The sequence below is a fragment of the Aeromonas sp. 97A genome (assembly GCF_051919185.1).
Lineage (GTDB): Bacteria > Pseudomonadota > Gammaproteobacteria > Enterobacterales > Aeromonadaceae > Aeromonas > Aeromonas veronii.
This window is the reverse complement of sequence record NZ_JBQBFF010000001.1, coordinates 865074-980416: the sequence shown is the minus strand read 5'-3', so window position 1 is coordinate 980416 and position 115343 is coordinate 865074. Positions and strand designations below refer to the sequence as shown.

Genomic DNA, 115343 nt, shown 5'->3' with positions numbered 1-115343 from the left:
TTCAAGGTTGGCATGGCCCACGGAGTTCTTTAGCAATAAAAACCAAAAATAAAAAAACCGGCGCCTTGGCGCCGGTTTTTGCTCACTACGTCTCGATTACAGAGAAGCGGTGAAGGTACGGGTGATGACGTCTTGCTGTTGCTCTTTGGTCAAAGAGTTGAAGCGAACGGCATAACCGGATACGCGGATGGTCAACTGCGGATATTTCTCCGGGTTTTCCATGGCGTCCAGCAGCATTTCACGGTTCATCACGTTAACGTTCAGGTGCTGACCACCCTCTACGTTGGATTCGTGGTGGAAGTAACCGTCCATCAGGCCAGCCAGGTTGGCTTTCTGGGCTTCCATATCTTTACCCAGTGCGTTCGGAACGATGGAGAAGGTATAGGAGATACCATCTTTAGCGTAAGCGAACGGCAGCTTGGCTACGGAAGTCAGGGAAGCAACAGCACCTTTCTGGTCACGACCGTGCATCGGGTTTGCACCCGGGCCGAACGGAGCACCGGCACGACGGCCATCCGGGGTGTTACCGGTCTTCTTGCCATATACCACGTTGGAGGTGATGGTCAGAACAGACTGGGTAGCAACAGCACCACGGTAGGTGTTCAGCTTCTGAATCTTCTTCATGAAGCGCTCAACCAGGTCACAGGCGATATCATCGACGCGAGCATCGTTGTTACCGAACTGCGGGTATTCGCCTTCGATTTCGAAGTCGATGGCAACGCCATCTTCGTCACGAATCGGCTTGACCTTGGCGTACTTGATGGCAGACAGGGAGTCAGCGGCTACGGACAGACCAGCGATACCACACGCCATGGTGCGATATACGTCACGGTCGTGCAGCGCCATCAGAGAAGCTTCGTAGCTGTACTTGTCGTGCATGTAGTGGATGATGTTCAGCGCAGCAACGTATTGCTTGGCCAGCCAATCCATGAAGTGGTCCAGACGATCCATTACGTCGTTGTAGTCGAGGTACTCGGACTTGACCATCTCGGTCTTCGGACCGACCTGGATCTTGAGCTTCTCGTCCATACCACCGTTGATTGCATACAGCATGGTCTTGGCCAGGTTGGCACGAGCACCGAAGAACTGCATCTGCTTACCAACGATCATCGGGGATACACAGCAAGCGATGGCGTAGTCATCGTTGTTGAAATCCGGACGCATCAGATCGTCGTTCTCGTACTGAACGGAAGAGGTCTCGATGGATACCTTGGCACAGTACTTTTTGAAACCGACCGGCAGCTTCTCGGACCACAGGATGGTCAGGTTCGGCTCAGGGGACGGGCCCATGGTGTACAGGGTGTTCAGCATACGGAAGCTGTTCTTGGTGACCAGAGTACGGCCATCAACGCCCATACCAGCCAGGGTCTCGGTCGCCCACATCGGGTCGCCGGAGAACAGTGAATCGTATTCCGGAGTACGCAGGAAGCGAACCATACGCAGCTTCATGACCATGTGGTCCATCAGCTCCTGGGCTTCTTGCTCGGTGATCAGGCCTTTTTGCAGGTCACGCTCGATGTAGATATCCAGGAAGCTGGAGGTACGACCGAAGGACATGGCTGCACCGTTCTGGGATTTGACTGCCGCCAGGTAGGCGAAGTAGGTCCACTGTACGGCTTCTTTGGCGTTCTTGGCCGGTACGGAGATATCGCAACCGTACTTGGCAGCCATCACCTTCATCTGTGCCAGGGCACGGTGCTGCTCGGAGATCTCTTCGCGCAGACGGATGGTGGCTTCCAGGTTGACGCCGTTTTCCAGGTCAGCTTGCAGGGACTTGAACTGGGCCAGTTTGTCGGCCATCAGGAAGTCAACACCGTACAGGGCAACACGACGGTAGTCACCGATGATACGGCCACGGCCGTAGGCATCCGGCAGACCGGTGATAACACCAGACTTACGGCAGTTCAGGATGTCTTTGGTGTAAACGTCAAACACGCCCTGGTTGTGAGTCTTGCGGTATTCGGTGAAGATCTTCTCGACCATCGGGTCCAGTTGACGACCGTACACTTCGCAAGAAGTTTTAACCATCTTGATACCGCCGTTGGCGATGATGGCGCGCTTCAGCGGCTTGTCAGTCTGCAGACCAACGATCTGCTCCAGGCTCTGATCGATATAACCGGCATCGTGTGCGGTAATGGTGGAGGGCAGGTCAGTATCAAAATCAACCGGCGCATGAGTGCGGTTCTCGATTTTGATCCCTTCCATGACCTTGTCCCACAGCTTGGTGGTCGCTTCGGTCGCGCCAGCCAGGAAGGACTCGTCACCTTCATACGGGGTGTAGTTCTTCTGGATGAAGTCACGGGTGTTGACAGAGGTCTGCCATTCACCGGCCGCGAAGCCTTCCCATGCTTTTTGGAACTGTTCGTTAAGTTCTGCCATTTTTCATTACCTCACACGGTATTGATGTAGTATCCCGCAATCATCCTTAATGATGACGACGGAAGATAAACCAGTAAGTCAGACCAACCATCACGCCACCACCGATGATATTGCCGATGGTCACGGGGATGAGGTTGTGTAGGACGAAGTTGGATACGGTCAGGTCAGCAAAAGTTGCCGGATCCTGGCCGATGGCCTGCCAAAATTCCGGACTAGCCACGCTGTGGATAGCGATACCAACCGGAATCATAAACATGTTTGCGATGCTGTGCTCGAAACCTGATGCAACGAACATGGCAACCGGCAGCAGCATAACCACTACCTTGTCAGTCGCGCTCCGGGCACCAAAGGCCATCCAGGCAGCAAGACATACCATCAGGTTACAGAGGATACCCAGCGCCACCGCTTCGAAGAAGGTGTGGTGAATTTTGTGTTGGGCCACTTTGAGGGCGTTAAGGCCCCACTGACCGTCTGCTGCCGTGTACTCGGCAGAAACGATGATCAGCGCCACCATCAGCAGACCGCCAATCAGGTTACCGAAGTAGACCAGACCCCAATTCTTGAGCAGCTGAGCCCAGCTGATGCGATTGGCAGCCTTGGCCACCAGTGTCAGGGTGGTGGAGGTGAACAGCTCGGCACCGAGCAGCACACAGAGAATAAGTCCGAGAGAAAAGCAGAGACCGCCCACCAACTTGGCCATACCCCAAGGCATGGAGCCGGTTCCGGTCGTCACTGTGATGTAGAAGATAAATGCGATGGCGATGAAAGCGCCTGCGGTGATGGCCAGTGGAATGACCTTGTATGCCGGCTTGGTAGCCTTGGCATAGGTGATGTCTTCAGCCAGTGCAGCGATGGCTTCGGGCTTGAGACAATCGAATGGAGATTCAGCTTTCAATTATTTTCTACCTGAATGTTTTGCCTGTTGAAATCATAACAAAGGGCCAAATAGCCAAAATTGACATTGATCAAGTTTATCAGAGTGCGAATGTAATTTTACTACAAATATTTTAGTGCGATGGCTACGCCACTTTACACCAGGTATCAGCTGAAACAGAAATGTCACATTTTTAATGCAATGATTTTAAAGAATTTATTCTAGAGCATGGAAATGTGGCATTGGCAAGATATCTTTGCAGATCGACAGCACATCCCCTGCCCTGCCATCAACCCCCTTAGGGGTATTTTTTGTTTTTTATTTCATCTTTGAATAACAATCCCGTGCTTTGCCGCACCATAAACAGAAGGGGCCACACGGCCCCTTCCTTTACAACAACGATCACGCCCAGTGATGGGCTCGCTTGGCCTTCTGCAGCTTCTCGTAAGCCGCCAGCAGCTTCTGGTGCAGCGGGAACTGGGAGAGCGACAGGTCGGCCGCTTCCAGACCGTGGAAGCGTGCTTCGCCAGTGGCGTTGGCCCATGCCTGTGCCAGCGTCTCTTCGCCATACATGCGAGTGAAGACGGCGCGATACTGCTCCGGATCCCGCTCCTCGTCGAGGAACAACTCGACGCAGGCACGCAAAGCGCGGTAGTAGCTGGCACGCTCGGCAGTGAACACCGACTGGTTGAACTCCATGGTCCAGTCAATGAGATCAAGTGCGGTCTCCAGCTCACCGGCGGCCAGCGCCAGCATGGCTTTCAGCTCGCCAACGCGCAGGGTGTGCAGCGCGGTACCCTTGGCAGCGGCGATGCCCAGCAGCTCGCGTACACGGGTGCGCTCGTCGTGCCCCTCTTCATCCAGTTGATCAAACAACGCCATGTACTGCTCGGCATCCCAATCCAGTGATGGCAGCGCCAGGATCACTTCGCGCAGGTTGGCGCCCATGTTGTTGTTGGCCAGCAGCAGATCTTCGGCCGGATAGATGTCGGACATGCCCGGCACCAGAATGCGGCAGGCGTAGACACCCAGATGCTCGTAGTCTGCGATATAGACCGGCTGCTCCAGCTCATGGAAGATGCCGATCAGGTGGTCGAACTCCTCCTGCGAGGTGCCACGGAAGTCCCAATCGGCAAACTCAAAGTCCGCATCCTGCTTGAACAGATCCCAGCTGATAAGGCCCGAGGAGTCGATGAAGTGGGTCTCGAGGTTATGGTGATCCGCCACCTGCTCGTTGTCGAATGACGGCGGCACAAACACGTCGAGATCCTTGAGACCGCGGCCCTGCAGCAGCTCGGTGACGGTACGCTCGAAGGCCACTTCGAAGCGCGGGTGGGCACCGAAGGAGGCAAAGCAGGTGCCATTGCTCGGGTTGAGCAGCACCACGCAGATGACCGGATAACGGCCACCGAGGGAAGCATCGAAGCTGTAAATGGGGAAGCCTTCCGCTTCGAGCGCCGCGATGGAGGCGGCAATTCCCGGATAACGGGCAATCACCTCGTCCGGGATCAGCGGCAGGCTGATGGCCTCGGCGATGATCTTGTTCTTCACGTGGCGCTCAAACACCTCGGAGAGCGCCTGGGTGCGCGCTTCGGTCTTGGTGTTGCCGGCGCTCATGCCGTTGGAGACATAAAGGTTGCCGATGATGTTCATCGGGATGTAGACGGTCTCGTGATCGGACTGACGCTCGAACGGCAGGGCGACGATACCGCGCTCCTCGTTGTTTGACTGCAGATCCACCAGCATGTCGGCGGTCACTTCACCGTCCGGGTTGTAGAACTTGCGGGTGAAGCTATCGAGCAGACCGGCCGGGAACTGGTCACCCTCGATGGGGAACCACTTCTCGTTCGGGTAGTGAACGAAATCGCCGTTGGCGACCTGCTCGCCCAGATAGAAGTCGGCGAAGAAGTAGTTGGTGGAGAGACGCTCGAAATATTCGCCAAGGGCAGAAGCGAGGGCCGCCTTCTTGCTGGCACCCTTGCCGTTGGTGAAGCAGAGGGCGCACTCTTTGTCGCGAATATGCACCGACCAGACGTTCGGCACGGGGTTGAGCCAGGAGGCCTCTTCAATATCAAAGCCCAAGGCTTGCAGCTTGGTCTGGAAGCGTTCGATGGAGTCTTCCAGCGCCGCGTCCTTGCCGGGAATAAAAGTGTGGTCAGTCATCACGATATCCTGATTTTTATTGGCTCATGTTCGGCCGCAGATAATAGCAGGGGTCGGCGGCTTTGGCAGGACAAAAATCAGCAAAGAGGGATGAGTCGCACGGTGAGGAACCGGCTTGCCCCCTCTCCCCCGCCACAAACAGCACGGGCCCGGGGATTGCCCGGGCCCGCTTGTTACGCAAAGCGATACATCGTCAGAGCTGCTTGCCCTGGCTCACAATCACCTGGCTGTACCAGTGGAAGCTCGCTTTCTTGATCCGGCGAAGGGAGCCCCCCTGCTCGTCACGCTCCACATAGACGAAGCCGTAACGCTTCTGGTAGCCGTTGAGCCAGCTCAGGATGTCGGTGAACGACCAGGCGCAGTAGCCGAGCAATTCCACCCCATCCTGCATCGCCTCCTGGCACGCCTTGACGTGGCTGCGCAGGTAATCGATGCGGTACGCATCGGTCGCCCGCGCATCATTCACCTTGTCGCCCGCCTCCAGCTTGTCGAACTCGCCAAGACCGTTCTCGGTGATCATCAGCGGCAGACCATAACGGGAAGAGAGGCGACGCAGTGCGATGCGCATCCCGGTCGGGTCGATGGCCCAGTCCCAGTTGCTGGTTTCAAGGTGCGGATTGGGCGCCGTCTTGTAGAGGCCGGGGATGCCGCTGGACGGCGTAGTGCCTTTCTTGCCGGTGGTGTTGATCCGCTGCAGGGTCTGACCGCCCAAGGGGTTATCAGTGTAGGTCAGGGTGTAGTAATAGTTGACGCCGATGTAGTCGGGCGTCCCCTCTCGCAGCAGCTCCATATCGCCCGGCAGGATCTCCGGCGCCTCACCGTTTTCCCGCAAGTAAGCGAGCGCCGCCTGCGGATAGCGGCCAAAGCAGTAGGCATCCAGCCACCAGAGGTTGTTGAACTCCTCGGCGTTCTCGTAGGCCAGCATATCTTTCGGATCGCACGACGCAGGATAGGCAGGGGAGTAGGCAAAGCTCGGGCCGATGAGGCCATTTGGCACATGCTGGCGAAACGCCTTGATCACCCGGGCGTTGGCCAGAAACGCGATATGGTTGGCGGCAAAGAAGCGCTTGCGATCCTGCACAGCGGGCGGATGGGTGCCGAGCTGATAGGCGTTAGTCAGGTTGTAGTTCTGCTCGTTAAGCGACACCCAGTACTTCACCTTGCCGGCAAAGCGCTGATAGAGGGTCACGCAGTAGCGCTCGAAATCCTCGATAATGCGTCGGTCTTCCCAACCGCCGTACTCATCTTGCAGCGCCTGCGGCAGATCCCAGTGATAAAGGGTCAGTACCGGCTCGATCTGGTGGGCCAAGAGGGTGTCGATCAGCTTCTCGTAGAAGGCCAGACCCGCCTCGTTCACCTCCCCCCGACCGGTGGGATAGATGCGTGGCCAGCTCACCGAGAAGCGGTAGGCCTTGAGCCCCATCTCGGCCATCAGCGCCACGTCCTCTTCCATGCGGTGGTAGTGATCCACCGCCACATCGCCGTTGCTCCCCTCAAAGGTCTTGCCCGGCAGCTTGGTGAAGAGATCCCACACCGAGGGCCCCTTGCCATCGGCATTCCAGCCCCCCTCCACCTGATAGGCGGCGGAGGCGGCGCCCCACAGAAAATCGCTCGGGAAGTCGTTGAACTTGTGGTGATGCATCTGGTGTTGCTCCTTCTGCGCTGATGGTGTCAGCCATCTCTGATAACTCGGCGCCCCCGTGCTGGGGCACCCGAAATGAATTGGCATAAGCATCCATCACTTCTAAAATTCCGTCCAATGACAAATATGACCACTCAACATTCCCAACAGGAATGAAAGGAGCCCTGATGGAGCTACGGGATCTGAAAGCCTTCGTCACTCTGGGGGAGGTGCTGCACTTCGGCCAGGCGGCGGTACGTCAGCACGTTACCCAGTCGGCCCTGAGCAAACAGATCAGGCGGCTGGAGGAGGAGCTGGGCGGCGAGCTGTTCGAGCGCAACGCCAGTACCACTCGCCTCACCGGACTGGGCAGGGCGCTGTATGAGGATGCCCGCGCTGTGGTCATCCAGAGCGAGCAGCTCTCGCGCACCGCCCGCGACGTGCTGGCGGGCAATGTCGGCACCCTGCGCATCGGCTTTGGCGTGGCCACCAAGATCCTGGTGCCCGCCGCCATCGCCCGTTTTCGCGCCGAGCGGCCGCAGGTGACCATCGAGCTCAACGATCTCTCCACCCACCACCAGCTACTGGCCCTCAGTGAAGGCAAGCTGGATCTCGGTTTTTGCCGCCTGCCCGCCCCCAAGGGGTGGCACGCCCTGCCGGTGGTCGAAGCCCACTTTGTCGCCGTGCTGCCCGCCAGCTACCGCGATGTGAGGGAGTTGGCGGATCTGGTGGACAAGCCGCTGGCGATCCTGCGTCGTGACAAGGCCCCGTCCTTTTACGATCACCTGATGAACTATCTGGCCCAGAGCGGGCTGCGTTTTCGCGATATCCAGTACGTCAACGACTTCGCCGCCGGTGTTGCCACCGCGGCGGCAGAGATCGCCTGGACCCTGGTCCCCTCCTCCACCACCATAGAGCACCCGGATGTACTCACCCTGCCCCTTAGAGATGGGGAAGCCTGCTGGACCATTGGCCTTATCCGTCCGCCCCACAGCAAGGGGCCCTTGATCGATGCCTTCTGGGCAACCATCGCCGATATGGCGCCAAGATAGACACGCCGTTGGCAAACCGCAGATGGCGGCCGCGCATCAACGATAGCGTTCGACGATACGCGCCAACTCGCCGCTTTGTCGCAGCTGTTGCAGGGCACTGTTGAACTCGGTTATCCGGGTATTAAAGCGAGAGTGCTTGCCGATGCAGAGATTGAACGGGGTAGAGTCAAGCTGCAGCGGCACCTCGACCACCAACCCGGAGAGACCCAGCTGGTTGAGTTTGAAGCGTGCCACCAGTGGGTCGGTCACCATCAGATCCCCCCGACCCGCCGCCAGCATTTTGAAGACATTATCGACATTGATGGTGTGATGAACGGTGAAGCCCGCCAGGTTCTCCTTGCCCCAGCCGTTACCGAAATAGTCGAGAAAGGTAAGTGATTTGAAGTCGCTCAAGCGGCTGGCTCGCTGAAACTCCGCCATGCGGGGATGGGCACGCTGGGTAAAAATAGTTAGCACAGTGGTAGTGACCGGCTCTTCCACAACCAGGGTATAACTGCGCCGCTCCTGAGTGGCGATGGTGACAAAACCATCGGCCTGCGCCATCCGCACCAGTTTTTGCGCCCGTTGCCACGGATAACCTTCATGGCGCACCCGCAGCCCCATCTGCGCCGCCACCCGATCCATCACGTCGATCATCAGCCCGCGCATCTTGCCCTGTTCGTCACGCCACGAATATGGGGCAAAGTCGTCAAAGTAGACCATCTTCAACTCGGCCGCTGGCGCCGCCCATGCACTCTGCCACATCAGCAATCCCCACAGGATTGCACTCCCCAAACTGACTCTCATGGCCGCGACTCCATCCACTTCTGCCAACTCTGAGCCTAGTGCAAAGCGTGCTGCGGCAAGGATCAGAAGCCAGTGAAACAAGTGGCCAGCAAAAAGAGAGGGGAAGCAGTGGCTTCCCCTCTCTCGTTCGTTTTTCATCACGCCACCTTACCGATGGCTGTCACGGCTTGCCGGTTACGCCAGCTCGGCCCGCAGCGCCTTGGTAGCATCGACCATCACCTTGAGGGCGGCCTCTGTCTCTTCCCAGCCGCGGGTCTTGAGGCCGCAATCCGGGTTGACCCAGAGCCGCTCGGCCGGGATCTGCTTGGCCGCCTTGCGCAGCAACCCCTCAATCCAGCTCTGGCTCGGCACGTTCGGCGAGTGGATGTCGTAGACACCCGGGCCAATCTCGTTGGGGTAGTTGAAGCGTTCGAACGCTTCGAGCAGCTGCATCTGGCTGCGGCTGGTCTCGATGGTGATCACATCCGCATCCAGCGCCGCCACCGCCTCGATGATGAGGTTGAAATCGCTGTAGCACATGTGGGTGTGGATCTGGGTGCTGTCCGCCACCGGGCTTGCACTCAGACGGAAGGCCCGCACCGCCCAGTCGAGATAGGCCTGATGATCTTGCTTGCGCAGGGGCAAGCCTTCGCGGATCGCCGGTTCGTCGATCTGGATGATCTTGATGCCAGCGGCTTCCAGATCTGCCACCTCGTCGCGAATGGCCAGCCCGATTTGCAGGGCAGATTGCTCGCGGCTCACGTCTTCGCGCGGGAAGGACCAGCAGAGGATGGTCACAGGGCCAGTCAGCATCCCCTTCACCGGCTTGTCGGTCAGGCTCTGGGCAAATCGGGTCCATTCGAGCGTCATGGGGGTAGGGCGGTCAATATCGCGGGTGATCACCGGCGGCTTGACGCAGCGTGAGCCATAGCTCTGTACCCAGCCGAAGCGGGTGATGGCAAAGCCATCCAGCAGCTCACCGAAATACTCCACCATGTCATTGCGCTCGGCCTCGCCATGTACCAGCACGTCCAGCCCGATGGCCTCCTGACGCGCGATGGCATCGCGGATCTCGGCCTTTATGCCCGCCTCGTAGGCGCTGTCATCGATGCGACCAGCGCGCCAATCCTGCCGCAACACCCGGATCTGCGAGGTCTGCGGGAAGGAGCCAATGGTGGTGGTGGGCAGCAGCGGCAGCTTGAGATCCGAGCGCTGCAGCTCGGCCCTGACCGGATAGGGGCTGTGGCGATCAAAATCGCTGTTGGTGAGGCTGGCGAGCCGTGACTGCACCGCTTTTTTGTGCACCCGGCTGTCGGACTCCCGATCCACGATGGGCTGGCTGTAGGCGGTGATTTTGTCGAGCTCGCCCCCATCCAGATACTCTCTGAGCAGTCCCAGCTCGAAACATTTTTGCAAGGCGAAGGCGAACCAGCTGCGGGTCTGGGGATCCAGCTCCTGCTCCAGGGTCAAATCCACCGGGCTGTGCAGCAATGAGCAGGATGAGGCCACCCAGAGCCGCTCGCCGAGTTTGGCTTTCAGTACCTTCAGGGTCGGCGCCAACTTGGCCAGATTGGCACGCCAGACGTTGCGGCCATTGATCACCCCGGCGGAGATGACCCACTGGGCGGGCAGATGCGGCACCAGAGTCTCCAGCTGCTCGGGGGCGGCCACCAGATCCAGATGCAGGCCATCAACTTTCAGGCTGGTGATGATGTCGCGCTGATGGGCCACCGAACCGAAATAGGTGGTGAGCAACAGCTTGCAGGGGCCCGCGAGGCGCTCGTAGGCGTTGAGGTAGGCCAGCCGCCACTCGTCCGGCAGGTCCAGCGTCAACGCAGGTTCATCGATCTGTACCCACTCCACTCCCTGGGCGGCCAACTTGGCCAGGATCTCCTGATAGGCGATGAGCAGGCGATCGAGCAGTTCAAGGCGCGAGAAGCCGCTCTCTTTCTCCTTGCCGAGCCAGAGGTAGGAGACCGGTCCCAGCAGTACCGCCTTGACCGGCAGCCCCAGTGCTTTGGCCTCTTCTACCTCGTCAAACAGCTGGCTCCAGCCCAGTTTGAAGCGTTGATCACGGCTAAATTCCGGCACCAGATAGTGATAGTTGGTGTTGAACCATTTGGTCATCTCGGCGGCGGCCGCCGCCGGGCCGGTCGGCGCACGGCCGCGGGCGACCCGGAACAGGGTGTCGAGATCGGTCTCGCCATGACGGTGGCGGGCAGGCACCGCATCCACCAGCAGGCTGGTGCCGAGCACCTGATCGTACCAGGCGAAGTCGCCCACCGGCAGCAGATTGACCCCGGCGCCGTGCTGGGCCTGCCAATGGCGCTCACGCAGCGTCTTGCCCACGGCAACGAGTTCGGCCTGAGTGGTCTCGCCACGCCAGTAGGATTCGAGGGCAAATTTCAGCTCGCGCTTGGCGCCGATACGGGGGAAGCCCAGGGTGTGTGCTCGTGTCATAGGTTCATTTCCTTATGCTCATTCATCTGATGGGAAACTGGATGATTTAGCCATCCAGATGTTTACACATCCAAAATGACAAGATAAGGTGACGCTGGCTATTGAATCCTCTTCAAGTGGCTCTCAAATAATCCTCAACTGACCGCCGGTAAGGTTCACCGCGAGGATACAGAGGCCGATTTTTACAGGTGCAAGAGGTGCCGGTGTCAAGAAGCGCAGCAGGCTACCGCCGGCCGCAACCTCAGCGCCATATGCAATCTCACAAGGAGCCATCTTATGGCAGTGCCAAGCAATGCAGGGATAGAGATCAAACACTTGAAAACATTGACCGCGCTGGCCGAGCAGGGCTCGCTGGCCGGTGCGGCGCTGACCCTCAACCTTACCCAGTCCGCCCTCTCCCACCAGCTCAAAGAGCTGGAGACCCGCCTCAATCTGGAGCTCTACCTGCGCAAAAGCCGCCCGCTGGTGCTGACCGCAGCCGGCAGCCAGCTGCTCGCCCTCGCCCGTCAGGTGTTACCTGCGCTATCCCAGACCGAGAAACAGCTGCAAGCCCTGCAGAGTGGCGATGCGGGCAGGCTGCATCTGGCGCTCGATTGCCACAGCTGCATCCAGTGGCTGCTGCCGCTGTTGCCGGAATTTCGCCGCCAGTGGCCCGGGGTGGATCTGGAAGTGGAGTCAGTGCCGGGCTTTGATGCCATCAATGCCCTGCTCGGCGGCCAGCTCGACCTGCTGCTCACCTCGGACGTGCAGGCTCGGGGCGATCTCCACTTCGAGCCGCTGTTTGCCTTCGATCTGACTCTGGTGATGGCGCCGGATCACCCCCTCTGCCACCAGAGCCGCATCGAGCCGGGCGATCTGGGGCCAGAGGTGCTGCTGGTCTATCCGGTGGAGCGCAGCCGCATGGATATCTTCAGCCGCTTTTTGCAGCCCGCCGGGGTGGAGCCCGCCCGCTGCAAGCCGGTGGACAACACCTCGGTAATGCTGCAGATGGCCGCCGCTGGCCTCGGGGTAGCCGCTCTGCCGCGCTGGGCCAGTGACGAATTTGTCAGACAGGGGATGCTCTGCGCCCGCCCCCTCGGCAGCGGTATCCGTCGCCATATGTACGGCGCGGTGGGCCGCCGATCGGGATCAAGCCTGCCTGCAGAACCTGTTCGAGCGCATTCGCCGCAAGATGGAGGGATAGCCCTCCTCAGCGTGGCTGGCCGACCTCTGCCAGCAGTGCAGGCAACTGCGCCTTGATAAAGTCGATGAGGGCCCTGACCGCCGGTGACAGACCGCGCCGCGCGGGATAGAGCATCACCAGCTTGCCATCTTTGGGACGCCACTCGGGCAGCAGTTGTTGCAGCCGCCCATCCGCCAGCTCACTCACGCAGGCGTAAAGTGGCAAGCCCACCATCCCAAGCCCCGCCAGCGCAGCCTGTTTGAGGGTCTGCACATTGTCGCTGCGCAGCAGCACATTGACCGCCACCTCCTCACTTTCCCCACTGTCGTGCCGCAGCCGCAACAGATCGGCCTGACGCTCCAGCGAGCTGAAAAGCAGGGCATCCTCTCCCTCCAGCTGGCTAGGGTGCGCCAGCGCATTGTGGCGGGAGAGCCACGCCGGGGTCGCCAGCACGCCCCACTGCACCGTACAGAGCGGCACCTGCACCAGGCTGGAGGGGGGCTGCTCAAAGGCCACCCCGCGGATCACCACATCCAGCCCCTCCTCCAGCAGATCCACCTGCCGATTGCTGGCTTGCACGGCGAGTCTTACCTTGGGGTATTGCGCCATAAAAGCGGGCAGTAAACGGGCAAGCAGCGCATCGGCAATGGTAATGGGCACGCTGATCCGCACCAGACCGCTCGGCTCCTGCTGCCGTTGCCGCACAGCCGCCTCTCCGGCCTGCGCCTCGGCCAGCATCGCCTGACAGTGGCGATAGAGCACCTCACCGGCATCGGTCAGGCTGAGTTGGCGCGAGGTACGTTGCAGCAGCCGGGTATCCAGCCGCTCCTCCAGCAGCCGGATCCGGCGCGAGATCCGCGACTTGGGCACGCCAAGCGCCCGCGCGGCGGCAGTGAATCCCTGTCGCTGCACCACATGGGTGAAGAGATAGAGATCATTCAAATCAAGTTCCAGTGGTGTCATCGGGCAGCCTTGGTCAGGGTGAGGTGAATTCACATCGTTCCATTGATGGAACGATAAGAACCTATTTCACCAGATTGTCGCCATTTTTGCAGCCATCATAATGGCCCTGTCCCCATCAGACGGTTGCTGCACGGGCAATCCGCCCCACCAGCAAGGTCCGTTTGACTGTTCCGATATCACAAGGAGTTCACCATGAAACTGCGACAAATCTGCTCTGCCACCCTGCTCGGTCTGGCGACCCTGACCGCCACGCTGGCCACCACAGCGACACCGGCCATGGCCGCCGAGGCTGCCAGCCATCCGACCGTATCACCCAACCGCTATCTGGAGATGCTCTCCCGAGACAATGCAGTACTGCTGCTGGTCGACCATCAGGTCGGCTTGCTGAGCGGCGTACGCGACACCACGGTGGGCGAGCTCAAGCACAACGTGGTGGCGCTGGCCAACGCCGCCCGCGCCCTCGGCGTGCCGGTGATCGTGACCGCTACCATGCCCGATGGCATGTGGGGCCCCACCATGCCTGAACTGACCAGTGCCCTGCCGGATGTGAAGGTGATCAACCGCACCGTCATCAACGCCTGGGACGATCCTGCCGTGCGCGCCGCCATTGAGAAGACCGGCCGCAAACAGCTGATCATCGCCGGGGTATCCCTCGAGATCTGCGCCAGCTTCCCGGCCCTCTCTGCCAAGGCTGCCGGCTATGATGCCCGGGTGGTGCTCGATGCCTCCGGCACCTTCAACGAAGCCAAGCGCACCACTGGGCTGCAACGCTTGCTGGGGGCCGGTATCCCGGTCACCGACTACGCCTCCGCCGCGGTCGAGATGCTGCGCAGCAACGTCGACCCCAAGGCGCACGATGTCTACAGCGCCCTCGACATGCCTTTCGCCACCCTGGTGTGGCAGATGCAAGAAGGTGCCAAGAAGTCGTAACTCGCCCCGCCTTCGGTCAGATGACCGAAGGCATCTTTTGTCTTCAAGAGGTTATATCGATGACCAGACGCCTGACTCTCTCCGCCCCCGTCAAGGGCCAACCGCTGCGCATTGGCAGCGGCTTTGAAGCCAGCCATTTTGGCGAACACTTTTTCAACGGTCTGATAGACCCCGTGGTGATGGTGGATCACTTCCAGATGACCGCCCCCACCTTCGAGCCCCATCCCCATGCCGGGATCTCTGCCGTCACTTATCTGTTCGAGGATTCGACGAGCCCTCACGTCAACTACGACTCCCTCGGCAATCAGGGCCCCATCGAACCGGGGGCGCTCCACTGGCTGGCGGCCGGGCGCGGTGCCGTACATACCGAGCAGCCGGAAGGGGCATCCCCCTATGTCCACGCCCTGCAGATCTTCGTCAACCTGCCTGCCCGTCAAAAGATGATGTCGCCTTTTGCCGTCCACGCAGCCGCTGCCACCATCCCCGAATTTCATGGCAAAGGGGTGCGAGTACGGGTGGTCGCAGGCCACAGCAACGGGATAACGGCACCACACTCGGCAGAGCTGCCCCAACCCTTTACCCTGCTCGATGGCCATTGCGCGCCCGGCAGCCGCTTCACCCATCTGCTGGCGGCAGGCTGGAATGCCATGATCTATCCCCTGACCGGATCGCTGACCCTGCAGGCGGAGGGAGAGCGGCACCTCATCCCGGCAGGTCACGGGATGGGGATAAGCCTCCCTGCCGACGGCGGCGAGGCGGTGGCTCTGCAGCTTGAGGCCACCGAGCCATGCCACTTCGTGGTGCTCTCAGGCCAGGCGCTCAATGAACCCCTGGTCAAACATGGTCCCTTCGTCATGAACAGCCACGACGCTATTGCAGATCGGCTGCATGCCTATCAACGCGGCGAATTTGGCCAGCTCAGCGATGAGTGGCTGCACAACGGCCAATCTCAGCCATGAACACGCTCGCTGGCCACCAGCCACAAAGAACCTGTTGGCCTCTGGTCTTCCTCGCCATTTTCGCCGGTGCCAGCGGCGCCCTCTGCCTTGGCAAAGTGCCCGCCGTGCTCGGCATACTGCGCAGCGAGCTGGGGCTGACACTGGTTGAAGCCAGCTATCTCGCCTCGGCTTTCAATACGCTGGCGATCCTCTGCAGCCTCTTTCTCGGCCTGTTGCTGACCCGCTGGAGTGGGCGGCAAACCGGGGTTGTCGGGCTTTTGGTTATCGTCACAGGCGGAGCGTTGGCACTGCCCGCCACCGGGCTGGCCATGATGCTGCTGTCGCGCATTGTCGAGGGGATTGGCTTTTTGCTGATCTCGGTGGCCATGCCCGCCTTTATCGTGGCGGTGACCCGGGAGGAGGATAAACGGCTGGCCCTGAGTCTGTGGGCGGTCAATCTGCCCCTTGGTGCGGCGGCCGGCATGCTGCTCACCCCCTGGCTCACGGCGCAAGGTGGCTGGCGCCTGGCCTGGCTGATCCTGATGGCTCTGCAACTCTCGGCCCTGCTGCTTCTGCTGGCTAGTCGTTCGGCAGATAAACTGCGGGTCTGGGCACCCCAAAACTCGATCAACTCGGGCCACCCGCTGCGCCAACTCACGGTGCTCCGGCAGAAGGCACTCTGGCGCTACGGGTTGGCGTTCACGCTCTACAGCCTGATGCTATGGGCGCTCTTTGTCTGGCTGCCAACCATGTTGCAAGGCACTCCCGGGACTGGCCAAAGCCAGATCGCCCTGCTCTCGGCACTGGCGGTGGTCGCCAACATTCCCGGCAACCTGATGGGGGCATGGCTGCTGCGCCGGAGCGTGGCGCGAGATCGGCTCATCAGCTGGGCACTGAGCCTGATGGCGCTGTGCGGCATGCTCGCCTTCTGGCCCGGCCTGTCGCCGTGGTGGGCCTATGGATTGTGCCTCGCCCTCTCCCTGGCGGGCGGTATGGCGCCACCGGCGATCCTCTCGTCTGCGCAGGGAGTGAGTCAGGGGCCGGTGCAACTGGCCATCGTGCAGGGCTTTTTTGTCCAGCTCGCCAACTTCGGTCAGCTGCTGGGCCCCCTGTTGCTGGCGGCCCTGATGACGGACAGCGGCCATTGGGGAAGCGCTCGCTGGCTCTTTCTGGGCGGCTTGCTGCTGGTCGCGCTACTCTATGCCGCGGGCCACCTGCCGGGCTTAAGCATGGCTGTAAAACAGGCTCGATCGCATTCTCGGCAAGATGGAAGATGACGAATAGAGAGGGAAACATCACAGTTATCGCAGGGAATGCTGGCCAGACAAGAGGCTGTTCAGTATGTTAACTGTTTAATCATGCTTAACGGTAGCCACCATGTCTCAAGTCGATCTCAATCTCTTTCGCGTCCTCGATGCGGTGATCCGCTATGGTGGTGTCACCACAGCCGCCGAGATGATGGAGATGACCCCCTCGGCCATCAGCCAGGCCATCAGCCGCCTGACCAGCCTGGTGGGCGAGCCGCTGTTTGTCCGCCAGGGACGCGGCATCACCCCCACGGCGCGAGCGCTCAGTCTGCACCACGAGATCATGGTGCCGCTGCACGACATGGAGCGCAGCCTGCAGCGCTCCGATCTCTTTGATCCCCAGACCAGTCGGCGCACTTTTCGCATCGCGGGGGTGCCCGATATCGATATCTTCTTCCTGCCGGAGCTCAACAACCTGCTGCAGACCCAAGCCCCCAACTGTCAGCTGGAGTGGAACACCCAGGTGCAGGACGAAGCCCTGCGCCAGAACAGCCTCTATCTGCACAGCGTGGATCTGGTGCTGGCCACCAAGCCGATGGCGGAGCAGGGGATCGAAAACGAGCAGATAATGTCCCAGGCCCTGCGCATCGCCTGCCGCAAGGATCACCCCAGGATCCGCCAGGCCCCCGACATGGCCACCTTCTTCAACGAAAAGCACGTGGTATTGCAAACCAGGCGGCTCGACAGCTTGCTGCTCAACACCCTGACCAAGGCGCCGCTGCCGCCGCGCCAGATTGCCTACGAGAGCGACTCCCTGCTCACCGCCCTTCATCTGGTGAGTCGTACCGACTGGCTCTGCGTCGCCAGCCAGTGGCACATGGAGAAGCTGGGGCAGGCGCTGGATCTGGCCAGCTATCCCCTCCCCTGGCTCTCGGAGGATTGCCCCGTCTATATGAGTTGGCACAAGAGCTCCGGTCAGGATACCGGGCTTAATTGGCTCAAAGATCAGGTGCGGGCCGTCAGTTCGTTTTAAGTATGCTTAACAGTCAAGCATGCCCATCTCCTCATCCGGGCTATCGCTCTTCTCGACAAACCGCCTTATGGATAATTCCCCTTCAGGATAATCGGGGGCCTTTTCTCAACCATTAAGGCGCAGCTCATGACGACATCGTCGTGCCGAAGTAGCTGCGCAGCGCCTCCACCACCCGTCGCACCTTCTCCGGGATCTCCCGCTGCGGCGTGATGGCGTGGATCTCCATCGGCGCCACCCGAAAACCGGGCAACAGTTCGAGCAGACGCCCCTGCGCCAGATCCTCGCCAATTTCTCCCTCCGGTTGCAGCGAGATCCCCTGCCCCGCCAGCGCAAACTGGCGCAGGGGCAACACGTTATTGCAGAGCACCTTGGCCTTGAACCTCACCCTGTGCTCGCCCCCCTTCTCGTCAAGCAGCAGCAAACCGTTGCCCAGCATGTCGCCGCAGAGCCAGTCGTGGGTGGCCAGATCGGCGGGCGTGCGCGGCGTCCCCTTGCGCGCCAGATAGGCGGGCGCAGCGCAGAGCAGCATCCAGGTCTGCCCCAGTTTGCGGGCCACCAGAGTCGAGTCGGGCAAGGTGCCGACCCGCAATGCCACGTCAATCCGTTCGGCAATCAGATCCCGCTTTTCGTCATCGGCAATTATCTGGATGGTGAGGCCGGGGTGAGCCTGCAACAGCGGGGACAATGCCAGCGCCAGCGGCTGGCCCGCCATCCCCACCGGGGCGGTTATCCGCACTTCCCCGAGCAGGGCGTCGCGCACCTCGGAGAGGCGCAGCTCGGTCTCGTTCAGGGTCTGCTGCAACGCCCGGCAACCTTGCCACACCACCTCCCCCGCCTCGGTCAGACTGAGGCGACGGGTGGAGCGATGGAGCAGGGGCAGCCCGAGCAGGCTCTCCAGCTGGCTGATATGCTGACTGACGGCAGAGGGGGTCATGCCGAGGGATTTGGCCGCCCCTGTCATGCTGCCCGCTTCCACCACGGCAGCGAAGATGGCGTAACGTCTGAGCTGTTCCATTATTAAATCCAGCTTACAAGTGAATGCATTTTTGAGGTGATTATTAAATCATAACTGGCGGCGTAGGATAGCCCCATTCCAACAGTGAAGGAGAGTTCCCCATGAAGATTGCCCTGATCGGTGCCAGCGGTTTTGTCGGTTCAGCCATCCTGAACGAGGCCATCAGCCGCGGCCATCACGTCACCGCCATCGTCCGCGATGTCAGCAAGGTGGCCGCCCATCCGCAGGTCACCGCCGTGGCGGTGGATGCCCAAAACCCGCAGGCATTGGCCGAGGTGCTCCGGGGGCACGCTCGAGTGATCAGCGCCTACAACCCGGGCTGGACCACCGGATATCTACGACCAGTACCTCAAGGGCGCCAACGCGATCGTCGCAGCAGTCAAAGCGGCCAACAGCTGGCTGCTGGTAGTAGGTGGCGCCGGCAGTCTGGAGGTCGCCCCCGGCGTGCAACTGGTGGATACCCCGGAGTTCCAGGCCGAGTGGAAACAGGGGGCACTGGCGGCCCGCGACGGTCTCACCGCCCTGCGCCGTGAAACTGCCCTCGACTGGCGTTTCGTCTCCCCGCCCGTGTTCCTGGAACCCGGCGAGAAGCTCGGCGGCTACCGGCTCGGTGCCGATCAGGTGCTGTTCAGCGGTGAACAACCGGCCGGGATCACGGTCGGCGATCTGGCCGACGGCGTGCTCAACGAAGCGGAAAAACCGGCCCACCTGCGCCAGCGCTTTACCCTGGGTTACTGAGAGCCTGCAACCGGTGAAGGCCAGAATGCGCGGTCACTCGCCTGCGCACCCGGTCAGGTGAACACCCGCTCAACCAGAAGGGAGGCATCCGCCTCCCTTCTGTTTTGGCCATTTTCTGTTTTGGTCATTATTGCCGCTGGTAGCTTGCCTCTGGTTATCACTCTCCTTCCCATCATTTCCCATTCCGCCCTTAATGGCTGCGCAAAAAGCAGCCACCCCATTACACACCGAATTCCATTTCGAATTTTGTATATAACTAAGAATAATTTGTTGCTTCCGTCTTATAACACCGAACAGTAGCATCCCCTTCATCCCAGATGGCGCCACACCGCAGCGCATACCGCCACACTGTCGCGCCATCCCGTTTGCCGCTCATCAGACCTGCCCACACCAGAGGCAGCAGAAGAGATGGCACCAGAGATAACGAAAGAGTGAGGAGGTGCACATGGAACATTCACCACTGCCGATCATCGATCTGGCTGCCCTCAACGGGGCACCCGACCTGCGTCGCCCTATGTTGGCCAGGCTGGCCGCGGCCGCCCGCGACGTCGGCTTTTTCTATCTGACAGGACATGGCCTGAGTGACGCCGAGCAGCGAGAGACCCTGGCGCTGGCAGAGCGCTTCTTTGCCCTGCCGGAGCAGGAGAAGCTGGCGGTGCAGATGGTCAACAGCCCCCACTTTCGCGGCTACAACCGGGTCGGTGCCGAGCTGACCCGCCAGCGGCCGGACCTGCGGGAGCAGTTCGATATCATGAACGAGGCGCAAGCCCTGCCTGCGGCCCAGCTCCGTGAACCCTGGCAGCGGCTGATCGGCCCCAACCAGTGGCCAACCGCCCTGCCAGAGATGAAAGCCCATCTGCTGGCGTGGCAGGAGCGGCTGAGCGACATCACCCTCACCCTGCTGGCCGCTTTTGCCGAGGTGCTGGAGCAACCGGCCAACGTGTTTGACGCCAGCATCCGCGGCGCCCCCTATCAGCACATGAAGCTCATTCACTACCCGGGGCAAGAGGCGGGCGGCAGCAGTCAGGGGGTTGGCGCCCACAAGGATCCCGGCTACCTGACGCTGGTGATGCAGGACAATCATTCGGGGCTTGAGGTCGAGACGGCCGACGGCTGGATCTCCGCGCCCCCCCTGCCAGGAGCGCTGGTGGTCAATATCGGCGAGCTGCTGGAGCTGGCCTCCAACGGCTATCTCAAGGCGACCCTGCATCGGGTGGTGAGCCCGCCGCCCGGCGTCTCGCGCCTCTCCTGCGCCTTCTTTATGGCGGCGCGGCTCGATGCCACCGTGCCGCTGCTCAGCCTCTCCCCCGCGCTGGCCGCGCAGGCACAAGGGCCGGAGAGTGACCCGACCAACCCGCTCTTCTATCAGGTAGGGGAGAACGTACTCAAGGGGCGGCTGCGCTCCCACCCGGACGTGGCGGCGCGTCACTATGGGCCGGTGGAACCAGCTCGCCTCCCGCGCACAGAGAGCGAAGCGATACCGGCCTAAGCAGCGCAAAGATCCCTAGGCGGGTATATGCATAAGCCACAAGCAGCATGGATATACCCGCCCAGACAAAACACAACATGTAACGAACAACAAAACACAACCAGTCATGGCCAGAGCTTGGCCATCACGGAGCAACACGATGAAATTCAAGACCATGAGCGTACACAGCGGCCAGCGGATCGACCCCCAGACCGGCGCCCTCACCACCCCGCTCTACCAGAGCAGCACCTTCAGCTACTTCAACGCCCAGGCGGGCAAGGAGCGCTTTGCAGGTCAGGCCCCCGGCTTTATCTACAGCCGCTTTGGCAACCCCACCACCGCCGAGCTGGAGCAGAAGCTGGCTGCCCTCGAAGGTGCAGATGAGGCACTGGTGGTGGCGAGCGGCATGGCGGCGGTGAGCGCCATCATGTATGCGCTGGCTGACAGCGGCGATGAGGTGGCCTATATCGGCCCGCTCTACGGCGGCACCGATGCCTTCTTGAAGCAAACCTTCAGCCGAGCCGGCATCAAGGTCACCGCCTACGAGAGCGACCGGGATCTGCTGGCCAACATCCGTCCTGCCACCAAGGTGGTACTGTTCGAAACCCTGACCAACCCCACCCTCAAGGTGGTGGATCCGCGACTGGTGGTGGAAGCGGCCCGCAAGGTGGGCGCCATCACGGTGTGTGACAACACCTTCCTTACCCCCTACCTGCTGCGCCCGCTGGAGCTCGGGGTCGATGTAGTGATGCACAGCGGCACCAAATATCTGGGCGGCCACGGCGACATCATCGCCGGGGTGGTGGCGGGCTCTCACGCCCTGATGAAATCGATCCGCACCGTGGCCCTCAAGCATATCGGCTCCCCCATCGGCCCGCAGGAGGCCTACCTGCTGCAGCGCGGGGTCAAAACCCTGCCGCTGCGGATGGATGCCCACCTGCACAATGCCCAGAAAGTGGCCGAGTTTCTGGCCGCCCATCCGGCGGTGAAGAAGGTGATCTACCCGGGCCTTGCCAACCATCCGGGCCACGATGCCCTAGGCGCCTTCGCCAGCGGCTTTGGCGGCATGGTGAGCATTGAGCTGGAGGGCGGGTTTGAGCGCTGCGCTACCCTGCTCGATAACCTGCAACTGTTCGTGCAGGCGGTGAGTCTGGGGGATCTCGAGAGTCTCGCTTGCCATCCGGCCAGCACCACCCACGCCGCCATGGACGAGCCAAGCCGCCTCGCCGCCGGGGTCAACGACGACCTCATCCGCTTCAGCATCGGGGTGGAAGATGCGGACGATCTGATCGCCGATCTGGCCGCCGCGCTGGCGCAGATCTAACCGGGCGCGCTTTTACTCGCCGATAAAACAGTGGAGAGTGATATGCCTCAAACACAACAACGGCCCATCAAGGGCCGTTGTTGTTTGTTGCACTATGGAAAGACGGGATTTACTCCTCCCACACCACCACCTGGGATGAGGGCCAGCGATCCCCGACCTGGGCGTACTTTTGCTCCAGCAGGTGACGCTTGATCTTCATGGTGGGGGTCAGCACGCCGTTCTCGATATTCCAGGGGGTTTTCACCACCAGAATGCCGCGAATTTTGGCATGAGATTCCAGCTGATCGTTGACCCGAACCCGCGCCGCTTCCAGTCTGGCGTTGACCTCCTCCCGATTGCCCTTCATGGCACTCTCGGCCAGCTGCACCAGTGCAATGGGCTGCGGCATGCCGTAACCAATCACGCAGAGCTGTTCGATAATGGGCTCCTGCCCCAGCAGTCCCTCGATGGGCACCGGCGCCACATACTTGCCCTTGGCGGTCTTGAACACATCCTTCATCCGGCCGGTGATGGTGAGATAACCCTCCTTGTCCAGCTTGCCCATGTCGCCGGTGTGGAGCCAACCCTCGGCATCGATGGCCTCGGCGCTGTGCTCGGGATCCTTGTAGTAACCCAGCATCATCCCTTCGCAGCGGCAGAGGATCTCCCCCTCGTCGGAGATCTTGATGGTCACCCCGATCCCCGCCTTGCCGACGGTGCCGATCTTGTCGGCGCGGAACGGGTAGTTGATGGTGGAGTAGGCGTGGTTCTCGGTCATACCCCAGGCTTCAGTCACCTTGAGGCCGATGCTCAGATACCACTCAAGCAGCGCAGGGGAGACTGGCGCAGAACCGCAGCCCAACACCCGGGCCTGATCCAGCCCAAGCCCCTTTTGCAGCTTGCGTTTGATAAGGCCGGAGATAAGCGGGATCTTGAGCAGCAACGCCAGTTTGTTCTGGGGCAGCTTCTCGTGGATCTTGATGCGGAACATGGCCCACAGCCGTGGCACCGAGATAAAGACGGTGGGACGGCAGCGTTTGACATCTTCGATAAAGGTGTCGAGAGATTCAGGGAACGCGATGGTAGCGCCGCCATAGAGACTGCCGCCGTAGATGTAGACCCGCTCGGTAATGTGGGCCAGCGGCAGGTAGGAGAAGCCCCGATCGGCCTGGCTCAGGCTCACCGTCTCCACCAGCTTCTCGCATGACCAGGCGTAACGCTCAACGCTCAGCATGGCCCCTTTCGGCTTGCCGGTACTGCCAGAGGTGTAGACCAGACTCAGCAGGGAGTCAGGGGCCTGCACCGGGCTGTCAGGGATCGGCTCGTGCGCCTCCAGCAGATCGTCCCACTGGTGGCTGGCCGGCATGGTGTCATAGGGGAAGGCGATGCGCAGCAGATCGGCGGGTACGCCCGCCTCCTGACTCTTCCAGTCATCCAGCTTGCCGACGAAAATCGCCTTGGCCTCGCTGTGGCGCAGCACATATTCGATGGTGTCGACGTTGGCAGTCGGGTAGATGGGCACGCTCACGTATTGCCCCATCTGCATCGCCAGATCGGCGATAAACCACTGGGCGCAATTCTTGGAGAGCAGCGCCACCTTGTCACCCGCCACCAGACCGAGGTGACGCAAGGCCGTCACCATCCGCCGCGCTTCATCGGCCACTTCACCCCAGGTGAAATCGACATATTCGCGGTTGATGGTTTGACGCAGGTAGGTTCGATCAGGACACTGCCGCTCCCAGTGATAGAGCATCTCGAGCGGCAGTTTATTGGCAATGCGTGAAGAGGAGGCCATAGTTTAATCCCTGAAACAAAAGGCGAAACTTATTATTAACCTTTCACTAACTTCAGGGGAAGGATAAACTCAAACTTCAGTTTGAATTGTGTATCCGATCAAGCTTCTGCGTCTTGTTGCAAACGAATCCACATCGCCTGCACCAGTTTTTCATCCTCTTCAGAAAGCTCACCTTGCAAGATCGCCTCGTTGAGGCTGCGCAGCACATAGCTCTTGACGTCCCGCACCAGGGTCTTGCCTTCCAGCTCGGCCCGGGCAACGGCCAATGAGATATGACCTCGCAGGTAACCCCCCGCAAACAGCTCATCGTCGGTCGCGGTGGCAACCATGCTGTCGATCAGTCCCAACAACTTGTGCTCAAAATCGTGAATCGTCATGTAACGCAGCCTCATTTGCGGCAAAAAATTCGGGGGTATGGAACCGCAATCCGGTTGATTGCAGCTCTCTGGCGCCAGGCCAGCAGCGTCCTTGGCGTCCTATTCCGGGTTGGCCACCGGGTAGATGACCTGATCCTTGTATCCCGTGGTTATTCGCAGATAACCACGCAACGCCCGGTTTAATTGCGGATCATCGGTGTCCACCAGCAGCGGCCTGCCCGCAAGGGCGGCAAGCTTGGCTTTGGTTGCCAACACCTGGATATTGTCCAGCCCGACACACCGAATCACCTCAGGACTCAATTGCTGATTTCCGCGCCCGAACAGATGTCCCTGTCCGCCGATCAGGGTAATGATCAGTCGGCAGCGACGGCCGCGGATCCGGGTCAGGATCTCGGCGGCGCTGAGATCCTGCCCGATAAGTCGGCTATTTTCCACCAGATCCACACCGAGCAAAGTATTTTCCAGACCGAGCTCTGTCATACAGGCTGCCACCGTGCTGCCGGAGCCCATCAGATAGAGGGTATCGGGCTCCATCTGCTCCACCACACCGGCGGCGAGATCCGCCAACACCAGCTCTTCGGACTCCTTGCCCCCCTGCTTGACCGCCTGTACGTAACGCAGATCGCCGGGCACCTTCAGCAGGCCGTAGTGGCGGGCCCGCACCTTGCCCGCGCGAAACGCCTCCTCGTCGATGTCGCGCACCTCGGCATCGATCAGGCTGAGCAGTTCCCCTGCGATCATCCGCGCCACCACCCGCCCGCTGGCGGCGGGCGTCACCCCGTAGACGCCGGAGTGGATCTTGCACCCCGCGGGGATGCCGAGCACATGGCAAGACTCCCCCACCGCGGCGCAGATATCCCGCGCCGTGCCATCGCCACCGGCAAACAGCAGCAGATCGACCCCGGCTTCGCGCATCAACCCGGCGGCGTGGCGGGTATCATCGGCCGAGGTGCTCTCCCCGGCCGGTTGATAGATGACCCGACAGGGCAACCCCAGCTCGCGGGCCACCGTCTCCCCCATCTCTCCTGCTACCGTCAGCAGTTCAAACGGGACGCTCAGCTCGCACAGTGGCAACAAGGCTTGCCGCGCCCGTTCCTGCGCCTTGGGCACAGCGCCACGGGCCAGCGCCTCGGCAACCACACCGTCACTGCCCTTGAGCCCCACTGCGCCGCCAATCCCGGCGACCGGATTAATGATGAACCCTAATCGAAACATGCTTGCCTCCCTTGCGATGGCCACCATTTTTATCTTTTCCCCCCTCTGGGACAAGCAGTGGCGCCCCTGCTAGAATGCGCTGCTTCAATTTTCCAACCAATTTTCAACCAAGGTTCAATCATGCTGGAATGGGTTCTTGATCCCTCTGCCTGGGTCGCACTCGCCACCCTTACCCTGCTCGAAATCGTGCTGGGCATCGACAACATCATCTTTATCTCCATCCTGGTAGGTCGCCTGCCGGAGGCGCAGCGTCAAAAAGCGCGCATTCTGGGTCTGGGGCTCGCCATGGGTACCCGGATCCTGCTGCTGCTCTCGCTGGCCTGGGTGATGCGCCTCACCGATCCGCTCTTCACCGTGCTGGGTGAAGCCATCTCCGGCCGCGATCTGATCCTGCTGCTGGGGGGCCTGTTCCTCATCGGCAAGAGTGCCCACGAGATCCACGTCACCCTGGAAGGGGCGGCCGAGCCGGAGAGCGTCAGCAAAGCGGCCTCGGGCTTTATCAGCACCCTGATCCAGATCGCCATCCTCGATATCGTGTTCAGCCTCGACTCGGTGATCACCGCGGTCGGCATGGCCGATCACGTGCCGGTGATGGTGCTGGCCATCATGATCGCCGTCTTCATCATGATGTTTGCCGCCAAATCCATCGGTGATTTCGTCGATAACCACCCCACCATCAAGATGCTGGCCCTCTCCTTCCTCACCCTGGTGGGCTTCGCCCTGATGGCCGAGGGGATGGACCTGCATATTCCGAAGGGCTACATCTACTTCGCCATGGCCTTCTCGCTGGTGGTAGAGATGATCAACATCCGCCTGCGCAGCCATCACGACAATAACGGGCAAAATAGCGCGCAGTAACCCTGCCCCACATACCCTCGCGACCCCAGCTGTCGCGATCAAAAAGAGCGCCGGTCGGGCGCTCTTTTTTTATGGGTAACGAAACGATGAAAGGGTTATTGATCGCTGATGACGATGGCAACCCGGCGGTTGGCGGCCCGGCCCTCTCTGGTCTTGTTATCCGCCAGCGGCATGGTCTCGCCACGGCCATGGATCTCCAGATTGGCTGGCTTCATGCCGACCGAGACCAGCACATCGGCCACCGACTGGGCCCGCTTCAGGGAGAGCTGCTGGTTGTAGCTGCTCTCGCCAGTATTATCGGTGTGGCCATCCACCCGCGCCTTGTCCAACCCTACGCCAAGCAGTGTTCTACCCAGTTTTTCAACGGATTGGCGAGTCTGGGGATTGAGCGCCCCCACGTTGTTGGCAAACAGCACCCGGTTGGCCAGATCCAGCGTCCACCCCTCATCGGTCAGATAAAAGCCCTGCTCCTTGAGCACGGCGATCTGCTCCGGGGTCAACCCCTTGGGCGCGCTCTGGCAACCGGCCAGCAGCGACAACATCAACCCCAGCAGGGTCACTTTCAACAGGTGGGTGATCTTCATGGTTTGCTCCTTGTTTATGTTGTTATTCTTGCCAGTCAGGCGATGGTTTGCTGTTCGCTGCGGCGCGCCCGTTTCGCCAGATACATGGCTGCATCGGCCTGATCACACAGCACGCTGGCACTCATGCCCGCCTGATAGACGGCGAAGCCGACACTCACCTCGGCCACCAGCTGACGACCGTCACGCAGCGCCACCGGTTCGCTCATCGCCTGCTGGATGCGGCCAATCACCTCTTCTACCTCATGCTGTCGCTGGAGTGGGCCAACCAGCACCGCAAACTCGTCACCACCGAGGCGAAACACCAGATCATCCGGACGCAACTGATGTTGCACCCGTCTTGAGAGCGCGATCAGCACATCGTCACCGGCGTTGTGCCCCAGCGTGTCATTAATTTGCTTGAAGCGATCGCAGTCGAGATAGAGCAGCGCAAACCCCTCTTGCTCGCCGAGGGAGATGGCCTGCGCGAGCCGCGCTTCAAACAGGGCGCGATTGGGCAGTCCGGTGAGGGCATCGTGAGTCGCCTGATGGAGCAGGCTGGCATTTTCGCGGGCCTGCTGGGCCTGCCAGGCTTGCAGCTCGTCCAGCAGGGAGTTGAAGTCATCCCCCAGCTCGTTAATCTCGACGATATCGGCCGGTGGTGCCCGCATCCCCAGGGTGCGCTGTCGGCGTACCGAGTGGGCGACAAGTGCCAGTTTGCGCAGCGGTGCGGTGATGGAGACCTGCATCCGGTCAGCCACATAGAGTGCCACCATGGCGCTCAGCATCAGGCAAACCACCATCACCAGCAGCGCCGAGAGCAAAAACAGCAACAGGTATTCACCGTGGCCGCGCAGCTCGATGGTGGCGATCTGCTCACCCCCCCGCAGCATGGGGAGTTTGACAGGCCCCGGCATCAGCAGTTGGGCCAGATAGTCTTCGAGCGTCACCAGCGGGTTGCTTCTGGGGCGCTCCCAACTGGCGAGCAGCTGGCCATTGGTCAGCACGATAGTGGCTTCGGCCACCTCTTCCTTGGCAACGATGCCGCTAAGTGCCTCGCTCGCCGCCTCCTCATCGTGGAACACCACCGCCGCCTCGGCGCTGTAGCTGATGGCGCGAGCTACCAGCTCCAGATTGTGGTCGGCGTAAAAACGCACTACCAGCAGGGCCACCAGAGTAAAAAAGAGTCCCGCCACGCTGACGGCTGTGATGGCGGCCACCAGATGGGTTCGCCCCAGGCTCTGACGCAGGGTCAGACGGCGGGGAGCAGCGCTCACCTGTCGTCTCATGGGACCCCCTTGTCGGCATGGGCCAGCTTGAGCACCGCGGGATGCACCCGCACGCCGCTCAGGGCCAAGGCATCGAGGTTCACTTTAAACCGCACCCGCACGCTGTCCGGCGAGGTCTGCAGGCAGAACACCGAGCTGGTGGAACAGTCGTGGTTGTATTCGCTGATGCTGAGCACTGGGTGTCCCTGCAGGCGGGCAAACAGCGCAATCCGGGTCGGTTCGTCGAGTACCCCCAGATAGAGCACATCGCAGTGATCGCTGATGGCCGGATCGCTCGCCTCGTAACGATGGACCTGCACGGTACGGCCATTGGCTTGACGATCGATGGTAAAGAGGGCGCCGGCATATTCGGTCGGCGCCGCCACACACATGCGCAGCACCGCAGGCTCGGTGGGCCAGCGGGTGTAACTCATGATATCGAGCACCAGCTCCCTGACCGCCGTCGCCCGGCTCTCTGCGGCTGTTTCCGCCAGCGCGCGGGGCAACAGCAAGCCAAACGCAACCAACAGGAGCGCCAGACGGGCAGTTAAACGGGGGGAAAAGAGTAACAGCATGATCGGGAGGTAGTCGCCTTGACAATACCGCTGCTATGGCATTGCGGTTCGGGTACATGAACCCAGATAGTAAGTTGGCTGACACTGGCCTGACAAGTCTCACCCCGCCATCATCTACCGAGTTCGTGTAAAGAAAACGGAGAGCCCGTCTGGTAACGGGCTCTCTGGTGGCAGGCAACAAGACGGAAATCACTTCTTGCTGATGCCGTATTCTCGCAGCTTGTTGGCGATGGCGGTATGCGACACGCCCAGGCGTTTGGCCAGCTGGCGCGTCGACGGGAAGGCGGGATAGAGCCGGGCCAGCAGCTGGCTCTCGAAGCGCTTCACCGCATCGTCGAGATTCCCCTCAAACCACTCGTCGATCAGCGGCATGGTATCGGCCGCCACCGGCAGATCGATCTGCTCGGGCCCCAGCTCATCCCCTTCCAGCAGGGTCATGGCGCGGTAGAGACAGTTGCGCAGCTGGCGCACGTTGCCCGGCCAGCGATAGGCGGTCAGGTAGTCGGCCATGTTGCGGGTAAAGCGCGGACGGGGTCGCTGCAACTCGCTGGCAAAGCGGGAGACAAACTGCTGGGCCAGCACCATGATGTCTGCCTTGCGCTCGCGCAGGGGTGGCAGCGCCAGACTGAGCACGTTGAGGCGATAGTAGAGATCCTCGCGGAAGGTTCCTTCGTGCACCAGATCCAGCAACTGCTTCTGGGTGGTGCAGATGAAACGCACGTTGACCTTCACCTCCTGCTCGTCACCGACCCGGCGGAACACCCCATCCTGCAGCACCCGCAAAAACTTGGTTTGCAGATGGGGAGACATGTCGCCGATCTCGTCCAGCATCAGGGTGCCGCCACTCGCCAGCTCCAGCACGCCGCGCTTGCCCTCGGTGTTGTTGCCAAAGGCACCGGGGGCATAACCAAACAGCTCGCTCTCGGCCACGTTATCGGGCATGGCGGCGCAGTTGAGGGCCATAAAGGGGTGGCTGGAGCGCAGGCTGGCCCCGTGACAGGCACGGGCCAGCAGCTCCTTGCCGGTGCCGGTCTCGCCGACGATCAGCAGCGGCGCGTCCTGCATCGCCAGTTTACGCGCTTGCGACAGCACCTCTTTCATCTTGGGACTCTCGGCCTGCAGATGCTCGAAGCCCCCCACTTCCACCGCATGGAGCGCGCTGAAGTGCAGGCCGACCCGACGGGCAGATTTGAGCACCACCACGGCACCGGCCAGCGCCTGCTTGCCGCGGGCTTCTGCCACGAACAGCGGCATCAGATCCGCCAGATACTCTTCGCCATTGAAACTGAGCTTGCAGGTCTGTGGCTTGATCTCGCTCGCCTCCAGCCAGCGGGTGAAGGAGAACCCCTTGACCAGCGAACCGAGCGCCACGCCGCGCACCTCCTCCACCGGCAAGCCGAGGGTGGTGAGGGCCGACTGGTTGGCCTGGGTCACCTTGCCCTTGCTGTCGAGGGAGAAGACCAGATCCGGCAGCGCCTTGAGCAGCGCCTCGATCTCGTGGTGCTCTCGCTCGGAAGGCATGTAGGGGATGGTCTTGACGTCGTAGACGCCGGGAATACGGCGGATCTCCGGCATCAGGTGCTGAAAATCACTGAACTCCAGCTCGGGAAAGTTGAGATAGATGATGCCTGAGGTATCGATTTCGATGCCGCGCAGATCGATATTGTGCTCCACCAAGCGGTCGAGCAGTTCCCGGGTCAGGCCCAGGCGGTCTTCACAGCTGACTTCAAGACGCATTCGGGACACACTTCCTAGCTAACTCTATGAATGAGCGGATAATACAGTCTCGATCCCCCCAGTGCGAGCGCCAGCCCATAAAAATGCGGGCCTGCCCCGCTTTCGCAGGCAGGCCCGGGTCAACCGATGACGCTGGTGTGGGGGGCGATTACCGGAGCAACTGATCGGTGCGCGCCGCCATGATGAAGTCGTTGCGATGCAAACCGCCGATCTTGTGCGTCCACCAGCTGACGGTCACCTTCCCCCACTCGGTCAGGATGGCCGGATGATGGAACTCCGCTTCCGCCAGCTCCCCCAGGCGGTTGGTAAAGGCCAGCGCCTCCTTGAAGTTGCGAAACGTAAATTCCCGCCGCAGTTGCAGCGCCCCCTCCTCCACCAGCGGCTGCCAGTCGGGAATAAGCTGCATCAGCTCGCGCAGCTCCTCATCGCTCACCTTGGGGGCATCGGCGCGACACGCTTCACACTGCTGGCTGGCCAGTTCGGACATGGGTTACTCCTGCTTGAATTAATGAAAAATTAATGAAAATGAAATAGGGTTGTGTGCTTTTGGTCAGCTCGCCTGTTTGCCAGCGGGAACCTCAAAGCGCGGCGGATAGAGGCCAAGCCGACTGGCCTCGGCCAGAGCAGCCATGATCTCCTCACCGGTCAGCTGGTAGAGATGATCGAGACTCGGCAGCACAAAATAGGTGGGCTGCATGATGTCGATGCGATACGGGGTGCGCAGCACAGTCAGTAGATCGAACGGTTGCAGCAGCGGTTTGCCACAGAGGGCATAGGCGGTCTCGCCGATGGAGGAGAGAATGCCGCCACCGTAGATACGCAGCCCGTCAGGCGTTGCCAAGAGGCCAAACTCCACGGTGAACCAGTAGAGCCGCGCCAGAAAAACCCGCTGCTCCTTGCTCGCCTGCTGCCCCAACTGACCGTATAGGTGGGTGAAGTGGGCAAAGGCCGGATTGGTCAGCATGGCGCAGTGGCCGAAGATCTCGTGAAAGATATCCGGCTCTTGCAGGTAGTCGAGCTCGTCCCGGCGCCGGATAAAGGTCGCCACCGGAAACTGGCGATTGGCCAGCAGGGCGAAGAAGCGATCGAACGAGATAAGCGCAGGCACCGCCGCCACCGACCAGCCGGTCGCAGGCTGCAAGACGGCGTTGATCTCGGCCAGCTGGGGGATGCGATCACGGGGCAGTCCCAGCCTGTCGAGACCGGCCAGATACTCGTTACACCCCTTGCCAGCAAGAGCGGCTAACTGACGTTCGATCAGGACCTGCCAGGTACCATGCTCCTCGTTGCTGTAGTGGATCACCCCGTCAGCATCCGGCTGGTGGGCGGTGTAGAAGGTTGCCATAGCGGTTCCATCCTCTGGCGCCACATCAGGCGCCTTGCCGTTTCATCACGGTTTCACTGTAACGAAATGGCAACAAAAAAAGCAGCCGACCCATGAGTCGGCAGCCGGAAACAGTTGTAAATAAATTGTGACAACCCGCTAACCAATCCCCACTACAGCTTGACCATGATATGGCGCGGCACCGTGTAATCCTCCAGCGCATAGAGGGAGAGATCCTTGCCGTAGCCCGACATCTTCATGCCGCCGTGGGGCATCTCGGAGGTGAGCATGAAGTGGGTGTTGATCCAGGTGCAGCCATATTGCAGGTGGCTGGCCACCTTGCTGGCGAGGCTCAAATCCCGGGTCCAGACCGACGAGGCGAGGCCATAGTCCGAGTCGTTGGCCCACTGCACCACCTGCTCGGCATCGTTGAAACGGGTCACCGACACCACGGGGCCAAACACCTCGCGGCGCACGATCTCATCCTCCTGCCGGGCCCCGACAATCAGGGTCGGCTCGAAGAAGAAGCCGTTGCCTGGACGGATCTTGCCTCCCGCAGTCACCTCCACATGACCGCTGCTCTGGGCCCGCTCGACAAAGCTGGCGACCCGGTTGCGCTGTCTGTCCGAAATAAGCGGCCCCATCTCGACCCCCTCCTCGTATTGGCTACCTACCTTGATGGAGGCCACCGCCTCGGTCATGGCGGCGACGAACTTGTCGTAGATCTTGCCCTGGGCATAGATACGGCAGGCGGCGGTGCAATCTTGCCCGGCATTGTAGAAACCGAAGGTGCGAATGCCCGCCACTACCGCCTCCAGATCCGCATCGTCGAAGATGATCACCGGTGCCTTGCCCCCCAACTCAAGGTGGGTACGCTTCATGGTGCGGGCGGCGCTCTGCAGGATCTTCTGACCGGTGGCGATATCGCCGGTGAGCGACACCATCCGCACCAGCGGGTGCTCCACCAGCGGAGCCCCCACACTCTCGCCCCGCCCGCAGATGACGTTGATAACGCCGCGGGGAAAGATCTCGCTGGCCAGCTCCGCCAAACGCAGCGCGGTGAGCGGGGTCTGTTCGGAGGGTTTGAGCACCACCGTATTGCCCGCCGCCAGCACCGGCGCCATCTTCCAGGCCGCCATCATCAGCGGGTAGTTCCAGGGGGCGATACTGCCCACAACACCTATGGGGTCGCGGCGGATCATGCTGGTGTGCCCCTCGAGATACTCCCCCGCCAGCGGCCCTTGCAGGCAGCGGGCCGCCCCAGCAAAAAAGCGGAAGCAATCCACCACCGCGGGCAGCTCGTCGTTGAGCACTGCCAGATAGGGTTTGCCGCAGTTGAGGGATTCGAGCGCCGCGAACTCCTCGGCGTGGCGCTCGATGAGATCCGCCAGACGCAGCAGCAGGTTGCTGCGCTGGGCCGGGGTGGTGCGGCTCCACTGGGCGAAGGCGCGCTGGGCACCGTTCACCGCCCGGTTCACCTGTTCGAACGAGGCTTCGGGTACGGCGGCGATCTGCTCGCCATTGGCCGGGTTGAGAATGGGTTCGGCCTGCCCCTCGCCGGTCACAAACTGGCCATCAATCAAGAGTTGGGTAGAGAGTTTCATGGTTGCATCCTTGCGCACGCGTTGAGTCATCATTTGCCACTGCCAGCGACATCATGGGTGTCGCGAGTGAGGTAGTAGGCAAGCAAAATAGGGATAGTGGTGAAGGCCACTATGATGAGGGCCACCACGTTGGTGACCGGCCTGTCTCGGGGACGGATCAGCTCCTGATACATCCAGATGGGCAGCGTGGTCTGCTGGCCCGCCGTGAAGGTAGTGACAATCACTTCGTCAAAGCTCAGGGCAAAGGCCAGCATGCCCCCCGCCAGCAGCGCCGTGGCCAGATTGGGCAGGATCACGTAGCGCAGGGTCTGGAAGCCGTCGGCCCCGAGATCCATCGACGCCTCGATGAGGCTCTGGTTGGTGCGGCGAAAACGGGCCAGCGCATTGTTGTAGACCACCACCACACAGAAGGTGGCGTGGCCGATAACGATGGTCCAGAAGCTGAACGGGATCTCCATCAGGCCGTAGGCCGAGCGCAGCGCGATACCGGTGACGATACCGGGCAGCGCGATGGGCAGCACCAGCAAGAGCGACACCACCTCCTGACCGAAGAAGCGGCTGCGGGCAATGGCCCCTGCCGCCAAGGTGCCGAGGATCATGGCTGCCAACGTCGCCAGCCCAGCGACCTCCAGCGACAGCTGTATGGCACGCCACACATCGGGGCGATTTAGGGTCACCTCGAACCATTTGAGGGTGAGCCCGGGGGGCGGAAACTGGTAACTCTTGCTCTCGCTGGTGAAGGCGTAGAGGAAGATAAACAGAATGGGAAAGTGCAGGAACAAGAGTCCACCGATGGCGGCGTACTTGAGCAGGCCCGAAGGGCGCTCTCCCTGACGGCTCACTGAGCTAGCTGACATGACGGCCTCCTTGCTGCCGGTTCAAATCGATAGGGTCAAAGCGCATCAAAGGCTCCTAACCGTTTCGCAATCGCCAGATAGATGGCGATGATAAGGATCGGCACCAGCGAGAAGGCGGCGGCAAAGGGCAGATTGCCCGCCGTTCCTGCTGCATGTAGACCACCTGACCGATATACATGGTCGAGTTGCCGATGATGCCGGGGATGATGTAATCACCGAGGGTCAGCGAGAAGGTGAAAATGGAGCCCGCCACCACACCGGGCAACGCCAGCGGCAGGATCAGGTTGCGAAAGGTCTGGGCGGGTGTCGCCCCCAGATCGCTGCTCGCCTCCAGCAGGGATCGCGGTATACGCTCCACCGCCGCCTGAATGGGCAGGATCATGAAGGGCAGCCAGACATAGACGAACACGATAAAGGTGCCGAGCCGCGAGAAGGAGAGCGACGGGCCACCGATCACCGGCAAGGAGAGGATGGCATCGAGCAGCCACTCCAGCCCCATGCTGTCTGCCAGCCAGCTCACCACCCCCTCTTTGGCCAAAATCAGCTTCCAGGCGTAGACCCGCACCAGATAGCTGGACCAGAGCGGCAGCATGATCCCTACATAGAACAGCGCCCGGGTCTTGCCACTGGTGTAGCGTGCCATGTAGTAGGCAACCGGAAAACCGAGCAGGGCGCAGGCCAGGGTCACCAGCAGCGACATGCCGACGGTGCGGCCGATCACATCCAGATTCTCCGGTCGCAGCAGGGCGACGAAGTTTTGCAGCCCAAGCTCGTGACGCACCTGACCGCTGAACTCGTCCAGCCCGAACAGGGAGTTGGAGAGCAACATCAGCAAGGAGCCGACATAGATGATCCCGAGCCACAGCAGCGGCGGCCCCAGCAGGATCGCCAGCAGCAGGCCGGGCCGACCATAGAGCAGGGTCGAGAGGCGCCGCAGCGGCCTGAAACGGGCAGGTTCGGGCTGATGGTTCATGGCAAGACTCGCACTGTGAGGGGCACTCATGGCTGCGCCCCCTGATGGGCGCCGCTCAGGCGATGGATGGCCTGCTCCGACCAGCTGAGGCTGACCCTGCTGCCACGGGCCAGACGGGCCTGCCCCTCATTGGGGTGGTTGACGATGATCTCGAGCTGCTCCCCGAGATCAACCCGATAACGGACGAAGGGACCCAGATACTCCACCTCGCGGATCTCCCCCGACCAGCCCGGCGTGCCCGCCTCAGCGAGCCGGATCCGCTCCGGGCGCACCATCATCTGGCTGCCGTCACCGCACAGCCGTCTGGCCTGCTCCCCTTCGAACAGATTGACGGTGCCAACGAAGCGGGCCACAAACGGCGTCGCCGGAGCGTCGTAGATGGTATCGGGCGCAGCGATCTGCTCGATCTTGCCCTGACTGAAGATGCAGATCCGGTCGCTCATGGAGAGCGCCTCCTGCTGATCGTGGGTGACGAAGATAAAGGTGATGCCCAGCTGGCGTTGCAGCGCCTTGAGCTCAAGCTGCATCTGCTCGCGCAGTTTGAGATCGAGGGCCCCCAGCGGCTCATCCAGCAGCAGGATGCGTGGCTGGTTGATGAGGGCCCGGGCGATGGCGATGCGCTGGCGCTGGCCGCCGGAGAGCTGGCTTGGGCGGCGCTTGCCGACCCCGGGCAGTCGCACCAGCTCCAGCATCTCGTCCACCTTGCGGTAACGCTGTGCCTTGGCGACCCCCTTGAGCATCAGGCCATAGCCGATGTTGTCGCGCACATCCATGTTGGGAAACAGGGCATAGTCCTGAAACACGGTATTGAGGTTGCGATCGTAGGGGGGTACGGTGGAGCAGGGTTCGCCAAACAGGCGGATCTCCCCGTCGCTCGGGTACTCGAAGCCCGCGATCATCCGCAGGCAAGTAGTCTTGCCGGAACCGCTCGGCCCCAGCAGGGTAAAGAATTCCCCGGAGGGGATCTGGAAAGAGATGTCGTCGACCGCCTTCACATCGCCATAGTGGCGACTGACCCGGTCAAATTGTACGGCGTTCATGGGGCGTCCTTGTCTGTACTGGGATGGGCCGGACTCCTGTCCGGCCCGCTTGATTATCCGCTCTCGGCAGTCGTGCAGAGGAGGCGCAGCGCCCCTGCCGTTGGCAAGGTGGCAGCGGTTCCGACCACCTTGCTCACCCCGCCTTAGCGGCCGCCCAGAATGGCGATATAGTCGGAAACCCAGCGGTAATAGGGCACGCAAGTTCCCTGGCTCTTGCACTGGGAAACCGGAGTGCGCCAGAAGCGAACCCGATCGAAGTTGTCGATACCGTTGGTTTTGCACCCGGTCGGGCCCAGCAGGGCATTGCCCTCACAGGCGGCAGGTACCACAGGCACCGAGCCAAACCAGGCTGCGAGATCCCCCTGCAGCTTGTTGCTCAGGGAGTGCTCCAGCCACTTGTAAGCGCAGGTGAGGTTCTTGGCATCGCTGTGCACCATGCTGGTATCGGCCCAACCGGTCACTCCCTCTTTGGGCACAGTGGTGGCGATGGGTTGCTTGTCGGCAATCAGGGCATTGGCCTGGAACGGCCAAGAGCCTGACGCGACCACCCCTTCGTTCTTGAAGTCATCGATTTGAACGAAAGCATCATGCCAGTAGCGTCCCACCAGCTGGCGCTGCTTGCGCAGTAGATCGAGGGAGGCCTTGTACTGATCCTCGTTCAGCTCGTAAGGATCCTTGATGCCCAGGGCAGGCTGATGGGTCATCAGATAGAGGGCGGCATCGGCGATGTGGATCGGGCCGTCAAAGGCCTGCACCCGCCCCTTGTTGGACTTTCCATCCGCCAGGGTCTGTTCCTCGAATACCACGTTCCAGGAGTCCGGTGCCTTGGGGAACACCTTGGTGTTGTACATCAGGATATTGCCGCCCCACTGGTAGGGCACGCCGTAGTGCTTGCCATCCACAGTGTGCCAGGGGGCATTTTGCAGCCGGGGATCAATCTTGCTGTAGCTCGGGATGAGCGCCAGATTGAGTGGCTGCACCTTGCCACCGGCAATCAGACGCAGACTGGCATCGCCGGAGGCGGTCACCAGATCGAAGCCCCCCTCGTTCATCAAGGCCACCATCTCGTCCGAGGTGGCCGCCGTCTTGACGCTCACCTTGCAGCCGGTCTCTTTCTCGAATCCGGTCACCCAGTCGTAGTTCTTGTCGGTCTCGCCACGCTCAACGTAGCCAGCCCAGGCCACGATATTGAGCTGGCCTTCACCCTTGCCGAGCTCGGTCGGGGCAGCCTGGGTCTGGCCTGCCAGCAGCGCCGGAACAAGAGCCAGCATCAGAGGGGTCAATTTCATCATGCACTCCTTGCATTGTGTTGACTTGCATCAGGTGAAGGAACGCCACCGCGGGCGTTAACATCCTGTTAACCAGCAATGAGCTTAGGGGAGTGACAATACGATGAATATTTCAATTTTTGATGGCTCAGGTATCAGCTAAATCGATATCGAGTGCAGATGAATCTGATTTTTGGTGGCTACCCCGCAAGAGATGGCTAGCGAGGGAGAGCCTGACGGGCCCGCAACCGGCTCTGATCCCGCGCAATATCGATAAATTCCCGCGCCGTCCAATCCAGCCGAGAACCACGGCGCCACACCAGCCCGATATCGATGGCGGGAATGGGCTCCTTGATGGGGCGCGCCTCGACCCGCTCCTGCTCCAGCGACCAGGGGCGATAGGCAAAATCGGGCAACAGGGCGACCCCGAGCTGGCTCGCCACCAGACTGCGCACCGCCTCCACCGACGCAGTGCGCAGCACGATACGGGGGGAGATGCCGTAGCGGCGCAGGCCGCCACCGATGATCTGATCGAGCTGATCGGCGGTCAGCGAGATCATCGGCTCCTCCCCCAGCGCGGTGAGCGAGAGGGTCGACTCGGCGCAGAGCGGGTGGTTGGCGGCAAGCCAGAGCCGCAGCGGCGAACGGGTCAGCAATTCGGTATCAAACGCCTCTTGCCGGATGGTGCGGTTGGTCATCAGGATCCCCACATCCACCTCGCCGTTGACGATCTGGTGCTCCAGAAAAGGCTGTTCATCCTCCTTCACCTCGATCTGTACCGCCGGAAAGGCACGGCGAAAGCGGCCAAGCGCCTCTGAGAGGTAGTAACCCGCCACCAATGTGGTCACGCCGATGGTGAGTCGCCCCTGATCCTGCTGGGCCACCGCTTTGAGGGAGTGGCTCGCCTCGGTCATGGCGCCGAGAATGCGGCGGGCGTGGAGCAAAAACTGGTGCCCCTGAGTGGTGAGGGTGACGCCGCGCGGATTGCGCTCGAATAGCGGGGCGCCGAGCTCGGTCTCCAGCTCGCGAATGGCGCTGGTGACCGCCGACTGGGAGATATGAAGCTCGGCTGCGGCACGGCTCACTGAAAAGCTGTCGGCCACGGCCACAAAATAACGGATCTGGCGAAAGGTAAAGTTCATCGGGCATCCTTGCCGATTGGTACGATGAGTGTGATTGGTAAGATTGACTGCCAGCTTAACCGTAAACGGGCGTCTCGCCAAAACCGGGCACTGCTGCCAACTCAATGATCTGCCGATTAAAACCATGCCCCTGCGGCTTGGCGAGCACGACAGGGGCATGGGTCATCGCAGCAAGGTGCAGACAGGGCTATCAGGATTTGTTGAGATACCCCGCCAACTGGCCGATCAGCCGCTTGCGCAGCTCACCCAGTTTCGGCTTCTCGTCAGCACACCATGGCAGCGGGCGGCACGCTTCGATGGTGCGCAGGCCAAGGCGAGCGGTGAGCAGCCCGGCCCCCACCCCTTGCGCCGCACGGGCAGAGAGCTTGGCGGCAAACTCGGCGCCCAGCAAGTCCATCCCCACCTCGGTCACCAGCTCGGTGGCACCGGCGTAGAGCATGTTGCGAAACACCTGACGGATCAGACGTATGCGGCTCCAGTAGCCAAGCTCGATGGCGTAGACATCGGCGATATCCTCGATCATCCGCAGGTTGCGCCACAGCATCAGCATCATGTCGACGGTAGCGAGCGGACTGAGCGCCACCAGCACAGCGGCCTCCCCCGACCATTTAGCCACCCGCGCCTGCGCCAGTTTGTCGCGCTCGGCGAGCACCAGCTGGCTATAGAGGGTCAGCACTTCCCGATCGCTGTGGCTCTCATCGAGCTGGGCCAGCCAGGTTTGATACCCCTCGCGCCCCTTGTCGCCACTTTTGACCGCCAACCCTTCGCAGAAGGCCTGCCCCTGCCCGACTCCCTGATGGGCCAGCAGATCTTCTGCTCGCGAGCGCACATCCTGACGCCGCTTGAGGGTGCGCAGCCGCAGCCACTCGCACCCCACCACGCTGGCGGTGCCCGCCGCCACCAGCGCCGAGGCCGCCAGCCAGGCGCTGCCCCAGAGCGGAGTGGTGAGAAACTGATCGTAAAGAAAGGCGCCATACTGGCCCAAGGAGAGCAGACCGACCGCCCCCAGCCCCCACGCCAGTAGTCGATGACGGCGACGCGGTTTGATGACGAGGGCACTCTCCACCTCGGTGAACTCGTCCAGCTCGTCGAGGCGCTCGAAGCTCGCCTCCTCCAGCCGCTGGGCCGGTGCGGGCGGGCGCTCGTCACTGGCCACCGTCAAGGCAGGCTCAAGGATCACCTTGCCCTGCAGCGGTGGCCGCTCTTTTATCTGATCGTTCATCGCATTGTTCTCCTGTGCGCAGCCTTCGGCTCAGGTGCCAAGACCGCACACCGTTATTCGAGGTGATCCCCGAGCAGAAACTCCAGCGCTGCATCGAGCCGGATATGGGGCAGCGCCTGATGGGCGCTCATGGGCATGGGGCGAAATGCCTGAAAATCAAAGCCCTGACTGTTCCACCACTGCGCAGGCGGAATATGGGGAGGCACCTCCCCGGGGAAGAGCAGCAGCGGCTCACCGCTCAGGCTGGTGCCGCGGATGGCGGGGAACTCGCGGCCATTGGCCACCCCCTTGCCCACCTCGGTCGCCTTGATGGCGGCGAGCGCCAAGCACTCAGTGGTGATCCCCTCAAAACGAGCCTGACCGCGACCGCTGCGTACCAGATGCTGGAGCAGGGAGACCATGGGCGCATGCTGTTCGGGGGTGACGTGATCGGCCTTGCTCGCCACAAACAGCAGCTTGTCGATACGGGGCGAAAAGAGTCGCCGCCACCAGTTGCTCTTGCCGTAGGCAAAGCTCTCCATGATGCGGGCGATGGCCTGCTGCATGTCGCCAAAGCTGGCCGCCCCGGCGTTGAGGGGCTGCAGGCAATCCACCAGCACGATCTGGCGATCAAAACCGGCAAAGTGCTGCTCGTAGAAGCCCTGCACCAGATGCTGTTTGTACTGCTCGAAGCGCTGCTTGAGAGTGGCGTAAAGAGTGCCATCGGCGGGCTCGCCGACAGGCATCTCCCACACCCAGGGGACAAATTGCAGCATGGGGGCACCGGCATACTCCCCCGGCAACACGAAGCGACCGGGTTGAATAAGGTGCAATCCCAGCTCCTGTTTGCAGGCATGCAGATAGGCGGTGTAGCGCTCGGCCAGCTCAGCCACCGGCCGCTCTTCGAAGCGCTGCTCTGCCTGCCACCCGGGGGTCAGCCAGCTGGCGGCGAGCGCTTGCAGCTCGGGGCGACGAAGCTGCTCGCGCACCTGTTCGCTCCACTGCTCGTAGCTCATCTCCAGCAGCGGCAAGTCGAGCAGCCACTCCCCGGGGTAGTCCACCAGATCCACGTAGAGGGTGGAGATCTCCCCCAGATGTTTGCGCAGGGGATGACGGGTGCGATAGCGGATTTCGAGGCGCACTTCGGCCACGCCTCGGGTGGGCTCGGGCCAGGCAGGTGGATCGCCAAACAGGGAGTCGAGGCCACGCTCGTAGGCAAAGGTGGGGATGTGGGCATTGAGCTGCGGCACCCGGCGGGCACCGAGGATGCGCCCCTGACGCAGGGCATCCCACAACGGCAAACGGCCGTCGATGGCCGCGTGTTCCAGCTGGTTGACCAGCGCCGTGATAAAGGCGGTTTTGCCGCTGCGAGAGAGGCCGGTCACCGCCAGCCGGATATGGCGATCCCGCACCCGGTTCACCACGTCGTTCGCCTTGTGTTGCAGGCGAGTCAACTTCTGTTCCAGTTTATTGAGTATCAAGACTTGATCCGTTCTCCCTTGGTGGTTGCATCTGGATAGCTGGTGTCGATGGTGGCGCATCACGGGAGGCGCCGCCATCGACATGGGTGCTTGAGCAAGCACTACAGCTTGCGAAATTCCCGCTGCAGGGTGAACTCCCTTGAGGTCACCAGCTTCTCGATCCGCTGAACTCTGGGCTCCAGCGCGTCAAGTTCCTGCGCGATGCGGCCCAGCGCCTGATGAGGGGTGATCCCCGCCTGCCAGCTGCGCGCTTTCATCCGCACCTCGGCAAAGTCGGCATCCTCTTGCGAATAGAGGGTGACCGGCTTTTTGTCGAGCAAGAACCAGGCGGCGATATAGGCGGTGAAGGTAATGAAACCGGCGAAGATAAGGCCACTGATGGCGAGCAGCCGCACGATCCAGGTCTCCACCCCGAAATACTCAGCCAAACCGGCACAGATCCCGGCTATCTTGCCACGCTGGGGATCGCGATAGAGGTTACGCCCTTCACGACTGACACTGCTCATACCTTGTTCCTCCAACCGGGTACTTCTGCATCCAGAATCGACTCCAGCGCCCCTACTCGCTCCTGCATCTTCTCGGTGCGAGCCAGCAGCCCTTGCAGTTGTTCCCGCTCGCTATCGGCAAGACCGGCGCCAATCCGCCCCTTGGCACGATAGTGCAGCACCAGCCAGATGGGAGCCACCACCACCATGAAGACCACCATGGGAACCATCAATACGCCCAGCAGATCTTCCATCTGTTACTCCCCCTGTTTGCCTTCGCTTTTGCTGTCGCCCTGACCCAGCTTCTGGCGCATGGCTTCCAACTCGCGGCTTATCTGATCGTCAACTTCCAACTCGGCAAACTGCTGCGCCAGCGCCTTGTCGGACTGTCCCAGATCGGCGCGCGCTTCCATTTCGTCGATGCGACGCTCCATCCGCTCAAACTTGCTCACCACCGCCTGGCTCTCGCCACGGGCTACCTGGCTCTGCACATTGAGACGGCTGCTGGCCGCTTCGGTGCGAATGGCCATCGCCTTTTGACGGGCGCGGGCATCTTCCAGCTTGGCTTCGAGCTGGCGGATCTCTTCACCCAGCTTCTCGATGCCGCTATCGACCGCCTGCTGCTCGCGGTAGAGGGTCTCTGACAACTCGGTCTGTTTCTTCTTCTCGATAAGGGCCGCGCGGGCCAGATCTTCACGCCCTTTGGTCAGGGCCAGCTCGGCCTTGGCTTGCCACTCGTCGACCCGCTCCTGATGACGGGCGACCTGACGGCCAATATCTTTCTGGCTGGCGAGGAAGCGGGCCAGATTGGAGCGCTCCTTGACCAGCTCGTCCTCCATCTCCTGGATGATCAGGCGCACCATCTTCTGGGGATCTTCTGCCTTGTCGAGCAGGGCCGTCAGGTTGGAATTGATGATGTCGGCCAGACGGGAAAAAATACTCATGATTGCACTCCTGTTATTGGCATGGCGTTGTTTTTCCATTGACAATGGCAACTTGTGTGCCAATCTGGAACAAAATTTAACTTGTTGATTTATATGGGGCAGAATAGCCGGATTGCAAGATGCCTCGCGCAAGTGATGATTAAAATCACCAACTTTTGGTAAGATTGACCAGCTTTTACAACTGACAGGGATCACTATGACCACGGCCACGGAAAGCCTGCTGGGGGAATCCAACGCATTTCTCGAGATCATTGAGCAGGCCTCACGGCTCGCCCCGCTGCGCAAACCCGTGCTGATCATCGGTGAGCGGGGGACGGGCAAGGAGCTGATCGCCCACCGCCTACATTATCTCTCGGCGCGCTGGGATCAAAGCTTTGTCACCATCAACTGCGCCACCCTGAGCGAGAGCCTGCTGGAGACCGAGCTGTTCGGTCACGAAGCGGGGTCGTTTACCGGTGCAGCCAAGCGCCATCAGGGCCGCTTCGAGCGGGCCGATGGCGGCACCCTCTTCCTCGACGAGCTGGCCACCACCAGCGCCCGGGTGCAGGAGAAGTTGCTGCGGGTCATCGAGTATGGCGAGTTCGAGCGGGTGGGTGGGGCCAAGCCCCTCAAGGTGGATGTGCGGCTGGTCTGCGCCACCAACGAGGATCTCCCTGCGCTGGCCGACAAGGGGCAGTTTCGCCACGATCTGCTCGACCGGCTCGCGTTTGATGTGATCACCCTCCCCCTTGCGGGAGCGGCGGGAAGATATCCTGATGCTGGCGGAGCACTTCGCCCACAGCATGACGCGGGAGCTGGGCTATCCGCTGTTTGCCGGTTTCTCGCGCAAGGCGACCCAGTTGCTGCTGGATTACCACTGGCCGGGCAATGTGAGAGAGCTGAAGAACGTGGTGGAGCGCAGTATCTATCGTCAAGGCAATCCCCAGCTGCCGCTCTCGACCCTGGTGCTCAACCCGTTTGATTCCCCCTGGCGACCACAGGTCACGCAACCTGCGCAAGAGGCCCGAAGCGAGGTACAATCTGCATCCCCCCTCGCCTTGCCGCTCGATCTCAAGCAGGCGGTGGCGGAGTACGAGATTAATTTACTCAAGCAAGCGATGCAGCAATCCCAGTATAATCAGCGCAAAGCCGCTCAACTGCTGGCCTTAAGCTATCACCAGTTCCGTGGCATGCTACGCAAATATCAGCTGCTGGATGGCGATAACGATGCAGAACAAGAGTGAAGGAGCGCGGTTGATGCCGACTCCAGCAACACGCCAGCCTTCGCGCTGGCACATTTGTATCAAAACGTGCGTACAAAACCCCTATAAGAACATGGTTCAACAATGAGAATGCTCACACCCTTGCTGCTGGGTCTGCTGGTGCTGGTCACCGGCTGCCAGAAGCAACCCGAGGCCTCCAAAACCGGACTCATCTATTGTGCTGAGGGATCCCCCCTCTCCTTCAATCCCCATGTTTCCAACTCCGGGGTGACACTGGATGCCAGTGCCCGTCCGCTCTACGACCGCCTGCTGGAGGTGAACCCCAACACCCTGGCGCTGGAGCCGGCGCTCGCCACCAACTGGCATGTCAGCGAGGATGGTCTCACCTATACCCTGACCCTGCGCAAGGGGGTGACTTTTCACCATACCCCCTGGTTCAAGCCCACCCGCACTTTCAATGCCGATGACGTGGTCTTCACCTATGCCCGCCAGCTGGACGAGCAGCACCCCTATCACAATGTGTCCGGCGGCGATTACCCCTACTTCTACAGCCTGGGGCAAGATCTGCTGATCAAGCGGGTGAGCAAGAAGGGGCCGCAGACGGTGGTGTTCGAGCTGAACCAGCCGAACGCCTCCTTCCTCGCCACCCTGGCCAGCGACTATGCGGTGATCCTCTCCGCCGAATACGCCGAGCAGATGTTGCAGGCGGGCACCCCGGCCCTGCTCGATAGCCGCCCCATCGGCACCGGGCCGTTCAGCTTCAAGGAGTATCGCCACAACGAGTTCATCCGCTATCTGCGTCACCCCGGCTACTGGGGCGGCGATGCCAAGATTGAACAGCTGGTCTACGACATCACCCCCAAATCCGCCAAACGGCTGGCCAAGCTGCTGACCGGCGAGTGCGACGTATGAGCACACCTTCCGCCAGCCAGCTCTCGGTGATCAAGCAAAATCCGGCGCTCAGTCTCTCGGTCCAGTCGGGGATGAACGTCGCCTTTTTGGCCCTCAATACCCGCAAGCCGCCGTTCAACAACGTCAAGGTGCGTCAGGCCATTGCCAGCGCCATCAACATCGACAACCTGTTGCAGGCGGTCTATTTCGATACCGGCCTGCCCGCCAACAGCCTGTTGCCGACCCTCTCATGGGGGTACAACCCCAGCCTGCCCGAGCGCAAACCCGACCTGAAACGGGCGCGCCAGCTGCTCAAGGAGGCAGGACTGGAGAAAGGGTTCGAGATGCAGGTGCTGGTGCAACCGGACGCCCGCCCCTACAACCCGGATGCGGTCAAGACCGCCCAGCTGATCCGCAGCGATCTGGCCAAGGTCGGGATCAAGCTCAAGATCGTGCAACGGGAGTGGCCGGTGATCGAAGGGCGCCTCACCAAGGGGCAGTACGACAGTCTGCTCTCCGGCTGGATTGCCGACAACGCCGACCCGGACAACTTCTTCCGCCAGCTGCTGAGCTGCTCGGCAGTGGAGCGCGGCAACAACTACAGCCGCTGGTGTAGCCCGGCCTTCGATCAGTTGCTGGATGATGCGGTCACCACGCCCCAGCTCTCGTTCCGGCTGCGCAACTACTACTATGCCCAGACCCTGCTTAACGAACAGCTGCCGCTGATCCCGCTGGCGCACGCCTTGCGTACCCAGGTCAGCCGCAGCGACATCGAGGGGCTGACGCTGATGCCCTTTGGCGGCACCTCCTTCAACCAGGCTCACAGGGAGTAAGCATGCTTCTATACACCTTGCGCCGCATCAACCTGCTGCTCATCACCCTGTTGGCGCTGACCTTTGTTGCCTATCTGCTGGACTATCGGCTGATCGGCAATCAGCTCAGCTTCTGGAGCGGCTATCCCGACTTCCTGCGCCGCATTTTCGCAGGTGACCTGGGGCTCTCCAGCGTCTCCGGGCTGCCGGTGCTGGACGAGATCCGCCACTACTTCCCGGCGACCCTGATCCTCTGTCTGGCGGCGTTCGCCATCTCGCTGCTGGTGGGCATTCCTCTCGGCACCCTGGCGGCCCTGTCACAGGGCAAGACGCTGGATCTCTCCATCATGACTGCCGGTCTTATCGGCTATGCGGTGCCGGTGTTCTGGCTGGCGCTGCTGGTGGTGATGCTCTTTTCGCTGGATCTCGGCTGGTTGCCAGCCTCCGGGCAGATCAGCCTGCTCTACGATGTGCCCCCCATTACCGGCATCGCGGTGATCGATGTGCTGCTCAGCAACGAACCCTGGCGGCAAGCGGCGCTGCATGATGCCCTGCGCCACCTGATCCTTCCGTCACTGGTGCTGGCGGTGGTGCCCACCACCGAGGTGATCCGCCATGTGCGCAGTTCCCTCATCGACGTGATGAAGCAGAACTACATCAAGGCGGCGGCGAGCCGGGGCCTTTCCAAGGCGCAGATCGTCTGGCGCCATGGTCTGAAGAATGCCTTACCACCGGTACTGCCGCTGCTGGGTCTGCAGCTAGGCAGCGTACTCACCTCCGCCATGATCACCGAGGTGGTGTTCGAGTGGCACGGGATCGGCCGCTGGCTTATCAGCAGCATCGCCCTGCAGGATTACGCCGCCATTCGCGGCGCGACCCTGGTGGTGGCCAGTTTCGTGATCCTGACCAGCGTCAGCACCGAGTTGCTGACCACCCTTATCTATCCGGCACGGCGCAAAGAGTTGTATGCCAAACAAGATTGAACGCGCTCATGGCGTGACCAGGAGCCAGGTATCCTATGCAAGATAAATCGAACATCTATCCCGAGCTCAAGATCCTCTCGCCCCTCGAGCAGACGTGGGCCTCCTACAGCCGCAATCCGCTGGCAATGGCAGGGCTCTGGTGCTTTTTGCTGTTGCTGCTCATCACGCTGGTGGGGCCGCTGGTCGTCCCCTACGGCATCGATGAACAGCACACCGACAAGCTGCTGCTGGCCCCCTCGTGGGCGGCGACCGGCAACATCGACTACTTCCTCGGCACCGACGATCTGGGGCGCGACATGCTCTCCCGGCTGGTGGTGGGGGCGCGTCTCACCTTCGGCTATGCGCTGGTCGTGGTGGTGATCGCCATGGTGGTGGGTTCCGCCATCGGTATCCTCGGCGGCATGAGCAAGGGGCTTAAATCGAGCGTGCTGCACCACCTGCTCGATACCCTGCTCTCCATCCCCTCCCTGCTGATGGCCATCATCATGGTTGCCATCATGGGACCGGGTTTTGGCAATACCCTGATAGCCATTACCCTGGCGTTGATCCCGCCCTTTATCCGGGCCACCTACAACGCAGTACATGCCGAGATGCAGAAGGAGTACATCACCGCCAGCCGCCTCGATGGCTCGCCCCCCTTCCGGATCATGCGTCTGGCTATTTTGCCCAACATTGTCGAAACCCTGGTGGCCCAGACCACCCGCACCTTGTCGGCAGCCATTCTCGATATCTCGGCGGTCGGTTTTCTCGGCCTCGGCGCCCAGTCTCCCCAACCGGAGTGGGGCACCATGCTGGCCGATTCGAGCGACCTTATCTATCTCGCCCCCTGGACCGTCACCCTGCCCGGCATCGCCATCCTGTTCAGCGTGCTGGTGACCAATTTAGTTGGTGAAGGCATTCGCGAAGCACTCAAAGAGGGGAATGACTGATGCCGCTGCTCGACATTCGTAATCTCACCATCGAGATCGACACCCCGCAAGGCAAGGTCAAGGCGGTGGATAAGGTGAGCCTGACCCTGACCGAGGGGGAGATCCGCGGTCTGGTGGGTGAATCCGGCTCCGGAAAAAGTCTGATCGCCAAGGTGATCGTCGGCATCGAGAAAGACAACTGGACGGTTCGTGCCGACCGGATGCGTTTCAACGACATGGATCTGCTGACCATGGCCCCCAAGGAGCGCCGTCGCATCATGGGCCGCGAGATCGCCATGATCTTCCAGGACCCCATCAGCTGTCTCGACCCCTCCGAAGAGATCGGCACCCAGCTGGAAGAGGCGATCCCGACCGATTCGTTCGAGGGACAATTCTGGCAGCGCTTCCAGTGGCGCAAGAAGAAGGCCATCGCCCTGCTGCACCGGGTAGGCGTCAAGGATCACCGCAAGGTGATGCGCGCCTATCCCCACGAGCTGTCGGATGGCATGTGCCAGAAGGTGATGATCGCCATGGCCATTGCCAACCAGCCGCGTCTGCTGGTAGCCGACGAGCCTACCAGCGCCATGGAGTCCACCACCCACTCCCAGATCCTGCGACTGCTGGACAAGATGAACAAGCTGGGCAATACCACCATCCTGATCATCAGTAACGATATCGCCGCCATCGCCAACCTGACCGATACCATCAACGTGATGTACTGCGGCCAGATGGTGGAAGTGGGCACCCGGGAGCAGATCCTCGAGACCCCGCATCACCCCTATACCGATGCCCTGCTCAAATCGATCCCCGACTTTGACAAGCTGGTGCGCCACAAGTCGCGCCTCGAGACCCTGCCCGGCGTCATCCCGCCGCTGCAACACCTGCCCATCGGCTGCCGTCTGGGGCCGCGCTGCCCCTACGCCCAGAAGCAGTGCGTGCAGACTCCGTTGATGAACAAGATCAAGGGCCATCAGTTCAGCTGCCACTTCCCGCTGAACATGGAGGAGCCAAAAAAATGATGACCGTTAATGCCCCCATGAAGGAGCCCCGCTTGTGATCGAGCCGTCCCTGTTGCAGGTCAGAGGCCTTAGCAAAACCTACCAGAACCGCACCGGTCTATTCCGTCGTCAGGCGGTGGAGGCGATCAAGCCCCTCTCGTTCGATCTCGAAGTGGGTCAGACCCTCGCCATCGTCGGCGAAGCTGGCTCCGGCAAGAGTACCCTCGCCCGCATTCTGGCCGGGATGATCGAACCCACCAGCGGCGACATCGCCATCGACGGCCAGCTGATGGTGCATGGCGATTACCAGACTCGCTGCAAACTGCTGCGGATGATTTTTCAAGATCCCAACACCTCGCTGAACCGCAAGATCCGGGTCGGCCAGATCCTGGAGACGCCGCTGCGTCTCAACACCGAGATGACCGAGGAGGAGCGCCGCGAGAAGGTGGTGCAGACCCTGCGTATGGTGGGGATGCTGCCGGATCACGCCCTGTTCTATCCGCAGATGCTCTCCTCCGGTCAGCAGCAGCGGGTGGCGCTGGCGCGGGCGCTGATCCTCAACCCCAAGATAGTGGTGGCCGATGAGGCGCTCTCCACCCTGGATATCTCGGTACGCTCCCAGATCATCAATCTGCTGCTGGAGATGCAGGAGACCATGGGACTGAGTTATGTGCTGGTAGCCAACGATTTGGGTATCGTCAGCCATATCAGTGACGAGGTGCTGGTAATGCACGAAGGTCGGGTGGTGGAGCGCGGCAAGACCCTCAAAGTGTTTGCCGATCCCCAACATGAGGTGACTCGCCGTCTCATCCAGAACTACAACAACGAATACCGCAAATAGAGAGGCGCTGGCCACCTCCCCTGCCGCTGTGTTTCGCCGAGCTCACACGGCGGGATCAAAAAAGCCCACTGCATGCAGTGGGCTTTCTGTTACCGGCGTTGCTGCTTAGCCTTGCAGCAACAGGCGGTTGATGCGGGAGACGAAGCTCGCCGGATCGTTCAGCCCGCCCTGCTCGGCCAGCTGGGCCTGTTCGTGCAGCAGAGTGACCCACTCGCCAAACAGTGCCTCGTCCTGAATGGTATCGAGCTTCTTCACCAGCGCGTGGTCGGGGTTGAGCTCCAGAATGTACTTCTGCTCCGGCACCGGCTGGCCGGCGGCACGCATCAGCTTGATCATCTGGGTGCTCATACCGTAGGCGTCGGTGACGATGCAAGAGGGGGAGTCGGTCAGACGGTGGGTGACACGCACCTCTTTCACTGCATCGCCCAGGCTCTTCTTGACCCGCTCAACCAGACCGGCGTTGGCCTTCTCGGCCTCTTCCTGCGCCTGCTTGGAGGCTTCGTCTTCCAGATCGCCGAGATCCAGTTCGCCACGGGTGACGGAGATAAGCTGCTTGCCGTCGAACTCGGTCAGATGGCTCATCAGCCACTCGTCCACGCGCTCCCACATCAGCAGCACTTCGACACCCTTCTTGCGGAAGATCTCGAGGTGCGGGCTGTTCTTGGCAGCGGCATAGGAGTCAGCAGTGATGTAGTAGATCTTCTGCTGGCCTTCCTTCATGCGGCCCACGTAATCCTCGAGAGAGATGGTCTGGGCTTCGCCCTCGCCCGCGGTGCTGGCAAAGCGCAGGAGCTTGGCGATCTCTTCGCGGTTGGCGTAATCCTCGGCCGGGCCCTCTTTGAGCACGTTACCGAACTCTTTCCAGAATTTGGCGTACTTCTCGGCATCGTCTTTCGCCAGCTTGGAGAGCATGGTCAGCACGCGCTTTGAGCAAGCCTTGCGCAGAGAGGCGGTCACCTTGTTGTCCTGCAGGATTTCACGGCTGACGTTGAGCGGCAGATCGTTGGAGTCCAGCACCCCTTTGACGAAGCGCAGGTAGGTCGGCATAAACTGCTCGGCGTCGTCCATGATGAAGACGCGCTGTACGTAGAGCTTCAGACCGTGCTTCTGCTCGCGGTTGTAGAGGTCGAACGGTGCGCGGGCCGGTACGTAGAGCAGGCTGGTGTACTCCTGCGCCCCTTCCACCCGGTTGTGACCCCAGAGCAGCGGATCTTCAAAGTCGTGAGCAACGTGCTTGTAGAACTCCTGATACTCCTCGTCCTTGATATCTTTCGGGTTGCGGGTCCACAGTGCAGTCGCGCGGTTGACCTGCTCCCACTCGCCCGGGGTGCCGACGATGGTCTCGCCATCCTCTTCACGATCCGGGGTACCCTCTTTGAACATCTCGACCGGTACGCTGATGTGATCGGAATATTTACCCACCACGGAGCGCAGACGCCAGTCGTCGAGGAACTCGTCCTCTTCGGCACGCAGGTGCAGGATGACATCGGTACCGCGACCCTCTTTGGTCACATCAGCGACGGTGAAGGAGCCTTCCCCTTCCGATTCCCACTGTACGCCCTGCTCCGGGGCAGTACCGGCGGCACGGGACACCACGGTCACCTTGTCGGCCACGATAAAGGCGGAGTAGAAACCGACCCCGAACTGACCGATCAGCTGGGAATCCTTACCCTGATCGCCGGAGAGGTTTTTGAAAAATTCGGCGGTGCCGGACTTGGCGATGGTACCCAGGTGCTCAATCACCTGATCGCGGGTCATACCGATCCCGTTATCGGAGATGGTCAGGGTACGCTTCTCTTTGTCCACCACCAGGCGCACACGCAACTGGCCGTCGTTTTCGAACAAAGAGGCATCGGAAAGCGCCTTGAAGCGCAGCTTGTCCGCCGCATCGGATGCGTTGGAGATCAGCTCGCGCAGGAATACTTCTTTGTTGGAGTAGAGGCTGTGAGCCATCAGGCTCAGCAGTTGTTTGACTTCAGTTTGAAAGCCGTGGGTTTCGGCATGAACACTTTGGGTCATGGACCAATCCTCAGAAACATCGGGTTGAACATACGCCCAACCTAGATGGGGACAGCGATCCAAATATCAAGGGGGCGAATGTGCAATCCTGCTCATTCGCCCCCTTTTTCCATTCAACTGCCGATTTTCTGATCAAGCCGCAATGATACAGCCCTATCCCGCCCCTTATTTGAGGCGCTGGCGCCCCATCAGGGAGTGGGAGAGCGTGGTGCCATCCACCAGCTCCAGCTCGCCCCCCACCGGCACGCCATGGGCGATGCGGCTTACCTCCACCCCGGCAGCACGGGCCATATCGGCGATATACCAGGCGGTGGCATCCCCCTCGATGGTGGGGTTGGTGGCGAGGATCAGTTCGCTGATCGCCTCATCCTTCAGGCGGCGCTCCAGAATATCGAGCCCCAGCTCCTCGGGGCCGATACCATCGAGCGGCGACAGATGGCCCATCAGCACAAAGTAACGACCGGAAAACTGGCCGGTCTGCTCGATGGCAGCCACGTCCGCCGGGCTCTCCACCACACAGAGCAGACCATTCTCTTCCCGCTTGGGATTGGCGCAAATATCGCAGCGATCGTTCTCGGTAAAGGTGCGGCAGTGGCTGCAGTGGCCAATCTCGGTCAGGGCGCGGGAGAGCAGCTGGGCCAGCCGCAAACCGCCGCTGCGCTCGCGCTCGAGCAGGGTAAAGGCCATCCGCTGTGCCGATTTGGGCCCCACCCCCGGCAGCACCTGCAGGGCTTTCATCATCTCGTCGAGCAGGGGACTGAATTTCATAACACACCTCACACTGGCCAACCCGCACCACTCTCTGGATAACCGCGGGTCAGCTGAACTGGATAACGCAACTGGCGCAGGACTATACCCGAGCACGCCGCCCATCGCTATCGGCTTGCCAACAGAGTCCATAAAAACGCGGATAACAAAAAGCCCTGACGTTTCCGTCAGGGCTTTGCAATTTGGCGGTGAGGGAGGGATTCGAACCCTCGATTCTCACTAACATTCAGTAACTCACTGATTTCATTACAGTGATGCACCTTGAATTCTTAGCTGTTGTACCAGCGTTTTGTACCACTTAGCTCAACAGTTGCAAAATAGCGTGTCATAAAGCTCGTCAAATGTCTCGATTTTTTTGAAGTTCCTTTTCGGAACCTCTCGAAGCATCGGACGCTCTAACTTTTCACCATCAGCATTGCCCTTAGTATGCTTCGCTACTCTATCCCCTAGGGGCGGCAGCTTTTCACCCGGAGCACCACCTAAGAATAAATAATGGTCAATATCGAGGGCTTCTTCGTCAAAAACAGTCCACACCACACAACCAGATGGCTTATCTGCCAAGGACAAATGGATTTTCTGATTGCTGGCACGTCCCCCCTTACGAGTTGACTTCAACTGTATGTGCCTCAAAATACCCCGTGATTCAACAAGGATGTCATAACCTCGATGATCGACCTCCGGTTTGGCAACCTCCACATCACATGCACCATCACGCCATGAACGTTTAAAAAGTTCAGCGATAAACAAATGCTCCAAGAGCTTTTCCCTGAATGTCGAGTTCACTGAATGGCGTGAATCATCAGCAACCTCTTCAGGTTCATCATGGCGATGATCTATCTGGCTTACCTCCTCCGATGGGATGTAAGTCACCATCTCCAAATACTTTTTCATGGCCGAACGGGTATCTCTGATCCTGTGTGCTGGCATCCCGGCATCCGCTAAACGTGAGCACAAGTTGCTGATATGCAACTCGCAGCTCAGCGTTGAGTGAGATATGTCGCAATGCAGTACACTAGATGCGGCGTTGAGATTACTGACATAGGAACTGATAGACCTCTCCGCTATACGTCCTGACAGGAATGATCTGAATTCGTTTTCATTTTGGATTGCCATGAAGTTTCCTGATGTCAAAAAAAGGCCCCAAAGAGCCTTGTCAGTTTTCATGCGATAATATGCGATGAACACTCGATACACTGATACCGAGCCGCTTTGCCACTGATGCTTTAGCGATGCCCTGCGATAGAAGATGCAGCACCTCGTCCCGCTTCTCCATCGCTGTCGGCTTGCGGCCTTTGTAGACCCCTTTGGCCTTTGCCAAGGCGATCCCTTCCGCCTGACGCTCCAGCATGATTTCCCGCTCGAACGTGGCGATGGCCCCGATCATGGTCAGCATCAGTTTGCCTGTCGGTGTGGCCGTGTCGATGCCCAGATTCTGGATCTGTAATGTTACCCCTTTGGCGTGTAGTTGGTCTGTGATCTCCAGCAAGTGCCGGGTGTTCCGGGCCAGACGATCCAATTTGGTCACCTTTAGCACGTCTCCAGAGCGGGCAAATTCGAGCATTGCCTGTAGTTGCGGCCTATCCGTCTTGCTACCGCTGACCTGCTCATGAAAAACTTTTTCACACTCCGCCAGAGCTATCAGTTGCTGCTCCAGCGATTGCCCCGTGGTCGAGACACGGGCATACCCGATGATTGCCATGATGGCCTCCCAATAGGCTCAAGACCCTGCAAGAAAAACGTGTCAAAACTCGAAAACCAACCCGTGTGACAAGGGTTGCCGGGGGGCCTCCGGTCTGTCACACGGGCATGGTCTATTGAGTGTCCGGCTCCTTCGGCGGGGGCGGTGGTGTCTGCATCGAGTTGACGGCCTCCTTGATGAGGACGCCCAAGGCTGCCAGCAGTGCCGCCTCCAACGCTTTCAGTAACGGGTTTCCTTGCTGCTCATTCATACGCCTTCTCCTTGCTGGATGGCTCCCGACAAGGGGCCAGATGTGATGTATTCCATGGGGTTCTCCTATGGTGCTGATCTCTATCTGGCTTATACCGGCGTTGGGTCTGAATGTTGCCTGCTCGTTTTCCTTGTGCTGGTGGGGTTTGGGATTGTTTTTTCAGGGTCCCCAACGAGGCGGGATCGTTGCTATCTTCTCGGAATCTCTCCTTCGGGTGGCTGGTAAGCTCCCGTCTCGGGTCGTACTAGTAAAAGAAAGAGGTGTGAACTACGGCCTGGAACACCGACACAGTAGACACACAGATGACGAATCCCTCTTGCTCTCTACATTCCTTCATGTGTGCGACCCCGAATGGAGCCACACACATGTTGAACAATGTGTGTGCCACTGACACACCAAGCGGCACTAACTATCAGAGATAGAAGCGATAGAATGCCTGTTTGCCGGTGTGCTTTGCCTTAACCCGCAACCCTAGCCGTTTGGCAATCCGCTTCAGGTCGCGTAGTGGCTGCACCGAATAGAGCAGATATCCGGCTGCATCACAGGTATAACCAAGCTGGGCAGACTTTCGAGTGATGTCGATGTACTTTTCCCCCCGTCGCCAGACCATCAGCTTCAGAAGCCGCTGCAGGTACTCTTCGACACTGATGATTTCCTGTTCAATACGGCAGATTGCGGCCCAGACTTCCTGCTCCTCATGACGCACCCGGATTGGCTTCAGGCCGGTAGCCTGCTCGATATGTATATCTCGTTGCTGATCACGCAAGCGGTTGGCTGGCTCTTGGTGATAGGCTTCATCAAACTCAATCAGGTACTGTTCCCACCCCCCCATGGCTCGGAAACTCGAAGAGTCTGGCCTGAAGCCACTCAGGCCAACCGAGAAATCGACCCGATAGGGCTCACAAACGTATTGGGGCTGAACCGTCGTCCAGACGTCACGCTGCCTGAACTCGTTAAGCAGAGGCAGCAAATAGATGAGGTAGAAGGCTGCCTCGAACCGGCTCATTCCCTCCATGCGGGGGAGAGATTCACCTGTAACGCGTTCAAGCTCCACGATCAGCTCGACGTTGAGATGAGAACGAGGGCCATAGGTCAGGATCGCGAGGGCCTGCTGAGGCGTCCATGAACCAAGTCCATCATCGGGTTTCGGGATCTCTAGCCAATCAAGTTCAGGAATGTCAATGAGGTTAAGGAACGCCTGCTGTATGTATTGCTCATGCTCGCCATCAAATCCGGGGACGAGGTCCAGCACACGGTAAGGACACAGCAAGTCATTCCGTCCCGGCTCTTGCAGTAGGTTGTCTAGTGTCAGCTTCATGATTGCACCTCCGCTGCTGCTACGGAGCCTTCAATGACACCAAGGGGCTGCCATACAGGCACCGGCCATCGGGGCATCTGGCAGATGGCCTCATGTAACTGTCTGAACGAGCCGTAACGTCTGCCCACGTTGGAGCCTTGCGAGTGGCCGGTGATGGCGTTTTGCAAATCTTCCCGGATACCCAACTCCCGCATGTGGGTAATGAAGGTATGCCGGAAGGCGTGTATCGGGGAGATGGAGCCCGCCTTGAGTTCCAAGATCTGACTGATCTGCTTCCTGAGCCACTTGCCCAAATCGACGCTGTAGCGCCCACCAGACTGGCTTGGGACCAACTCGGGGAACAACGGGCCTGCTGCAGTTCGGCTCGCCAAGAAACGTTCAAAGCCAAGCTCCAACAGATGTGGATGGAGCGGCACCTCCCTCTCTTTTCCAGTCTTGACCGACTGTGATTCGTCCCAGTCTCGGATATGGATGACCCATTGACCGTTTTTCTGCTCGACATCACGCCGGAACAGTTGGCAGACCTCCTCCGAACGAGCCCCGGTATAGGCCAGCAGCACGGGTACCCAGTAGATCGCCTCGCCAAATTGGGCTCGTTGCGGGCGGATGTTGCCGGTAAACAGGCCGCTACCAAACAGGGTATTCATCTCGGCATCGCTAAACTCGGGAGCCCGGTCACGGGTCGCTTTAGGCACTTCGATCTTGACCCCATGGCAGGGATTGTCGGGGATCAGGGCATCCCCATGTGCCCGCTCCAGTATGCCGGAAAGCAGACGGATGATCCCCTTCACCCGTGCCAAGGAGATGGTCGGCAAGCCCTCCTGCTGAGCCTTGGCAACCTGTTCTCTGAAAGGCAGTTGCTCAATCTCTTGATTGGGCCGATAAGGGGTCAACATGAGCAAGTTACGGAACTCGATACACAGCGGCTTGGTGATACGGTTGAGCGGTAGATCGCCGAACGCCTCGATAAACCGGCGGACAACTGACTCCCGCTCACGTCGCCACGTCTTAGCCCCCTTGGGGTTAACCTTGCCCTGCTCATCGGCCAGCGTCTTGAAAAATGCACTGAGGCGGAGGGCATCTGGTTCAGAGGGGGCTGTCGTACCTGTCGCTGAGGGGAAAAGAGGGGCGATGGGTAAGCTCTTGGGCCTTTCGTCTATCTGATGCTGGATGTTCTTGAAGGAGGACTTGCAGATCGATACACAATGATCGGCTAGTAGCATGCACAGCTTGGTATAAAGGGGGTCATCAGAAGCCAGCTCAACCTGAGCCAGAGCTAAGCATTCCTGTGCAAACTCACGCATAGCCACACATAGACGCTTGGGGTTAATCGAGCTTAACGCATCCCCATAAAACTCCCCGTGTGAGCTGAAGTGCCGGGCGGCCGAGTCATCCTCATACTCACAAAGTACATAGCGAGCAAGGATGTCGGGGTCTCCCAAGCGTAATTCTTCTCGTTCACGCCAAGCTTCGGCGAAGCTGCGGATTTGGGAGAAGGTGAGGGCTACCTTGCTCTCCTGCTGTGCCTTGAGGCTCCGTGCATTTGCCAAGATAGCGTGAAACTCTTTCTGAACCAGAAATGCTCTGGACTTGGCTTCCTGCGGGTCTTTGGTGTCTAGGGAACGCTTAAGCTCGCCCTTATTGCCTTCAACGAAGGGGCGAAGTGCTGGCGGGATGACTTGACGGATCTTGTAGACCCCCGTCTTCGGGTCTTTTTTGGGGTTCGGCATAATGGCCATTTTGTACCACCTTTCTGGCCCTCCTGACAAAGTGACAGGGGGCAAAGTGTGAACGAAACACCACTAAAACCAGCAAGTTACTGACGCAAAAGAAAAACCCCAACCATCAAGGTCGGGGTTTACTGTTTGGCGGTGAGGGAGGGATTCGAACCCTCGATACGTTGCCGTATACACACTTTCCAGGCGTGCTCCTTCAGCCACTCGGACACCTCACCAAATTTTGGTCTGTGGTTTAACGTGTTCAGCCAACACGGTGTTCGCTGCGCTGTTGCGCTGGAACGGGGCGTAATTTAGGGGAAAGCCCCGCCCGCGTCAACGGCTTTTTTCACCTGGCAAATCGTTCGAACACTTAATGCACAGATTCCGGAGCAACCTGGATTTCCGGCAGGTTGAGGAAGCCGGAACGTTCGCATTCGGCAACCAGTTCGTGGGTAGCGGCGATGGTGCTTTGCACGAACAGCAGGAACTGCTCGACGCTGAGTCCGGCCTTGGTAAAGACGGTGTGGCCGACCACCAGCCGCGGCAGGTTGTCATCGATGATATCGAGGAACACCTTGAGGGAGGGGTACTGCATATTGAGTCGGCCCAGTTCGGCAACCAGCGGCAGCATTGCGGAGGGGCGCACTTCCAGCTCGGAGGAGAACAGCAGGCCTTCCTCTTCCACGAAGATCCGGCTCTCCTGAATACCATCGACCGACTGCAAAGAGACAATGTGGATACCGTGACACTGGTCGCAGACATAGTGCTCGATACGAGCCTGTTGCAACCAACGCATTATCATTTCGGAGCTGGGGATATTCATCATTTCCACGACAAGATTGGGATCAAGGGGCGCAGTCTAAACCAATTTGCTATCAACAAAAAGCACGCCAACCCGATAACCCTGCGGCTCGCTTCTTTTTGGCAAGCGCTATGCATATACTCAGCCAAATCCACGATGACGCTTGCCCCACAGGGGGCCCCATGACTATCCAAGAAAAGTATCGCCTTCATCTGAAATCACTCTCGGATGAGCTGCTCACCCTGCAAAAACCCATCCGCATTCTGGATGCCATCAAATGGCCACGCCATCTGCAGGATCGCTTTCTGGCAGGCGGTGGCAGGGAGCTGCCCGCTATCGACAGGCACTTCTATGATGCCCTCCCCCTCGGCTTCGATCCGCGCAACAAGTATCTGGAGCTCAAGGAGCTGCGGGACCGGATCCGCAGAAAACTGGGGCCACAGGACGATCTTGGCCGGATCCTTCAAGAGACGGTCGATCAGTACATGGTGGTGATCGAGATGCTGCGCCAGCGCGGCCAACCCGATTTTCAGCGTTACAGCCAGCTGCTTTATGGCTCTGCCAGCGATCACCTGCGCGGGGATCGCAAGACTCTCAAGGAGCTGGGCGCCCGCCTGTGCGATATCTTCTCCCTGCCCGGCGCCCGCCATCTGGTGCGCCCCTACCCCAAGGAGTTCGAAGGAGAGGCCGCGGTCGCCAAACTGCAGGGCAAGCTGTCGAGCTACTTCAGTGACGGCACTGTGCAGGTGAAGCTGAGCGATGGGATTGTCTCCGATGCCGCGGCCGGTGGCGACTACATCAAGCTCAACTCCCACGCCCGTTTCTCCGAGCTGGACTTGCAGGTGCTGGAGGTACACGAGGGGTGGGTCCATGTCGGCACCACCCTCAACGGTCGCCAGCAGCCTTATGCCACCTGGCTGAGCGCCGGTTCACCGCGGATCACCGCCTGTCAGGAGGGGTTGGCCGTCCTGATAGAGACCCTCACCTTCAGCTCCTTTCCGGATCGGGCCAAGCGTATCTCCGATCGGGTGATGGCCATCGACATGGCCGAGCGCGGCGCCGATTTTATCGAGGTGTTTCAGCACTTCGTGCAGCAGGGCACCAGCGAGCACGACGCCTACAAGATCACCCAGCGGGTCTTTCGTGGCGGCATGGTGGGCGGCGGTGCCTGCTTTACCAAGGATCTCTCCTACGTGCGTGGCTATGTGGAGACGGTCAACTTTATCCGCAGCGCCGTGCTGGAAGGCGTGCCCGAGATCCTGCCGATGCTGTTTGTCGGCAAGGTGACGCTGGATGACATTCCGGTGCTCTATCAGCACTATCTGGAGGGGCTGATCGCCGCTCCCCGCTATTTGCCGCCGATGTTTCGCGATCTCACCGGCCTCTATGTCTGGTTCGGTTTTGCCTCCGGCATGTCACTGGTCGATATAGGCCGGGTACAGCACCATTTTCGCCAGCTGTTTCAACGCCTGCCGGTGGCCGACCCCATCATTGCGCCGGTGGATATCGAGATAGACTGAACCACAGCGATACAAGTTGGGGAAAATAAAAAGGGCGCCAGATTGGCGCCCTTCTCGACTATTCAGATATCGCAGCCGAATTACTTGTAGGCCCGACCTTCCAGATAGTGTTTGCGACAGAGCGATACATAGCGATCGTTGCCGCCGATCTCCACCTGTTCGCCATCACGCATCACCTGCCCCGCTTCGTTGACCCGGGAGTTCATGTGAGCCTTGTTGCCACACCAGCAGATGCTCTTCAGCTCTTCAAACTTGTCGGCCAGACAGAGCAGATGGTAGGAGCCCGGGAACAGCTCGCCGCGAAAATCGGTCTTGAGGCCATAGGCCATCACCGGAATATCCTGCTCATCGACGATGCGGGCCAACTGGTAGACCTGCTCACGGGTCAGGAACTGGGCCTCGTCCACGATGAAAACATCGATATGTTTCTTCGCATGGCGCGCTTTCACCATTTCAAACAGATCGCAGCTGTCGCTGAACACGTCCACCTTCAGTTCAAGGCCAACCCGGGCACTGATCACCCCGACCCCGAAACGGTCATCGATGGCTGGCGTCATCGCCAGAGGATGCATGCCCCGCTCCAGATAGTTGAAGTGCGCCTGAATGAGCTGGGTGGATTTGCCTGAATTCATGGTGGCAAATTTGTAGTGCAGTGAAGCCATGATACTGTTCCGAAACTGAATTTATGGGGCGCATGCTAACCAAAGCCCCTGACAAAACCAAGGGGCCCGCGGGCCCCTTGCTCTATAAATGTTACGCGGTGGCCAACACTGGCCGCGCTTTGGCCTTTTTCAGGTGATAGCCGGTAAAGAGCACGAACCAGAGGGCACTGACACTGAAACCGGCCAGGCTGGAGTGCATCAAGCCCATCGCCAGGTAACCGATGGCCGCGCCGAAGGCGATGGCCAGTGCATAGGGCAGCTGGGTCATCACGTGATCGATGTGATGGCAACCGGCACCGGTAGCAGAGAGGATGCTGGTGCTGGAGATGGGTGAGCTGTGATCCCCGAACACGGAGCCGGCCAGTACCGCAGCCAGCATCGGCAGCATCAGGCTGATGTCGCTGGCGGCGGCCATGTCACCGGCCAGCGGCAGCATGATGCCGAAGGTACCCCAGCTGGTGCCGGTGGCAAACGCCATGGCACAGGAGAGGATAAAGACCACGGCAGGTAGCACTTCGATCGGCAGGTTGCCGTTAGCCAGCGAAGCCAGGTACTTGCCGGTCTCCACATCGCGCACCACGGCACCTATGGTCCAGGCAAACAGCAGGATGTTGATGGCTGGCAGCATGGCCATGACGCCTTGCGGCGCGGCCTTGATCCAGTTCTTGGCACCCAGCTTCAGGCGCATAGCCAGACCGATGGAGACCACCAGACTGCACAGGGCACCGTAAACCAGCGAAGAGCCGACGTTGGTGTTTTCGAACGAGCCAAGCACGCTGAAGGGCAGCCCTTTCTCGCTCAGCACCGCAGCACCGGAATCAATCATGAAATAGATGGTGGCGGCGGTCAGGGTCAGGATCGGCAGTACCATGTCGATCATGCCGCCGTTGCTCTCTTCCGGGCTCTCCATATCCAGACCGATGGGGCGGCCCTTGGACTCATCCCACAGCTTGCCTTCCAGCGCCCACGCTTCGTGTTGACGCATCGGGCCGATGTCGAGTTGGAATGCAATCACCACCAGCACCATGATCAGGGTGAAGACGGCGTAGAGGTTCATCGGGATCATCTCGACAAATGCCGCGATGGGGCTCTGCTCGGTCAGACCGTGGGCCGCCATGATGCCGCCAACCAGGGCGATGATATAAGCCCCCCAGGAGGAGATGGGCATCAGCACGCAGACCGGCGCCGCGGTGGAGTCCAGCAGATAGGCCAATTTGGCACGGGAGATCTGGAAGCGGTCGGTCACCGGACGGCAGATGGCCCCCACCGACAGGCTGTGGAAGAAGTCATCGATAAAGAAGGCAAACACCATCATGCCAGTCAGGGCTTTGGCGCCCTTGCGGGTCTTGGCTCGACGCTCGGCCCACTCGGCAAAGGCACGGGTCGCCCCGGAGACGCTCATCAGGCTGATGAGGCCACCCAGCAGCAGCATAAACAGGATCATGTTGACATTGTCACGATTGAGCGCGCCATCGACCCAGAAGATCTTGAGCACGGTATTCAACATGTAATGCAGGGATTCGAGGGGTGAAAACTGATTGAGCAGCAAACTGCCGGTGACGATGCCCACACCAAGGGACAGCAGCACGCGGCGGGTCATGATCGCCAGCGCGACAGCCAACAGGGGGGGAAGAACGGACCAACCGGAGTCGGCGAAATGACTAATGTCCATGATCTCTTTGCACCTAAAGATTACAGGTGGAGATCTACCGAGAGGATCTAAAGAAACAAAACCTATGGGGAGGTCATACTCCTCAGCCCCTTCAGGTAGCGCTCCATAGTGGATGACTATGGCAGTCCTGCACCTATTAGATGCAGAACCAGCAGCCCGGTATGATGGCCTGGCCACTTCGGCGCTGACTCCTTTCCTTGTGCATCACAGGCATCACCCTCCGCACAAATACTCATAGGCAGCGCGCCTCTACTTAAAGGTATTCGCCGCACATTTTATCGAGATGGCAGCTTATAGCAAGTTTTTTGATTAAATAATCATAATAAACATATCAAGGTCTAAAAATGGTAGTCAAATGATGCAACAACGCCTGTTTTGACGCTATTTTCACCTACTGCGGTTTCATTGGCATCCAATCTCCAAGCCTATTGCTGGCCATATTAAATATCTGTATTGATGTTCCCCACGGATATTATATTTAACCCAGCTTGACTTATTTAAATCGCCAAGCAAGAATCAGCTAGAACATAATATTTTTCTCTGACTCGACGTGGTAACTCCTATGAATGAATTTTTAAAGGTACTGCTTAATATCCGCAGTCTGCGTGCGACCTGCCGCGAACTTTCTCTGGAACAACTGGAAGAGGTACTGGAAAAACTCTCTGCGATCGTTGCTGAGCGTCAGCAGGATGAAGCTGCCGAGCGTCAGGCCCGTGAAGAGCATCTGCGGAAAATTAACGAATATAGCGAAATGCTGAAAGCCGCCGGTATTGACCCGGCAGAATTGGTAAGCGCTGTCGCTACCAACCCCGGCAAATCAGAAAAAGCCAAGCGGGCGCCACGTCCTGCCAAATATCGCTATCAGGATAATGGCGTAGAGAAAACCTGGACCGGCCAGGGCCGTATGCCTTCGGCTATTGCCAGCGCTGTGGCAGCAGGCAAATCACTGGAAGACTTTGCTATCTGATCTCAATCTCGTTGCTAATAAAAAACCTCGCCAAGGCGAGGTTTTTTATTGCCGCTTAAACGTGAAATATCAGATAGCTGATTGCGGGCGATCTGCTGCCTTGACCCATAGCACTTCACGCTCCCCTGCCACGCAGATGAGATAGCGGGCAACGGTAAAGAACCAGTCACTCATCCGGTTCAGATAGGGCAGCACCTCGGGATTGACCCGCTCTTCCCGGCTCAATGTCAGCAGCAAACGCTCGCAATGACGCACCAGAGTACGCACCACATGTGCTTGCGCCGCGGCACGGGAACCACCGGGCAATATAAATTGGCGCAGCGGTGGCAATGGCTCGCTATAACGATCTATCTGCTGTTCAAGGCGAGTGGTCCAGGCGGCATTAACTTGCCAAATTGATTCATTCTGGGCGTCGCTGGAGAATGCCAACTCCCCCCCCAGATCAAACAACTCCTGTTGCAACAGCTGTAAATCAGCCAATAAGCCGACCTCTTGCGACGGGACGTCACAAATCAGCAAGCCAATATGGGAGTTGAGCTCATCGATATAACCGTAGGTCTCGACCCGCAAATGATCCTTGGGCAATGGGATACCATCGGCCAGCCGGGTCATGCCCTTGTCGCCCTGCCTCGTATATATTCTCATACCGACATCCTGTTAATAATGGGAATAATCATGGACTCAAGTCCATTGAGTTTGATTTCGTAAGCCAACGCCAGCGTCTGGCCCAATTTACCCGCCGGAAAACCGCTGCGCGCCATCCACACCAGATAGGGCTCGGGAATATCGATGATACGCCGCCCCTGATATTTACCGTAAGGCATCTTGTTGGTCAGAGTCAGCAGCACCTGTTCGTCGGATAGCCAATCCATATTAATCAATATCCAGATATTTATGAGTCTGGATTGAGAGTCGCCAGTTACGCGCGATACAGGTATCCATCGCCAATTGGGTGGCCCTTGGCTTCTGGCTGATCGGCTGCAAGGCAATGACCACGTCCGGGCGCAGAGTTGCGGTCGCCAGTAGCGCATCCAGCTCTTCAATATGGTGCTCGGTGGCCACCGGATGCTTGATCTCGTTGGCCCGCTCCAGCGCCGAGACCAGCACAGGCAGCCCCCCTTTCATGCCAATTTTGGGGGAGACGGTCACCCAGGTCTGCTCATGGGTCTTGATCTCGCTGGTGCCACTGGTTTCAATCTGCACCTGATAACCCGCCGCCAGCAGGGCAGACGAGAGTTCGTGCAGATCGTAGAGGCAGGGCTCGCCACCGGTGATCACCACATGGCGCGCCTGATAACCCAGGTCGGTAAAGCTCTTGATAATCTGCGCGGTGCTGAGTTGGCTCCAACAATCGGATTCGTTGGAGCGATCCAGCACCGCCGCCTTGCCCACTTCACGAGCCGGATCAACAACCCAGGTATGACGGGTATCGCACCAGGGGCAGCCCACCGGGCAACCCTGCAGGCGAACAAAGATGGCGGGCAGGCCGGTAAAGATGCCCTCCCCCTGGATGGTCTGGAAAATCTCGTTGATTGGGTAGTGCATCTCGATCACGGCTTGTTGCAAAAGTCGCGGATTATACCCCAAGCCACGGCAAGACGCAGGCTCACTCTGCGCTTTTCTCACCCAGCCCGGTTTTCTCAAACAGTCTGGCCATGATGCCCGCCTTGTCGGCCAGATAGTTGTTTAGGCCGCGACTGCGCAGTTCACACGCAGGACACGTGCCGCAACCGTCACCGGCAATGCCGTTGTAGCAGGTCAGGGTCTGCTGGCGCACCGTGTCGAGGTGACCATAGTGATCCGCCAGTGCCCAGGTCTCGGCCTTGTCGAGCCACATCAGGGGAGTTTCAAAACGGATGCCGCGATCCAGCCCGAGCGACACCGCCTGATTGAGGGCCTTGACGAACTCGTCACGGCAATCGGGATAGCCGGAGAAGTCGGTCTCGCAGACACCGGTGATCACCGCTTCGGCGCCCACCTGATAGGCATAGATGGAAGCCAGGGTCAGGAACAGGATATTGCGACCCGGCACGAAGGTGTTGGGCAGGCCATTATCCTGCAGCTCGCAGCTGACCGGGATGTCGTCACGGGTCAGGGCAGAGACCGCCAGCTCATTGAGCAGCGTCACATCCATCACCTTGTGGGCGGCGATCCCCAGAGCACTGCCCAGACGACGCGCGGTGTCGATCTCTTCCCGATGGCGCTGGCCATAGTCGAAGGTGATGGCGTGCATTTCATCATACTGAGCCAATGCCTGTACCAGACAAGTGGTGCTGTCCTGACCGCCACTGAAAACCACGACTGCTTTTTTCATCTTGATAACTCCTTCAAATGTCACGCGCGGCGGCCTTCGGCAAAGTCCTGCCACTGGGTATTCAACCGGTTAAACAGGGTCAGCAAGGGCGCATAGTGCTCCGGCCTCCCCTCCCACCGGGACAAGAGGTGATAGCCCGCCTCTATAGTAGAGAGGGCATCGGGAAAGGGTTTCTTGCGAATGGCATATTGACCGGCAATGGCACCAACGCCGATGCGGGGCAAGCGGGCCAGTGCCGGGTTGCTCTGCAACATGCGATAGGCTTTGCGCCAGGTGCCGTCGAGCAAGATAAAGGCGATGGACGTTTTGCCAGAGGATTCACTCTCCCGCTGTTGGCGAAGATCGGTCAGCGAAATGGCATCCTCATCCGGCCAGAGTAGATAGCAGCGACGGGAAGGATCTGCAAGCAACCCATTGAGCCACTCATCGCGGGAAAAGTCCTCCCCCACATGGATCTCGCACTGTTGCAAAGAGGCCGCCAGCAGCGCCGCAGTCCCCTTGGGATGTGCCACCTCGTTGGGGTGCTGCAAGATGTAGAGGGGCGTGTGATTGTCAACAGGCACAATATAATCGCACAGGCAGGCTTTGAGGGCTCGGGTGCAACGTGTACAGTATCGACTGTTCTTGTCGTTGGACTGTTTCATGTTGTCAGACAAATCTGGATTGCTCTGGGTTATCACGCTCTCTCTCACCAGCTTGCTACTCTTCTTTACCGTTCCCAATCTTCAGCTCTCCTTCGATCGGCCCTTGATCGCCGGGGGCGAAGGGTGGCGGATCATAACAGGCAATCTGGCTCATACCAATCTGTGGCACCTGCTGCTCAATCTGGGCGGCCTCGCCATCCTCTATAGCCTGTTTCGCGACTATCTGGGTGGGGCTCGCCTGCCGCTGCTGATGTTGCTGCTCTGGTTGGCTGTGGGCTTGGGGATCTGGTGGTGGTGCCCGCAGACCCAGTGGTACATGGGGCTATCCGGCTCGCTGCATGGTCTGTTTGTCTGGGGGGCAATGCAGGATATCCGCCACGGACGCCGCACGTCGGGCTGGCTACTGTTGGCAGGGATGGGGCTCAAGCTGGCGATGGACTTCTACAACGCAGGAGAGAGCCCGATATCCACCCTGATTAATGCCAGGGTACACATCGGCTCTCATCTTATCGGGGCCGGTGCAGGCCTGTTGCTCGGCCTGCACCGTGTATCACTGAGTGAGCCTGTTACGCGCCAACCAGCTCGGCATTGATGCTGGCCAGCATGGCGGCCGGATCGGCAGCCTGCGTAATGGGGCGACCGATAACCAGATAATCGGACCCCGCCTCGACCGCCGCTTTCGGTGTCATCACCCGGCGCTGATCCCCGGCCGCTGAACCAGTTGGGCGAATACCCGGGGTCACCAGCTTGAAATCTTCGCCCAGCAAGGCTTTCAACTCATGGGCCTCGTTGGCAGAGCAGACAACCCCATCCAGACCGGATGTTTTGGTCAAGGTAGCCAGCCGGATCACCTGCTCGGCCGGGCTCACATCCAACCCGAGGGGGATCATGTCGGACTGCTCCATGCTGGTCAGTACGGTCACCCCGATCAACAATGGCGCCTTGTCGCCATAAGGCAGCAGCGCCTCTTTGGCGGCACGCATCATCCGCTCACCACCACTGGCATGCACGTTGACCATCCAGACACCGAGCTCGGCACTGGCTGCCACAGCTTTGGCAACAGTATTGGGAATATCGTGAAACTTCAGATCCAGAAAGACATCGAATCCCTTGGCCACCAGCTGACGTACAAACTGCGGGCCAAACAGGGTAAACATCTCCTTGCCTACCTTGAGACGGCACTGGGCCGGAGAGATACGTTCAACGAACGCTAAGGCATCTGCCTCGTGCTGATAATCCAGCGCTACCAGTACTTTGGGATCTTGCATCTCACATCCTATTGCTTGTTATTCACCGTCCAGACCACGGATCGGCTTGATGGAACCCCACTGGCGACAAGACGGGCACTGCCAGAACAGCGAGTGAGTGGCAAAGCCGCACTGCCGACACTTGTGGGTTGACTTGATTTTGATCTGCTCGCCGACCAGCTGTTGCAGCAGTTCGAGGCTCTCCTTGGCAGGCCCCTCTTCCGCACTGGCCAGCTGAAAACCCACCAGCTGGTAAAAACCTTTCATCGAGGGATGACGACGCAGCTGACGCAACACCAGCGAACGGGCCTGGCTCAGGCCATCACGCTCTTCAACCAGCTTGGCAAGGGCCAGGGTCACGCTGACACCGGCGTGATCTTCCACTGCCTTCTCAAGCAGCGGGATCAACGCAGGCGTGCGCCCCAACTGCTGATAGCACTCGAGCAATTTGGGCATTGCCTCGGAGGCAAAGTCGATATCCTGCTCGAACACCCGCAGCAGCTCCTTGCTGGCCTGCTCATACTCCCCCTCTGCCATGGCGAGCTCAGCGAGGCGCAAACTGGCCCGGGCACATGCCGGATTGATACTGAGCGCCCGTTTGAGCTTGGCCAGCCCCTCCCCTTTATTGCCCTCACGCAGCGCGATCTCGGCTTGCTCGCAATAGAAATGGGAGATGGGGTCGGCCAGCTTCTTGCCCTGGAATTTTTGCAGACGAACCGCCACATCGATGGCCTTATCCCAATCCCGCAACTGCTGATGGATGATCAACAGCTGTGCCAGCGCCGTCTCTTCATAGTCGCTGTCGTCACACAGCTCATTCCAGAGCGCTTCCGCTCGGTCCAGCAGACCAGCAGCCAAAAAGTCGCGCGCAAGCTCCTGCAGGGCAAGCTGTCGCTGCTCCCGGGTCAGTTGGCGGGTTACCAGGTTCTGGTGGATCTTGATTGCACGATCGACCTCCCCACGCTGGCGAAACAGGTTGCCGAGGGAGAGGTGTGTTTCGATGGTTTCACTGTCCACCTCAAGCAGCTGGATAAAGAGATCCACCGCCTTGTCGGATTCATCGGACAGCAAATAGTTGAGGCCCGCCACATACTGGCGGGAAAACTGGTTACTCTGTTTTTGGGTGTCCTGGCGAACACTCCTGCGACCCATGTACCAGCCATAACCGGCAGCGATAGGCAACAGCAGGAAAAGCAGTTCAAGCATTGAGGAACATTATTCCTTACCCGGTGACCGGGCCAGCTCCAACTCGCGGGATTGACGACGCATGGTGCGGTTGAGGGTGCGGTTTTGCATTTTCAGGAGCAGGAACAGCAGGCCGAATACCAGCCAGCCCAGCAAAAAGCCGCCAGCAAAGAAGAAGCCCAACAGCATGGCAAGTGAAAACTCACCCTGAGCGATCAGGTAATTGAACTGAACCAGCTGGCCATTTTGTGAGCCCAGCGCCAGGGTCAGAACAAACACCAGCACCAGCGGAATGAGGGCCAAAATACGCTTCATAAGAGCTCCCTGTCAGTATCTAATGAGAGGCTGATTATCCTTAAAATCGCAGGCAGACTCTAGAGTGAATGGGAAAAGAGTTTAAGAAACAAGACGATTGGCACAGGAATCGGTGCCAAAAAGAAAAAAGGCATACCCGAGGTATGCCCATTTCTGCATTATTCAATGATGTTGACGCGCTCGCGCAACTCTTTGCCAGGTTTGAAGTGCGGGACATATTTCCCGGTCAGTTCAACCTTGTCCCCAGTCTTGGGGTTGCGGCCCACACGGGGCGCACGATAGTGCAGTGAAAAACTGCCAAATCCGCGGATTTCAATCCGGTCGCCGTTTTGCAAGGTCGACGCCATCTGCTCAAGGATCTCCTTGATGGCGGCTTCGACATCCTTGGCCGGCATATGCATGCGGCTGGCTGCCAGTTGTTCGATGAGATCTGATTTGGTCATAACGTTAAATCTCCTTCCCCGATCACATGCAATATTCATTTTGCCAGGATAAAAAAGGGCGGCGCAATGCCGCCCTTTTCTTGCATCAAGGATTACTCACCCTTGGCGGCTTTGAACGCTTCCATCATAGCATTGCTGAACACAACTTCTTCTTGTTGGTTCAGGTTATCGATAGCAACACGCTCATCAGCCTCGTCCTTAGCACGGACAGACAGGCTTACGGTGCGGTTCTTACGATCAACGCCCATGAATTTAGCTTCAACTTCGTCACCAACAGACAGCACCAGAGTGGCGTCTTCTACGCGGTCACGAGCAGCGTCGGAGGCACGCAGGTAGCCTTCTACGCCATCAGCCAGTTCGATAACGGCACCTTTGGCATCAACCTCGGTAACCTTACCCTTCACGATAGCACCTTTCTTGTTGTCAGCCAGGTACTTGTTGAACGGGTCTTCTTCGATCTGCTTGACACCCAGGGAGATGCGCTCACGCTCCGGATCCACTTGCAGAACAACGGCTTCGATCTCGTCGCCTTTCTTGAATTCACGCACGGCTTCTTCGCCCTGGTTGTTCCAGGAGATGTCAGACAGGTGAACCAGGCCGTCGATGCCGCCATCCAGACCGATGAAGATACCGAAGTCAGTGATGGACTTGATCTTGCCGGAAACACGGTCGCCTTTGGCGTGAGTTTCGGCAAACAGCTGCCACGGGTTGGATTTGCACTGCTTCAGACCCAGGGAGATACGACGACGCTCTTCGTCGATGTCCAGAACCATCACATCAACCACGTCACCAACGTTAACAACTTTGGACGGGTGGATGTTCTTGTTGGTCCAATCCATCTCGGATACGTGTACCAGGCCTTCAACGCCTTCTTCGATTTCAACGAAGCAGCCGTAGTCGGTCAGGTTGGTCACGCGGCCAGACAGACGGGTGGTCTCCGGGTAACGCTTGGCGATAGCAACCCAGGGATCTTCGCCCAGCTGCTTCAGACCCAGGGATACACGGGTACGCTCGCGGTCGAACTTCAGAACCTTGACAGCGATCTCGTCGCCAACGTTGACGATTTCGGAAGGATGCTTAACGCGCTTCCACGCCATGTCGGTGATGTGCAGCAGGCCGTCAACACCGCCCAGATCTACGAATGCACCGTAGTCGGTCAGGTTCTTGACGATACCCTTAACTTCTTGACCTTCTTGCAGGTTAGCCAGCAGGCTTTCGCGCTCGGAGGTGTTCTCGGTCTCGATCACGGCACGACGGGAAACAACAACGTTGTTGCGCTTCTGGTCCAGCTTGATGACTTTGAACTCGAGTTCTTTGTTTTCCAGGTGAGCGGTGTCACGGATCGGACGCACGTCAACCAGAGAACCCGGCAGGAAGGCACGGATGCCGTTCAGTTCAACGGTGAAACCACCCTTGACCTTGCCGTTGATGATACCGATAACGGTAGCTTGCTCTTCGTAAGCCTTCTCAAGCTGCAGCCAGGCTTCGTGGCGCTTGGCTTTTTCGCGGGACAGCTTGGTTTCGCCGAAACCATCTTCGATAGAGTCCAGAGCCACGTCAACGGTGTCGCCGACGTTGATTTCCAGCTCGCCCATGGCGTTCTTGAATTCTTCAGCCGGGATAGCGGACTCGGATTTCAGACCGGCGTCAACCAGTACGAAACCGTTCTCGATAGCAACGACAGTACCCTTGACGATGGAACCTTGACGGGTTTCAACGGCGTTCAGGGACTCTTCAAAGAGTTGAGCAAAAGATTCGATCATTGTTTATGTCACAAATGAAACATCCACTTGCAATCCGGCACAAGCGGGGCTGTTTTAAATAATCTGCGCCATCCTTGGTGCAGACGACCGGATGTCAGCTTGCGCTGGCATCACCAAGTTGTTGCTCTGCATAGGCGAGCACTGTTGCCAGCACTTCATCTATGGTCATGGCGGTAGAGTCTACCACCAGAGCATCTTCTGCCGGTTTCAGGGGTGCAGTAGCGCGATTTCTGTCGCGATCGTCACGTTCCCGAATCTCGGTTAAAAGACGCTCAAAGTTAACATCAAAGCCCTTATCTTGCAACTGCTTATAGCGACGCTGGGCCCGTTCTTCGGCACTGGCGTCGAGGAAAATCTTCACCTCGGCCTCGGGGAAAACAACTGTGCCCATATCACGACCATCGGCAATCAGACCCGGGGCCTGACGAAATGCCCGCTGACGGCGCAGCAAGGCTTCGCGCACCCGGGGGAAGGCGGCGATTTTACTGGCAGCATTACCCACTTCTTCGGTGCGGATGGTGCGGGAGACATCTTCCCCTTCCAGGATCACCTTGACCAGATCGCCCTCAACCTGAAATTGCACATCCAGATTGGCAGCCAGTGGCACCAGTGAGGCTTCACTGTCCAGCTCTACATCGTGATGCAGGGCGGCCAGGGACAACACCCGATAGATGGCGCCCGAGTCCAGCAAGTGCCAACCCAGCTTCTCAGCAAGCAGCTGACACAAGGTGCCTTTACCTGCACCACTGGGGCCATCAATTGTCATTACGGGGGCCATCTGAGGCATAACTTCTCTCCTGCACTGTGTTGCTCCCATCCCGAAGGGGTGGGTTAATGGGCGCCGATTATACCCGAATGTGGTGAGCCTGGCAGTCATCAATCCGTACAAAGGGCCAAAACCCCGCCGGACAGCTGTGCTTGTATCTCATTTGGAGATTTCATTAAGCAATGCAGGGACTTGTTCTTATGGTCGTTCCTGACAAGGCGCGCTAAACTGGCCCCCTTTTTTGAGCCGTTAGTAGTAAGGAGCAACCTATGAGCAGCGTTACCCTCGTGGCCAAATCCAAATTGCCAACCCCTTGGGGCACCTTCACGCTGGTAGGTTTTCAGGAAACCGGCACAGGCAAAGACCACGCCGCACTGGTGATGGGCGACATTACCGGTGACGAGCCCGTGCTGGGCCGGATCCACTCAGAGTGCCTGACCGGCGACGCCCTGTTCAGCCTGCGTTGTGACTGCGGTTTCCAGTTGCAGGCGGCCATGGAGAATATCGCCAAAGCCGGTCGTGGCGTGTTGCTGTATGTGCGTCAAGAGGGCCGTGGCATCGGCTTGCTCAACAAGATCCGCGCCTATCACCTGCAGGATCAGGGGGCCGATACCGTTGAGGCCAACGTGGCACTTGGTTTCGCCGCCGATATGCGCGACTACACCATCTGCGCCGATATGCTCAAGCAGCTTGAGGTCAAGTCTCTCAAACTGATGACCAATAACCCGCGCAAGATGAAAGCGATGGAATCCTTCGGTATTCCGGTGGCCGAACGGGTACCGTTGCAGGAAGGGCGCAATCCCCACAACGAGTTCTATCTGTCGACCAAGGCCAACAAGCTGGATCACATGCTGAAGAAATGAGCTTGATTGGATGGATGAAAAATAGTCAAACGCCTCCCGTTGGGAGGCGTTTTTCTTGGGACGACCCTAGCTATCGCTGTGGTACGGTCAGATTGGCCAGCAGAGCTTCAAGCTCTTCGCCAGTGCGGGCCGCGCAGTATTGATCGACCCGCTCGTGGGTCAATTGCGGCGCGAGACGTTCAATCAGATCGTAGAGATAGCCGCATAAAAATGCCCCTCTGCGCAACCCGATAGCGGCCACACCGCCTGGTAGCCAGGGCGCCGTTTTGAGCACCAGATCGCCATCGCGCTGGGGCTCCCAAGCAAAAGTTGCCATCACCCCGATGCCCATTCCTTGTCTGACATAAGTCTTGAGCACATCGCTGTCGCTCGCACAGCAGGAGATCCGGCTCTCGGCATGAGCGCAATCAGTGCCATGAGCTGTGGAGAGCGCCCTTCCATCGGTCACCAATGCAAACTCCACCAGCTCAGCCGGAGTCAGCGATGTTGCTTTGGCCAACGGATGATCCTTGGGTAGCACCAAGCCCCGTTGCCACTGAAAAGAGGGGAGCACAAGCAGATCGCTCCCATCCTCCGGTTCATCCGCCAGCAGCAGATCGGCAGCGCCATCATGCACGGCTGCGCGGCACTGCGCCGCACTCCCCTGCATCACAGTTACGGCAACTTTGGGAAAGCGGGCCATAAAACCCTTGAGGATGGCGGGCAGAATATAACGGGCTTGCAGATGAGTGGCAGCAATGGTGAGGGTTCCCTGCTCCGGATGCACATGCTGCCTGGCCATCACCTTGATGGTGGCCACCTTGTCCAGCACCTCCGCGGCCACTTTGATCACATCCCGACCGATGGGGGTGATCTGGGTCAGGTGTTTGCCGCTGCGCTCGAAGATCTGGATCCCCAGCTCATCCTCCAGCATCCGCACCTGTTTGCTGATCCCGGGCTGAGAGGTAAAGAGGCTCTCGGCGGTGGCCGACAGATTCAGCCTGTGGTTCGCCACCTCGACGATATAGCGCAATTGCTGCAATTTCATGGTGTAGCCCTCAAGCGAACCCACCGTTAATAGTAACAAACTTTCAGCAATGGCCCGCCGCCATCAGGCCGGGCGCTCCTTGAGTAGGAAATCACGCAAGGCACGATTGGCCATGGAGAGCGGATCACCCCGCCGCCACGCCACACAGAGATCGAGATAGATGGGCGGGTCGAAGGGCACGCCACTCAGATCCGGATCCTCTTCCAGCACCATCCGCAAGAAGGTGGTCACCGCAAAGCCTTGCCGCACCACCGCCTTGAGCAGAGGGATAAGATTGCTCTCGAAGGCGATATCGGGTTCGACGCCCAGGCTCTGGGCCAGCGCCTCCATATGCTCCCGGTGATAAAAGCCGCGGCGAAACAGCGCCAGCTCCTGAGCAAAGAACTGCGAGAGAGTGACGGCTGGTTCACCGCGCAGGGGGTGATCGTCCCCCACCACCATCAACATCTCTTCACTCAGCAGATGTGCCCCCTCGATGGCGGGGGGAGATCACTGGTGATGAGAATGGCCAGATCGAGGGAGCCATCCACCATCCGGCTGAGCAGCTCACGGGTGCCTGCCTCCTCAACCCGGATCTTGAGGCCGGGGTAGCGGTGCTTGAAGGCCATCAGACGAGGGGGAAAATAGTAGGAGCCCATCATATAGGGGATCCCGATCCGCACCTCCCCCCGCTCCAGCCCCTTGAGCTCGGCCATCTCGGCCTCGGCCTGATGCATCTGCAGTAACAGACGCTCGGCATGGCGACAGAGCACCTCCCCCTCAGGGGTGAGCCGTACCGCCCGGTCCTGTCGATCAAACAGTCGCAACTCGAGCTGCTGCTCCAGCTTGGCAATGGCCATGCTGACGGCCGGTTGTGCCACATGCAAACTGTTGGCTGCCTTGGTAAATGAGCCGGCATCCCTGACCGCCAGCAGATAGGTGAGCTGTTTCAGATCCACGTATCAATTTATCTTATGAGATGGATAACTTAAATATATTATATTTATAACCGTAAGGACTCTACCCTGACCAAAAGTAGTCAGGACAATACGCAATGATTGAAGTTGGAAGTCGCGAGTGGATACGTGCAACCCTGGCCCTCAGCCTGGGCTCTTTTCTGGTGTTTCTGAACCTCTACCAGACCCATCCCCTGTTACCCCTGATCGCCGAGGTCTTCTCGGTCAACTCCCTCTCGGCCAGCTGGACCCTGGCAGGATGCACTGCTGGCCTCGCCGCCTCCCTGCTGATCTGCGCCAGACTGGCGGATCGCCATGGCCGTCGGCAGGTCATGCTGGGTACCCTCACCCTGGCGATCTTGCTCTCACTGTTGATCCCGCTGGTTGAGCAGTTTGGTTCCCTGCTGTTGCTGCGCATCCTGCAGGGCGCGCTGCTGGCAGGACTGCCCGCGACCGCGATTGCCTATATGGGGGAAGAGTTCAGCAAACGGGCGCTGCTCTCGGCGGTGGGGGTCTATATTGCCGCCAACTCCCTCGGTGGCATTGCCGGTCGGGTGGTCGGCGGTCTGTTGGCGGGCTGGTTTGGCGACTGGCAGCATACCTTTCTGGGGATCGGAGTGATCAGCCTGTTACTGCTGCCGCTGGTCTTCTGGCTGCTGCCCCATCAGACCCGCTTTGTGGCGAGCGCCCCCGTTCGCGGCCAATTTGCCCGCGCCTTGCAACAACACCTGACCAATCCCTTGCTGGTAGGGGCTTACCTTATCGGCGGGCTCAACTTTATGGTGTTTCTGAACCAGTTCAGTTATCTCACCTTCCTGCTGGCAAAGCCTCCTTTCTCCTTGCCCACCCAGTGGCTCGGCATGCTGTTTCTCACCTATCTCTCGGGGACGGTGGCCTCCTCACTGAGCGGCCGCTTTGCCAACCGCTGGGGGGCACAACGCATGCTGCTGGTCGGGATCACCCTGATGGCCCTCGGCAGTCTGTGGCTGCTGCAAGCTAGCCTGCTCGGTATCCTGAGTGGCTTGCTGATCTCCAGCTTCGGCTTTTTCCTGGCACACGCCTGCGCCAGCGCCTGGGTCGGTCATCATGTCGAACACAACCGCGCCCTCGCCTCCTCCCTCTATCTGGTGGCCTACTATCTGGGAGCCAGTCTGGGTGGGCTTTACCTGCACCCCTTCTGGGAGCAAGGCGAGCTGGGCGGTCTGGTCATGGGAATTGAACTGATCCTCATCCTGACGGCGGGCTTGAGCCTCTGGCTCGGCCGTCTCAAGCAGCGAAGCCAATCGCCACTGCCCGCCCAGCAACCCCACCGACACGGGTAACGGGCTCAGCGCAAACAGGGTCACCCACGAGCAGATGGCGATCTCGCAACCCAGCACTGCCAGATAGCAAAAGGGGTCACACCGGTGACCCCTTTTGCTGCGTTATTCAAGAGCCTGTCAGGCTCGCACCGCATTGAGCGCAGGATCACTCCTGATCGAAATAATCCGCAGGCACCGCGACCACAGCACCGGTCGCCACCTCTTCGGCGATCACCTCAGCCAGCGGGCGCAGGTGAAACTTGATCTGGCCGGAAGGCAACATCAGGCCAATATCGGGGTTGCGGGTATCCTGCATGTTGCCGGTTTTGAATGGCAGCTCGGGATAGCGCGCTACCAGATCTTGCAGTGAAGTGACCACCAGCTCGATATGTTCCAACCCCGCCTGATGGACGCGCCCCGGTTTCGGTGCAGCCAGCTCGATACAGGGTACCTGTACCTCACCAGCCAACAGAGGCTGATGCAACTGATAAGTGGCGATGGGACGTCCGCCAATCATACCCTCCACCAGCAAGGTGCCCGACTCAGCCAGCACAGCACATAGCGCGCGGTACTCCTGCAGGGTAGCCGCCCGATAACAGAGGTGATCGACCGTTGGCCGGGAAATTGTGACGCCACTGGCGGCCAGTTCGGCCAACAGCTGAGAAACAAATGGGGCCATTGGCCCCAGTGTGGAATCGAGAGGGTGGGACATGCTTACCATTTCTTCTTGGGTTGAAACAGGACATCGAGCTCGTCGGCTTCCTTGTCCTTGATGTTTTGCAGATCCTGCGCGCTATTTTGCTGCTGCAGCTCTTCAAGCTCCTTGAGCCCCTGACGCATATCTTCTTCACGGGCCAGCAGATAGGGATCCTTGTCGCCCACGCTCGCCATGGCAGAGAGTCCCTTGGTATAGAGCTGGCGGCATGTACCATATTGGCCCTGAATGCGGGCATCCATCGCCCGCTTGACCAGATTGGAGATATTGATCTTGAGCTGCATCAGTTCGAGGCGGCGCTCTTCCTGGGCAAACCCTTGCGGGTCAATCTTGCCCTTGTTGTGCTCGACTCGCAGCACGGCCCGCATCTTCTTGACCAGCTGCAGCATCTGGATCGCCTGACGATCGGACTCCGGGGTCTTGAACTGCCCCTCATCCTGCACGCTGTAGTTCTCCTGCACATTCTTGATCTGGGTCTGCACATCAACGATGCGCTGCTTGATCTGATTGTTCGGCATCACCTGGGCGATGGCGCGATAGGCATCGAGGATCCGGTGCTGCAACAGCAACACCATGTTCTTGGAGAAAGGCACCAGATTGACGTTCAGCAACACCTCTTCGGTCTCGTCAGCCACCGTCTTGTGTCTGGCAACGGCGTGACGCTTGTCCGCCTCTGCCTTCTGCTTATATTGCTGCACCACGTTATAGGCGATAACCAAAAACAGGAGTGCGCCAATAGACAGCAATACCAAAGTTAAAATCATAGGATGTCCAAACCCCTGTTCCTATCCAATTGCGTGATCCTACAACAGCTTACCCACTTAAGGTAGCCTGCAGATCCCCCCTTGCCCACGATTTGTCACCAAGCTGTGCCCCCGGTCTCAGGGAGAGATTGCAGGATCAGGGGATGATGACCATGACAGTCACCTCCCCATAGTATCGCCCATCAGCGCCATTACTTGAGGTTAAAGCCCCGCGATTGCAGGAATCCCAGCATGAAAGGGCGGGACTCCTTGCCCAGAATGGCGCGGATCTGGCCGCTCCAGGTCTGCTGCTTGTTGTTGCTGCTGCGGGCCTGATAGTAGTCCGCGATCTGCTGATCGTACCGGGCCAGCAGGTCGCGATCCAGCTCGTGCTGGTAGCGCTCCTGATGCACCACCAATCACCTGGGCAGACGGGGTTTCTGCTCCGGCTGCTGGGCAGGATGACCAAGGCAGAGGCCAAACAGCGGGATCACCTGATGGGGCAAGCCGAGCAGTTCGCTCACCTCGGCCGGATGGTTGCGAATGCCGCCGATATAGACCCCGCCCAGCCCCAGCGACTGGGCCGCCAGCAGGGCGTTTTGCGCCATCAGGGCGCCGTCGATGGCTCCGATCAGCAACTGCTCCGCATAGCCGGTCTGGGCCTCGGGCACGATCTGGGTGTGGCGGTGGTAATCGGCGCAGAACACCAGAAACTCGGCCGCCTGCACCACATAGGGTTGATTGCCCGCCAGCATTGCCAACTGCTGACGCGCCTCGGGCTCGCAGACTCGCACAATACTGGTCACCTGCAAAAAGCTCGAGGTTGAGGCGGACTGGGCGGCGGCGAGAATAGCATCCAGCTGCTGCGGGGCGATCGGCTCGGCAGTGAACTGACGAATGGAGCGATGGGAAAGGATAAGATCGATGGTCTGATTCATGGCACCTCCAAAATGAGGTAACACCATAGCGAAAAAAACGAGGGAGCCCAAGGCTCCCTCGCACACCCAGCTTAAGGGGCCGGATAGACGTAAGGGGCTTGCAACCCGAGCGGGAAGCCGAGCGCCCAGTAGAGCAGCAGAAAAATCGTCCAGCTTACCAGGAAGGCCAGTGAGTAGGGCAGCATCATGGAGACCAGAGTACCGATCCCGGTGCTCTTCACATACTGCTGGCAATAGACCACCACCAGCGGGAAGAAGACCATCAGCGGGGTGATGATGTTGGAGGCAGAATCCCCTACCCGATAGGCCGCCTGGGTCAGCTCGGGGGAGATCCCCACCGCCATCAGCATGGGTACCAGGATCGGACTGATCAGCGCCCACTTGGCCGAAGCCGACCCCACCACCAGATTGACGCTGGCGGTCAGCAGGATCATCCCGACGATGGTCACTTCACCGGGCAGCGCCAGCGCATGAAGCACTTCGGCACCGGAGAGGGCCAGCAGGGTGCCCAGGTTGGAGTCGCCAAACGCCTTGATAAAGAGCGCGCAGAAGAAGGCCATCACCATGTAGGAGCCCATCTTGTTCATGGTGGCCGACATGGCATCGATCACATCCTTGCCACTCTTGAAGCTGCCTGCGACAAAGCCGTAGACAATCCCGGGCAGGATAAAGAGCAAGAAGATGAGCGGCACAATGGACTTCATCACCGGCGCGGCGAAGGTGGTCAGGGAGCCATCGGCAGCACGCAGCGGTGAATCGCTCGGAGAGAGCGCCAGCGCCAGCAGCACGATAGCCGCCAGCATGGCAAACCCGGCCCAGTTGAAAGCCCGGCTCTCTTGCGCGCTGTAGCGCCCCATCTCGTCGGCACTCTCCAGATCCTCGTTGAGCGCCACGTGCTTGAGGCGCGGCTCCACCACCTTTTCGGTGATGAACCAGCCGACGCAGATGATCAGCAACGAAGAGGCACCGGTAAAAATGATGTTGCACAGGGTGTTGACCATGTAGTCAGGATCGAGCAACTGAGCAGCGGACTGGGTAAAACCCTGCAGCAGCGCATCCCCGCCGGAGGGCAGGAAGTTGGCGGCAAAACCGCCGGAAACGCCGGCAAAGGCAGCGGCGATCCCCGCCAGCGGATGGCGTCCGGCAGCGTGGAAGATGATGCCACCGATGGGGATCACCAGCACATAGCCCGCATCTGCGGCGGTGTGGCTGACGATCGCTACCAGGATCAGCATGGGAGTGAGAAAACGGGCAGGCGTCACCTTCAGCAACTTTTTCAGACCGGTATTGATAAAACCGGACTGCTCGGCCACCCCGACCCCGAGCATGGCCACCAGCACGATCCCCAGCGGGGCAAAGCCGGTAAAGGTGGTCACCATGGTGGAGAGAAACTCGGCCAGACCGGCACCGGTCAGCAGGTTGTTGACCACTACCGCCTCCCCGGTACGGGGGTTGACCAGATCAAAGTGGAATTGTGACAACACCCAGGAGCCGACCCAGACGATCAGCAAGGCGTAGAGGAACAGCATGGCGGGGTCGGGTAATTTGTTCCCGGCTTTCTCGACGCCATTGAGGAAACGGTTCAGCCAACCCTTGGGAGGGCTGGCCGGACGGTCATTGACAGCAGCATGACTCATTATTGCGATACTCCTTTCCCTAGAAACGAGGTCGCATGCTAGCAATTCCAGCCAATCCGTCTCATGACCGATCGCAAAAGAATGATTAATTTTGATTAAATATTGCGGAATAAAATCCCAAGTTGTGGCCTAACGCACACTTGTTACTCTGCCATCACGGCATCTAGCAGTGGATAACGCCCAACCTGGCACTCCACCACAAAACCGCTCGCCTCGACTTGTGCCACTGTCAGCGGCTTGCTGAACAGATATCCCTGGAACACATGGCACCCCTGGGTCTGCAGGGCGGCCAGCTCGTGAGGCTCCTCCACCCCTTCCGCCATGATCCCCAACCCCAGATTGGTGGCCATGGCCGCAGTCGCCCGGATCACCGGCAAGTTGAGACCGACCACGAAGGAGCGATCCAGCTTGATGTTGTTGATCGGCAACCGGTTGAGATAGGCCAGCGAGGAGTAGCCGGTACCGAAATCGTCGATGGCAATCTTGATCCCCTGCTCGCTCAAATCGTCGAGAATGCCGAGGCACCCCTTCATATCGAGCATCAGCACGGTTTCGGTCAGCTCCAGCGTCAACAGTGAGGCATCCACCCCGTGCAGCTCCAGCTGCTGGCGAACTTGCCCGGGCAACGCCGACGAGAGCTGGAAACCGGAGAGGTTGACGGAGACCGGAACCCGCTGATGGAAGCGCTTCTGCCAGCTGGCGACCTGTGCCAGCGCGGTGGAGAGCACCCAGCTGCCGATCTCGCGGATCAGCCCCATCTCTTCGGCCAGCGGGATAAATTCCACCGGCGACACATGGCCGAGCACCGGGTTGTACCAGCGCAGCAGCGCCTCGTAACCGATCAGACGCCGTTTGGCGGCATCGACCTGCGGCTGGTAACAGAGGCTCAGCTCTTGGCGGCCGATGGCCTTGGCCAGAAACTGTTTGAGATTGAGCTTGCGCTGCAGGGTCTGCTGCATGCTGGGGGTGAAACGCTGCCAGCGCAGCCGCCCCATCTGCTTGGCCTGATACATGGCCATGTCGGCACGGGTGATAAGGTTGTCCCCGTCATCCGCATCATCGGGATAGATGGCGATACCGATACTGCCGCCGATGGTCACCTCCGGCAGCCCGCTCAGTTGCAGCGGCTTGGTCATCTGGGAGAGCATCTGATCGGCCACCTCTTGCGCCCGATCCCCCTGATTGCCCAGCGGCACCAGTGCTGTGAATTCATCGCCACCGAGGCGAGCCAGCTCCACATCCCGCGGGCAAATCTGTTTGAGGCGACCGGCGACCCGCTCCAGCAGGCGATCTCCCGCCTTGTGGCCGTAGTTGTCGTTGACCAGCTTGAAGTTGTCCAGATCCATGAACACCAACGCGAAACGCTCCCCCAGCCCGCAATAGGCCTCAAGGGATTTCATCAAGCCATACCGATTGAGCAGGCCGGTCAGGGAGTCGTGCCAGGCGAGGTGGCGATGCTCCAGCTCTTCGAGTTTGCGATCGGTAATATCCCGCATGGTGAGCAGAATGCGGGCCCCCTGCTGGATATAGCGGAACTGATACTGGAACCAGCGCATCCCCTTGAGGGTACGGCACTCCCCCTCGGTCACCACTTCATCGAGACGGGAGAGCTTCTGGTAGAAGCTGTCATCATTGCCGGAGAAAACCTGGGAGAGCTTGGCGATCTGGTGGCCGAAACACATTTCGAAGTGATAGTTGCCACTCTCGAACACACCATGGCTATCGAACAGGCAGGCAAGGGTATCGCCGGTTGCCAGCGAGGACTCCTGATAGAGGGTATCGGAGTCGAGCACCGCTTCGGTCATCATCATCAGCCGGCCAGCCAGTTGAATACCAGAGAGGCGCAGATAGATCTGCTTCTTGATCCCCTTTGGGGAGAGGGTCCACCACTCGTTGTAACTGCGCCCCTGCTGAAAATCACCCAGATAGCGCTGCAGCAGCAGATCAATGGCGGTTGCCATATCGGCAGAGAAGTCGCGGGAGCAGAGTTCGTCGAGAGACGTCGCCTCCCACACGGAGAGCGCGGCGCTGTTTGCCCAGAAAATATGGTGATGCTCGATGTCATAAACCCAGATCGGGGTATGCAGAACATCCATCGTCTTCAGTAACCGTTCGTCAAGCGTATTCATCTGGTCAAGGTCATTCATGCTGGATGGTCACTGGTTAACCGGAAAACAGATCTGGCAAACCGCTAGCTGCAGAATGCAAGGTGCAAACACCTCTCGGCCATTATCCCTTTTCACATAGCCAAGAGCGGACAAAACTATTTCAGATATCAACAACAGGGCTGCCTGTACGGCAATACTACAAAGGACTCAGCCAAGGACCCTGTTAATCCAAGCAAATCATATAGTCGATTTTTAACTTTTTTCCCCAGTAAAAACAAGCACTAAGAGCTATCCACTCGAGACCTTGAAAGAGCAATTGCATATTTGCTGCGACAAATTTGTTATTAACATTTAAATCAATGGTGGAAATAGTCATCACTCTCTGTCACAAAGCTTCCATTAATTAACCAAGCGGATGGATAAACAGCCAAAAAAACGCCAAAACGGACAAAAATAGTTCACTAAGGCGGAATTGATATACCCCAAATTCATTTTTCAACAGGCAATGAGCAAAACCCGAATATATGATCTGCATCACATTGGCTGTAGATGGCAAACCATCCCGGCTGAGTACGCAGAGCAACCCGGCGCCCTTCCATCAGGTTGCAATATCGGCCTTCGACTGCGGTTATAGCGGAACACATCAGGGAATATGGCAAACATCACTGCCGCAGTACCATTTGGCATCGTGCCGGAATAATCACCAGCTCGGGGAAACTGAGATGACAGGCGGGTGGATAACTGGTATCAACAGAAATCGAATCCAGATCAATTAAACGCTGAATTACCCTTGCCAACCCGGAACGCTCTTTTTATGGTTGCCCCCTTGTTACACCCAGAACAGCGTTTATGAAGCACATCGAAGAGTTCTACCTGTTCGTCAAGGTGGTGCAAGAGGGAGGATTCTCCCACGCTGCAGCCGCACTGGGCATGCCAACAGGCACCATCAGTCGACGCATTTCCCAGCTGGAAGAGCAACTGGGTTGCTCCCTGCTACATCGCTCTACCCGCAAGCTCCGCCTTACCGATGATGGCCTCAGATACTACGAACGTCTCTGCACGCCACTCGCACAAATCGAGCAGGCCACCAGCGAGATCCAGGGTCAAGAGGCCGACATCACCGGGCTTATCCGGATAGCTGCACCGATCGCACTCTCCAACACCATCCTCATCGATATGCTGGCCGAATTCGGGCTGCACTATCCCGAGGTACAGTTCGATATCACCCAGACTAATGATCACCAGCACCTGTTCGACAATGATCGGGATCTGGTGTTCTTCAACGGAGAGCTGCCCCAGTCGCTGCCAAATGCGATCTGTCTCGGCCATATCGAGTACGGCCTGTTTGCCTCACCACTCTATTTGACCAAGAAGGGCACCCCCTCCCATCCCAACCAGCTGGAAGAGCACGATCTCATCTACTGCTGGCCTCACCAGCACTGGCAGCTGACCGACAAGGATGGCCAGAGCGTCTGCATCAAACGCAGCGCCAAACTGACCGTCAACCAGACCCAGGCCGCGGTACGCGCAGCCCGACGTCATCTGGGGATCGTCAACGCCCCGCTGCACTATCTGAGCAGCTTCCTCCATGACGAGCAGCTGGTGCCGGTACTGACCGACTGGCAAACCGGCAATCGCCCCTTCTACATGTTGTGTTGCCAGCACCAGTTCGCTCCGTTGCGTGTTAAGATGTTCGTTGAATTTGTTGAAAAATACTCAGCACGCTATCGCAATCGGCAGTGGGACAACCAATTTTCACAAGGTGATAGCCTCACCCATTGCATCTGACCGTTAGCGGGCCACACTTATAGCATCCCTTGCCAACAGAGCCTGCCTAACGCCATGAATGTATTGATATGTGATGACTCCGGGTTCGCCCGCAAACAGCTGGCGCGGGCGCTCCCGGCCGACTGGAAAGTCGATTTGCACTACGCAGCCAATGGTCTCGAAGGGATCGAACAGGTGCTGATGGGTCATGGCGATCTCATCTTCCTCGATCTGACCATGCCGGAAATGGACGGTTACGGCGTGCTGGAGACCCTCCAACGGGAGGGTCTGCGCAACAAGGTGATCGTGGTCTCCGGGGATATCCAGCCAGAGGCCTATCAACGGGTCATGGGGCTGGGGGCGCTCGATTTCATCAAGAAACCCGCCGCCCCCGAGACCCTGCTCGCCCTGCTCAAACAACACGGTTTCTGGAGTGCCGCCCCAAGCGGTCAACCAAGCGCCCCCGAGCAGCTGACAAGCGGCGTGGTAGCCGATGCAGGCGTCAAGATCACCCCCGAAATCCGCGATGTCTATCAGGAGCTGGCCAACGTCTCCATGGGTCAGGCGGCCGACTTGCTGGCTCGTCTGCTCAACGCCTTCGTGGTACTGCCTATCCCCAACGTCAACGTGCTGGAGGTCTCCGAGCTGCACATGGCCCTCTCGGCCGCTGCGGATTCGGATACCCTCTCCGCCGTCTGTCAGGGGTTTATCGGAGCGGGGATCGCCGGTGAAGCGCTGATCCTGTTCCATGACTCCAGCTTCAAAGATTTGGCCAAGCTGATGAACCATCAGGGGACGCTGGATCGCACCGCCGAACTGGAGCTGCTGATGGATACCGCCAACGTGCTGATCGGCGCCTTCCTGCGCGGCTACGCCAACCAGCTCGACACCCCCTTTAGTCAGGGGCACCCGGTGGTGCTCGGCCAGCACAGACCCATCAACGAGCTGATCAACACCAACAAGAGTCGCTGGCGCCGCACGCTCGCCATCGAGATCAACTACCGGATCCAGGATTACGCGGTGCAGTGTGACCTGCTGCTGCTGTTTACCGAAGATTCCATCGCCACCATGAACAACAAAATCATGCACATGCTCTAGGAGTGACTATGGAAATCCGTGAATTTCATTGGCTGATGAACATAGTCCAGAACCTGGACGTAGGCCTGGTAGTGCTCGACAAGGAGTACAAGGTTCAGGTGTGGAACGGCTTTATGGAGAGCCACAGCGGCCGACTGGCCAGTGACGTGCGCGATGGCGTACTGTTCGAGCTCTTCCCCGATGTGGACAGAGCCTGGTTCGAACGCAAGGCCAACATGGTCTTCAAACTCAACAACCGCGCCTTCAGCACCTGGGAGCAGAAGCCCTATCTGCTGCGTTTCTCCAACTACCGCCCCATTACCGGCTCGGCCCCCCACATGTTCCAGAACCTGACCCTGGTGCCACTGGCCGATTTCGGCGGTCAGGTGACCCACATCGCGGTGATGATCTACGATGCCACCGATGAGGCCATGCTGATGAGCGGCCAGCGGCAGGCTTGAGCTTGCAGCAAATAACAGAGGGCGCCGCGGCGCCCTCTGTTATTTCGGTATGAACAGGTCTTGGTATAACCTCTACCTGACCAGCCGTCTCAACGCGCTCCAAGATACTCGGTGAAGGCGTCGATCACCTCTTCAATATCGTCATCGTTGATTTGCAGATGGGTCACCAGCCGCAGCTCGCCGTAACCGGAGAAGAGGATCCCCCGCTCCTTCATAAAAGCGAGCAGAGGGGCCGATTCCCCCTCATGCAGCCGCAGGAACACCATGTTGCTCTGCACCAGCGAGAGGTCGAGCTCGATGCCCGGCAATGCAGCCAACCCTTCGGCCAGCCGTTTGGCACGGCGGTGATCATCGGCCAGACGGGTCACATGCTGCTCGAGGGCAAACAGACCGGCTTGCGCCAGAATGCCCGCCTGGCGCATGCCCCCCCCCAGCATCTTGCGTAGGCGGCGCGCACGGGCGATGAAATCGTGCCTGCCCACCAGCAGCGAGCCCACCGGTGCGCCCAACCCCTTGGAGAGACAAATCGAGATGCTGTCAAACGGCGCGGCGATCACCGCGGCCGCTGTCTCGCTGGCCACGGCGGCGTTAAAGAGCCGGGCGCCATCGAGATGAAGCCTCAAGCCGCGCTCGGCAACGAATGCCCCCATCTCCTGCAGATAGGAGAGCGGCAGCACCTTGCCGTTGTGGGTGTTCTCAAGGCAGATCAGGCGAGTCTGGACGAAGTGGGCATCATCAGGGGCCAGCGCAGCCTTGATATCATCGAATGCAAGCGTGCCATCACGCTGCATCGGCAAGGGTTGCAGGGCTACGGAGCCCAGCACGGCACTCCCCTGCGCTTCATAGCGATAGATGTGAGCGGCGTTGCCGAGGATGGCCCCCTCACCGCGCTGACAGTGGCTCATCACCGCCAACAGATTGGACATGGTGCCGGACGGCACAAACAGCGCCGCCTGTTTGCCCAGCAATCTGGCCCCAAAGGCCTCCAGCGCGTTGACGCCCGGATCTTCACCATAGACATCGTCACCGACTTCGGCGTGGAGCATGGCCTGACGCATGGCGTCAGTAGGCTGGGTGACGGTGTCACTTCGTAAATCGATATAGCGCATGAGATCCCTCCTGAAACAGGAGAGTGACGTTAGCCATGCGCCCCTCGCTTGGCAAGGGGCGCATGAGCAGAATGTGAAGCCAATAGACGTCCGTAGAACTCGCAGGCGGGATTTACCAGGGTAGCGGCTGACCGTTGAGATCCAGTAGCTGGCCCGATTGGGTCAACGATAACCCCTTGATGAGATTGAGCAGTTTCACCGCCACCTCGGCAGGCTCCTGCAATTGCTCCGCAGGCAACTCACTCAGAAAGGGGGTGTTCATCGGGGAGTCCATCAAGCCGGGCGCCACCGCCACCACCCCCGCTTGCGGGAAACGTTGCGCCCACTCGAGGGCCAGAGTTTTCACCCCCATGTCGAGGGCCGCCTTGCTCATCCGGTAGCTGTAACGCCCCCCCTCCAGATTGGAGGTGATGGAGCCCGCCAGATCAGAGATGGCACACAACCACAGCGGATGGTCATTGCCCATCAACCGACTGAAACGGGCAGCCAGCGCCAGTGTTGGCCAGGCATTGGCCAGCAGGCTGTCGCACAGCCACTTGGGGTGCACCTCTTCGATCCGCCGCTCCGGCATAAAGCTGACATCGTGCAACAGGCCGATGGTGTTGATCACCACAGTGGGAAGCGGATCGGTGCCGTAGAGGGTAAACAGGGCATCGAACGAGATGGCGTCCACCTCTTGCAGCGGGAAGAAAGCCCCCATCTCGATCCCTTTTGGATAGGTGCGCCCGGCCAGAAGGAAGGACTCCTCCCTTGCCATCAGCTCTCTTGCCAGCGCCGAGCCCAGCGCACCACTTCCGAGGATCAAGTAGCTCATCGCCCATTCCATGGAGAGTTATCTTGCTTAGAGCGTATCAGAATAATCAACCGGCCGTGACACGACCAAAGGGTAATATGCCCCTCATCACGCTTCCCCCAGATGGCGACCAAACTCCCGCGCCAGCGCCAAGTCGAGAAAACCGTCCGCTTTCTTGTGGGTGCGCAAAAACTGGTAATAGGCGAGCAGGGTGACCAGTGCCTCCTCATCGGGCAGCCCCACCCCGGGTTGCTGCTCGCCCAGCAGTAGCTGCGCCGCTGCCAGTGCCTCCCTGTCGACCACTTCCGCCTGACGGTAGAGATAACCGCAGCCGGTTGCCAGCCACTCCAGCGAGCAGTTGGCCCCCATGGCGATCTGGTTGGCCCGCGCCAGGCCAGGCTCGGCTCCCTTCAAATATTTGCGGATCAGCGCTTCACTGAGCCCCACCTTGCGGGCAAACGCGCTCACGCTCATCTCCCCGATCAGGCTCTGCAAGCGCTCGGCAAATCCTTCCATCCAACTCTCTCTCCTACTTTGCGATCAGAACCAAAGTTCGAATCATGCCACTGCCCATTATTGCTTTGCCAGCCACATGAGGCCAAGATGCCCGCAGTCATCTATGTTGCACATCGTTTTCGCATCGTGTTTTTCAAGGAGTCAACCATGTCTGTATCCCGTGTCGCCCTGCATCCGCAAGGCCCCACCTTCTCTCGCCTCATCATGGGTTACTGGCGCCTGATGGAGTGGCAGCTCTCTCCGGCCGCTCTGCTCGATCTGATGAAATATCATCTGGATCTGGGGGTCACCACCATCGATCACGCCGATATCTATGGTGGCTACCAGTGCGAAGAGGTCTTTGGTCATGCCCTACGCCTCGAGCCTTCCCTGCGCAGCCGGATGGAGATTGTCAGCAAGTGCGGCATCGCCCTCACCGCCAAACCGGAGCATGCCCTCAACCACTATAACACCGGCAAGGACCATATCATCGCCAGCGCCGAGGCCTCGCTGCGCAAGCTCGGCACCGACCATCTGGACCTGCTTCTGATCCACCGCCCGGATCCCCTGATGAACGCAGATGAAGTGGCCGACGCCTTTATCACCCTGAAACAGGCGGGCAAGATCAAGCACGCCGGGGTATCCAACTTCACCGCCCGTCAGTTCGAGCTACTGCAATCGCGCCTCCCCTTCCCGCTGGTCACCAACCAGCTGGAGATCTCGCCGCTTCATCAGGAAGGGACCCTCGATGGTACCCTGGATCAGTGCCAGCAGCTTGGCATCAAGCCGATGGCCTGGTCATGTCTCGGCGGCGGCCGACTGTTCAGCGATGACGGCTATGCCCCGCTGCGTGCCGAACTGGAGCAGATCCGTCAGGAAGTGGGCGCCCAGACTATCGAGCAGGTGGTCTACGCCTGGGTAATGATGCTGCCAAGCCAGCCGCTGCCATTGATTGGCTCCGGCAAACGGGAGCGGATTGCTGCCGCCGTGGCCGCCGAATCCATCGCCCTCAATCGCCAGCAGTGGTTCCGCATCCGCAAGGCGGCGCTCGGTTACGACGTCCCCTGATAACAGCAAAACGTCCAGAAACAAAAACGGCATGGGGGAAACCCATGCCGTTTTTTTATTGCCGAGGTACCTTAGCGGTGGCGCTGTTGCGGGCGACCACGGGGAGCATCTGTCTTCGGTTTGGCCTGGTTGACGGTGATGGTACGGCCACCGACTTCTGTGCCATGCAGACCAGCGATGGCCTTTTCGGCATCACCATTGACCGGCATTTCAATAAAACCAAACCCCTTTGACTGGCCGGTATCGCGGTCGATGATGATATCAACCTTGTCGACCTGCCCAAACTGGCTGAACAGGGTTTTCAGTTCGTCGGCCGTCATCCGGTACGACAGATTTCCTACGTAAATCTTCATGCCATCCACTCTCGATTCAAGGTGCCTTCTCTATGCAATTCCCAGCATAACGGTAAGGGCACAACCCCTATGCCGGACCTGCCATGGCTTCATGCCGTGGCCTTCTCCACACTGTCGTCAAGTTATTGATCTCTTGGGTTAACAGTGCAGACAAGATCAATTCGAGTCACTGGCAGTATCTGAGCTTTGCCGGGAATTGTCGAGAAAATAGTCGACTCAGACCGATTGCAGATCTGACAACCGTTGCGCCAGCATCCGGCGACCGTGCCAGGCCCGTTTAAAGCCGAAGCGATAGACAGACGGGCTCACCAGATGCAGCTCCCCCGCCCTGAGATCCAGCAAGGCCATGGCCGCCGCCAGCTCCTCTTCACTCAGTTGCAGATCGAGGCTGAAGTCGAGCCACTGGCCGTCGTGGCCCACTCGCCGCTCCCGTTCGAGCGCCACCAGCTGGTTGCGGGGCAGCGCCAGCGCCTCATCCTTGTTGCCATTGAGCAGATAGATATGCTGTTCGTCCCACCCCAGCTCCGCCAGGCGCCAGGGCTGCCAGCTGCGGGGCAGCGACACCATGATCCCGGTGATGCCACCAAAGACCACGCCTACCCAGTTGAGCAGCGCCATGGCGCCCCAGCCATCCCACAAGGAGGCCACCACCACGCCCCAACTCACCAGCAACAGCAGAAAAATGACGCAGCGATAGCGAACCGCTGGCGGCATCAACAGCTGTACCTGGGAACCGGCAAGCAAGGATGTAATACGCATGAAAAGCTCCTGTCATCACGAAATGGCGCCATTGTGAATAGCCATCAGGATGCTGACAAGGGGGTTTTCTTTGTCATCCCCCTATAAAATCAATACCATGGCGTAAATGATTCTCAGTGGAACCCGCTTCTTGACCAGCTCGCAACCCTGTGTGCGCTTTTGTGGCGTCGACAAATTCTATGGCGATTTTCAGGCTCTTCATCACATCGATCTCACCATTGAACGGGGAGAGAAGTGGGTCATCTGTGGCCCGTCAGGCTCGGGAAAATCGACCCTGATCCGCACCATCAACGGGCTGGAGGGGATCGACGGCGGCCAGCTGTTCCTGTTTGGCGAGCCGGTAACCCCCGCCTACTTGCGTCGCCTGCAAGGTCGGGTCGGCATGGTGTTTCAGCAGTTCAACCTCTTCCCCCATATGACGGTGCTGGAAAACCTGATGGTGGCGCCGGTGCATACCCTGGGGTTGCGCCCTGAGGAGGCCAAAGCCCGGGCGCTCGGGCTGCTCGAGCGGGTGCGCATTCAGGCGCAGGCCGACAAGTACCCTCACCAGCTCTCCGGCGGCCAGCAGCAGCGGGTCGCCATCGCCCGCTCCCTCTGCATGCAACCCGAGCTGATGCTGTTTGACGAGCCCACCTCCGCCCTCGACCCCGAGATGATCCGCGAAGTGCTCGATGTGATCCGCGAGCTGGCTGACGAGGGGATGACCCTGATCTGCGTTACCCACGAGATGGGCTTTGCCCGTCAGGTGGCGGATCGGGTGCTCTTTATGGATGAAGGGAAGATTATCGAGTCGGCCCCGCCCGCCCAGCTGTTCAACGCCCCTCGTCACCCGCGTACCCGGGCCTTCCTCGAACAGGTGCTCAGCTATCATGGCTAGGCTCAATCGCCCCCGCCTGCTCGGCTGGTTGTCAGGCACTGTGATGCTCTCTGTGCTACTGGGCTGGGCGCTCTATAGCGGCGCTCGCCAGATGGGCTATGAGTGGCAGTGGCCGCGGGTGTTGCCCTTTCTCGGCGAATGGGACGAGGGAACCTTTTATGCCGGCCCCCTGCTAAACGGCCTGCTGGTCACTTTGCAGGTGGCGCTGCTCAGTCTGTTGGGCACGATGGCGGTCGGTGTGTGCGTGGTTAGCCTGCGGCTGCTCCCCTCCCGGCTCGGCCCCTGGCTCGCCATCGCCTATCTGGCGCTGGTGCGCACCACGCCCCAGCTGGTGCAGCTCTATATTCTCTATTTCTTGCTGGGCCCCATGCTGGGATTGGCCCCCCTTGCCTGCGCCGTGTTGAGCCTCTCCCTCTATCAGGGGGCCTTCACCGCCGAAGTGCTGCGTGCAGGTGTACAGGCCATTCCCAAAGGACAGTGGGAGGCAGCCCAGTCGCTTGGCTTGTCACGGGCCATCACCCTGCGCAAGGTGATCCTGCCCCAGCTGGTGCGCATCACCTTGCCGCCGCTGACCAACGAGCTGGTCTCCCTTATCAAACATTCGGCGCTGGTGAGTGTGATCGCCATCTTCGATCTGACCAACGAAGGGCGTACTCTGGTTGCCGATACGTTTCTGACCTTTGAGGTGTGGTTTACCGTGGCTGCCCTCTATTTGCTGTTAACCCTGACGCTGTCAGCCTGTTCGCGGGCGCTGGCCCGTCACCTGAATCCGGATCAACAAGGACGCTAACCATGAATCTGTCATTCAAGACCACCCTGTCGGGCGCAGCCCTGCTGCTGGCAAGCCTGCTCACTCCGGCACTGGCAGAAACTGCCCCCTCCGACACCCAGGCACAGATCGAGCAGAGCGGTACCCTGCGGGTCGGCATGTCCACCTTCGCCCCCTGGGCGATGCGCGACAAGCAGGGGGCTCTGATCGGTTTCGAGATTGACGTGGCCCGTCGCCTCGCCACAGATAACGGCTGGCAGGTAGAGTTCGTGCCTACCGCCTGGGATGGCATCATCCCCTCCCTGCTGGCGAAAAAATATGACGTCATCATCGGCGGCCTCACCATCACCCCCGAGCGGGAGAAGAGCGTGCGCTTCACCCAGGCTTACTCCCATTCGGGGGTGCAGCTGGCCGCCTCCAGCACCATGGCCAAAGAGAAGAAAACCGTGGCGGACTTCAACCAGCGCGGGGTGATCCTGGCGGTACGTCGTGGCGCCTCACCGGTACAGGTGGCAAAAGAACACTTCCCCAAGGCCACCCTGCGCCAGTTTGATGACGAGTCACAGGTATTTCAGGAGGTGCTGAACGGCCGCGCCCACGGCGCCCTCTCCTCCTCCCCGAAACCGGAGCAGGAAGCGCTGCGCCACCCCGATGCCCTCTTTATGCCTTTTGCCGAGCCGTTGGCACAAGGCGATGAAGGTTTTGCCCTGCGCAAAGGGGATGATGCGTTAGCGGAAGAGTTCAACGAGTGGATCGCCGCCCGTCAGGCCGATGGCTGGCTCAAGGCGCGCCATGACTACTGGTTCAAGTCGCTGGCGTGGGAAGCGCAGGTCGCCAACCCCTGATGCTGATTGCTCTAAAAGAGACCATCCGGCGCATCGTCCGTGGGGCATGTCGGAACATCAACTGGCTGGATGGGGCGATCGCCCTGATCCTGCTGCTGGCTGGCCTCTGGCTGGCCAGCCGCTTGCACATCGGGGTAGCCTATCAGTGGCGCTGGCATGAGGCCTTCGATCTGCTGTTCACCCCTGGCCCTCACGGCGAGTTGCCCTACTTTTTCAGCGGTCTGCTCACCACCTTGCGCATCGCCCTGCTCGGCATGGTGCTGGCGCTGCTGCTCGGCACTGCGCTGGGGGTAGCCGCCTTCAGCCGCAGCCCCTGGCTGGTGATGCCCGCGACCCTGTTTATCCAGCTGATCCGCAATCTGCCGCCGCTGGTCTTTATCTTCATCTTCTACTTCTTTATCGCCAACCAGCTGCTGCCTGCGAGCGGCCTCTCCCGCTGGCTCGGCACCGTATCACTCTCCCCGTGGCAAGAGGCGCTGTTTGGCCCACCTGCCCGCTGGGAGAACCTCATCTCAGGCACCCTCTGCGTTGGCATGATCAGCGCAGCCTTCGTCGCCGAGATCGTCCGTGCCGGGCTGGCCGCCATCCCCCGCGGCCAGTGGGAGGCGGCGCAGAGCCTCGGACTCTCCCCCTGGGTGCGGCTGCGCCATGTGATCCTGCCGCAGGCCATGCTGCTGATGTTGCCCCCCCTCACCGGCCAGCTCATTGCGCTGGTGAAGGATACCGCCATCGTTTCCCTTATCTCGGTGCAGGAGCTTACCTTCGTCGGCACCGAGATGGCCAACTCCAGCGGGCTGGTCTACGAGATCTGGCTGCTGGTGGCCGCAGCCTATTTATTTATATGTTTGAGTCTGTTCGTATTGCTGAGCCGACTCGAAACAAGACAAGGAGCACGCACATGCTGACGTCCCTGTTGATGGCGACCGTATTGCAAGCGGAAGCTATCGGCGGTTATGCCGCCGGTTGCCTGAAAAACGGCGTATCCCTTCCCCTCGAAGGGCCTGGTTATCAGGTGATCCGCACCAAGCGGCTGCGCTACTACGGCCACCCCGACCTTATCCACTATCTGCAAGCGCTGGCCAACCAGACCCGCATGGCCGGGCTGCCGGACCTCTATATCGCCGATCTGGCGATGGCCCGGGGCGGCCCCTTTACCTCCGGCCATCGTAGCCATCAGACCGGACTTGATGCCGATATCTGGTTTCGCATGGCCAACCGCCCCATCAGCAAATGGGAGCAGGATGCCCCCAAGGAGTGGGCACTGATCGACGAACCCAGCTACAAGATGTTGCCGGGTCGCTTTGGCCCCCAGCAGCTCACCCTGCTGCGGCTGGCGGCTAGCAAGCCCGAGGTGGCCCGCATCTTTGTCAATCCGGTGATCAAATCCGCGGTCTGCCAGCAGGCTGGTAGCGAGCCTTGGGTCGCCAAACTGCGCCCCTGGGTGGGCCACTTCAGCCACTTCCATGTGCGGCTGCGCTGCCCGGTGGGTAGCCCGGATTGTGAACCCCAGGCTCCCATTCCGCCCGGCAATGGCTGTGGGGAAGAGCTGGCATTCTGGCTAAAAGACAAGCCCCAGTTGCCCAAGGTCTCCGGCATCAACAAGCGACCCGAGCTACCTGCGCGTTGTGGCAACTGACCCCAAGCTGGTATGGTGATGCACTCTTGGTCGTACACCATCCATGGCGCACTATCGACTTGAAATATCAAAGGAGAACAACAAGATGGCCACATCACTCTGGCGCAGAACCACGCAGAGCCTGTTGACCCTGACCCTGCTGCTCGGCCTGACCGGCTGCGGCATGAACAACATTCCGACCCTGGATGAGCAGGTTAAAGCAAGCTGGGGGCAGGTGGAGAACCAGTATCAGCGCCGTGCCGACCTCATTCCCAATCTGGTGGCAACCGTCAAGGGCTACGCCAACCATGAGCAGGAGACCCTAAAGGCGGTCACCGATGCCCGTGCCCGGGTCGGCAGCGTGCAGGTGAGCGCTCCTGCCAAGCTCAAGGAGTTTGAAGCGGCGCAGAACCAGCTCTCCAGCGCCCTCTCTCGCCTGATGGTGGTGGTCGAACGCTACCCCGAGCTGAAAGCGGATCAGCAGTTCCTTGCCCTGCAGGCCCAACTGGAAGGAACCGAGAATCGCATCTCAGTGGCTCGCCGCGACTATATCGAGGCGGTGCGCCAGTTCAATACCGAGATCCGCACTTTCCCCGGCGTCATCTGGTCCAAGCTGCTCTACTCGGATCTGGAGGCCAAACCCAGTTTCAGTGCCAAACCCGGTGCCGATGAGGCGCCCAAGGTCAGCTTCCAATGAAGATGATGCTGCGCTGGTTTCTTCCCTGTCTGCTGCTCTGGGCCAGTGCCCTGCAAGCGGCACCGGACTTCCCGACGCTGAGCGGACGGGTGGTGGATGAAGCCAGTCTGATGTCCCGCAAACAGGCCCATCAACTGACCCAACAGCTGGCCGCCTTTGAAAAGCGCAGCGGCATCCAGCTGGTGGTGGTCTCCGTCGACAGCCTCGATGGGGAGACCATCGAGGAGTACGGCTACCAGCTCGGTCGCCACTGGGGGATCGGCCAGAAAGGCAAAAACAATGGCGTGCTGTTGCTGATCGCCCAGGATGAGCGCAAGGTTCGCATCGAGGTAGGCTATGGATTGGAAGGCGCCCTGCCCGACGCCATCGCAGCCAACATCATCCATGGCCGCATCCTGCCCGCCTTCAAGCGCGGCGATATGGTGGCCGGGATCATGGCGGGCAGCCAGAGCATCATGAAGGCACTCGCCGGAGAGTATCAGCCGGTCGAGCAGCCAAAGAGTGACAACGGTGGCGGCCCCTGGCTGTTTATTCTGGTGGTGATTGCGATGATCGTGCTCCACAACCTGCGCGGGGGTGGCGGCGGTGGTCCGGGAGGACGACGTCGGTCGGCCTACATGGCCGGTGGATTGGGTGCCGGCTCCTTTGGTGGTCGCTCCGGCGGCGGATTCAGCGGTGGCGGCGGCAGTTTTGGCGGTGGCGGAGCCTCCGGTGGCTGGTAACAGGAGTAAAGAGACAAATCATGATTTCTAAACAGTTCTTCCACACGCTTCAGGCCAAGGTGCGCGAAGCGGAGCTAGAGACTGATGCTGAACTGGTCACCGTGCTGGCCCCGGCCAGCGATGGCTATCGCTACATTCCCACCCTCTGGGCGGCGCTGCTGGCGATGCTCACCCCGCTGCTGGTGTTCCAGCTCGGCTTCTGGCTCGGTTGGTACGAAATCCTGCTGGTGCAGTGGTCGGTCTGGCTGCTGCTGAGCCTGCTGTTCCACTGGACCCCCATCAAGATGCGGCTCATCCCGAAGAAGGTTCGCCAGCACCGGGCGGCCCTGATGGCCCGCCTGCAATTTGTCGAGCAGGGGCTGCACCGCACCCGCGACCGGCTCGGGGTGCTGATCTTCGTCTCGGCCGCCGAACACTATGTAGAAATACTGGTGGATGATGGCATCGCCCAGCATATCGACAACGGCCAGTGGCAGGAGATCATCGACGACTTCGTGGCGCGAGTGCGCAACAAGGAGATCGAACAGGGTTTTCTGGAGTGCGTAGAGCGCGTTAGCGCCATTCTGACCGATGCCTTCCCGGCCACCCGGGCTCAAAACGAGCTGCCGGACAGCCTGATCATCCTCGACAAGCCCTGATCCGGTTTAAAAAACCGGCATTCTGCGCAAGGGTTAGGCATTCGGAAAAGATTATGAAAAATAAGGGGAAAAGAGGTTGACCCACACAGTCCTTTCCCCTAAATTACGCCCCGTTCCAGCGCAACAGCGCAGCGAACGAAAATTTGGTGAGGTGTCCGAGTGGCTGAAGGAGCACGCCTGGAAAGTGTGTATACGGCAACGTATCGAGGGTTCGAATCCCTCCCTCACCGCCAAATCTAAAAAAACCGACCTCAGGGTCGGTTTTTTGCTTTCCGGAAAACACCTGTGCCGACAAGTGAGCCAGAACCACGCAGTGGCAGATCATCCACGCACTCATCCCCCGGTTTGCAAAGCACTGATGGAACATCACTGCTTTTCGTATTGCCAGCTCCCTCCCCCTACCTTGCTTTTGTGATTGCCCCACCCGACAAGCGTTCCTTCCTGTCACAACAGGAGCAACAAGATGATTGCAATGCCATCTTATGGCCGCAACACGCCTTCTTTTATGGACGTTACCCAGCGCCCATTAATTGCTCAGCGATTGGATATCATTTTGAAAAACTGATACTTAAGTAGCTACACTAGCGATTATCAACATGCAGGGATGTGTAAAAAATGAGCTTGATTGGCTTGGTACTGGCGTTGATCGCCATCCTTGGCGGCAACATGATCGAGGGTGGTCATCCCAGCGCACTGCTCGATCTGCCCGCATTTCTTATCGTGATCGGCGGTACCATAGGTGCTGCGCTGACCCAGTTCCCCTTCTCCGTCGTCGGCAGCACCATGAAGCGTTTCAAATGGCTGCTCTCCCCCCTCAAGCTCGACATGCATGAACAGGCCCAGTTACTGGAGACCCTGGCAGGCAACGCCCGCCGCAGCGGCATGCTGGCGCTGGAAGGGATGATCGACGAGATCAAGGATCCCTTCCTGAAGAAAGGGGTGCAGATGATGGTCGATGGTTACGAGAAAACCAAGATACACGAGGTGCTGGAGAACGAGATCGAATTTGAACAGGAAGATCTCGAACAGACGGTCAAATTCTATGAAGCCATGGGCGGCTACTGCCCGACCATGGGGATCGTCGGGGCGGTATTTGGCCTGATCCACGCCATGGGTCTGCTAGATGCCCCCGACAAGCTGGGCGGCGCCATCGCGGTGGCCTTTATCGCTACCATCTACGGGGTATCCGCCGCCAACCTGATCTTCTTGCCGTTCGGCAACCGCTACAAAGGGTTCGCCCACCAGATCCGCCACTACAAGGAGATGACCCTGACCGGCATTCTCTGCATCGTGGATGGCGAATCCCAAGCGCGCCTGCAAGTTACCCTCGAACCTTATCTGGGAGGTCACGGTGGCCAAAAAGAAAAAGGCTGAAGCACCGGAGAACCACGAACGCTGGCTGGTCTCCTATGCCGACTTCATGACCCTGCTGTTCGCCCTGTTTGTGGTGCTCTACTCCTTTGCCATGGCCAAGCAGTCCGAAACCCGGGTGCTTATCCAGGGCTTTATCGAGTCGCTGGGTAAAATCGGCCTCATCTCCCCACCTGCCGGCTCACCTTTGATGCAGGGGGGCACAGGGATTCTCGAGCCAGAATCAAAAACTACGCCGAGCAGCCCGAAAGAGGAGACTGTGCTGGAGAAAGATGCCCCCATGGCGGCATCGGACCCCTTCAACGAGACCATAGGTGCCTCGGAAAAGCCGAGCGCCACCGAATCCTGGCCCCATAAGACCAAGGAGCAGGAGTGGGTGCAGGTGACCAAGCAGAAGCTTGAGCAACAGCTCAAGGCCCAGATTGAATCGAAGGATCTCGAGGTCGAGCAACTCGGCAGTCAACTGGTGATCCGCATCGGCGAGAAGGCGCTATTCCCCTCCGATTCGGCGTTCCTGCAGCCCCAGTTCATCCCGCTGGTCAACAAGATCGCCGGCATTCTGGCCAATATCCCGGGGCAGGTAGTGGTCACCGGTCATACCGACAACTCCCAGGCGCCGGTGGAGCTTTATCGCAACAACTGGGAGCTCTCGGTGCTGCGGGCCTCTTCCATCGTGCAGACCATGCTGACCAACCCCCAGCTGGATGCCAGACGAGTCATCGCTCAGGGGGTTGCCGACACTCAACCCCGCTTTGCTAATGACACCCCCGAACATCGCCAGGCGAATCGCCGGGTCGATATCACCCTCTCTCAAGGCAAGGCAGCAGAAGAGTCACTGCAACTGCTCAAGCCCTGATCCCCCCGCTCCCGCTTCGCGCGGGAGCCTCTTTCTAAAAACAAATAAATCAATAATATCAACACCATAAGATCTTAATGATAATGATTGCCATTTATTGTCAAGTGGTCAGGCCTCTGCAATAATGCCGCCCCTCAGGCTTAAATAAAAACAATTATCATTATGAACAAACTGCTTCAGGCATGGCCGGCACTCCTGTGTGCCTCCGCTGGCGCGGCCGATCTTCCCCCTGTGGAGAAGGCGCGCAGCGACGACACCATCATTGTCACCGGGCAACGGGTACAACAGAAACTCTCCGATGTTTCCGGCTCCATCACCGTCATCACCCAGGAAGAGCTGGACCGTCAGGTCGCCAGCGAGCTGACTCATGTGTTTCGCAAGATCCCCGGAGTCTCGGTCACCGGCTCTGCCGGGCGACCGCAAAACATCAGCGTGCGCGGCATCGGTGGCAACCGTATCCTGCTGATCAAGGATGGAGTGCGCGTCAGCGACGGCTTTGGCGCCGACAACATCAATGACAAGGTAGGTCGCTTCAACTTCGACCTTGATGACATCAAGCAGATTGAGGTGGCCAAGGGGGCCGGCTCCTCCCTGCATGGCTCCGATGCCATCGGCGGCACCGTGGTGATGAATACCAAGCAGCCGGAAGATTATCTGCAACAGCAAGATAGCTATCTGGCGGCCAAAACCCTCTACGGTGGCGACAGCAACAAGAAGAAGCTCAGCATGACCGGCGCGGTGCGGGCACTGGAGAGCGAACATCTGTTGCGCCTCTCCGGCTGGCGTGGCAACGAAACCGCCAACTTTGAGGAGAACCGTATTCCGGCTGATCTGGATGGCATGAGTGCCTCCACCAGCAGCCGCCTCCCCCTCAATGCCCATCACGCTCTGCGGCTGGAGCTGGACTACTACGAGGATCACGCCAAACGCCAGATGGGCCCAAAGGCGGTGCCCCAACCCGATGGCAGCTGGGATGTGGTCGGTTTTCAGGAAGATGGCGATCAGCGCACCCAGGGCGGCAAGTTCAGTTGGGAAGCCAACGATCTGGGCATGGTCAATACCCTCAACTGGAGCCTGTTTGGCAATCAGTCTCGCAACGAGGCCAACCAGCGCCAGCTGCTGCGCAACGATGCCCTGAGCGGCTATCCCAGATATCGCAGCCAGCGCACCCTCTCCACGTTCGAGGAGCTGCGCCTTGGCAGCGAGCTGGAGTTGCAGAGCAAGCTGAGCACCGGCTCGCTGGATCACACCTTCAGCTACGGTGTGGAGCTGGAGCAGGCCAACCACGAGCGGCCGGTCAGCAATCTGACCCTGGAAGATGGCATCACCACCCAGGGACAGAAAGCCCCCTTCAGCAAGGCCGAAACCCGCCGCGATGGCATCTGGCTGAGCGATGTGATCGATCTGGGCAGCTGGCAGTTTACCCCGACCCTGCGCTTTGACCGCCAGCGCCTGCGCGCACCGGACAGCAATCTGGCCGAGAACCACAGCGACCACATCTCCCCCAGTGTGGCGGCCAGTTACCGCTTCAACGAAACATGGCGCAGCTGGCTCAGCTATGCCAACGGCTTCCGCGCCCCCGCTTACGATCAGGTTTACGGCAACATTCCTCACTACTTTGCCATGCCGCCGTTCGAGATCATTGCCAACCCCAACCTCAAGGAGGAGACCAGCCACAGCCTGGAGTGGGGATTGAATGGCCAAAGCGACAACTGGAGCGTCAAACCGGCCGTTTTCTACAACCGCTACTACAACTTCATCGACTGGCGCCAGACCGGTTTTCGCCTCGATGACGGTGTCTTCCTGCGCCAATATCGCAACGTTGCCAAAGCAGAAACCTGGGGCGCCGAGCTGGCCGCCAGCCTCTGGCTGAGCGACGAGTGGGAGCTTTCGACCAATCTGGCCTGGATGGATGGCAAGGATCACCGCGGTGAGCCGCTGCGCACGCAGACACCGCTGGAAGGCAACACCACCCTGCGCTGGCAACAGCTCGACTGGGGGGTTGAGCTCAGTGGCAACTATGCCGCCGCCATGACCAAGGTGCCACAGTGCGCCAATGCGCAGACTGGCTACAACGGTGCCTGCCAGAGCAGCGCAGGCTGGTTCAGCCTGGATCTCACCGGCGACTGGCAGATCACCGAGGCGCTCAAGGTCAATGCCACCATCGGCAACCTGCTCGATACCCGCTACGTCCGCTATCAGGATGTGGCCGGACTTCCGGCTGGCAGCGATACCTCCCTCTACAGCCAGAGCGGCCGCTACCTGTCAGCCAGCCTCAGCTACCGTTTCGTGGGGATGTGATGAAACATCATGCAATCATGGCGGCCCTGTTGGCCGCCCCGTTGGCTTGGGCGCAAGAGACTCTGCCACCGCCGATCCCGTCCCAATCGCACCTGATTTCAGGCAATCCCGTACGCCAGGATCCCTACTTCTGGTTGCGGGACGAGAGCCGTAGCAACCCGGCCATTCTCGCCCTGCTCAAGCAGCAAAATCGCTGGAGCGAGCAGCAGTTCGCCGCGCAGCAGCCGCTGGAAGCAACCTTGCGCGCCGAATTTGCCCGCCATCCGGCGGGGGAATCTGTGCCAGACAACTGGCTTGTCCGCGGCGATCAGGCATGGCAGCTGCGCCCGGATGGCTCACTCTGGCAACGCCACGGGGGCAAGGTGCTGCAGCGGCTTCCCGCCAGAGCGGGTGAGGGCTATTACGAAGCGGGCGGCTGGGCACTGAGCCCGGATAACCTCACACTGGCCATCGCCGAAGACAGGCGCGGCGATCTCGACTATCAGGTCACCCAGCTCGATCTCCAGAGCGGCAAGGTGCTGGCCAGTTTGGCGCAGCGCAGCGCTGATCTCGCCTGGTCACAAGATGGTCGCACCCTCTACACCATCGCCAACGAGCGCTACACCCTGCGCCCCTGGCAGCTGCGCGGCTGGCAGGATGGCCAGGAGCAGACTCTCTATGAGGAGCAGGATCCCGCCTGGCTGCTCGGCCTCTATCGCACCACGGATGGCCAGCATCTGGTGTTGCAGGGCAACAACCACGACAGCTCGGAGCAATACCTGCTCGACTCGGGCAAGCCGCAGCAGATAAAACCCCGCCAGCGCGGGGTGGAATACTATCTGGACAGTCAATCCGGCTGGGTGATCAAGAGCAACCGGGAGGGGGCGTTTGCCCTCTATTCAGCCAGCACGCCGCTCGATGAGTGGCAGCGCCTGTGGCCCGCCAAAGGGGAAGATCTCGGCGATCCCGAGAAGTGGCGACTGTTTGATCGCCATCTGGTGGTGCAGTTTCGCCAGCAGGGGGAGGATTGGCTCGCCCTGCTCGATCGCAACGGCCATGAACGCCAGCGCCTGCCGCTGGCCAGTGGCGCCGGAACCGGCTGGCTGCAAGGAGAACATGACCCGGCCAGCGACCGCATTCTGGTGCGCAGTCAGGGCTTGAGCCAGCCCCCCGGCCAGCGCTGGCTGGATTTGAACAGCGGCCACTGGATCAACGACCAGCACACCGCAGGCAATAAAGCATTGCCCTATCAGAGCGAGCGGCGCTGGATCACCTCTGCCGATGGCACCCGGGTGCCTGTCTCGCTGGTGTGGCGCAAGGATCTGGCACCTCGCGCCGTACTGCTCTACGGCTATGGCGCCTATGGCACGCCGATGCGCCCCTACTACCAGAAAGAGCTGTTGAGCCTGCTGGATCGGGGCTTTGTCTACGCCATCGCCCATGTGCGCGGCGGCGGCATGCTGGGGGAGCAGTGGACCCGCGACGGGCGGGGCATCAACAAGCAGAACGGCATCAGCGACTTTATCGCAGCCGGCAACGCCCTGCGCCACTGGTCGCCCGACTCTGCTCCCCTGCCCCTGTTTGCCATGGGGGGCAGCGCGGGGGGCACGCTGGTTGCTGCGGCCCTCAACCAGCAACCGACACTCTTTAGCGGCGCCGTGTTGCAGGTTCCCTTCGTCGATATGCTCGGCACCATGAGCGATCCTGCCCTCCCCTTGACCCGTCAGGAGTACCAGGAGTGGGGCAATCCGGCCAAGCCCGCAGAGTATCAGGCGATGCGTCGCATCAGCCCCTACGACAACCTGCACCGCGCCCCCTACCCGCCCCTGCTGGTCACTACCGCCCTGCACGATAGCCAGGTCCCCTACTGGGAGCCGGTCAAGTGGCTGGCCCGCCTGCGGGAGCACAGCACGGGCTCCGGCCCCTACCTGCTGCTGACCGAACTGGAGGGAGGCCACCGCGCCGGTGGTGGCGATCGGGCTCGTGAATTTGCCTTCTTGTTGCATCTGGCGGGGATCAATCAATGACCCTGCCGCTGATTGGGAGTACCACTATGAAACCCCTGTTGCCCGCCCTCTTGCTGGGGCTGGCTGGCTTTTCCACTCAGGCCGCCGAACTGCGTTTTGTCGAACAGGACGCCCCGGCCGATCCCCGCCTCTGGCTCGAACAGCAGCTCGGCGTCACCCTGAGTGATGCCCCGGCCTATCAGCGCCAAGGCAAGCTGGGCCACTATCTGCATTATCGTCAGCAGCTCAATGGCGCACCGATCGCCGGCCTGATGGCCGCCGTCAGTCTCGATGAGCAGGGTCGCCCGTGGCGCCTTTATCACAATACCCGGCTGATGCAGGCACAGGCGACGCCATGTGATGAAGCAAGCCGCGCCGGGGTGGATGCCTATACCGCCACGCTGGATGGTACGGTGTGGCAAGTCGCTGGCAGTGACGAAGCCCAGCCTTGGTACTGGCAGGATGGCGACACACTGACTGCGGCCTGGCGTCTGCTGGCGGTGGAAAGCCAGCCGGGCAACAGCAAGAGCAGCTACTGGCAACTGTTTGTCACCTGCGATGGCAGCGCCCTGCTGGGGCGCACGCTGCAAGAGGCCAACACCCGTGCCGAAGCGATCCCGCTGGCAGGGGAAGCGGCTACGGTGCAGGCCCGCATCTTTGCCCTCGACCCACGCACCCAACTGCAAGATGGCAACCTGTTGTGGCGCCACGATCTGGTGCTGGACAACCGGGCCTATCGCACCGTGCCGCTCACGGTACAAAAGGTGGATGACACCTACCAGCTAAGCGGCCCTCGCGCCCGGGTCGTGGATGGCACGGCGCCGGAAACTGCCCCCTTTAGCAGCCCTGATGCCGATGGCTTCCAGCTGGATCACCAGCAGCCCGCCTTCCTCGATGTCAATGGCTACTACCATCTGGATCTGGCCCAGCGCCATGTGGAATCCCTTGGCTACCCGACGCTGATGGGCGGCCCCCTGGCCATCGATACCGATGCCGGGGAGCAGGACAACTCTCTCTATGACCCCTTCCTGCGCCGGTTGGAAATTGGCCGGATAGGGGTACCCGATGCGGAAGATCCCATGGTGATCTGGCACGAGTTTGGCCATGCGGTGCAGCACCATATCCTGCCCGACATGGGAGAAGAGGGTGACTGGGGCGCCATCGGCGAGGGCTTTAGCGACTATCTGGCCGCCAGCTGGCGCCAGCGTAGTCCAGAGGCTCGCCAGTTCGAGCCTTTCATGGTCTTCAACTGGGATGCCAGGATCAGCGGCCGAACGCCCCGTCAGCTCGATGATCTGCGGGCGCGCTATCATCCGGGCTTCCTCTATCCGGCTCACCTCACCATCAACGGCAGCAACGGCGACCAGCTGTGGGGCACCCCGCTCTTCACCGCGCTGCGCCAGGCCGTTGAACAATATGGCGAGGTAGCCCGTGACGAGTTCGATACCCTGCTGATTGAATCCCACTTCGGCCTCGGCCCGCAGGTGCGGATGCCCCAGCTGGCGCGGGTCACCGTGGATACCGCCAACCGCCTCTATCCGGATCGCAGCTATGGCAAGCTGCTGGAGCAGGCCTTCCGCCATCACGCCCTGCTGCCCACCCCCATCGCGGCCCGCCTTGCCGATGACAGCTACCTGCTGCCCGCGGAGAAAAAGAGCCTCGCCATCGAATTGACCAACCAGAGCGGCCGCCCCCTGACCGTGGCTGACGCCAGCCTGATCCCGACCAAGGGGCTCATGGGTGACGGTCACTGGCAGGGAGAGCTCAACGCCGATGGCACCGCCCGCTGGACCCTACCGCTGGAAGCAGCGAGCAACCTGACCTGTGGCGAGGCAGTCACCTTGCCGCTGCAGTTCCAGCTCACCCTGCCCAGCCCCACCGAGCGCCAGACCCGTCTTGACCTGCAACTGCCGATCGGTGAACCGCTCTGGCAGCGGGCCATCGGCCAGGGTGGCCAGATCAAGGATGCACTGAGCGATGAGCGGCACGGCCTGTCCCGCTTCACTCTCACCCTGCCCGAGAGCAAGGCCCGCATCGACAGCGGATTCGTGGTTGCCCTCGATCTGGAGCACAGCAAACTGGAGCAGCTGGAGATCTGGCTCACCTCCCCTTACGGCACCCGGATCAGCCTGTGGAACAAGGGTTACGCCAGCCATACCCGGCTCAAAGGGGAGTTCCCCCGTGAACTGGTACCGTTCGAATCACTCGATAAGCTGCACGGCGAACCGCTCGCTGGCCGCTGGCTGTTGGAAATCAACGACACCAGCGCCGGTGACACCGGTCAGTTGCGCAACTGGCGGGTAGCCCAGCAAGTCGGCGCCCGCTGCGACAAGGATGAAGCCCTGCCCAACACCGGCATCATTCCCCTTGAGCAGGATGAAGGGGGTGGCGGCACGGCTTCCCCCCTGCTGCTGTTGCTGGCCCTCTGGCCCCGCCTCTGGCGCCGGAGCACCCCGCGCCGTTGAATCCTGTACCACGGGGGTTACCGCCCCCGTGAACCTGTGACCGAATCAAGGAATGTGAAGTGAAACAATCCGTACTGGTTATTGCAACCCTCTCAGCCCTGCTCAGCGCCTGTGGCGGCGGGGAAGATAACGCACCACTGGCGATCCCGGACTACCGGGTCGATGTCGCCCTGCCGACTGCCGGAACCCTGTGCGCCGATCTGGATCAGAACTGGCAATGTGATCCTGCCGACCCTGCCGTCAGCGGCGAAGGAGTTGTGGCCCTGGTCAGCCGTTCGGCCAACATCGTCAACTCGCCCCTGCTGTTCGTACCGAGGAGCGGAGGCCTTCTGCTGGCACATCCGGCTGCCAAAGGGGATCCACAACGGCTACAACCGACCCTGCTCAGCACCCTGTGGCAGAGCCGCATTGCCGAAGGGGTGGCCGCCGATCGCGCACTGACGCAGATGTTGGCCGATCTCGCGCCGCTGCAACCGGGCGGCGATCGCGCGGCCCTCGCAGGTCTCGGCCAGTTTGATCAAGCGCTACAACAGGTGGCGATCAGCTTGCAGCAACAGGCCCGCACACGCCTTGCCACCGCCAAGGAGACCCAGTTGCTCACCACCAGCTATCGCGCCATCAGCCTGATGCTGGCGCAATTGGCTCAGGAGTGGCAGCGCAACGGCCAGTTTGCCGAAAATATCCAAAGCGAACTGCTGACCCTGCTGGTGCAACAGCAGCCACGCAACCTGCTGACCGTCACCGGCGTCACCACCTTCAGCGATGGCAACGATCCGCTGCTGGAACAGGAGCCCGATGATTATCCGGGACAAGATGCCAGCTGGAATCGCACTCGTCCCCAGCTTGCCTATCGCAAACTCGATGATCGCGGTCAGGTGCTCCCCGACAACGCGCCGAGCTGGCAGTGCGTCAAGGATCTCAATACCGGTCTGGTGTGGGAGGTCAAATCGGATGATCCCTTGAGTCCTGACTGGAAAAGCAGACCCTTTGCCTATGAGGATGAGCAGTTCAAGGCGACCGCAGGCGAGCAGCAAGCGGCCTACCAGCATATTCATAAGAGGATCGAACAGCTCACCGCCGAAGGAGATCTGGCGGCCCTCGCCCGGGCACAGGCGCTGACCACCATACTGACCACCCGCGCGTATCAGCAGTGGCTCAATGGCGAGCAGCGCTGCGGCATCAGCCAGTGGCGGCTGCCCACCATGGGTGAGCTGATGTCACTGATGCACTACGGTAGCCTGGCCAAGGACCCGCTGGGTCAGCGCATCATCGTGGATACCCGTTACTTCCCGGATATCGCCTCCTCGGAAGATGACACCTACCATGGCTACTACTGGAGCGCCACCAGCAACACCGCCCAGCGCTTCTCCGGTGGCCCCATCAGCAAACGCACAGTCCTGCTCCTGGGAGAAGATGCGGGCACCACCTATCCCGCGCTGGTGCAGCAAGATACCTATATCGAGCTGATGCAGGTACGACTGGTCGCCACTCCCCAATAATCCGAGGAATATCATGAGCCTTTATCGCTTTTCGTTCGCCATGCTGGCACTGCTGGCCCCCCTGGCCCACGGTGCTGCCATTTGTGATGACACCATGGATCGCACCGCCCCCTCTGCCCGTTTTCTTGACCATGGCAACGGCACCGTCACGGATCAACACACCGGCCTCACCTGGATGCGCTGCAAACTGGGGCAGACATGGAGTGGCAGCAGTTGCCTGGGTGAACCGACCGTTTACTACTGGCAGCAGGGGCTGCAAGTGGCGGAGCGGATCCGCAGTGACAGCAGCCATGCTCTCTATCACTTCGGCGGTATCAGCCAGTGGCGCCTGCCCGACATCAAGGAGCTGGCGACCCTGGTCGAGCACGCCTGCTACAAGCCCTCTCTCAATGAAGCTATTTTCCCGCGCGCCATGGCGGGGGGCGGTAAAGAGGTCAATGAGGGTTATGTCTATCTGATGAGCAGCACGGTAACCTCCGCCAATGGTCAGCGGGCGTATCTGGATATCACCTCGGGAGATATCGGTCTTCGCGCCATTGGCGCCTACCCGGATCAGGTCTTGCTGGTCGCCAATAAACCCTGACCGCCCCACGCTCGAAACCGGAACGCGATGACAGGAGAGGCTTGAAAGCCTCTCTTTTTATTGCTCTTGCCGCCCCCCTACCTCACCCGCCATCACGCTCTTCTCCCGCCTGTGCCCCCTGCACGCGATATCGACCTGATCCGGCTTCGCCCGCGGCATTTACCCCTTTCAGGTGATGACGAGGAACAGCTCTCTGCGCTTTCCAGGCCTTTCTCGCCCGCCATAACCAACAAAAAAGTGCGCTTCTTAACAAAATTTAATTACTGGTTAACCGATTAATAATTAACCCGTAAAAATGACATGTAAATCAGTGCGAAAGTGTCATAATGCGTAACATTATTGTTAAGTCACTTGATTAATTTGGTTAGGAAAAACCTCTATGTTTGCTGATATTTCTGCTCAACATTGGGCTTTTGCCATTTATGTCATCGGTGCCATCACCATCTGTCTGGTGATGATAGGCCTCGCCGCCCTGCTGGGAGGTCGTGCCTACGGCCGCACCAAGAACAAGCCATTTGAATCTGGTGTCGACTCGGTCGGCAGTGCCCGCCTGCGTTTTTCCGCCAAGTTCTATCTGGTCGCCATGTTCTTCGTCATCTTCGACGTCGAGGCACTCTACCTGTTTGCCTGGTCTGTCTCCGTGCGGGAGAGCGGCTGGGTCGGCTTTATTGAAGCCACCATTTTCATCGGACTGCTGCTTATCGGCCTGATCTACCTCTGGCGCATCGGCGCTCTGGACTGGTCGCCGCGCAAACCGCAGCTGAACAACAAAAACAGTGATTGAACCACAGACCCTTTCCTTGAGGTTGCACCATGAAGTACACCCTGACCCGGATTGACCCGGATGCACCCGTTGAGCGCTACCCCCAGGAGCAGCGCCAGACCGTCGATGACCCACTGGCGCAAGAAGCGACGCGCGGCATCATGATGGGCCGCCTCGAGGAGGTGCTGCAAGACACAGTCAACTGGGGCCGCAAAAACTCCCTCTGGCCTTACAACTTCGGCATCTCCTGCTGCTACGTGGAGATGTGTACCGCCTTCACCTCCCCCCACGATGTGGCCCGCTTCGGCGCCGAAGTTATCCGAGCCTCGCCCCGTCAGGCCGACTTCATGGTGATTGCAGGGACCCCCTTCATCAAGATGGCGCCAGTCATCCAGCGCCTGTATGAACAGCTGCTCGAACCCAAGTGGGTGATCTCCATGGGGGCCTGCGCCAACTCCGGCGGCATGTATGACATCTATTCCGTGGTGCAGGGGGTGGACAAGTTCCTGCCGGTCGACGTCTACATTCCGGGTTGCCCGCCCCGTCCCGAAGCCTTTTTACAAGCCCTGATGCTGCTGCAGGACTCCATCGGCAAAGAACGCCGCCCCCTCTCCTGGGTGGTGGGCGATCAGGGGATCTACCGTCCCCAGATGCAGGCCGAAAAAGAGCGCAAGCGCGGCGAACGGATCAATGTGACCAACCTGCGCACGCCGGATGAGATCTGACCATGAAACTGACTCGTGATTTTCCCAGCAATTACGCCATGGCCCAGTGGCAGCCCAGCGACCACAAGGATGCCAAAGTCATTGGCGAACTGTTTGCCCACTTCGGGGCCGAGCACTTCACCGTGCAGACCACGCGCACCGGCGTGCCGGTGGTCTGGCTTCCCCGCGAACTGCTTCAGGATGTGATGGGCTTTTTGCGCAAGGTGCCCTCCCCGTTTGTGATGCTGTTTGATCTCAGCGCCACCGATGAGCGGCTGCGCAGCCATCGCGACGGTCTGCCCCAGAGCGATTTCACCGTCTTCTATCACCTCATCTCCATCGACCGTAACGCCGATGTGATGTTGAAAGTGGCGCTGGCCGAAAGTGACCTGCATCTGCCCACCATCACCAACCACTTCCCCAATGCCAACTGGTACGAGCGTGAAGTGTGGGATCTGATGGGCATCACCTTCGATGGCCACCCCCATCTGACCCGCATCATGATGCCCAAGAGCTGGCAGGGTCACCCGCTGCGCAAGGATTACCCGGCGCGCGCCACCGAATTCGATCCCTTCATGCTCGATGCCGCCAAACAGGACATGGAGCAGGAGAACCTGCTGTTCAAACCGGAAGAGTGGGGCCTGGCCCGCGGCAACGAGAATGAGGACTACATGTTCCTCAACCTCGGCCCCAACCACCCCTCTGCTCACGGCGCCTTCCGGTTGGTGTTGCAGCTCGATGGCGAGGAGATCCGTAACTGTGTGCCCGACATCGGCTACCACCATCGCGGTGCCGAGAAGATGGGCGAGCGCCAATCCTGGCACAGCTACATCCCCTATACCGACCGGGTCGAGTATCTGGGCGGGGTGATGAACAACCTCCCTTATGTGCTGGCGGTCGAGAAGCTGGCCGGCATCAAGGTGCCCCAGCGGGTCGACATGATCCGGGTGATGATGGCGGAGCTGTTCCGCATCCAGAGCCACCTCTTGTTCCTCGGGACCTATATCCAGGACGTGGGGGCCATGACCCCGGTCTTCTTCACCTTCACCGACCGGCAGAAGATCTACACCATCATCGAAGCGATCACCGGTGCCCGCATGCACCCGGCCTGGTTCCGCATCGGCGGTGTGGCCCACGACTTGCCGAAGGGATGGCAACGGCTGGTGCAGGACAACCTGCTGAGCTGGCTGCCCAAGCGCTTGATGGATTACGAAAAAGCGGCGATGCGCAACAGCATTCTGCGCGGTCGCACCATAGGCGTCTCTGCCTACACCACCGAGCAGGCGTTGTCCTGGGGCACCACGGGGGCCGGCTTGCGCGCCACCGGCCTCAACTTCGACATACGCAAGTGGCGCCCCTACTCCGGTTACGATCAGTTCGACTTTGAAGTGCCGGTCGGCAGCAATGGCGATGCCTACGACAGAGCCACCGTGCGGATCGAGGAGATCCGCCAGAGCATGTCGATCATCGAGCAGTGCATGAAGAACATGCCGGAGGGCCCCTTCAAGGCGGATCACCCCCTCACCACCCCGCCGCCCAAAGAGCGCACCCTGCAGCACATCGAGACCCTGATCAACCACTTCCTGCAAGTGTCTTGGGGCCCGGTGATGCCCGCTGCCGAGTCGTTCCAGATGATTGAGGCGACCAAGGGGGTCAACAGTTACTACCTGACCAGTGACGGCTCCACCATGAGCTACCGGACCCGGATCCGCACCCCGAGCTTTGCTCACCTGCAGCAGATCCCCTCGGTGATCAAGGGCAGCATGGTGTCGGACCTCATCGTCTATCTGGGCAGTATCGATTTTGTTATGTCGGATGTGGACCGTTAAGTGATCCGCCCTCCCGGCCATGGCCGGGAATCGGGATCGCCGGACGAGCAGTAAAAGGACAAGCCACCAAAGGTCAAGTCATGAGCCAGCAATGTCAGTGTCACAATAATCAGACCCCACAGGGGCAAGGGGCATGCAGCAGCAAACAGGACGACTTCGTTCTGAGCCAGGCTGAACGCGATGCCATCGAACACGAGAAACACCACTACGAAGATCCCCGCGCCGCCAGCATCGAAGCGCTCAAGATCGTGCAGCAGGCCAGAGGCTGGGTACCCGACGGCGCCATTCACGCCATCGCGGCCGAGCTCGGCATTCCCGCCAGCGACGTGGAGGGGGTCGCCACCTTCTATAGCCAGATCTTCCGCCAGCCGGTAGGGCGTCACATTATCCGCGTCTGCGACAGCATGGTCTGCTACATCAATGGCCATGAAGATCTGATGGCCGGTCTAAAGGAGGTGATGAACCTCGGCCCCGGTCAAACCACCCCGGATGGCCGCTTCACCCTGCTGCCGGTCTGCTGCCTTGGCAACTGCGACAAGGGGCCAGCCATCATGATCGATGACGACACCTATGGCGGCCTCGATCCGGTGACCTTGCTGAAAACACTGGAGGCTTACCCATGAGCCTGCCGCAGAACAAAATCCTCGCCTCTCTTAGCACCGCCAACCGCACGGCCCGCACCGCCGAGACCCACCCGCTCACCTGGCGGCTGCGGGATGACGGCCAACCGGTATGGCTGGAGGAGTATCAGGCCAAACAGGGCTATGAAGCGGTGCGCAAGGCGCTCGGCCAGATGAGCCCGGACGAGATTGTCAGCACCGTCAAGGATGCCGGTCTCAAGGGGCGCGGCGGTGCGGGCTTCCCCACGGGTGTGAAGTGGGGGCTGATGCCCAAAGACGAGAGCATGAACATCCGTTACCTGCTCTGCAACGCCGACGAGATGGAGCCCAACACCTGGAAAGATCGCCTGCTGATGGAGCAACTGCCCCATCTGCTGATCGAGGGGATGATCATCAGTGCTCGGGCGCTCAAGGCCTATCGCGGCTATATCTTTCTGCGCGGCGAATACGTTGATGCCGCCATCCACCTGCGCCGCGCGGTGGAAGAGGCCAAGGCAGCCGGTCTGCTGGGCAAGAACATTCTGGGCTCCGGTTTTGATTTCGAGCTGTTCGTCCACACCGGCGCCGGCCGCTACATCTGTGGTGAAGAGACGGCGTTGATCAATTCGCTGGAAGGGCGCCGCGCCAACCCGCGCGCCAAACCCCCCTTCCCCGCCGTCTCCGGCGTCTGGGGCAAACCCACCTGCGTCAACAACGTCGAAACCCTCTGCAACGTCCCCGCCATTATCGGCAACGGAGTAGCCTGGTATCACGGGCTGGCGCTGCCGGGCTCGGAAGATCACGGCACCAAGCTGATGGGCTTCTCCGGCAAGGTGAACAACCCCGGGGTCTGGGAGCTGCCCTTTGGCATCACCGCCCGCGAGCTGTTTGAAAATTACGCCGGCGGGATGAAGAGCGGCTATCGCCTGAAAGCGTGGCAACCGGGCGGCGCGGGCACCGGCTTCCTGCTGCCGGAGCACCTCGATGCCCAGATGTATACCGCCGGTATCGGCAAGGTAGGTACCCGGATGGGGACTGGCCTCGCCATGGCGGTGGATGACTCCATCAGCATGGTCTCCCTGCTGCGCAACATGGAGGAGTTCTTCGCCCGCGAGTCGTGTGGCTGGTGCACGCCCTGTCGCGATGGCCTGCCCTGGAGCGTCAAGCTGCTGCGGGCACTGGAGCGTGGCGAAGGACAATCCGGCGATCTGGCGACTCTGGAGCAACTCTGCGGTTTTCTCGGCCCGGGCAAGACCTTCTGCGCCCACGCACCGGGCGCCGTCGAGCCGCTGGCCAGCGCCATCAAATATTTCCGCTCCGAATTCGAGGCCGGGATCAAAGGCAGCGGTGATAACCGCAAGCCGGTCAAAGGGATCCAGCCCAATCTGCTGGGCGAGCGCTGGTAACGACACCACAGATTTCACAAAACAGGTTTCAGGGAAGTTGTATGGCAACCATTTATGTAGACGGCAAAGAGTACGAGGTAGACGGAGCAGATAACCTGCTGCAAGCCTGTCTGTCGCTGGGTCTGGACGTCCCCTATTTCTGCTGGCATCCGGCGCTGGGTAGCGTTGGCGCCTGCCGCCAGTGTGCGGTGAAACAGTATCAGAATGCCGATGACAAGCGCGGCCGTCTGGTCATGTCCTGCATGACCCCGGCCACCGATGGCAGCTACATCGCCATCGAGGATGAAGAGGCTAAAGAATTTCGCAAGAGCGTGGTGGAGTGGCTGATGACCAACCACCCCCACGACTGCCCGGTGTGTGAAGAGGGCGGCGCCTGCCACCTGCAGGACATGACGGTAATGACCGGCCACAACAGCCGTCGCTACCGCTTTACCAAGCGCACCCACCAGAATCAGGAGCTGGGCCCCTTCATCGGTCACGAGATGAACCGCTGCATCGCCTGCTACCGCTGCGTCCGTTACTACAAGGATTATGCCGGTGGCGAGGATCTCGGGGTCTACGGTGCCCACGACAACGTCTATTTCGGGCGGGTCGAGGATGGCACCCTGGAGAGCGAATTTTCCGGCAACCTGGTGGAGGTCTGCCCCACCGGCGTCTTCACCGACAAGACCCACTCCGAGCGCTACAACCGCAAGTGGGACATGCAGTTTGCCCCCAGCATCTGCCAGCAATGTTCCGTGGGCTGCAACATCAGTCCGGGTGAGCGTTATGGCGAGCTGCGCCGTATCGAAAACCGCTTCCACGGCAGCGTCAACCACTACTTCCTCTGTGACCGTGGCCGCTTTGGCTATGGCTACGTCAATCTGACCGACCGCCCGCGCCAACCGCTGCTCAAAGATGGCAACAACCAGCTGACCATCACAGTCGATGGCGCCCTCAACCGCGCCGCAGATGCCCTGCGCAGTGCCCGCGGCCTCATCGGCATCGGCTCGCCCCGCGCCTCGCTGGAGAGCAACTTTGCCCTGCGCGCGCTGGTGGGTGAAGCCAACTTCTACGCAGGCGTCGAGCAGGCCGAATGGGCCTGTCAGCTGAAGATGCTGCAGATCCTGCAACAGGGCGGCGTGCCGACCCCGAGCCTGCGGGACATGGAAGAGGCCGATGCCATTCTGCTGCTCGGCGAAGATGTCACCATGAGCGCCGCCCGTATCGCGTTGGCGCTGCGCCAAGCCGTCAAGGGCAAGGCTCGCGAGCTGGCCCGCAAGATGAAGGTGGATCTGTGGCAAGTCGCCGCCGTTCAGACCCTGGGTCAGAACGAGCGCTACCCGCTGCTCATCACCAGCCTCGACACCACCCGTCTGGACGATGTGGCGGCCGACAAGCTGCACGCCCCCTATGTCGATCAGGCGCGCCTTGGCTTTGCCATCGCCAACCTGCTCGACCCGGCCGCACCGGCCGTGAGCGACCTCTGCCCCGAGCTGCAGGCACAAGCGACTCGCTGGGCCGAGCTGCTCGGCAACGCCAGGAAGCCGCTCATCATTGCAGGCTCCAGTGCCCGCGATGTGGCGCTGCTTGAGGCGGCCAGCAACATTGCCCGCGCCCTGAAAGGCCGAGGTCTGGAAGCCAACATCGCGCTGGTTGGCCAGGAGGCCAACTCGCTGGGGCTGGCCATGCTGGGCGCTCAAACCTTGTCAGACAAGCCACTCGAAGCCGCCCTTGCGCGTATCGAGGCCGAAGAGGGGTTGGCGCTGGTCACCCTGGAGAACGATCTTTACCGCCGCGCGCCGCGCAACCGGGTGGATGCTGCACTGGCACGGCTGCAGCACCTGCTGGTCATCGACCATCAGGCGACCCCGACCGCCAACAAGGCTGATCTGGTGCTGCCAGCGGCCAGTTTTGCCGAAGCCGATGGCACCCTGGTGAACATGGAAGGGCGCGCCCAGCGCTTCTTCCAGGTCTATGCACCCGCCTTTTACAACGCCGATATTCAGGTGCGTGAAGGGTGGCGCTGGCTGGCGGCGCTGCAAGGGGCGATCGAACGCAAGCCGCTGCGCTGGCAGAACTTCGACCAGGTCAACCATGACTGTGCCACCAGCAATCCGCTGCTGGCTACCATGCTGGAAGCTGCGCCCAACGCAGGCTTGCGGATCCGTGGCATGCGACTGGCCCGTGAGCCACACCGCTACAGTGGTCGCACCTCCATGCTGGCGGATCAGAACGTCAGCGAGCCGCGGGTAGCGCAAGATCCCGACTCCCCCTTCAACTTCTCCATGGAAGGGTATGCCGGTGCCCGTCAGCCGCTGCCGCAAGTACCGTTCGCCTGGGCGCCGGGCTGGAACTCTCCCTCCGCCTGGAACAAGTTCCAGGATGAAGTGGGTGGCAAACTGCGTGCTGGCGATCCGGGTCGCCATCTGCTGGAAGCAAGCGAAGATACCCTTGGCTGGTTTACTACCATCCCCACCCCCTTCAAGGCCGCAGAGGCGCTGCAAGTGGTCAATTACGCCCAGCTGTTTGGCGGCGAGGAGCTCTCCGCTCGCAGCCCGGTCATTCAGGCCCGGATGAACGAACCCGAGCTGGTGCTCAATCCCCTTGATGCGCAGCGTCTGGCCCTCCACGGGGGCAGTCAGGTCTCCTTCTCCTGGGGCGGTAGCCACTGGCAACTGCGCCTGCGCCTGAGCGAGCAGCTGAGCGCCGGTCTGGTGGGGCTCCCCCTTGGGGTAAACGGCCTGCCGACGGCCCTGCAACAAGCCTCAATCACTAACCTGCAGGAGGTGATCGCATGAGCGAGTCGCTGATCGATCTGTTGCTGGAGGTGGGCAAGGCACTGATCGTGCTGGTGGGGATCGTGGGGGCTGGCGCCTTCATGAGCTTCATCGAGCGCCGTCTGCTGGCCCTGTGGCAGGATCGCTACGGCCCCAACCGGGTGGGGCCGTTTGGTCTGCTCCAGCTGGCCGCCGACATGATCAAGATGTTCTTCAAGGAGGACTGGATCCCGCCGTTCGCCGATCGCCGGATCTTTATCCTGGCCCCCATCATCGCCTTCACTGCCTTTATTCTGGCGTTTGCGGTGGTGCCCATCACCCCCACCTGGGGCGTGGCGGATCTCAATGTGGGGCTGCTCTACATCCTGGCCATCGCGGGGCTGGCGGTC

Annotated in this window: 101 protein-coding genes, 2 tRNA genes, 7 pseudogenes and 1 riboswitch (1 of these 111 only partly in view); of the genes and pseudogenes, 48 read left to right on the top strand and 62 right to left on the bottom strand. The window is 59.9% G+C overall.

Annotated features, from left to right (window positions below; genetic code table 11):
* Window positions 1–96: 96 nt before the first annotated feature.
* From pflB to ACTG27_RS04450, 4 genes are all read right to left on the bottom strand, one after another.
* The gene (gene pflB / locus ACTG27_RS04465; RefSeq protein WP_005352571.1) at window positions 97–2379 is read right to left on the bottom strand and encodes a formate C-acetyltransferase; all 2283 of its coding nucleotides are present in this window, start codon (window positions 2377–2379) and stop codon (window positions 97–99) included.
* A 46-nt stretch (window positions 2380–2425) separates the two neighbouring features.
* Window positions 2426–3274, bottom strand: coding sequence for a formate transporter FocA (gene focA, locus ACTG27_RS04460; protein WP_005333620.1), 849 nt, complete (start codon window positions 3272–3274; stop codon window positions 2426–2428).
* 381 nt (window positions 3275–3655) lie between these two features.
* Window positions 3656–5416: a 30S ribosomal protein S12 methylthiotransferase accessory factor YcaO gene (gene ycaO, locus ACTG27_RS04455; protein ID WP_005352574.1), complete on the bottom strand. Its 1761-nt coding sequence runs from the start codon at window positions 5414–5416 to the stop codon at window positions 3656–3658.
* A gap of 193 nt (window positions 5417–5609) precedes the next feature.
* On the bottom strand, window positions 5610–7058 hold the full coding sequence (locus ACTG27_RS04450) for a glycoside hydrolase family 1 protein (RefSeq protein WP_439979156.1): 1449 nt from the start codon (window positions 7056–7058) through the stop codon (window positions 5610–5612).
* Window positions 7059–7225: 167 nt separating this feature from the next.
* On the opposite strand from ACTG27_RS04450, the gene ACTG27_RS04445 reads away from it, so the two are divergent.
* Window positions 7226–8089: a LysR family transcriptional regulator gene (locus ACTG27_RS04445; protein ID WP_040069378.1), complete on the top strand. Its 864-nt coding sequence runs from the start codon at window positions 7226–7228 to the stop codon at window positions 8087–8089.
* A gap of 36 nt (window positions 8090–8125) precedes the next feature.
* On the opposite strand, the gene ACTG27_RS04440 is transcribed toward ACTG27_RS04445, so the two are convergent.
* Window positions 8126–8875 (bottom strand): substrate-binding periplasmic protein, encoded by a 750-nt coding sequence (locus tag ACTG27_RS04440; RefSeq protein WP_438370042.1) that lies wholly within the window; start codon window positions 8873–8875, stop codon window positions 8126–8128.
* Between the two features lie 174 nt (window positions 8876–9049).
* Entirely contained in the window at window positions 9050–11314 is a 2265-nt protein-coding gene (gene metE / locus ACTG27_RS04435) for a 5-methyltetrahydropteroyltriglutamate--homocysteine S-methyltransferase (protein WP_439979155.1), read from the bottom strand.
* A 276-nt stretch (window positions 11315–11590) separates the two neighbouring features.
* Here metE and ACTG27_RS04430 point away from each other — a divergent pair.
* Window positions 11591–12497: pseudogene (locus ACTG27_RS04430) on the top strand (LysR substrate-binding domain-containing protein).
* Between the two features lie 6 nt (window positions 12498–12503).
* On the opposite strand, the gene ACTG27_RS04425 reads toward ACTG27_RS04430, so the two are convergent.
* Complete coding sequence (locus ACTG27_RS04425) at window positions 12504–13439, bottom strand: LysR substrate-binding domain-containing protein (RefSeq protein WP_439979154.1); 936 nt, start codon at window positions 13437–13439, stop codon at window positions 12504–12506.
* 192 nt (window positions 13440–13631) lie between these two features.
* Between ACTG27_RS04425 and ACTG27_RS04420 the strand changes: the two genes are divergently transcribed.
* The 4 genes from ACTG27_RS04420 to ACTG27_RS04405 all read left to right on the top strand — a co-directional run bounded on the left by ACTG27_RS04420 (window position 13632) and on the right by ACTG27_RS04405 (window position 17587).
* The gene (locus ACTG27_RS04420) at window positions 13632–14369 is read left to right on the top strand and encodes an isochorismatase family protein (RefSeq protein ID WP_041210334.1); all 738 of its coding nucleotides are present in this window, start codon (window positions 13632–13634) and stop codon (window positions 14367–14369) included.
* A gap of 59 nt (window positions 14370–14428) precedes the next feature.
* On the top strand, window positions 14429–15328 hold the full coding sequence (locus ACTG27_RS04415; protein ID WP_439979153.1) for a pirin family protein: 900 nt from the start codon (window positions 14429–14431) through the stop codon (window positions 15326–15328).
* Window positions 15325–16584 carry an MFS transporter gene (locus ACTG27_RS04410; RefSeq protein ID WP_439979152.1) on the top strand — a complete coding sequence of 420 codons (1260 nt, stop codon included), beginning with the start codon at window positions 15325–15327 and terminating at the stop codon, window positions 16582–16584. Before ACTG27_RS04415 ends, ACTG27_RS04410 begins: the two co-directional genes overlap by 4 nt.
* Window positions 16585–16684: 100 nt before the next feature.
* The gene (locus ACTG27_RS04405) at window positions 16685–17587 is read left to right on the top strand and encodes a LysR family transcriptional regulator (protein ID WP_257124781.1); all 903 of its coding nucleotides are present in this window, start codon (window positions 16685–16687) and stop codon (window positions 17585–17587) included.
* Window positions 17588–17711: 124 nt separating this feature from the next.
* Here the strand turns inward: ACTG27_RS04405 and ACTG27_RS04400 are convergent, their stop codons facing one another.
* Window positions 17712–18602: a LysR family transcriptional regulator gene (locus ACTG27_RS04400; protein WP_439979151.1), complete on the bottom strand. Its 891-nt coding sequence runs from the start codon at window positions 18600–18602 to the stop codon at window positions 17712–17714.
* A gap of 101 nt (window positions 18603–18703) precedes the next feature.
* Here ACTG27_RS04400 and ACTG27_RS04395 point away from each other — a divergent pair.
* The 3 genes and pseudogenes from ACTG27_RS04395 (at window position 18704) to ACTG27_RS04385 (ending at window position 22132) form a co-directional block, all read left to right on the top strand.
* Window positions 18704–19340: pseudogene (locus ACTG27_RS04395) on the top strand (NAD(P)-dependent oxidoreductase).
* 445 nt (window positions 19341–19785) lie between these two features.
* Entirely contained in the window at window positions 19786–20829 is a 1044-nt protein-coding gene (locus tag ACTG27_RS04390; protein ID WP_439979150.1) for an isopenicillin N synthase family dioxygenase, read from the top strand.
* 139 nt (window positions 20830–20968) lie between these two features.
* Window positions 20969–22132, top strand: coding sequence for a trans-sulfuration enzyme family protein (locus tag ACTG27_RS04385; RefSeq protein ID WP_236396904.1), 1164 nt, complete (start codon window positions 20969–20971; stop codon window positions 22130–22132).
* Between the two features lie 109 nt (window positions 22133–22241).
* On the opposite strand, the gene ACTG27_RS04380 is transcribed toward ACTG27_RS04385, so the two are convergent.
* The 3 genes from ACTG27_RS04380 to ACTG27_RS04370 all read right to left on the bottom strand — a co-directional run bounded on the left by ACTG27_RS04380 (window position 22242) and on the right by ACTG27_RS04370 (window position 25498).
* A complete protein-coding gene (locus ACTG27_RS04380) occupies window positions 22242–23906 on the bottom strand; it encodes an AMP-binding protein (protein ID WP_005333638.1) in 1665 nt (554 codons plus the stop codon).
* 98 nt (window positions 23907–24004) lie between these two features.
* Complete coding sequence (locus ACTG27_RS04375) at window positions 24005–24283, bottom strand: YfcL family protein (RefSeq protein ID WP_139740389.1); 279 nt, start codon at window positions 24281–24283, stop codon at window positions 24005–24007.
* A 99-nt stretch (window positions 24284–24382) separates the two neighbouring features.
* Window positions 24383–25498, bottom strand: a complete 1116-nt coding sequence (locus ACTG27_RS04370) for an ATP-NAD kinase family protein (RefSeq protein WP_439979149.1) — start codon at window positions 25496–25498, stop codon at window positions 24383–24385.
* A gap of 120 nt (window positions 25499–25618) precedes the next feature.
* On the opposite strand from ACTG27_RS04370, the gene ACTG27_RS04365 reads away from it, so the two are divergent.
* Window positions 25619–26356: a TerC family protein gene (locus tag ACTG27_RS04365; RefSeq protein ID WP_042083356.1), complete on the top strand. Its 738-nt coding sequence runs from the start codon at window positions 25619–25621 to the stop codon at window positions 26354–26356.
* Between the two features lie 95 nt (window positions 26357–26451).
* On the opposite strand, the gene ACTG27_RS04360 is transcribed toward ACTG27_RS04365, so the two are convergent.
* The 17 genes and pseudogenes from ACTG27_RS04360 to pspA all read right to left on the bottom strand — a co-directional run bounded on the left by ACTG27_RS04360 (window position 26452) and on the right by pspA (window position 42815).
* On the bottom strand, window positions 26452–26940 hold the full coding sequence (locus ACTG27_RS04360) for an OmpA family protein (protein WP_139494227.1): 489 nt from the start codon (window positions 26938–26940) through the stop codon (window positions 26452–26454).
* Between the two features lie 35 nt (window positions 26941–26975).
* Window positions 26976–28205 carry a diguanylate cyclase domain-containing protein gene (locus ACTG27_RS04355; protein WP_058056947.1) on the bottom strand — a complete coding sequence of 410 codons (1230 nt, stop codon included), beginning with the start codon at window positions 28203–28205 and terminating at the stop codon, window positions 26976–26978.
* Window positions 28202–28759, bottom strand: a complete 558-nt coding sequence (locus tag ACTG27_RS04350; RefSeq protein WP_005333646.1) for a YfiR family protein — start codon at window positions 28757–28759, stop codon at window positions 28202–28204. Before ACTG27_RS04350 ends, ACTG27_RS04355 begins: the two co-directional genes overlap by 4 nt.
* Before the next feature lie 189 nt (window positions 28760–28948).
* A complete protein-coding gene (gene tyrR, locus ACTG27_RS04345) occupies window positions 28949–30496 on the bottom strand; it encodes a transcriptional regulator TyrR (RefSeq protein ID WP_005333656.1) in 1548 nt (515 codons plus the stop codon).
* 148 nt (window positions 30497–30644) lie between these two features.
* Window positions 30645–30983, bottom strand: coding sequence for a 4a-hydroxytetrahydrobiopterin dehydratase (locus ACTG27_RS04340; RefSeq protein ID WP_042052889.1), 339 nt, complete (start codon window positions 30981–30983; stop codon window positions 30645–30647).
* A gap of 63 nt (window positions 30984–31046) precedes the next feature.
* Window positions 31047–31841: a phenylalanine 4-monooxygenase gene (phhA, locus tag ACTG27_RS04335; protein WP_439979148.1), complete on the bottom strand. Its 795-nt coding sequence runs from the start codon at window positions 31839–31841 to the stop codon at window positions 31047–31049.
* A gap of 152 nt (window positions 31842–31993) precedes the next feature.
* Window positions 31994–33424, bottom strand: coding sequence for a gamma-aminobutyraldehyde dehydrogenase (locus ACTG27_RS04330; RefSeq protein WP_439979147.1), 1431 nt, complete (start codon window positions 33422–33424; stop codon window positions 31994–31996).
* A 29-nt stretch (window positions 33425–33453) separates the two neighbouring features.
* Entirely contained in the window at window positions 33454–34281 is an 828-nt protein-coding gene (locus ACTG27_RS04325) for an ABC transporter permease (RefSeq protein WP_005352644.1), read from the bottom strand.
* A gap of 35 nt (window positions 34282–34316) precedes the next feature.
* Window positions 34317–35284 (bottom strand): annotated as a pseudogene (locus ACTG27_RS04320) (ABC transporter permease).
* A complete protein-coding gene (locus ACTG27_RS04315) occupies window positions 35281–36294 on the bottom strand; it encodes an ABC transporter ATP-binding protein (protein ID WP_439979146.1) in 1014 nt (337 codons plus the stop codon). The pseudogene ACTG27_RS04320 and the gene ACTG27_RS04315 overlap by 4 nt, the downstream one beginning before the upstream one ends.
* Window positions 36295–36437: 143 nt before the next feature.
* Window positions 36438–37583 (bottom strand): ABC transporter substrate-binding protein, encoded by a 1146-nt coding sequence (locus ACTG27_RS04310; protein ID WP_421290292.1) that lies wholly within the window; start codon window positions 37581–37583, stop codon window positions 36438–36440.
* 197 nt (window positions 37584–37780) lie between these two features.
* A complete protein-coding gene (locus tag ACTG27_RS04305) occupies window positions 37781–38704 on the bottom strand; it encodes a LysR family transcriptional regulator (protein ID WP_005346246.1) in 924 nt (307 codons plus the stop codon).
* Window positions 38705–38894: 190 nt separating this feature from the next.
* Window positions 38895–39926: a YcjF family protein gene (locus ACTG27_RS04300; protein WP_439979145.1), complete on the bottom strand. Its 1032-nt coding sequence runs from the start codon at window positions 39924–39926 to the stop codon at window positions 38895–38897.
* Between the two features lie 53 nt (window positions 39927–39979).
* Entirely contained in the window at window positions 39980–41386 is a 1407-nt protein-coding gene (locus tag ACTG27_RS04295) for a YcjX family protein (protein WP_439979143.1), read from the bottom strand.
* Between the two features lie 101 nt (window positions 41387–41487).
* Entirely contained in the window at window positions 41488–41892 is a 405-nt protein-coding gene (gene pspC / locus ACTG27_RS04290; protein WP_005333670.1) for an envelope stress response membrane protein PspC, read from the bottom strand.
* A complete protein-coding gene (pspB, locus tag ACTG27_RS04285; protein WP_005333672.1) occupies window positions 41889–42125 on the bottom strand; it encodes an envelope stress response membrane protein PspB in 237 nt (78 codons plus the stop codon). The genes pspC and pspB overlap by 4 nt, the downstream gene beginning before the upstream one ends.
* Before the next feature lie 3 nt (window positions 42126–42128).
* Window positions 42129–42815: a phage shock protein PspA gene (gene pspA / locus ACTG27_RS04280; RefSeq protein ID WP_179903744.1), complete on the bottom strand. Its 687-nt coding sequence runs from the start codon at window positions 42813–42815 to the stop codon at window positions 42129–42131.
* Window positions 42816–43011: 196 nt separating this feature from the next.
* On the opposite strand from pspA, the pseudogene pspF reads away from it, so the two are divergent.
* The 6 genes and pseudogenes from pspF to ACTG27_RS04250 all read left to right on the top strand — a co-directional run bounded on the left by pspF (window position 43012) and on the right by ACTG27_RS04250 (window position 49450).
* A pseudogene (pspF, locus tag ACTG27_RS04275) lies at window positions 43012–44038 on the top strand (phage shock protein operon transcriptional activator).
* 108 nt (window positions 44039–44146) lie between these two features.
* Window positions 44147–45741, top strand: a pseudogene (sapA, locus tag ACTG27_RS04270) (ABC transporter substrate-binding protein SapA).
* 2 nt (window positions 45742–45743) lie between these two features.
* Entirely contained in the window at window positions 45744–46703 is a 960-nt protein-coding gene (locus ACTG27_RS04265) for an ABC transporter permease (protein ID WP_021231386.1), read from the top strand.
* Window positions 46704–46738: 35 nt separating this feature from the next.
* Entirely contained in the window at window positions 46739–47632 is an 894-nt protein-coding gene (locus tag ACTG27_RS04260; protein ID WP_005333677.1) for an ABC transporter permease subunit, read from the top strand.
* On the top strand, window positions 47632–48630 hold the full coding sequence (locus tag ACTG27_RS04255; protein WP_005333679.1) for a peptide ABC transporter ATP-binding protein: 999 nt from the start codon (window positions 47632–47634) through the stop codon (window positions 48628–48630). The genes ACTG27_RS04260 and ACTG27_RS04255 overlap by 1 nt, the downstream gene beginning before the upstream one ends.
* Window positions 48631–48664: 34 nt before the next feature.
* Complete coding sequence (locus tag ACTG27_RS04250; RefSeq protein ID WP_005333681.1) at window positions 48665–49450, top strand: peptide ABC transporter ATP-binding protein; 786 nt, start codon at window positions 48665–48667, stop codon at window positions 49448–49450.
* Between the two features lie 105 nt (window positions 49451–49555).
* On the opposite strand, the gene htpG is transcribed toward ACTG27_RS04250, so the two are convergent.
* From htpG to ACTG27_RS04205, 9 genes are all read right to left on the bottom strand, one after another.
* Entirely contained in the window at window positions 49556–51469 is a 1914-nt protein-coding gene (gene htpG, locus ACTG27_RS04245) for a molecular chaperone HtpG (protein WP_439979142.1), read from the bottom strand.
* Between the two features lie 165 nt (window positions 51470–51634).
* Window positions 51635–52237: a recombination mediator RecR gene (gene recR, locus ACTG27_RS04240; protein ID WP_005346280.1), complete on the bottom strand. Its 603-nt coding sequence runs from the start codon at window positions 52235–52237 to the stop codon at window positions 51635–51637.
* A 303-nt stretch (window positions 52238–52540) separates the two neighbouring features.
* The gene (locus ACTG27_RS04235) at window positions 52541–53350 is read right to left on the bottom strand and encodes a hypothetical protein (protein ID WP_234035409.1); all 810 of its coding nucleotides are present in this window, start codon (window positions 53348–53350) and stop codon (window positions 52541–52543) included.
* A gap of 40 nt (window positions 53351–53390) precedes the next feature.
* Entirely contained in the window at window positions 53391–53936 is a 546-nt protein-coding gene (locus ACTG27_RS04230) for a recombinase family protein (RefSeq protein WP_200163635.1), read from the bottom strand.
* 112 nt (window positions 53937–54048) lie between these two features.
* Window positions 54049–54186, bottom strand: coding sequence for a hypothetical protein (locus tag ACTG27_RS04225; RefSeq protein WP_158508565.1), 138 nt, complete (start codon window positions 54184–54186; stop codon window positions 54049–54051).
* A 412-nt stretch (window positions 54187–54598) separates the two neighbouring features.
* Window positions 54599–55504: a hypothetical protein gene (locus ACTG27_RS04220; RefSeq protein WP_042879748.1), complete on the bottom strand. Its 906-nt coding sequence runs from the start codon at window positions 55502–55504 to the stop codon at window positions 54599–54601.
* Window positions 55501–57243: a DUF6538 domain-containing protein gene (locus ACTG27_RS04215; protein ID WP_374842765.1), complete on the bottom strand. Its 1743-nt coding sequence runs from the start codon at window positions 57241–57243 to the stop codon at window positions 55501–55503. The genes ACTG27_RS04220 and ACTG27_RS04215 overlap by 4 nt, the downstream gene beginning before the upstream one ends.
* 127 nt (window positions 57244–57370) lie before the next feature.
* Window positions 57371–57458, bottom strand: a tRNA-Ser gene (locus ACTG27_RS04210).
* 134 nt (window positions 57459–57592) lie between these two features.
* Window positions 57593–58048 (bottom strand): YbjN domain-containing protein, encoded by a 456-nt coding sequence (locus tag ACTG27_RS04205; RefSeq protein WP_005337119.1) that lies wholly within the window; start codon window positions 58046–58048, stop codon window positions 57593–57595.
* A 158-nt stretch (window positions 58049–58206) separates the two neighbouring features.
* Here ACTG27_RS04205 and ACTG27_RS04200 point away from each other — a divergent pair, with 158 nt between their 5' ends.
* On the top strand, window positions 58207–59544 hold the full coding sequence (locus ACTG27_RS04200; RefSeq protein WP_439979141.1) for a flavohemoglobin expression-modulating QEGLA motif protein: 1338 nt from the start codon (window positions 58207–58209) through the stop codon (window positions 59542–59544).
* 80 nt (window positions 59545–59624) lie between these two features.
* Here the strand turns inward: ACTG27_RS04200 and ACTG27_RS04195 are convergent, their stop codons facing one another.
* Window positions 59625–60206, bottom strand: a complete 582-nt coding sequence (locus tag ACTG27_RS04195; RefSeq protein ID WP_005351181.1) for a thymidine kinase — start codon at window positions 60204–60206, stop codon at window positions 59625–59627.
* Window positions 60207–60297: 91 nt separating this feature from the next.
* Window positions 60298–61878, bottom strand: a complete 1581-nt coding sequence (locus tag ACTG27_RS04190) for a Na+/H+ antiporter NhaC family protein (protein WP_005359896.1) — start codon at window positions 61876–61878, stop codon at window positions 60298–60300.
* Window positions 61879–61966: 88 nt separating this feature from the next.
* Window positions 61967–62138: riboswitch (Lysine riboswitch) on the bottom strand.
* Window positions 62139–62440: 302 nt separating this feature from the next.
* On the opposite strand from ACTG27_RS04190, the gene ACTG27_RS04185 reads away from it, so the two are divergent.
* The gene (locus ACTG27_RS04185; protein ID WP_439979140.1) at window positions 62441–62845 is read left to right on the top strand and encodes an H-NS family histone-like protein; all 405 of its coding nucleotides are present in this window, start codon (window positions 62441–62443) and stop codon (window positions 62843–62845) included.
* Between the two features lie 69 nt (window positions 62846–62914).
* Here ACTG27_RS04185 and ACTG27_RS04180 read toward each other — a convergent pair whose 3' ends face one another.
* The 5 genes from ACTG27_RS04180 to ACTG27_RS04160 all read right to left on the bottom strand — a co-directional run bounded on the left by ACTG27_RS04180 (window position 62915) and on the right by ACTG27_RS04160 (window position 65803).
* Entirely contained in the window at window positions 62915–63490 is a 576-nt protein-coding gene (locus tag ACTG27_RS04180; protein WP_106844486.1) for a cob(I)yrinic acid a,c-diamide adenosyltransferase, read from the bottom strand.
* The gene (locus ACTG27_RS04175) at window positions 63487–63717 is read right to left on the bottom strand and encodes a DUF3820 family protein (protein WP_005337126.1); all 231 of its coding nucleotides are present in this window, start codon (window positions 63715–63717) and stop codon (window positions 63487–63489) included. Before ACTG27_RS04175 ends, ACTG27_RS04180 begins: the two co-directional genes overlap by 4 nt.
* 1 nt (window position 63718) lies before the next feature.
* Complete coding sequence (gene queE / locus ACTG27_RS04170) at window positions 63719–64390, bottom strand: 7-carboxy-7-deazaguanine synthase QueE (protein ID WP_069527953.1); 672 nt, start codon at window positions 64388–64390, stop codon at window positions 63719–63721.
* A 61-nt stretch (window positions 64391–64451) separates the two neighbouring features.
* Complete coding sequence (gene queC, locus ACTG27_RS04165; protein ID WP_439979139.1) at window positions 64452–65159, bottom strand: 7-cyano-7-deazaguanine synthase QueC; 708 nt, start codon at window positions 65157–65159, stop codon at window positions 64452–64454.
* A gap of 20 nt (window positions 65160–65179) precedes the next feature.
* Window positions 65180–65803, bottom strand: a complete 624-nt coding sequence (locus ACTG27_RS04160; RefSeq protein WP_150389267.1) for a tRNA-uridine aminocarboxypropyltransferase — start codon at window positions 65801–65803, stop codon at window positions 65180–65182.
* On the opposite strand from ACTG27_RS04160, the gene rrtA reads away from it, so the two are divergent.
* Window positions 65802–66395 carry a rhombosortase gene (gene rrtA, locus ACTG27_RS04155; RefSeq protein WP_162838758.1) on the top strand — a complete coding sequence of 198 codons (594 nt, stop codon included), beginning with the start codon at window positions 65802–65804 and terminating at the stop codon, window positions 66393–66395. The genes ACTG27_RS04160 and rrtA overlap by 2 nt on opposite strands.
* Here the strand turns inward: rrtA and pyrF are convergent.
* The 6 genes from pyrF to cmk form a co-directional block, all read right to left on the bottom strand.
* Complete coding sequence (gene pyrF, locus ACTG27_RS04150) at window positions 66370–67071, bottom strand: orotidine-5'-phosphate decarboxylase (protein WP_058057425.1); 702 nt, start codon at window positions 67069–67071, stop codon at window positions 66370–66372. The two genes, rrtA and pyrF, sit on opposite strands and share 26 nt — an antisense overlap.
* 18 nt (window positions 67072–67089) lie before the next feature.
* Window positions 67090–68256 (bottom strand): lipopolysaccharide assembly protein LapB, encoded by a 1167-nt coding sequence (gene lapB, locus ACTG27_RS04145; RefSeq protein WP_005346478.1) that lies wholly within the window; start codon window positions 68254–68256, stop codon window positions 67090–67092.
* A gap of 9 nt (window positions 68257–68265) precedes the next feature.
* Complete coding sequence (locus ACTG27_RS04140; RefSeq protein ID WP_439979138.1) at window positions 68266–68550, bottom strand: LapA family protein; 285 nt, start codon at window positions 68548–68550, stop codon at window positions 68266–68268.
* Between the two features lie 158 nt (window positions 68551–68708).
* Window positions 68709–68993 (bottom strand): integration host factor subunit beta, encoded by a 285-nt coding sequence (ihfB, locus tag ACTG27_RS04135; protein WP_005299934.1) that lies wholly within the window; start codon window positions 68991–68993, stop codon window positions 68709–68711.
* Between the two features lie 92 nt (window positions 68994–69085).
* On the bottom strand, window positions 69086–70756 hold the full coding sequence (gene rpsA, locus ACTG27_RS04130; protein WP_005337148.1) for a 30S ribosomal protein S1: 1671 nt from the start codon (window positions 70754–70756) through the stop codon (window positions 69086–69088).
* 94 nt (window positions 70757–70850) lie between these two features.
* Window positions 70851–71543: a (d)CMP kinase gene (gene cmk, locus ACTG27_RS04125; RefSeq protein ID WP_019444698.1), complete on the bottom strand. Its 693-nt coding sequence runs from the start codon at window positions 71541–71543 to the stop codon at window positions 70851–70853.
* Between the two features lie 248 nt (window positions 71544–71791).
* Between cmk and ribA the strand changes: the two genes are divergently transcribed.
* The gene (gene ribA, locus ACTG27_RS04120; protein ID WP_005351157.1) at window positions 71792–72385 is read left to right on the top strand and encodes a GTP cyclohydrolase II; all 594 of its coding nucleotides are present in this window, start codon (window positions 71792–71794) and stop codon (window positions 72383–72385) included.
* A gap of 70 nt (window positions 72386–72455) precedes the next feature.
* Here the strand turns inward: ribA and ACTG27_RS04115 are convergent, their stop codons facing one another.
* Entirely contained in the window at window positions 72456–73412 is a 957-nt protein-coding gene (locus ACTG27_RS04115; protein WP_439979137.1) for a LysR substrate-binding domain-containing protein, read from the bottom strand.
* Window positions 73413–73475: 63 nt separating this feature from the next.
* Window positions 73476–74350: pseudogene (locus tag ACTG27_RS04110) on the bottom strand (LysR family transcriptional regulator).
* 95 nt (window positions 74351–74445) lie between these two features.
* On the opposite strand from ACTG27_RS04110, the gene ACTG27_RS04105 reads away from it, so the two are divergent.
* Entirely contained in the window at window positions 74446–75669 is a 1224-nt protein-coding gene (locus tag ACTG27_RS04105; protein WP_439979136.1) for an MFS transporter, read from the top strand.
* 145 nt (window positions 75670–75814) lie between these two features.
* Here ACTG27_RS04105 and ACTG27_RS04100 read toward each other — a convergent pair whose 3' ends face one another.
* The 5 genes and pseudogenes from ACTG27_RS04100 to ACTG27_RS04080 form a co-directional block, all read right to left on the bottom strand.
* Entirely contained in the window at window positions 75815–76369 is a 555-nt protein-coding gene (locus ACTG27_RS04100) for a VOC family protein (RefSeq protein WP_439979135.1), read from the bottom strand.
* The gene (locus tag ACTG27_RS04095; protein WP_005337161.1) at window positions 76363–77127 is read right to left on the bottom strand and encodes a hypothetical protein; all 765 of its coding nucleotides are present in this window, start codon (window positions 77125–77127) and stop codon (window positions 76363–76365) included. Before ACTG27_RS04095 ends, ACTG27_RS04100 begins: the two co-directional genes overlap by 7 nt.
* 191 nt (window positions 77128–77318) lie before the next feature.
* A pseudogene (gene nfsA / locus ACTG27_RS04090) lies at window positions 77319–78044 on the bottom strand (oxygen-insensitive NADPH nitroreductase).
* A gap of 71 nt (window positions 78045–78115) precedes the next feature.
* Entirely contained in the window at window positions 78116–79681 is a 1566-nt protein-coding gene (locus ACTG27_RS04085) for an AbgT family transporter (RefSeq protein WP_107685005.1), read from the bottom strand.
* A 143-nt stretch (window positions 79682–79824) separates the two neighbouring features.
* The gene (locus ACTG27_RS04080) at window positions 79825–81777 is read right to left on the bottom strand and encodes a putative bifunctional diguanylate cyclase/phosphodiesterase (RefSeq protein WP_206877032.1); all 1953 of its coding nucleotides are present in this window, start codon (window positions 81775–81777) and stop codon (window positions 79825–79827) included.
* A gap of 861 nt (window positions 81778–82638) precedes the next feature.
* On the opposite strand from ACTG27_RS04080, the gene ACTG27_RS04075 reads away from it, so the two are divergent.
* The 3 genes from ACTG27_RS04075 to ACTG27_RS04065 are packed head-to-tail and all read left to right on the top strand — an operon-like array spanning window position 82639 to window position 85094.
* On the top strand, window positions 82639–83577 hold the full coding sequence (locus ACTG27_RS04075; protein ID WP_005337171.1) for a LysR family transcriptional regulator: 939 nt from the start codon (window positions 82639–82641) through the stop codon (window positions 83575–83577).
* Between the two features lie 54 nt (window positions 83578–83631).
* A complete protein-coding gene (locus tag ACTG27_RS04070) occupies window positions 83632–84654 on the top strand; it encodes a response regulator (protein ID WP_042081918.1) in 1023 nt (340 codons plus the stop codon).
* A gap of 8 nt (window positions 84655–84662) precedes the next feature.
* Window positions 84663–85094, top strand: coding sequence for a PAS domain-containing protein (locus ACTG27_RS04065; protein ID WP_005337175.1), 432 nt, complete (start codon window positions 84663–84665; stop codon window positions 85092–85094).
* Between the two features lie 89 nt (window positions 85095–85183).
* On the opposite strand, the gene ltaE is transcribed toward ACTG27_RS04065, so the two are convergent.
* The 3 genes from ltaE to ACTG27_RS04050 form a co-directional block, all read right to left on the bottom strand.
* Entirely contained in the window at window positions 85184–86203 is a 1020-nt protein-coding gene (gene ltaE, locus ACTG27_RS04060; protein ID WP_439979134.1) for a low-specificity L-threonine aldolase, read from the bottom strand.
* Window positions 86204–86315: 112 nt separating this feature from the next.
* Window positions 86316–87017 (bottom strand): short-chain dehydrogenase, encoded by a 702-nt coding sequence (locus ACTG27_RS04055; protein WP_439979133.1) that lies wholly within the window; start codon window positions 87015–87017, stop codon window positions 86316–86318.
* An 87-nt stretch (window positions 87018–87104) separates the two neighbouring features.
* A complete protein-coding gene (locus ACTG27_RS04050) occupies window positions 87105–87512 on the bottom strand; it encodes a helix-turn-helix domain-containing protein (protein ID WP_005351138.1) in 408 nt (135 codons plus the stop codon).
* A 147-nt stretch (window positions 87513–87659) separates the two neighbouring features.
* Between ACTG27_RS04050 and ACTG27_RS04045 the strand changes: the two genes are divergently transcribed.
* Window positions 87660–88559 carry an aldo/keto reductase gene (locus ACTG27_RS04045; protein WP_439979132.1) on the top strand — a complete coding sequence of 300 codons (900 nt, stop codon included), beginning with the start codon at window positions 87660–87662 and terminating at the stop codon, window positions 88557–88559.
* 71 nt (window positions 88560–88630) lie between these two features.
* On the opposite strand, the gene ACTG27_RS04040 is transcribed toward ACTG27_RS04045, so the two are convergent.
* Window positions 88631–88912 carry an RNA recognition motif domain-containing protein gene (locus tag ACTG27_RS04040; RefSeq protein WP_005337180.1) on the bottom strand — a complete coding sequence of 94 codons (282 nt, stop codon included), beginning with the start codon at window positions 88910–88912 and terminating at the stop codon, window positions 88631–88633.
* A gap of 216 nt (window positions 88913–89128) precedes the next feature.
* On the bottom strand, window positions 89129–89671 hold the full coding sequence (locus tag ACTG27_RS04035; RefSeq protein ID WP_439979131.1) for a hypothetical protein: 543 nt from the start codon (window positions 89669–89671) through the stop codon (window positions 89129–89131).
* Between the two features lie 106 nt (window positions 89672–89777).
* Between ACTG27_RS04035 and ACTG27_RS04030 the strand changes: the two genes are divergently transcribed.
* The 23 genes from ACTG27_RS04030 to nuoH form a co-directional block, all read left to right on the top strand.
* Window positions 89778–90548, top strand: a complete 771-nt coding sequence (locus ACTG27_RS04030) for an amino acid ABC transporter ATP-binding protein (RefSeq protein ID WP_439979130.1) — start codon at window positions 89778–89780, stop codon at window positions 90546–90548.
* A complete protein-coding gene (locus ACTG27_RS04025; RefSeq protein WP_257124755.1) occupies window positions 90541–91338 on the top strand; it encodes an amino acid ABC transporter permease in 798 nt (265 codons plus the stop codon). Before ACTG27_RS04030 ends, ACTG27_RS04025 begins: the two co-directional genes overlap by 8 nt.
* 2 nt (window positions 91339–91340) lie before the next feature.
* Complete coding sequence (locus ACTG27_RS04020; RefSeq protein WP_439979129.1) at window positions 91341–92162, top strand: transporter substrate-binding domain-containing protein; 822 nt, start codon at window positions 91341–91343, stop codon at window positions 92160–92162.
* A complete protein-coding gene (locus ACTG27_RS04015; protein WP_139430224.1) occupies window positions 92162–93067 on the top strand; it encodes an amino acid ABC transporter permease in 906 nt (301 codons plus the stop codon). The genes ACTG27_RS04020 and ACTG27_RS04015 overlap by 1 nt, the downstream gene beginning before the upstream one ends.
* A complete protein-coding gene (gene mepA, locus ACTG27_RS04010; protein WP_139430225.1) occupies window positions 93061–93798 on the top strand; it encodes a penicillin-insensitive murein endopeptidase in 738 nt (245 codons plus the stop codon). Before ACTG27_RS04015 ends, mepA begins: the two co-directional genes overlap by 7 nt.
* An 85-nt stretch (window positions 93799–93883) precedes the next feature.
* The gene (locus ACTG27_RS04005) at window positions 93884–94474 is read left to right on the top strand and encodes a LemA family protein (RefSeq protein WP_139430226.1); all 591 of its coding nucleotides are present in this window, start codon (window positions 93884–93886) and stop codon (window positions 94472–94474) included.
* Window positions 94471–95196, top strand: coding sequence for a TPM domain-containing protein (locus ACTG27_RS04000; protein WP_005346567.1), 726 nt, complete (start codon window positions 94471–94473; stop codon window positions 95194–95196). Before ACTG27_RS04005 ends, ACTG27_RS04000 begins: the two co-directional genes overlap by 4 nt.
* Window positions 95197–95216: 20 nt before the next feature.
* Complete coding sequence (locus ACTG27_RS03995) at window positions 95217–95834, top strand: TPM domain-containing protein (protein WP_043823719.1); 618 nt, start codon at window positions 95217–95219, stop codon at window positions 95832–95834.
* Between the two features lie 145 nt (window positions 95835–95979).
* Window positions 95980–96067, top strand: a tRNA-Ser gene (locus ACTG27_RS03990).
* Window positions 96068–96449: 382 nt separating this feature from the next.
* On the top strand, window positions 96450–97208 hold the full coding sequence (locus ACTG27_RS03985) for a flagellar motor protein (RefSeq protein WP_042056089.1): 759 nt from the start codon (window positions 96450–96452) through the stop codon (window positions 97206–97208).
* Window positions 97186–98061, top strand: coding sequence for a flagellar motor protein MotB (locus tag ACTG27_RS03980; RefSeq protein ID WP_139433578.1), 876 nt, complete (start codon window positions 97186–97188; stop codon window positions 98059–98061). The genes ACTG27_RS03985 and ACTG27_RS03980 overlap by 23 nt, the downstream gene beginning before the upstream one ends.
* Window positions 98062–98223: 162 nt before the next feature.
* Window positions 98224–100362 carry a TonB-dependent hemoglobin/transferrin/lactoferrin family receptor gene (locus ACTG27_RS03975; protein WP_439979128.1) on the top strand — a complete coding sequence of 713 codons (2139 nt, stop codon included), beginning with the start codon at window positions 98224–98226 and terminating at the stop codon, window positions 100360–100362.
* Window positions 100362–102368 carry a prolyl oligopeptidase family serine peptidase gene (locus ACTG27_RS03970; RefSeq protein ID WP_439979127.1) on the top strand — a complete coding sequence of 669 codons (2007 nt, stop codon included), beginning with the start codon at window positions 100362–100364 and terminating at the stop codon, window positions 102366–102368. Before ACTG27_RS03975 ends, ACTG27_RS03970 begins: the two co-directional genes overlap by 1 nt.
* On the top strand, window positions 102365–104812 hold the full coding sequence (locus ACTG27_RS03965) for a proprotein convertase P-domain-containing protein (RefSeq protein ID WP_439979126.1): 2448 nt from the start codon (window positions 102365–102367) through the stop codon (window positions 104810–104812). Before ACTG27_RS03970 ends, ACTG27_RS03965 begins: the two co-directional genes overlap by 4 nt.
* 59 nt (window positions 104813–104871) lie before the next feature.
* Window positions 104872–106311 carry a DUF1566 domain-containing protein gene (locus ACTG27_RS03960; RefSeq protein ID WP_439979125.1) on the top strand — a complete coding sequence of 480 codons (1440 nt, stop codon included), beginning with the start codon at window positions 104872–104874 and terminating at the stop codon, window positions 106309–106311.
* A 13-nt stretch (window positions 106312–106324) separates the two neighbouring features.
* Window positions 106325–106894, top strand: a complete 570-nt coding sequence (locus ACTG27_RS03955; RefSeq protein ID WP_021231425.1) for a DUF1566 domain-containing protein — start codon at window positions 106325–106327, stop codon at window positions 106892–106894.
* Window positions 106895–107273: 379 nt separating this feature from the next.
* Window positions 107274–107678, top strand: coding sequence for an NADH-quinone oxidoreductase subunit A (locus tag ACTG27_RS03950; protein WP_005344919.1), 405 nt, complete (start codon window positions 107274–107276; stop codon window positions 107676–107678).
* A gap of 29 nt (window positions 107679–107707) precedes the next feature.
* Complete coding sequence (locus tag ACTG27_RS03945) at window positions 107708–108382, top strand: NuoB/complex I 20 kDa subunit family protein (RefSeq protein WP_005344917.1); 675 nt, start codon at window positions 107708–107710, stop codon at window positions 108380–108382.
* A gap of 2 nt (window positions 108383–108384) precedes the next feature.
* A complete protein-coding gene (gene nuoC, locus ACTG27_RS03940; RefSeq protein ID WP_005337234.1) occupies window positions 108385–110190 on the top strand; it encodes an NADH-quinone oxidoreductase subunit C/D in 1806 nt (601 codons plus the stop codon).
* An 80-nt stretch (window positions 110191–110270) separates the two neighbouring features.
* Window positions 110271–110813 (top strand): NADH-quinone oxidoreductase subunit NuoE, encoded by a 543-nt coding sequence (gene nuoE / locus ACTG27_RS03935; protein ID WP_042658436.1) that lies wholly within the window; start codon window positions 110271–110273, stop codon window positions 110811–110813.
* Window positions 110810–112195, top strand: coding sequence for an NADH-quinone oxidoreductase subunit NuoF (gene nuoF / locus ACTG27_RS03930; RefSeq protein WP_439979124.1), 1386 nt, complete (start codon window positions 110810–110812; stop codon window positions 112193–112195). The genes nuoE and nuoF overlap by 4 nt, the downstream gene beginning before the upstream one ends.
* 41 nt (window positions 112196–112236) lie before the next feature.
* Window positions 112237–114975 (top strand): NADH-quinone oxidoreductase subunit NuoG, encoded by a 2739-nt coding sequence (nuoG, locus tag ACTG27_RS03925; protein ID WP_439979123.1) that lies wholly within the window; start codon window positions 112237–112239, stop codon window positions 114973–114975.
* Window positions 114972–115343: the 5' end (the start) of an NADH-quinone oxidoreductase subunit NuoH gene (gene nuoH / locus ACTG27_RS03920; protein WP_005337244.1), read on the top strand. The gene runs 597 nt beyond the window's last position; the window shows 372 of its 969 coding nt (coding positions 1–372); it begins with the start codon at window positions 114972–114974; its stop codon lies off the right edge, out of view. The genes nuoG and nuoH overlap by 4 nt, the downstream gene beginning before the upstream one ends.

Coding starts and splice junctions, on each gene's coding strand:
- pflB (WP_005352571.1), bottom strand. CDS start 2,379: ATGGCAGAACTTAACGAACAGTTCCAAAAAGCATGGGAAGGCTTCGCG.
- ycaO (WP_005352574.1), bottom strand. CDS start 5,416: ATGACTGACCACACTTTTATTCCCGGCAAGGACGCGGCGCTGGAAGAC.
- ACTG27_RS04450 (WP_439979156.1), bottom strand. CDS start 7,058: ATGCATCACCACAAGTTCAACGACTTCCCGAGCGATTTTCTGTGGGGC.
- ACTG27_RS04445 (WP_040069378.1), top strand. CDS start 7,226: ATGGAGCTACGGGATCTGAAAGCCTTCGTCACTCTGGGGGAGGTGCTG.
- ACTG27_RS04440 (WP_438370042.1), bottom strand. CDS start 8,875: ATGAGAGTCAGTTTGGGGAGTGCAATCCTGTGGGGATTGCTGATGTGG.
- metE (WP_439979155.1), bottom strand. CDS start 11,314: ATGACACGAGCACACACCCTGGGCTTCCCCCGTATCGGCGCCAAGCGC.
- ACTG27_RS04425 (WP_439979154.1), bottom strand. CDS start 13,439: ATGACACCACTGGAACTTGATTTGAATGATCTCTATCTCTTCACCCAT.
- ACTG27_RS04420 (WP_041210334.1), top strand. CDS start 13,632: ATGAAACTGCGACAAATCTGCTCTGCCACCCTGCTCGGTCTGGCGACC.
- ACTG27_RS04415 (WP_439979153.1), top strand. CDS start 14,429: ATGACCAGACGCCTGACTCTCTCCGCCCCCGTCAAGGGCCAACCGCTG.
- ACTG27_RS04410 (WP_439979152.1), top strand. CDS start 15,325: ATGAACACGCTCGCTGGCCACCAGCCACAAAGAACCTGTTGGCCTCTG.
- ACTG27_RS04405 (WP_257124781.1), top strand. CDS start 16,685: ATGTCTCAAGTCGATCTCAATCTCTTTCGCGTCCTCGATGCGGTGATC.
- ACTG27_RS04400 (WP_439979151.1), bottom strand. CDS start 18,602: ATGGAACAGCTCAGACGTTACGCCATCTTCGCTGCCGTGGTGGAAGCG.
- ACTG27_RS04390 (WP_439979150.1), top strand. CDS start 19,786: ATGGAACATTCACCACTGCCGATCATCGATCTGGCTGCCCTCAACGGG.
- ACTG27_RS04385 (WP_236396904.1), top strand. CDS start 20,969: ATGAAATTCAAGACCATGAGCGTACACAGCGGCCAGCGGATCGACCCC.
- ACTG27_RS04380 (WP_005333638.1), bottom strand. CDS start 23,906: ATGGCCTCCTCTTCACGCATTGCCAATAAACTGCCGCTCGAGATGCTC.
- ACTG27_RS04375 (WP_139740389.1), bottom strand. CDS start 24,283: ATGACGATTCACGATTTTGAGCACAAGTTGTTGGGACTGATCGACAGC.
- ACTG27_RS04370 (WP_439979149.1), bottom strand. CDS start 25,498: ATGTTTCGATTAGGGTTCATCATTAATCCGGTCGCCGGGATTGGCGGC.
- ACTG27_RS04365 (WP_042083356.1), top strand. CDS start 25,619: ATGCTGGAATGGGTTCTTGATCCCTCTGCCTGGGTCGCACTCGCCACC.
- ACTG27_RS04360 (WP_139494227.1), bottom strand. CDS start 26,940: ATGAAGATCACCCACCTGTTGAAAGTGACCCTGCTGGGGTTGATGTTG.
- ACTG27_RS04355 (WP_058056947.1), bottom strand. CDS start 28,205: ATGAGACGACAGGTGAGCGCTGCTCCCCGCCGTCTGACCCTGCGTCAG.
- ACTG27_RS04350 (WP_005333646.1), bottom strand. CDS start 28,759: ATGCTGTTACTCTTTTCCCCCCGTTTAACTGCCCGTCTGGCGCTCCTG.
- tyrR (WP_005333656.1), bottom strand. CDS start 30,496: ATGCGTCTTGAAGTCAGCTGTGAAGACCGCCTGGGCCTGACCCGGGAA.
- ACTG27_RS04340 (WP_042052889.1), bottom strand. CDS start 30,983: ATGTCCGAACTGGCCAGCCAGCAGTGTGAAGCGTGTCGCGCCGATGCC.
- phhA (WP_439979148.1), bottom strand. CDS start 31,841: ATGGCAACCTTCTACACCGCCCACCAGCCGGATGCTGACGGGGTGATC.
- ACTG27_RS04330 (WP_439979147.1), bottom strand. CDS start 33,424: ATGAAACTCTCTACCCAACTCTTGATTGATGGCCAGTTTGTGACCGGC.
- ACTG27_RS04325 (WP_005352644.1), bottom strand. CDS start 34,281: ATGTCAGCTAGCTCAGTGAGCCGTCAGGGAGAGCGCCCTTCGGGCCTG.
- ACTG27_RS04315 (WP_439979146.1), bottom strand. CDS start 36,294: ATGAACGCCGTACAATTTGACCGGGTCAGTCGCCACTATGGCGATGTG.
- ACTG27_RS04310 (WP_421290292.1), bottom strand. CDS start 37,583: ATGAAATTGACCCCTCTGATGCTGGCTCTTGTTCCGGCGCTGCTGGCA.
- ACTG27_RS04305 (WP_005346246.1), bottom strand. CDS start 38,704: ATGAACTTTACCTTTCGCCAGATCCGTTATTTTGTGGCCGTGGCCGAC.
- ACTG27_RS04300 (WP_439979145.1), bottom strand. CDS start 39,926: ATGAACGATCAGATAAAAGAGCGGCCACCGCTGCAGGGCAAGGTGATC.
- pspC (WP_005333670.1), bottom strand. CDS start 41,892: ATGAGCAGTGTCAGTCGTGAAGGGCGTAACCTCTATCGCGATCCCCAG.
- pspB (WP_005333672.1), bottom strand. CDS start 42,125: ATGGAAGATCTGCTGGGCGTATTGATGGTTCCCATGGTGGTCTTCATG.
- pspA (WP_179903744.1), bottom strand. CDS start 42,815: ATGAGTATTTTTTCCCGTCTGGCCGACATCATCAATTCCAACCTGACG.
- ACTG27_RS04265 (WP_021231386.1), top strand. CDS start 45,744: ATGCTTCTATACACCTTGCGCCGCATCAACCTGCTGCTCATCACCCTG.
- ACTG27_RS04260 (WP_005333677.1), top strand. CDS start 46,739: ATGCAAGATAAATCGAACATCTATCCCGAGCTCAAGATCCTCTCGCCC.
- ACTG27_RS04255 (WP_005333679.1), top strand. CDS start 47,632: ATGCCGCTGCTCGACATTCGTAATCTCACCATCGAGATCGACACCCCG.
- htpG (WP_439979142.1), bottom strand. CDS start 51,469: ATGACCCAAAGTGTTCATGCCGAAACCCACGGCTTTCAAACTGAAGTC.
- recR (WP_005346280.1), bottom strand. CDS start 52,237: ATGAAATTCAGTCCCCTGCTCGACGAGATGATGAAAGCCCTGCAGGTG.
- ACTG27_RS04235 (WP_234035409.1), bottom strand. CDS start 53,350: ATGGCAATCCAAAATGAAAACGAATTCAGATCATTCCTGTCAGGACGT.
- ACTG27_RS04230 (WP_200163635.1), bottom strand. CDS start 53,936: ATGGCAATCATCGGGTATGCCCGTGTCTCGACCACGGGGCAATCGCTG.
- ACTG27_RS04225 (WP_158508565.1), bottom strand. CDS start 54,186: ATGAATGAGCAGCAAGGAAACCCGTTACTGAAAGCGTTGGAGGCGGCA.
- ACTG27_RS04220 (WP_042879748.1), bottom strand. CDS start 55,504: ATGAAGCTGACACTAGACAACCTACTGCAAGAGCCGGGACGGAATGAC.
- ACTG27_RS04215 (WP_374842765.1), bottom strand. CDS start 57,243: ATGGCCATTATGCCGAACCCCAAAAAAGACCCGAAGACGGGGGTCTAC.
- ACTG27_RS04205 (WP_005337119.1), bottom strand. CDS start 58,048: ATGATGAATATCCCCAGCTCCGAAATGATAATGCGTTGGTTGCAACAG.
- ACTG27_RS04200 (WP_439979141.1), top strand. CDS start 58,207: ATGACTATCCAAGAAAAGTATCGCCTTCATCTGAAATCACTCTCGGAT.
- ACTG27_RS04195 (WP_005351181.1), bottom strand. CDS start 60,206: ATGGCTTCACTGCACTACAAATTTGCCACCATGAATTCAGGCAAATCC.
- ACTG27_RS04190 (WP_005359896.1), bottom strand. CDS start 61,878: ATGGACATTAGTCATTTCGCCGACTCCGGTTGGTCCGTTCTTCCCCCC.
- ACTG27_RS04185 (WP_439979140.1), top strand. CDS start 62,441: ATGAATGAATTTTTAAAGGTACTGCTTAATATCCGCAGTCTGCGTGCG.
- ACTG27_RS04180 (WP_106844486.1), bottom strand. CDS start 63,490: ATGAGAATATATACGAGGCAGGGCGACAAGGGCATGACCCGGCTGGCC.
- ACTG27_RS04175 (WP_005337126.1), bottom strand. CDS start 63,717: ATGGATTGGCTATCCGACGAACAGGTGCTGCTGACTCTGACCAACAAG.
- queE (WP_069527953.1), bottom strand. CDS start 64,390: ATGCACTACCCAATCAACGAGATTTTCCAGACCATCCAGGGGGAGGGC.
- queC (WP_439979139.1), bottom strand. CDS start 65,159: ATGAAAAAAGCAGTCGTGGTTTTCAGTGGCGGTCAGGACAGCACCACT.
- rrtA (WP_162838758.1), top strand. CDS start 65,802: ATGTTGTCAGACAAATCTGGATTGCTCTGGGTTATCACGCTCTCTCTC.
- ACTG27_RS04160 (WP_150389267.1), bottom strand. CDS start 65,803: ATGAAACAGTCCAACGACAAGAACAGTCGATACTGTACACGTTGCACC.
- pyrF (WP_058057425.1), bottom strand. CDS start 67,071: ATGCAAGATCCCAAAGTACTGGTAGCGCTGGATTATCAGCACGAGGCA.
- lapB (WP_005346478.1), bottom strand. CDS start 68,256: ATGCTTGAACTGCTTTTCCTGCTGTTGCCTATCGCTGCCGGTTATGGC.
- ACTG27_RS04140 (WP_439979138.1), bottom strand. CDS start 68,550: ATGAAGCGTATTTTGGCCCTCATTCCGCTGGTGCTGGTGTTTGTTCTG.
- ihfB (WP_005299934.1), bottom strand. CDS start 68,993: ATGACCAAATCAGATCTCATCGAACAACTGGCAGCCAGCCGCATGCAT.
- rpsA (WP_005337148.1), bottom strand. CDS start 70,756: ATGATCGAATCTTTTGCTCAACTCTTTGAAGAGTCCCTGAACGCCGTT.
- cmk (WP_019444698.1), bottom strand. CDS start 71,543: ATGCCTCAGATGGCCCCCGTAATGACAATTGATGGCCCCAGTGGTGCA.
- ribA (WP_005351157.1), top strand. CDS start 71,792: ATGAGCAGCGTTACCCTCGTGGCCAAATCCAAATTGCCAACCCCTTGG.
- ACTG27_RS04115 (WP_439979137.1), bottom strand. CDS start 73,412: ATGAAATTGCAGCAATTGCGCTATATCGTCGAGGTGGCGAACCACAGG.
- ACTG27_RS04105 (WP_439979136.1), top strand. CDS start 74,446: ATGATTGAAGTTGGAAGTCGCGAGTGGATACGTGCAACCCTGGCCCTC.
- ACTG27_RS04100 (WP_439979135.1), bottom strand. CDS start 76,369: ATGGTAAGCATGTCCCACCCTCTCGATTCCACACTGGGGCCAATGGCC.
- ACTG27_RS04095 (WP_005337161.1), bottom strand. CDS start 77,127: ATGATTTTAACTTTGGTATTGCTGTCTATTGGCGCACTCCTGTTTTTG.
- ACTG27_RS04085 (WP_107685005.1), bottom strand. CDS start 79,681: ATGAGTCATGCTGCTGTCAATGACCGTCCGGCCAGCCCTCCCAAGGGT.
- ACTG27_RS04080 (WP_206877032.1), bottom strand. CDS start 81,777: ATGGATGTTCTGCATACCCCGATCTGGGTTTATGACATCGAGCATCAC.
- ACTG27_RS04075 (WP_005337171.1), top strand. CDS start 82,639: ATGAAGCACATCGAAGAGTTCTACCTGTTCGTCAAGGTGGTGCAAGAG.
- ACTG27_RS04070 (WP_042081918.1), top strand. CDS start 83,632: ATGAATGTATTGATATGTGATGACTCCGGGTTCGCCCGCAAACAGCTG.
- ACTG27_RS04065 (WP_005337175.1), top strand. CDS start 84,663: ATGGAAATCCGTGAATTTCATTGGCTGATGAACATAGTCCAGAACCTG.
- ltaE (WP_439979134.1), bottom strand. CDS start 86,203: ATGCGCTATATCGATTTACGAAGTGACACCGTCACCCAGCCTACTGAC.
- ACTG27_RS04055 (WP_439979133.1), bottom strand. CDS start 87,017: ATGAGCTACTTGATCCTCGGAAGTGGTGCGCTGGGCTCGGCGCTGGCA.
- ACTG27_RS04050 (WP_005351138.1), bottom strand. CDS start 87,512: ATGGAAGGATTTGCCGAGCGCTTGCAGAGCCTGATCGGGGAGATGAGC.
- ACTG27_RS04045 (WP_439979132.1), top strand. CDS start 87,660: ATGTCTGTATCCCGTGTCGCCCTGCATCCGCAAGGCCCCACCTTCTCT.
- ACTG27_RS04040 (WP_005337180.1), bottom strand. CDS start 88,912: ATGAAGATTTACGTAGGAAATCTGTCGTACCGGATGACGGCCGACGAA.
- ACTG27_RS04035 (WP_439979131.1), bottom strand. CDS start 89,671: ATGCGTATTACATCCTTGCTTGCCGGTTCCCAGGTACAGCTGTTGATG.
- ACTG27_RS04030 (WP_439979130.1), top strand. CDS start 89,778: ATGATTCTCAGTGGAACCCGCTTCTTGACCAGCTCGCAACCCTGTGTG.
- ACTG27_RS04025 (WP_257124755.1), top strand. CDS start 90,541: ATGGCTAGGCTCAATCGCCCCCGCCTGCTCGGCTGGTTGTCAGGCACT.
- ACTG27_RS04020 (WP_439979129.1), top strand. CDS start 91,341: ATGAATCTGTCATTCAAGACCACCCTGTCGGGCGCAGCCCTGCTGCTG.
- ACTG27_RS04015 (WP_139430224.1), top strand. CDS start 92,162: ATGCTGATTGCTCTAAAAGAGACCATCCGGCGCATCGTCCGTGGGGCA.
- mepA (WP_139430225.1), top strand. CDS start 93,061: ATGCTGACGTCCCTGTTGATGGCGACCGTATTGCAAGCGGAAGCTATC.
- ACTG27_RS04005 (WP_139430226.1), top strand. CDS start 93,884: ATGGCCACATCACTCTGGCGCAGAACCACGCAGAGCCTGTTGACCCTG.
- ACTG27_RS04000 (WP_005346567.1), top strand. CDS start 94,471: ATGAAGATGATGCTGCGCTGGTTTCTTCCCTGTCTGCTGCTCTGGGCC.
- ACTG27_RS03995 (WP_043823719.1), top strand. CDS start 95,217: ATGATTTCTAAACAGTTCTTCCACACGCTTCAGGCCAAGGTGCGCGAA.
- ACTG27_RS03985 (WP_042056089.1), top strand. CDS start 96,450: ATGAGCTTGATTGGCTTGGTACTGGCGTTGATCGCCATCCTTGGCGGC.
- ACTG27_RS03975 (WP_439979128.1), top strand. CDS start 98,224: ATGAACAAACTGCTTCAGGCATGGCCGGCACTCCTGTGTGCCTCCGCT.
- ACTG27_RS03970 (WP_439979127.1), top strand. CDS start 100,362: ATGAAACATCATGCAATCATGGCGGCCCTGTTGGCCGCCCCGTTGGCT.
- ACTG27_RS03965 (WP_439979126.1), top strand. CDS start 102,365: ATGACCCTGCCGCTGATTGGGAGTACCACTATGAAACCCCTGTTGCCC.
- ACTG27_RS03955 (WP_021231425.1), top strand. CDS start 106,325: ATGAGCCTTTATCGCTTTTCGTTCGCCATGCTGGCACTGCTGGCCCCC.
- ACTG27_RS03950 (WP_005344919.1), top strand. CDS start 107,274: ATGTTTGCTGATATTTCTGCTCAACATTGGGCTTTTGCCATTTATGTC.
- ACTG27_RS03945 (WP_005344917.1), top strand. CDS start 107,708: ATGAAGTACACCCTGACCCGGATTGACCCGGATGCACCCGTTGAGCGC.
- nuoC (WP_005337234.1), top strand. CDS start 108,385: ATGAAACTGACTCGTGATTTTCCCAGCAATTACGCCATGGCCCAGTGG.
- nuoE (WP_042658436.1), top strand. CDS start 110,271: ATGAGCCAGCAATGTCAGTGTCACAATAATCAGACCCCACAGGGGCAA.
- nuoF (WP_439979124.1), top strand. CDS start 110,810: ATGAGCCTGCCGCAGAACAAAATCCTCGCCTCTCTTAGCACCGCCAAC.
- nuoG (WP_439979123.1), top strand. CDS start 112,237: ATGGCAACCATTTATGTAGACGGCAAAGAGTACGAGGTAGACGGAGCA.